This is a genomic window from Novosphingobium resinovorum, assembly GCF_036352595.1.
Lineage (GTDB): Bacteria > Pseudomonadota > Alphaproteobacteria > Sphingomonadales > Sphingomonadaceae > Novosphingobium > Novosphingobium resinovorum_B.
Map to the genome: position 1 here is coordinate 1 of NZ_JAZFAX010000013.1, position 115,054 is coordinate 115,054.

At 67.6% G+C, this 115,054-nt stretch carries 98 protein-coding genes (1 of these 98 cut by a window edge); 48 read left to right on the forward strand and 50 right to left on the reverse strand.

What is annotated here, in order from left to right; genetic code table 11:
- From V2S85_RS13700 to V2S85_RS13720, 5 genes are all read left to right on the forward strand, one after another.
- The coding region (locus V2S85_RS13700; protein WP_330703511.1) for an integrase catalytic subunit at positions 1-93 on the forward strand (93 nt) is incomplete at its 5' end.
- A gap of 184 nt (positions 94-277) precedes the next feature.
- Positions 278-1,003: a GntR family transcriptional regulator gene (locus tag V2S85_RS13705; RefSeq protein WP_330703399.1), complete on the forward strand. Its 726-nt coding sequence runs from the start codon at positions 278-280 to the stop codon at positions 1,001-1,003.
- Positions 1,004-1,262: 259 nt separating this feature from the next.
- Positions 1,263-1,595, forward strand: coding sequence for an EthD family reductase (locus V2S85_RS13710; RefSeq protein WP_330703400.1), 333 nt, complete (start codon positions 1,263-1,265; stop codon positions 1,593-1,595).
- 1 nt (position 1,596) lies between these two features.
- A complete protein-coding gene (locus V2S85_RS13715) occupies positions 1,597-2,805 on the forward strand; it encodes a hypothetical protein (RefSeq protein ID WP_330703401.1) in 1,209 nt (402 codons plus the stop codon).
- 6 nt (positions 2,806-2,811) lie between these two features.
- Positions 2,812-3,795 carry a phosphotransferase family protein gene (locus tag V2S85_RS13720; RefSeq protein ID WP_330703402.1) on the forward strand — a complete coding sequence of 328 codons (984 nt, stop codon included), beginning with the start codon at positions 2,812-2,814 and terminating at the stop codon, positions 3,793-3,795.
- 49 nt (positions 3,796-3,844) lie between these two features.
- Here V2S85_RS13720 and V2S85_RS13725 read toward each other — a convergent pair whose 3' ends face one another.
- The 3 genes from V2S85_RS13725 to V2S85_RS13735 form a co-directional block, all read right to left on the reverse strand.
- A complete protein-coding gene (locus V2S85_RS13725) occupies positions 3,845-5,635 on the reverse strand; it encodes an acyl-CoA dehydrogenase C-terminal domain-containing protein (protein ID WP_330703403.1) in 1,791 nt (596 codons plus the stop codon).
- 258 nt (positions 5,636-5,893) lie between these two features.
- Complete coding sequence (locus V2S85_RS13730) at positions 5,894-8,218, reverse strand: 3-hydroxyacyl-CoA dehydrogenase/enoyl-CoA hydratase family protein (RefSeq protein WP_330703404.1); 2,325 nt, start codon at positions 8,216-8,218, stop codon at positions 5,894-5,896.
- On the reverse strand, positions 8,215-9,351 hold the full coding sequence (locus V2S85_RS13735) for a thiolase family protein (protein ID WP_330703405.1): 1,137 nt from the start codon (positions 9,349-9,351) through the stop codon (positions 8,215-8,217). Before V2S85_RS13735 ends, V2S85_RS13730 begins: the two co-directional genes overlap by 4 nt.
- A gap of 222 nt (positions 9,352-9,573) precedes the next feature.
- Between V2S85_RS13735 and V2S85_RS13740 the strand changes: the two genes are divergently transcribed.
- Genes V2S85_RS13740 through V2S85_RS13760 form a run of 5 tightly spaced genes read left to right on the forward strand, consistent with a single transcriptional unit; the run spans position 9,574 to position 14,362 of the window.
- Entirely contained in the window at positions 9,574-10,023 is a 450-nt protein-coding gene (locus V2S85_RS13740; protein WP_330703406.1) for a DUF2147 domain-containing protein, read from the forward strand.
- Between the two features lie 53 nt (positions 10,024-10,076).
- A complete protein-coding gene (locus V2S85_RS13745; protein ID WP_330703407.1) occupies positions 10,077-11,375 on the forward strand; it encodes an OmpP1/FadL family transporter in 1,299 nt (432 codons plus the stop codon).
- Between the two features lie 29 nt (positions 11,376-11,404).
- Positions 11,405-13,087, forward strand: coding sequence for a long-chain fatty acid--CoA ligase (locus V2S85_RS13750; RefSeq protein ID WP_330703408.1), 1,683 nt, complete (start codon positions 11,405-11,407; stop codon positions 13,085-13,087).
- Positions 13,084-13,503, forward strand: a complete 420-nt coding sequence (locus V2S85_RS13755) for a MerR family DNA-binding transcriptional regulator (RefSeq protein WP_330703409.1) — start codon at positions 13,084-13,086, stop codon at positions 13,501-13,503. Before V2S85_RS13750 ends, V2S85_RS13755 begins: the two co-directional genes overlap by 4 nt.
- Positions 13,496-14,362, forward strand: coding sequence for an acyl-CoA thioesterase (locus V2S85_RS13760; protein WP_330703410.1), 867 nt, complete (start codon positions 13,496-13,498; stop codon positions 14,360-14,362). Before V2S85_RS13755 ends, V2S85_RS13760 begins: the two co-directional genes overlap by 8 nt.
- 7 nt (positions 14,363-14,369) lie before the next feature.
- On the opposite strand, the gene V2S85_RS13765 is transcribed toward V2S85_RS13760, so the two are convergent.
- On the reverse strand, positions 14,370-14,966 hold the full coding sequence (locus V2S85_RS13765) for a TetR/AcrR family transcriptional regulator (RefSeq protein ID WP_330703411.1): 597 nt from the start codon (positions 14,964-14,966) through the stop codon (positions 14,370-14,372).
- A 118-nt stretch (positions 14,967-15,084) separates the two neighbouring features.
- Here V2S85_RS13765 and V2S85_RS13770 point away from each other — a divergent pair, with 118 nt between their 5' ends.
- A complete protein-coding gene (locus tag V2S85_RS13770) occupies positions 15,085-16,839 on the forward strand; it encodes an acyl-CoA dehydrogenase family protein (protein ID WP_330703412.1) in 1,755 nt (584 codons plus the stop codon).
- 162 nt (positions 16,840-17,001) lie between these two features.
- Positions 17,002-18,063: an acyltransferase gene (locus tag V2S85_RS13775; RefSeq protein ID WP_330703413.1), complete on the forward strand. Its 1,062-nt coding sequence runs from the start codon at positions 17,002-17,004 to the stop codon at positions 18,061-18,063.
- 4 nt (positions 18,064-18,067) lie between these two features.
- On the opposite strand, the gene V2S85_RS13780 is transcribed toward V2S85_RS13775, so the two are convergent.
- The gene (locus tag V2S85_RS13780) at positions 18,068-18,856 is read right to left on the reverse strand and encodes a sulfite exporter TauE/SafE family protein (RefSeq protein WP_330703414.1); all 789 of its coding nucleotides are present in this window, start codon (positions 18,854-18,856) and stop codon (positions 18,068-18,070) included.
- A complete protein-coding gene (locus tag V2S85_RS13785) occupies positions 18,853-20,229 on the reverse strand; it encodes a RimK family alpha-L-glutamate ligase (RefSeq protein WP_330703415.1) in 1,377 nt (458 codons plus the stop codon). The genes V2S85_RS13780 and V2S85_RS13785 overlap by 4 nt, the downstream gene beginning before the upstream one ends.
- A gap of 225 nt (positions 20,230-20,454) precedes the next feature.
- Here V2S85_RS13785 and V2S85_RS13790 point away from each other — a divergent pair, with 225 nt between their 5' ends.
- The 3 genes from V2S85_RS13790 to V2S85_RS13800 all read left to right on the forward strand — a co-directional run bounded on the left by V2S85_RS13790 (position 20,455) and on the right by V2S85_RS13800 (position 25,905).
- On the forward strand, positions 20,455-21,609 hold the full coding sequence (locus V2S85_RS13790) for a GGDEF domain-containing protein (protein WP_330703416.1): 1,155 nt from the start codon (positions 20,455-20,457) through the stop codon (positions 21,607-21,609).
- A 140-nt stretch (positions 21,610-21,749) separates the two neighbouring features.
- Positions 21,750-25,394, forward strand: a complete 3,645-nt coding sequence (locus tag V2S85_RS13795; RefSeq protein WP_330703417.1) for a PAS domain S-box protein — start codon at positions 21,750-21,752, stop codon at positions 25,392-25,394.
- Between the two features lie 127 nt (positions 25,395-25,521).
- Positions 25,522-25,905 carry a response regulator gene (locus tag V2S85_RS13800; RefSeq protein WP_330703418.1) on the forward strand — a complete coding sequence of 128 codons (384 nt, stop codon included), beginning with the start codon at positions 25,522-25,524 and terminating at the stop codon, positions 25,903-25,905.
- Between the two features lie 70 nt (positions 25,906-25,975).
- Here the strand turns inward: V2S85_RS13800 and V2S85_RS13805 are convergent, their stop codons facing one another.
- A complete protein-coding gene (locus tag V2S85_RS13805; RefSeq protein ID WP_330703419.1) occupies positions 25,976-26,608 on the reverse strand; it encodes a TonB family protein in 633 nt (210 codons plus the stop codon).
- Between the two features lie 330 nt (positions 26,609-26,938).
- On the opposite strand from V2S85_RS13805, the gene V2S85_RS13810 reads away from it, so the two are divergent.
- The 7 genes from V2S85_RS13810 to V2S85_RS13840 all read left to right on the forward strand — a co-directional run bounded on the left by V2S85_RS13810 (position 26,939) and on the right by V2S85_RS13840 (position 34,590).
- Complete coding sequence (locus V2S85_RS13810; protein ID WP_330703420.1) at positions 26,939-27,679, forward strand: PepSY-associated TM helix domain-containing protein; 741 nt, start codon at positions 26,939-26,941, stop codon at positions 27,677-27,679.
- 14 nt (positions 27,680-27,693) lie between these two features.
- Positions 27,694-28,206 (forward strand): DUF2271 domain-containing protein, encoded by a 513-nt coding sequence (locus V2S85_RS13815; RefSeq protein WP_330703421.1) that lies wholly within the window; start codon positions 27,694-27,696, stop codon positions 28,204-28,206.
- 40 nt (positions 28,207-28,246) lie between these two features.
- On the forward strand, positions 28,247-29,170 hold the full coding sequence (locus tag V2S85_RS13820) for a DUF4198 domain-containing protein (protein ID WP_330703422.1): 924 nt from the start codon (positions 28,247-28,249) through the stop codon (positions 29,168-29,170).
- Positions 29,171-29,181: 11 nt separating this feature from the next.
- Positions 29,182-30,174, forward strand: coding sequence for an FAD:protein FMN transferase (locus V2S85_RS13825; protein WP_330703423.1), 993 nt, complete (start codon positions 29,182-29,184; stop codon positions 30,172-30,174).
- 149 nt (positions 30,175-30,323) lie between these two features.
- Positions 30,324-32,696, forward strand: coding sequence for a TonB-dependent siderophore receptor (locus tag V2S85_RS13830; protein ID WP_330703424.1), 2,373 nt, complete (start codon positions 30,324-30,326; stop codon positions 32,694-32,696).
- A 98-nt stretch (positions 32,697-32,794) separates the two neighbouring features.
- Entirely contained in the window at positions 32,795-33,475 is a 681-nt protein-coding gene (locus tag V2S85_RS13835; RefSeq protein ID WP_330703425.1) for a Fe2+-dependent dioxygenase, read from the forward strand.
- Positions 33,472-34,590: an alpha-hydroxy acid oxidase gene (locus V2S85_RS13840; protein WP_330703426.1), complete on the forward strand. Its 1,119-nt coding sequence runs from the start codon at positions 33,472-33,474 to the stop codon at positions 34,588-34,590. The genes V2S85_RS13835 and V2S85_RS13840 overlap by 4 nt, the downstream gene beginning before the upstream one ends.
- A 7-nt stretch (positions 34,591-34,597) precedes the next feature.
- Here V2S85_RS13840 and V2S85_RS13845 read toward each other — a convergent pair whose 3' ends face one another.
- From V2S85_RS13845 to V2S85_RS13885, 9 genes are all read right to left on the reverse strand, one after another.
- Complete coding sequence (locus V2S85_RS13845; RefSeq protein WP_419198199.1) at positions 34,598-36,949, reverse strand: hypothetical protein; 2,352 nt, start codon at positions 36,947-36,949, stop codon at positions 34,598-34,600.
- A 190-nt stretch (positions 36,950-37,139) separates the two neighbouring features.
- Entirely contained in the window at positions 37,140-38,294 is a 1,155-nt protein-coding gene (locus V2S85_RS13850) for a glycosyltransferase family 4 protein (RefSeq protein ID WP_330703428.1), read from the reverse strand.
- Positions 38,287-39,534, reverse strand: coding sequence for a glycosyl transferase (locus tag V2S85_RS13855; RefSeq protein ID WP_330703429.1), 1,248 nt, complete (start codon positions 39,532-39,534; stop codon positions 38,287-38,289). The genes V2S85_RS13850 and V2S85_RS13855 overlap by 8 nt, the downstream gene beginning before the upstream one ends.
- Positions 39,535-39,695: 161 nt before the next feature.
- Positions 39,696-40,829 carry a hybrid sensor histidine kinase/response regulator gene (locus V2S85_RS13860; protein WP_330703430.1) on the reverse strand — a complete coding sequence of 378 codons (1,134 nt, stop codon included), beginning with the start codon at positions 40,827-40,829 and terminating at the stop codon, positions 39,696-39,698.
- Entirely contained in the window at positions 40,826-41,389 is a 564-nt protein-coding gene (locus V2S85_RS13865; protein WP_330703431.1) for a chemotaxis protein CheB, read from the reverse strand. Before V2S85_RS13865 ends, V2S85_RS13860 begins: the two co-directional genes overlap by 4 nt.
- Positions 41,386-42,213, reverse strand: a complete 828-nt coding sequence (locus V2S85_RS13870) for a CheR family methyltransferase (RefSeq protein ID WP_330703432.1) — start codon at positions 42,211-42,213, stop codon at positions 41,386-41,388. The genes V2S85_RS13865 and V2S85_RS13870 overlap by 4 nt, the downstream gene beginning before the upstream one ends.
- A 91-nt stretch (positions 42,214-42,304) precedes the next feature.
- The gene (locus V2S85_RS13875) at positions 42,305-45,730 is read right to left on the reverse strand and encodes a response regulator (protein ID WP_330703433.1); all 3,426 of its coding nucleotides are present in this window, start codon (positions 45,728-45,730) and stop codon (positions 42,305-42,307) included.
- A gap of 106 nt (positions 45,731-45,836) precedes the next feature.
- The gene (locus V2S85_RS13880) at positions 45,837-47,156 is read right to left on the reverse strand and encodes a sigma-54 dependent transcriptional regulator (protein WP_330703434.1); all 1,320 of its coding nucleotides are present in this window, start codon (positions 47,154-47,156) and stop codon (positions 45,837-45,839) included.
- Entirely contained in the window at positions 47,153-48,865 is a 1,713-nt protein-coding gene (locus tag V2S85_RS13885; protein WP_330703435.1) for a sensor histidine kinase, read from the reverse strand. The genes V2S85_RS13880 and V2S85_RS13885 overlap by 4 nt, the downstream gene beginning before the upstream one ends.
- Before the next feature lie 237 nt (positions 48,866-49,102).
- Here V2S85_RS13885 and V2S85_RS13890 point away from each other — a divergent pair, with 237 nt between their 5' ends.
- Positions 49,103-50,434, forward strand: coding sequence for a dicarboxylate/amino acid:cation symporter (locus V2S85_RS13890; protein ID WP_330703436.1), 1,332 nt, complete (start codon positions 49,103-49,105; stop codon positions 50,432-50,434).
- Between the two features lie 39 nt (positions 50,435-50,473).
- Positions 50,474-51,922 (forward strand): alginate export family protein, encoded by a 1,449-nt coding sequence (locus tag V2S85_RS13895; protein ID WP_330703437.1) that lies wholly within the window; start codon positions 50,474-50,476, stop codon positions 51,920-51,922.
- Positions 51,923-52,056: 134 nt separating this feature from the next.
- Here the strand turns inward: V2S85_RS13895 and V2S85_RS13900 are convergent, their stop codons facing one another.
- Positions 52,057-52,740 (reverse strand): transcriptional regulator, encoded by a 684-nt coding sequence (locus tag V2S85_RS13900; protein WP_330703438.1) that lies wholly within the window; start codon positions 52,738-52,740, stop codon positions 52,057-52,059.
- Positions 52,741-52,892: 152 nt separating this feature from the next.
- Here V2S85_RS13900 and V2S85_RS13905 point away from each other — a divergent pair, with 152 nt between their 5' ends.
- From V2S85_RS13905 to V2S85_RS13925, 5 genes are read left to right on the forward strand one after another with little or no spacing between them, the layout of a single operon-like run.
- Positions 52,893-54,359 (forward strand): aldehyde dehydrogenase family protein, encoded by a 1,467-nt coding sequence (locus V2S85_RS13905; RefSeq protein WP_330703439.1) that lies wholly within the window; start codon positions 52,893-52,895, stop codon positions 54,357-54,359.
- Positions 54,356-55,138 (forward strand): carboxymuconolactone decarboxylase family protein, encoded by a 783-nt coding sequence (locus V2S85_RS13910; protein ID WP_330703440.1) that lies wholly within the window; start codon positions 54,356-54,358, stop codon positions 55,136-55,138. Before V2S85_RS13905 ends, V2S85_RS13910 begins: the two co-directional genes overlap by 4 nt.
- On the forward strand, positions 55,131-55,931 hold the full coding sequence (locus V2S85_RS13915; RefSeq protein ID WP_330703441.1) for an NAD(P)-dependent oxidoreductase: 801 nt from the start codon (positions 55,131-55,133) through the stop codon (positions 55,929-55,931). Before V2S85_RS13910 ends, V2S85_RS13915 begins: the two co-directional genes overlap by 8 nt.
- Positions 55,928-56,683, forward strand: coding sequence for an SDR family oxidoreductase (locus V2S85_RS13920; protein ID WP_330703442.1), 756 nt, complete (start codon positions 55,928-55,930; stop codon positions 56,681-56,683). Before V2S85_RS13915 ends, V2S85_RS13920 begins: the two co-directional genes overlap by 4 nt.
- Before the next feature lie 11 nt (positions 56,684-56,694).
- Entirely contained in the window at positions 56,695-57,480 is a 786-nt protein-coding gene (locus V2S85_RS13925; RefSeq protein ID WP_330703443.1) for an SDR family oxidoreductase, read from the forward strand.
- A gap of 90 nt (positions 57,481-57,570) precedes the next feature.
- Here V2S85_RS13925 and V2S85_RS13930 read toward each other — a convergent pair whose 3' ends face one another.
- The 3 genes from V2S85_RS13930 to V2S85_RS13940 all read right to left on the reverse strand — a co-directional run bounded on the left by V2S85_RS13930 (position 57,571) and on the right by V2S85_RS13940 (position 61,932).
- Complete coding sequence (locus V2S85_RS13930) at positions 57,571-57,738, reverse strand: YbdD/YjiX family protein (RefSeq protein ID WP_330703444.1); 168 nt, start codon at positions 57,736-57,738, stop codon at positions 57,571-57,573.
- 2 nt (positions 57,739-57,740) lie between these two features.
- Positions 57,741-59,786 carry a carbon starvation CstA family protein gene (locus V2S85_RS13935; RefSeq protein ID WP_330703445.1) on the reverse strand — a complete coding sequence of 682 codons (2,046 nt, stop codon included), beginning with the start codon at positions 59,784-59,786 and terminating at the stop codon, positions 57,741-57,743.
- Between the two features lie 178 nt (positions 59,787-59,964).
- Complete coding sequence (locus V2S85_RS13940) at positions 59,965-61,932, reverse strand: OPT family oligopeptide transporter (protein ID WP_330703446.1); 1,968 nt, start codon at positions 61,930-61,932, stop codon at positions 59,965-59,967.
- A 298-nt stretch (positions 61,933-62,230) separates the two neighbouring features.
- Here V2S85_RS13940 and V2S85_RS13945 point away from each other — a divergent pair, with 298 nt between their 5' ends.
- A complete protein-coding gene (locus tag V2S85_RS13945; protein ID WP_330703447.1) occupies positions 62,231-63,028 on the forward strand; it encodes a nucleotidyltransferase family protein in 798 nt (265 codons plus the stop codon).
- Here V2S85_RS13945 and V2S85_RS13950 read toward each other — a convergent pair.
- The 9 genes from V2S85_RS13950 to V2S85_RS13990 form a co-directional block, all read right to left on the reverse strand.
- Positions 63,018-65,567, reverse strand: coding sequence for a TonB-dependent receptor (locus tag V2S85_RS13950; protein WP_330703448.1), 2,550 nt, complete (start codon positions 65,565-65,567; stop codon positions 63,018-63,020). The genes V2S85_RS13945 and V2S85_RS13950 overlap by 11 nt on opposite strands.
- Before the next feature lie 367 nt (positions 65,568-65,934).
- The gene (locus tag V2S85_RS13955) at positions 65,935-66,873 is read right to left on the reverse strand and encodes an ABC transporter substrate-binding protein (RefSeq protein WP_330703449.1); all 939 of its coding nucleotides are present in this window, start codon (positions 66,871-66,873) and stop codon (positions 65,935-65,937) included.
- 3 nt (positions 66,874-66,876) lie between these two features.
- Positions 66,877-67,737, reverse strand: a complete 861-nt coding sequence (locus V2S85_RS13960; protein WP_330703450.1) for a TauD/TfdA dioxygenase family protein — start codon at positions 67,735-67,737, stop codon at positions 66,877-66,879.
- Between the two features lie 24 nt (positions 67,738-67,761).
- Positions 67,762-69,096: an LLM class flavin-dependent oxidoreductase gene (locus V2S85_RS13965; RefSeq protein ID WP_330703451.1), complete on the reverse strand. Its 1,335-nt coding sequence runs from the start codon at positions 69,094-69,096 to the stop codon at positions 67,762-67,764.
- Positions 69,097-69,382: 286 nt separating this feature from the next.
- Entirely contained in the window at positions 69,383-70,471 is a 1,089-nt protein-coding gene (locus V2S85_RS13970; protein ID WP_330703452.1) for an LLM class flavin-dependent oxidoreductase, read from the reverse strand.
- Between the two features lie 22 nt (positions 70,472-70,493).
- Positions 70,494-71,720: a rhodanese-like domain-containing protein gene (locus tag V2S85_RS13975; RefSeq protein ID WP_330703453.1), complete on the reverse strand. Its 1,227-nt coding sequence runs from the start codon at positions 71,718-71,720 to the stop codon at positions 70,494-70,496.
- A complete protein-coding gene (locus V2S85_RS13980; protein WP_330703454.1) occupies positions 71,717-72,340 on the reverse strand; it encodes a cysteine dioxygenase in 624 nt (207 codons plus the stop codon). Before V2S85_RS13980 ends, V2S85_RS13975 begins: the two co-directional genes overlap by 4 nt.
- Complete coding sequence (locus V2S85_RS13985; RefSeq protein ID WP_330703455.1) at positions 72,337-73,125, reverse strand: ABC transporter ATP-binding protein; 789 nt, start codon at positions 73,123-73,125, stop codon at positions 72,337-72,339. The genes V2S85_RS13980 and V2S85_RS13985 overlap by 4 nt, the downstream gene beginning before the upstream one ends.
- A 26-nt stretch (positions 73,126-73,151) precedes the next feature.
- Positions 73,152-73,934 carry an ABC transporter permease gene (locus tag V2S85_RS13990; protein WP_330703456.1) on the reverse strand — a complete coding sequence of 261 codons (783 nt, stop codon included), beginning with the start codon at positions 73,932-73,934 and terminating at the stop codon, positions 73,152-73,154.
- A gap of 278 nt (positions 73,935-74,212) precedes the next feature.
- On the opposite strand from V2S85_RS13990, the gene V2S85_RS13995 reads away from it, so the two are divergent.
- Both V2S85_RS13995 and V2S85_RS14000 read left to right on the forward strand, forming a co-directional pair.
- The gene (locus V2S85_RS13995) at positions 74,213-75,052 is read left to right on the forward strand and encodes a LysR substrate-binding domain-containing protein (protein WP_330703457.1); all 840 of its coding nucleotides are present in this window, start codon (positions 74,213-74,215) and stop codon (positions 75,050-75,052) included.
- Positions 75,053-75,155: 103 nt separating this feature from the next.
- The gene (locus V2S85_RS14000) at positions 75,156-75,821 is read left to right on the forward strand and encodes a peroxiredoxin-like family protein (RefSeq protein ID WP_330703458.1); all 666 of its coding nucleotides are present in this window, start codon (positions 75,156-75,158) and stop codon (positions 75,819-75,821) included.
- A gap of 6 nt (positions 75,822-75,827) precedes the next feature.
- Here the strand turns inward: V2S85_RS14000 and V2S85_RS14005 are convergent, their stop codons facing one another.
- Positions 75,828-77,192, reverse strand: a complete 1,365-nt coding sequence (locus tag V2S85_RS14005; protein WP_330703459.1) for an FAD/NAD(P)-binding protein — start codon at positions 77,190-77,192, stop codon at positions 75,828-75,830.
- A 192-nt stretch (positions 77,193-77,384) separates the two neighbouring features.
- Between V2S85_RS14005 and V2S85_RS14010 the strand changes: the two genes are divergently transcribed.
- Positions 77,385-79,868, forward strand: coding sequence for a putative bifunctional diguanylate cyclase/phosphodiesterase (locus tag V2S85_RS14010; protein ID WP_330703512.1), 2,484 nt, complete (start codon positions 77,385-77,387; stop codon positions 79,866-79,868).
- Positions 79,869-79,895: 27 nt separating this feature from the next.
- Here V2S85_RS14010 and V2S85_RS14015 read toward each other — a convergent pair whose 3' ends face one another.
- From V2S85_RS14015 to V2S85_RS14025, 3 genes are read right to left on the reverse strand one after another with little or no spacing between them, the layout of a single operon-like run.
- A complete protein-coding gene (locus V2S85_RS14015) occupies positions 79,896-81,374 on the reverse strand; it encodes a class I adenylate-forming enzyme family protein (RefSeq protein WP_330703460.1) in 1,479 nt (492 codons plus the stop codon).
- Positions 81,343-81,738: a MaoC family dehydratase gene (locus V2S85_RS14020; RefSeq protein ID WP_330703461.1), complete on the reverse strand. Its 396-nt coding sequence runs from the start codon at positions 81,736-81,738 to the stop codon at positions 81,343-81,345. Before V2S85_RS14020 ends, V2S85_RS14015 begins: the two co-directional genes overlap by 32 nt.
- On the reverse strand, positions 81,735-82,142 hold the full coding sequence (locus tag V2S85_RS14025) for a hypothetical protein (RefSeq protein ID WP_330703462.1): 408 nt from the start codon (positions 82,140-82,142) through the stop codon (positions 81,735-81,737). The genes V2S85_RS14020 and V2S85_RS14025 overlap by 4 nt, the downstream gene beginning before the upstream one ends.
- Positions 82,143-82,251: 109 nt before the next feature.
- Here V2S85_RS14025 and V2S85_RS14030 point away from each other — a divergent pair, with 109 nt between their 5' ends.
- A complete protein-coding gene (locus V2S85_RS14030) occupies positions 82,252-82,959 on the forward strand; it encodes a TetR/AcrR family transcriptional regulator (RefSeq protein WP_330703463.1) in 708 nt (235 codons plus the stop codon).
- Between the two features lie 107 nt (positions 82,960-83,066).
- Positions 83,067-83,792 (forward strand): TetR/AcrR family transcriptional regulator, encoded by a 726-nt coding sequence (locus tag V2S85_RS14035; RefSeq protein ID WP_330703464.1) that lies wholly within the window; start codon positions 83,067-83,069, stop codon positions 83,790-83,792.
- Here V2S85_RS14035 and V2S85_RS14040 read toward each other — a convergent pair.
- On the reverse strand, positions 83,780-84,514 hold the full coding sequence (locus V2S85_RS14040; RefSeq protein ID WP_330703465.1) for a ThuA domain-containing protein: 735 nt from the start codon (positions 84,512-84,514) through the stop codon (positions 83,780-83,782). The genes V2S85_RS14035 and V2S85_RS14040 overlap by 13 nt on opposite strands.
- Before the next feature lie 77 nt (positions 84,515-84,591).
- On the opposite strand from V2S85_RS14040, the gene V2S85_RS14045 reads away from it, so the two are divergent.
- From V2S85_RS14045 to V2S85_RS14055, 3 genes are read left to right on the forward strand one after another with little or no spacing between them, the layout of a single operon-like run.
- On the forward strand, positions 84,592-85,800 hold the full coding sequence (locus V2S85_RS14045; protein WP_330703466.1) for a CoA transferase: 1,209 nt from the start codon (positions 84,592-84,594) through the stop codon (positions 85,798-85,800).
- Positions 85,797-86,168 carry a Zn-ribbon domain-containing OB-fold protein gene (locus V2S85_RS14050; protein ID WP_330703467.1) on the forward strand — a complete coding sequence of 124 codons (372 nt, stop codon included), beginning with the start codon at positions 85,797-85,799 and terminating at the stop codon, positions 86,166-86,168. Before V2S85_RS14045 ends, V2S85_RS14050 begins: the two co-directional genes overlap by 4 nt.
- A 3-nt stretch (positions 86,169-86,171) precedes the next feature.
- Positions 86,172-87,323, forward strand: a complete 1,152-nt coding sequence (locus V2S85_RS14055) for a thiolase (RefSeq protein WP_330703468.1) — start codon at positions 86,172-86,174, stop codon at positions 87,321-87,323.
- A 134-nt stretch (positions 87,324-87,457) separates the two neighbouring features.
- Here V2S85_RS14055 and V2S85_RS14060 read toward each other — a convergent pair whose 3' ends face one another.
- From V2S85_RS14060 to V2S85_RS14075, 4 genes are all read right to left on the reverse strand, one after another.
- A complete protein-coding gene (locus V2S85_RS14060; RefSeq protein ID WP_330703469.1) occupies positions 87,458-88,825 on the reverse strand; it encodes an MFS transporter in 1,368 nt (455 codons plus the stop codon).
- A complete protein-coding gene (locus V2S85_RS14065; RefSeq protein ID WP_330703470.1) occupies positions 88,822-90,501 on the reverse strand; it encodes an AMP-binding protein in 1,680 nt (559 codons plus the stop codon). Before V2S85_RS14065 ends, V2S85_RS14060 begins: the two co-directional genes overlap by 4 nt.
- Positions 90,473-91,309: a ThuA domain-containing protein gene (locus V2S85_RS14070; RefSeq protein WP_330703471.1), complete on the reverse strand. Its 837-nt coding sequence runs from the start codon at positions 91,307-91,309 to the stop codon at positions 90,473-90,475. Before V2S85_RS14070 ends, V2S85_RS14065 begins: the two co-directional genes overlap by 29 nt.
- Positions 91,310-91,473: 164 nt before the next feature.
- A complete protein-coding gene (locus V2S85_RS14075; protein WP_330703472.1) occupies positions 91,474-91,977 on the reverse strand; it encodes a VOC family protein in 504 nt (167 codons plus the stop codon).
- Between the two features lie 53 nt (positions 91,978-92,030).
- On the opposite strand from V2S85_RS14075, the gene V2S85_RS14080 reads away from it, so the two are divergent.
- The 6 genes from V2S85_RS14080 to V2S85_RS14105 all read left to right on the forward strand — a co-directional run bounded on the left by V2S85_RS14080 (position 92,031) and on the right by V2S85_RS14105 (position 97,124).
- Positions 92,031-92,801 carry an enoyl-CoA hydratase/isomerase family protein gene (locus V2S85_RS14080; protein ID WP_330703473.1) on the forward strand — a complete coding sequence of 257 codons (771 nt, stop codon included), beginning with the start codon at positions 92,031-92,033 and terminating at the stop codon, positions 92,799-92,801.
- A gap of 168 nt (positions 92,802-92,969) precedes the next feature.
- Positions 92,970-94,196: an aromatic ring-hydroxylating dioxygenase subunit alpha gene (locus V2S85_RS14085; RefSeq protein WP_330703474.1), complete on the forward strand. Its 1,227-nt coding sequence runs from the start codon at positions 92,970-92,972 to the stop codon at positions 94,194-94,196.
- Between the two features lie 31 nt (positions 94,197-94,227).
- Positions 94,228-95,034 (forward strand): SDR family oxidoreductase, encoded by an 807-nt coding sequence (locus V2S85_RS14090; RefSeq protein WP_330703475.1) that lies wholly within the window; start codon positions 94,228-94,230, stop codon positions 95,032-95,034.
- Complete coding sequence (locus V2S85_RS14095) at positions 95,031-95,501, forward strand: VOC family protein (RefSeq protein WP_330703476.1); 471 nt, start codon at positions 95,031-95,033, stop codon at positions 95,499-95,501. The genes V2S85_RS14090 and V2S85_RS14095 overlap by 4 nt, the downstream gene beginning before the upstream one ends.
- A gap of 214 nt (positions 95,502-95,715) precedes the next feature.
- Positions 95,716-96,627, forward strand: coding sequence for an acyl-CoA thioesterase (locus tag V2S85_RS14100; RefSeq protein WP_330703477.1), 912 nt, complete (start codon positions 95,716-95,718; stop codon positions 96,625-96,627).
- Positions 96,624-97,124, forward strand: a complete 501-nt coding sequence (locus tag V2S85_RS14105) for a MaoC/PaaZ C-terminal domain-containing protein (protein ID WP_330703478.1) — start codon at positions 96,624-96,626, stop codon at positions 97,122-97,124. Before V2S85_RS14100 ends, V2S85_RS14105 begins: the two co-directional genes overlap by 4 nt.
- A gap of 131 nt (positions 97,125-97,255) precedes the next feature.
- Here V2S85_RS14105 and V2S85_RS14110 read toward each other — a convergent pair whose 3' ends face one another.
- The 7 genes from V2S85_RS14110 to V2S85_RS14140 all read right to left on the reverse strand — a co-directional run bounded on the left by V2S85_RS14110 (position 97,256) and on the right by V2S85_RS14140 (position 105,807).
- Positions 97,256-98,419 (reverse strand): acyl-CoA dehydrogenase family protein, encoded by a 1,164-nt coding sequence (locus V2S85_RS14110; RefSeq protein ID WP_330703479.1) that lies wholly within the window; start codon positions 98,417-98,419, stop codon positions 97,256-97,258.
- Between the two features lie 13 nt (positions 98,420-98,432).
- Positions 98,433-99,884 (reverse strand): dihydrolipoamide acetyltransferase family protein, encoded by a 1,452-nt coding sequence (locus tag V2S85_RS14115; RefSeq protein WP_330703480.1) that lies wholly within the window; start codon positions 99,882-99,884, stop codon positions 98,433-98,435.
- An 11-nt stretch (positions 99,885-99,895) separates the two neighbouring features.
- Positions 99,896-100,906 (reverse strand): alpha-ketoacid dehydrogenase subunit beta, encoded by a 1,011-nt coding sequence (locus V2S85_RS14120; protein ID WP_271182926.1) that lies wholly within the window; start codon positions 100,904-100,906, stop codon positions 99,896-99,898.
- 10 nt (positions 100,907-100,916) lie between these two features.
- On the reverse strand, positions 100,917-101,891 hold the full coding sequence (locus tag V2S85_RS14125) for a thiamine pyrophosphate-dependent dehydrogenase E1 component subunit alpha (RefSeq protein ID WP_271182927.1): 975 nt from the start codon (positions 101,889-101,891) through the stop codon (positions 100,917-100,919).
- A gap of 25 nt (positions 101,892-101,916) precedes the next feature.
- Positions 101,917-103,281 (reverse strand): aromatic ring-hydroxylating dioxygenase subunit alpha, encoded by a 1,365-nt coding sequence (locus V2S85_RS14130; RefSeq protein ID WP_330703481.1) that lies wholly within the window; start codon positions 103,279-103,281, stop codon positions 101,917-101,919.
- Positions 103,281-104,042, reverse strand: a complete 762-nt coding sequence (locus V2S85_RS14135; protein WP_008830392.1) for an SDR family NAD(P)-dependent oxidoreductase — start codon at positions 104,040-104,042, stop codon at positions 103,281-103,283. The genes V2S85_RS14130 and V2S85_RS14135 overlap by 1 nt, the downstream gene beginning before the upstream one ends.
- Before the next feature lie 130 nt (positions 104,043-104,172).
- Entirely contained in the window at positions 104,173-105,807 is a 1,635-nt protein-coding gene (locus tag V2S85_RS14140; protein ID WP_330703482.1) for a class I adenylate-forming enzyme family protein, read from the reverse strand.
- Between the two features lie 272 nt (positions 105,808-106,079).
- Between V2S85_RS14140 and V2S85_RS14145 the strand changes: the two genes are divergently transcribed.
- The 3 genes from V2S85_RS14145 to V2S85_RS14155 all read left to right on the forward strand — a co-directional run bounded on the left by V2S85_RS14145 (position 106,080) and on the right by V2S85_RS14155 (position 108,679).
- Complete coding sequence (locus V2S85_RS14145; RefSeq protein ID WP_330703483.1) at positions 106,080-106,766, forward strand: TetR/AcrR family transcriptional regulator; 687 nt, start codon at positions 106,080-106,082, stop codon at positions 106,764-106,766.
- Between the two features lie 106 nt (positions 106,767-106,872).
- Positions 106,873-107,793, forward strand: a complete 921-nt coding sequence (locus V2S85_RS14150; protein ID WP_330703484.1) for an SDR family oxidoreductase — start codon at positions 106,873-106,875, stop codon at positions 107,791-107,793.
- Positions 107,794-107,920: 127 nt separating this feature from the next.
- Positions 107,921-108,679: an SDR family oxidoreductase gene (locus V2S85_RS14155; protein ID WP_330703485.1), complete on the forward strand. Its 759-nt coding sequence runs from the start codon at positions 107,921-107,923 to the stop codon at positions 108,677-108,679.
- A 4-nt stretch (positions 108,680-108,683) separates the two neighbouring features.
- Here V2S85_RS14155 and V2S85_RS14160 read toward each other — a convergent pair whose 3' ends face one another.
- The 3 genes from V2S85_RS14160 to V2S85_RS14170 form a co-directional block, all read right to left on the reverse strand.
- Entirely contained in the window at positions 108,684-109,181 is a 498-nt protein-coding gene (locus V2S85_RS14160; RefSeq protein ID WP_330703486.1) for a methylated-DNA--[protein]-cysteine S-methyltransferase, read from the reverse strand.
- 71 nt (positions 109,182-109,252) lie between these two features.
- On the reverse strand, positions 109,253-110,599 hold the full coding sequence (locus V2S85_RS14165; RefSeq protein ID WP_330703487.1) for an aromatic ring-hydroxylating dioxygenase subunit alpha: 1,347 nt from the start codon (positions 110,597-110,599) through the stop codon (positions 109,253-109,255).
- A complete protein-coding gene (locus tag V2S85_RS14170; protein WP_330703513.1) occupies positions 110,596-111,951 on the reverse strand; it encodes an aromatic ring-hydroxylating dioxygenase subunit alpha in 1,356 nt (451 codons plus the stop codon). Before V2S85_RS14170 ends, V2S85_RS14165 begins: the two co-directional genes overlap by 4 nt.
- A gap of 168 nt (positions 111,952-112,119) precedes the next feature.
- On the opposite strand from V2S85_RS14170, the gene V2S85_RS14175 reads away from it, so the two are divergent.
- The gene (locus V2S85_RS14175) at positions 112,120-112,653 is read left to right on the forward strand and encodes a VOC family protein (RefSeq protein WP_330703488.1); all 534 of its coding nucleotides are present in this window, start codon (positions 112,120-112,122) and stop codon (positions 112,651-112,653) included.
- Here the strand turns inward: V2S85_RS14175 and V2S85_RS14180 are convergent.
- Together V2S85_RS14180 and V2S85_RS14185 are read right to left on the reverse strand one after the other, a co-directional pair.
- Positions 112,650-113,696, reverse strand: coding sequence for an endonuclease/exonuclease/phosphatase family protein (locus V2S85_RS14180; RefSeq protein WP_330703489.1), 1,047 nt, complete (start codon positions 113,694-113,696; stop codon positions 112,650-112,652). The genes V2S85_RS14175 and V2S85_RS14180 overlap by 4 nt on opposite strands.
- Positions 113,697-113,730: 34 nt before the next feature.
- On the reverse strand, positions 113,731-115,054 hold the 3' portion of the coding sequence (locus V2S85_RS14185; RefSeq protein ID WP_330703490.1) for a HAMP domain-containing sensor histidine kinase. 53 nt of this gene lie beyond the right edge of the window; 1,324 of the gene's 1,377 nt are visible here — the last part of the coding sequence; its start codon lies beyond the right edge, outside the window; the stop codon is at positions 113,731-113,733.

The window sequence follows — 115,054 nt, forward strand, 5'->3', positions numbered from 1 at the left end:
GCTCCCGAAGCAGCAATGCCGCCATGGCTGCCCTCCGGTTCCGCTTCGCTCCACCTACGGACAACCATGGCACCGGAGACGGTTCTGCACTAACAATCAACACGGACCACTCAGTGGGGGCCGGTCAATAAACATCTTTCAATATCGTTCTACGATTTCGTGATATGAGACCGATCGATCATTTTGTATTGATGATGGACGAAACGCTTGTAGAGCGGTACTGAACGGATGTTCGGGAAAGACCCGGAAATGAGACCGGGCAGAAAGAGATTGGGCAATGGCGACGCGGTTGAAGGACATGGCAGACGAACGGAACCCTGAAGCGGACGTTCTCAGGACCGATGCCGGAAGCGCGGCCGACAAAGTCTCCGAAGCCATCATCCGGGGCATCCGCGCGGGCGTGTTCGTGCCCGGCCAGCATCTCGTCGAACCGGATCTGACGCAGCGGCTGGGGATCAGCCGGGGCTCGCTGCGCGAAGCGCTCAAGCACCTTGCGGCGGACGGAATCGTCACGCTCAACCGCTATCGCGGCGCCTATATCGCCACGCTGGACCGCAAGGCGGTGCTCGATCTGCTGCAGACGCTGGAGCCCCTCGCCTGCCTCGCCGCGCGACTCGCGGCCGAGCATTGCGACACCGACGAGAAGCGCCGCCAGATCGTCGAGGCCGCCAACGCCATCGACGAGGCCAACCGCAACCACAACCGCGCGCTCTATCTGGAGCAGCGGCGCCAGTTCTATTCGGTGCTCGTCGCGATCGGCGGCAACGGAGAGCTTGAGCGTGCGATGCCGCTCACCCGCACCGACCTGTTCCGCGCGCAGATCGAATCGATCCAGTCGGAAAAACAGCGCGTGCGCCATGCCTCGGGCTACAGCAAGATCGCCAAGGCCGTCGCGGAGAACAACGTCGGCGCCGCCGACCGCGCCGTCCAGCGCCACTTCGCCGGCACGCGCAGCACGATCGAGGAACTGCCCGCAGCGGCCTTCGCCAGCTTCGCGTCTTAATCTTAGATCTCGTCACCCGCGAGCGCAGCGAAGCAACCCAGGGCGGCATAAACCGCCCTGGGTTGCTTCGCTGCGCTCGCGGGTGACGAAGTAGGGTGATGCCTTCAACTGGCGCAACCTGAGCAGCGTCGGAACATCTGCGCTGCCGCCGCTCACCCTGAGCTTGTCGAAGGGTCCAAGCACAACACGATTTTCTATAGACTAAATCGTCGGACGATTTAAACAGATCAGCGGGACAGGAACAAAAAGGCGAAGCGCGATGATTCGCATTCTCGCGGTCTATCCGAACGACGCTGGCAGCCGTTTCGACGGCGACTATTACCGGCACCGCCACGCGCCTTTCGCGCACCGTCTGCTGGTGCCGTTCGGGATGGACAGCGTGCGCACGGTGCTGGGCGAAGCCGCGCTCGACGGCACGTCTCCGGCTTACTGGGCCGTCTCGGAAATGCTGTTCGCCACGCGCGCCGCCTTCGACGAGGCCATGGCGCAATGCGGCGCGGCGCTGTTCGCCGACCTTCCCAACTACACCACCGTCACCCCCGTCCTGCAGGTCGGCACGCTGGCGGAAGAAGACATCAAAGAGGGAGCCTGAAATGAATTCGACACTGCTGAACACGCCGGTGCGCTACGTGCGCAATGCGATGGAAGACATCGGCATGATCACGGCGCTCGACGAGCATCTCAACCACCAGATCGTCGATACGTTCGCCTCCGTCAGCACCTCCGAACTGAGCTGGACCGAGAAGATCTGGACCGCGATCGTGCGCAAGGACGGCACCATGGGGGTCGATTTCGGGCTCGGCCGCTACCATAACCGCGGCGTTCTCGACGGCTGGGCCGCGATCTCGCGCGGGAGCGAGCAGTGGACCGTGCGCGCCAACCGCGAACTGCGCGATGACCCGCTCGTCACCGAGGCCGGGCCGCTGAGCTACGAGGTCATCGAACCGCTGCGCCAGGTCCGCTTCGCCTGCGCCGCCAACGACCAGCAGCCGATCGCCTACGACATCACCTTCACCTCGGAAATGCCGCCGTTCTTCGAGGACCGCCACAAGCAGCGCGAGAAGGACGGTTTCCGCATCGGCTCCGACGTGATCCGCTATCACCAGATCGGCACCCCCTCGGGCTGGATCGAGGTCGAGGGCGAGCGCATCGAGATCAACCCCGAGGAATGGACCCAGTACCGCGATCACTCCTGGGGCACCCGCCTCGACGTCGGCGCGCACAATGCCGACGTGCGCCCCACTTCCGACTTCGGCGACGTCAAGTTCGGCCAGGGCGAGTTCGTGCTGATCTGGAGCCCGTTCATGCTCGTCTCGCCCAGCGGCGAGAAAGTCGCCTATCACATGTACTTCCAGTCGAAGCAGGGGCGGATCTTCTACTCCTCGGGCTACCGCAACAACCCGGACGGCACGCAGGAGAAGATCGCCCGCGTGCGCCCCGAACTGCGCTTCGACGACCGCACCCGGCGCCTGCTCGGCGGTCGCCTTCACTTCGACATGCTGCAGGGCGGATCGCACACCATCGAGGTGGACGTGGTGGGCACTTCGGGCGTCCACCTCGGCCCGGGCCTCTACCTCGGCTTCGACGGGCGCAAGCACGGTTCGTGGCATGGCCCGCTGACGGTCGAGGGCGAGAAGTTCGACGACACGCTGGATCGCAAGACGCTGGAGCGCATCCGCCAGCTGCGCGACTGCCCGATCAAGGTGACCGAGGGCGACTGGACCGGCTACGGCATCATGGAAACCATCATCCACGGCGCGCATCCCGAACTCGGGCTGACCGCCGAAAACTCGCTGGTCTGAGCCGCCATGGCGCGCGATACCGACAAGCTGGCAGCCGGGCTTCGCGCCTGGCTGCCGCGCGGAAACCGGGTGACGGGCGTGAAGACCCTCTCCGCCGGCCACTCCAACGAGACTTATCTGGTCGAGGGGATCGACGAGATCCTGCGCATGCCCCCGTCCGAGGAGGGCCTGCTGCCGCCTTACGACATGGTGCGCCAGCACGCGGTGCTGAGCGCCGTGTCCAAGGCTGCACCGGGGGTGCCCCTACCCCCGGTGCTGGAGCTATGCGACGATCCGCAAGTGCTGGGCGACCCGTTCTTCCTGATGGGCCGCATCGAGGGCGAGGCGTTCGAATATGCCGTGCCCGACTGGCTCACCGCCGATCCGGCGGACGGCGCCGAAAGCGTCTGCCGCCAGTGGTTCGACGCGATCCTGGCGCTGCACCGGATGCCGGTATCGGCGATGCCGCCGGGTGGCCGCACCGTGCTGGAGGAAGCGCAGCACTGGCTGGACGTGGCGCGCGGCGCCGACTCGACGCCCGGTCTGGTCGCGGTGCTGGAGGATCTGGTGGCCCGCCCGCCGCGCACCTCCGGCCCGCCCACGCCGGTCCACGGCGACCCCAAGCACGGCAACTGCATGTGGCACCGGGGGCGCATCACCGGCCTGCTCGACTGGGAGATGGCGCAAGTCTCAGAACCGCTGGTGGACCTTGGCTACGTGCTGATGTTCCACGATCAGGGCGAGGCTTCGCTGGCGAATGCCGGGTTCGAACTGCCCGGCTGGTGGTCCGCCGGACGCATGGTCGAGGAATGGGAGAAAGGCACCGGCCGCACCGCCGTCGATGTCGATCGCTATGCGGTGCTGGGTCAGGCGAAAGTGGCAGCGATCATCTCGGTCGGCGCATTCCTGTTCGAGACGGGCCGCATCGCCGACCCGCGCTTCAAGGCCTTCGCGGCGCTGATCCCCTCGTACGTGGCGCTGCTGGAGAAACGGGCGATGGTCGCGGGGTGACCTTGCGGCAGGAGCGAGACGGCATGGACCGCCTCGCTCCTGTCACCGATCAGAACGCCGCGTCTTCCAGCGCCATCATCGACGCCTTGCCCGCCTTGATCGCAAGGAACGCCGCCGTCGCCTGCGGCAGGATGCGGTCGAAGTAGAACTGCGCGGTCGCCAGCTTGGCCTTGTAGAAACCCGCGTCCTCCGCACCTTCGCCCAGCCTGTCCCGCGCGATCAGTGCCGACTTGGCGAAGCAGTAGGCCATCGCCACCAGCCCCATCAGCCGCAGGTAGTCGGTCGCCGCAGCGCCCGCTTCCTCGGGATCCTTCATGCCCTTCTGGGCGATGGTCCCGGTCGAAAGCTGCAGCGCGCCGAACGCCTTCTCCAGCGCGGCGATCATCGGTGCGAACTGCGCATCCGCCTTGTTGGCCTCGACGAAGGCCGACACCGGATGGAAGAAGCTGCGCAGATAGCGGCCCATGTGCGCGGGCATCTTGCGCCCGACCAGATCGAGCGCCTGGATGCCGTTGGTGCCCTCGTAGATCATCGCGATGCGCGCATCGCGGGCGTACTGCTCCACGCCGCTCTCGGCGATGTAGCCGTGGCCGCCATAGACCTGCACCGCCAAATTGGCGCTTTCGTGGCCGAGGTCGGTGAACAGCGCCTTCACCACCGGGGTCATCAGCGCGATGAAGTCCTCGGCGTTCTGCTTCACGGCGGGGTCGGTGGCGTGCTTCTCGGCATCGAGCGCGCGGCTGACCCAGCCGCCCAGCGCGCGGCAGCCTTCGTTGTAGGCGCGCATCGTCATCAGCATGCGGCGCACGTCGGGGTGGACGATGATCGGGTCGGCCGGGCCGTTCGGGTTCTTGACGCCCGACAGCGAGCGGCCCTGCAAGCGGTCCTTCGCGTAGTAGACCGCCGACTGGTAGGCCGCCTCGCCCACGCCGAGCCCCTGCACGCCCACCGAGACACGCTCGGTGTTCATCATCTTGAACATGGCCTCCATGCCCTTGCCCGGCTTGCCGACGATCCAGCCGGTGGAATCGTCGAAGTTGAGCTGGCAGGTGGCCGAGGCCTTGAGCCCCATCTTGTGCTCGATCGCCGCGACCGAAACGCCGTTCGACGGACCGGGGGTGCCGTCGTCCTTGGGCAGATACTTCGGCACCAGGAACAGGCTGATCCCCTTCACACCCTCAGGCGCATCCGGCAGGCGCGCCAGCACCAGATGGATGATGTTGGGCGTCAGGTCATGCTCGCCCGCCGAGATGAAGATCTTGGCGCCGGTCAGCTTGTAGGAGCCATCCTCCTGCGGCACGGCTTTCGTGCGCAGCATGCCCAGATCGGTGCCGCAGTGGGGCTCGGTCAGGCACATCGTGCCCGACCACTCGCCCGAGACCATCCTGGGCAGATAGAACTGCTTCAGATCGTCGCTCGCATAAGCCTCGATCGCGGTGGTGCCGCCGTGAGTCAGGCCCGGGTAGAGACTGAACGAGAGGTTGGCCGAGCAGATCATCTCCTCGGTCATCTTGTTCACCGCTTCGGGAAGGCCCTGCCCGCCCCACTCGGGGTCGGACGCGAGCGCGCACCAGCCGCCGTCGCGGAACATCTCGTAGGCTTCCTTGAAACCCTTGGGAGTGCGCACGACGCCGTTTTCCAGCACGCAGCCCTCGATGTCGCCGGAGCGGTTGAGCGGCAGCAGGACTTCCTGCGCCACCTTGGCCGCCTCTTCGAGCACGGCGTCGACGAGGTCGGGGCTGAATTCCTCCAGCGCCTCCAGATTGCCGAAGCCGTCGTCCTGATGGAGTTCGTGGATCACGAACCGCATGTCGCGCAGGGGCGCCTCATAGACTTGCATGTGTCACTCTCCTCGCGGGGTCGGGGTGGTCTGCCACCTTTTCCGACCTTGCGTTTAAATCCGTCGTTCAATTCACCGTCACCCTGAACTTGTTTCAGGGTCCATTTCGCCGCCTGCCCCGAAGGTCGCTTCACCAACCGAGCGGCGCGGTTTGCGATCTCACGCCGCAGGTCAAGCGGCCCGATGGACCCTGAAACAAGTTCAGGGTGACGGTGGGGGAATGGGCGATGTTGGGTGGCTCGCTCATTCCCCTTGCCGTCAATTGCGCAGCGGCTTGCCGGTTTCGAGCATGTGCTCCACCCGGGCGATCGAACGCGGGCTGCGCACCAGCCGCATGAACGCCTCGCGCTCCAGCTTGAGCAGTTCCTGTTCGCTGACCACATCGACCAGATCGGCCTCGCCGCCGGTCAGCACCGTCGCCAGCGCGTCGGACACCACCATGTCGTAGTCGGTCGCCTTGCCCTGCTTGCGGAAGCCCTCGGCCGCCATCGACAACGCGGTGCGGCCACTCTCGCCGGGCAGGCGAAAGTGCGGGGCCTCGCGCGGCTTGTAGCCATCGACCAGCGACAGTGCCTTCTGCTTGGCATCGTAGAGCAGGCGATCGCGGTTCATGGTGATCGCATCGTCCGCGCGCAGGAACAGCATCTCCTTCGCCTGCGCGGCCGACTTCGATACCGAGGCGGTGGACACCGTCTCGAACACCTTGGCCACCGCAGGCATCGGCCCCTTGGGCATCATCGGATTGCTCTGCCAGCGGTCGAGCAGTTCGCCATTGCCGCCCCAGCCCGGGACAAGGCCGACACCGCATTCGACGAGGCCCATGTACAGCTCGGCATGGGCCTGGATCGCGTCGCAGTGGAGCAGGATTTCGCACCCACCGCCCAGCGCCATGCCCGCCGGCGCGCCGACCACCGGGAACGGCGCGTACTTGAGGCCCTTGTACGCCATCTGCCCACCGGCGACGAGCTTCTCGATCTCGCTCCACGCGGCGATGTTCACCGCGAAGATCGCGAGGCCGAGGTTGGCCCCCGCCGAGAAGTTGTCGGCGTCGGTGTAGACGACCAGAGCCTTGTACTTCGATGCCACCAGCGGGATCGCCTCGACGATCAACTTCATGACCTCGCCGTCGAGCGCGTTCATCTTGCCGGTGAATTCGAGCGCGGTGACACCGTCGCCGATATCCCACAGCGCGGCGGAGGCATTCTTCAGCAGCGGTTTGCCTGCCAGCTTCACGTCGGCGAGGCTGAGGACGCCTTGGGGGCGCTTAATGTCCCCGTAGGTGCCGTTGAGTGCCAGTGCCTGTCGCACCCCGTTTTCGATGCGATAGAACGGCCTGTCGCCCGCGACCTTCAGGATTTCCGGGACGGGTTTTCCTTCGGATTCAAGGCGCTGCGCCAGCCAGGCGGCGCCCAGCTTGTCGATCATCTCGAACGGCCCGGCCTTCCAGTTGTAGCCGAGCTTCATCGCATCGTCGATCGCCACCACATCGTCCGCCGCCGACGGAATCAGCGAAGCCGCATAAGCCAGCGTCCCGCCCAGAACCGCCCAGGCGTACTCGCCGATCGGCCCCTTGATCTCGACGAGCGCGCGCAGGTCGCCGCGCGATGCCTTGCCCGAGGGACCGGCGGCGCGGATGGTCTCGCGGTATTCGCCGGTCGCAAGGTCGATGGTCTCCTTACGGCGGCCCATCTCCTTGTTAAGGCGGTAGAATCCGCCCTTGCCCTTGCGGCCGGTATAGCCGTCGGCGATCATCTTTTCGATCAGCGGATGGCTGCGCGCGATGGCGTGGTAGGGGTCGTCCTTGGGCAGCGTCGAGGTCAGGCTGGCCTGCAGATGCGGCATCAGATCGATGCCGACGAGATCGACGAGGCCGAAGATCCCGGTCTTCGGCACGCCCATGGGCTTACCCGCGACGGCATCGGCCAGTTCGACGCTCAAACCTTGGTCGAAGGCCGCGTTGAGGCCCAGCTGAATCCAGTAAGTGCCTATGCGATTGGCAATAAATCCCGGCGTGTCCTTGGCCTTCACCACCGTCTTGCCCATCGCCACGTCGGCGAACTGCTCGACCTTGGCGGCGACACCGGCGTCGGTATCCGGCCCGGTCACGATCTCCAGCAGCCGCATGTAGCGCGGCGGGTTGAAGAAGTGGGTGATGAGGAAGTCGCGCTTGAATGCGTCAGACCGGCCATCGACCAGCTGCGCCAGCGGGATCGTCGAGGTGTTGGACGACACCGCCGTGCCCTCGCGCTTCACGGCCTCAAGCCTCGCATAAAGGCCCTGCTTGATGTCGAGACGCTCGATAACCGCCTCGATCACCCAGTCGCATTCGGCAACCTTTTCAAGGTGATCCTCGATGTTGCCGGTCTCGACCAGCTTGGCTGCACTCTTGCTCATGAAGGGCGCAGGCTCGGTCTTGAGCATCTTCGCCACCGCGCCTTCGGCCACGGCATTGCGGTTGCCGCCTTCCTTGGGCACGATGTCGAGCAGCAGCACCGGCACGCCCGCATTCGCGACCTGCGCGGCGATCCCGGCACCCATGGTGCCGGCACCGATGACGCAGACTTTCGTGATGGACTGGCTCATTCCACCGCCTCCAGAACGGTGGCGATGCCCTGACCGCCGCCGATGCACTGGCTGGCGAGCGCATACTTGCCGCCCTCGCGCTTGAGCAGCGAAGCCGCCTTGCCGACGATGCGCGCTCCGGTCGCGCCGAGCGGGTGGCCGATGGCGATCGCGCCGCCGTCGATGTTCACCTTGGCGGCGTCGAGGCCGAGGTCCTTGATGCAGGCAAGTGCCTGGGATGCAAAGGCTTCGTTGAGTTCCACGACGTCGAGGTCACCGGCGGAAATCCCGGCGCGCTCCAGCGCCTTCTGGCTCGACAGGATCGGGCCGAGGCCCATCGTCTCGGGCGCGCAGCCGGAGATCGCGACCGACTTGATGCGGGCGAGGATCGGCAAGCCGTGAGCGCGCGCGTATTCCTCGGTGGTGACCAGAACCGCGCTGGCGCCGTCGGTCAGCGGCGAGGACGTGCCCGCCGTCACCGAACCGGCCGCATCGAACGCGGGCTTGAGACCGGCAAGAGCCTCGGCCGTGGTTTCGGGGCGAATGGTGCCGTCCTCGCTGACCGGACCGGCCTTGGTCTCGATCGTCACGATCTCGTCTGCCAGCTTGCCCGCATCGCGCGCGGCGGCGGCCTTGTGCTGGCTTTCGACCGCCATCGCTTCCTGCTCGGCGCGGCCGATCTGGTACTTGGTGGCGACGTTCTCGGCGGTCTCGCCCATGCTGACGTAGGCATTGCCCTTCTTCATCAGCGCCGGGTTGGGGAGCGGATTGTAGCCGCCCATCGGAATGCGGCTCATCGATTCGACGCCGCCGCAGACGAACACTTCGCCCGCGCCGATGGCGATCTGGCCCATCGCATAGTGGATCGCGCTCATCGAGGAACCGCAGAACCGGTTCACCGTCATCCCCGCGACCGAGATCGGCAGGTCCGCCAGCAACGCGATCAGGCGCGCGACGTTAAAGCCTTGTTCTCCCTCGGGAAACGAGCAGCCGATCACCACGTCCTCGATGTCGGCCGGCTCCACGCCGGTCTTGGAAATCAGCCCGCGGATGACCTGCGCGGCAAGGTCGTCGGGACGGACGTGGGCGAGCGCGCCCTTGTTGGCCAGGTGAAACGGCGAACGGGCGTAGCCCGCGATCACGACGCTTTGCATGCATTCCTCTCCATGGGCGGACCCGGCCGGCTTGAGTGCCGAATCCCTATCGATCCTCGTTCTCCCGAACGTCTTCCCTTAAGGTGCGAATCTTTCCCTATACGTCAAGTAAATTTTGGGATATGCCGAGTCTCGTTCCGGTTCGGGATCGACGGTCGCTTGCGAAGGGTGACTCGGTTCCGGGACAAAAGAGAACGCGGGTGAGAGATGGAGAGGTCGCAGATGCACTTCGTAAAACACGCCATGCTGGCTTTGGTTTCCGCCGCCGGCATTGCCAGTCCCATTGCAGTGGGACCGGCCTGGGCCGCCGACGCCAATTCGGTGATCGGCACCTGGCGCACACCTTCGAAGCACGGTGTCGTCGAGATCGAGCGCTGCGGCGGCTCGATCTGCGGAAAACTGACGTCCTCCGACAACATCCAGAAGAATCCGGACCTGAAGGACGTCAACAACAAGGACACGTCCAAGCGCGATCGCAGGCTCAAGGGCGTGCAAATGCTGGGCGGGTTCAAGCAGGACAGCAGCACCTGGTCCGGCGGGACCATCTACAACCCGGAGGACGGTGGCACCTACAAGGCCACCATCACCCCCACCGGTGCCGACAGCCTCAAGCTGAAGGGCTGCATCGTCTGGCCCTTGTGCAAGACGCAGACGTGGACGCGGATCAAGTAAGCCGCTCGACGGTTATATTCGCGCCAAAAGCAAACGTTTAGGGAGAGTACCCAATGCATACCAAGACCAGCCGCATCGTTCTTGCCGGTGCGACCAGCGCCGCCGCCCTGTTCTGGGCGGGATCGGCCAGCGCCCAGGCTTTCTACCTTCAGGAACAATCCGTACGCGGCCAGGGCCGCGCGTTCTCCGGTGAAGCGGCCGACACCGGTGTCGATTCGCTGTGGTGGAACCCGGCCTCTATCGCGGGAATGCAGGGCGGCGAGGCATCCGTGCGTGCCAGCGCGATCCTGCCGCGCGGCAAAGTCGTCGACAACAACACGCTGATCGTACGCCCCGGACAGCCCGCAGCCTCGGTCGGCGGCGAAGCGGTCGCGAAGAACCCGATCGACAACGGCTATCTGCCTTCGGGCGCCATCGCCTATGGCTTCGGGCGCGTCGCGGTCGGCCTGTCGCTGACGGCTCCGTACTCGTTCACGACCGACTACGACGAGAACAGCTGGGCCCGTTACAGCGCCGACAAGACCAAGCTGCGTACGTATGATATCCAGCCCTCGATCGCGGTCGAAGTGGCCAAGGGCCTCTACATCGGCGGCGCGGCGAACATCGAGTACGTCGATGCGACGCTGGGCAACTACCTGCCCAACCTTTCGCCGCTGCTGGCGGACGGGCACCAGACGCTCAAGGGCAACGGCTGGGACGTGGGCTGGTCGGCCGGCATGCAGTTCCATGACGGACCGGTCTCGCTCGGCCTCGCCTACAAGTCGGCGATCAAGCACAAGCTCGACGGCTCGGTGACGTTCGAGGGGCTGCAGGGTCCGCTCGCGGTACAGAACGGCTCGATCGACGCGACGGCCAAGTTCAGCACGCCGTGGCAGATCATCGGCAGCGCCCGCGCCAAGGTGAGCAAGAGCCTGACACTCAACGCCCAGGTCGTGCGCATGGGCTGGAGCGAGTTCGATTCGATCGACCTCGGCGCGCCGCTCAACACCTCGATCCCCGAGAACTATCGCAACAGCTGGACCTGGGCGATGGGCGTGGATTACGACATCAACCCGCAGTGGACCTGGCGTGCGGGCGTGCAGCGCGGCATGACCCCCACGCGCAACGGCCAGCGTGACGCGCGCGTGCCGGACAGCAACCGCTGGAACTTCTCGACCGGCACCAGCTATGCGCTGGGCTCGAACTTCACCATCGACGCGGCGGCGTCGTACATCACCTTCAAGGATGCCACCATCGACCGGACCACTGCCGCTTACGCCGGCACCGCCGTGCAGACGCCGATCCTGGTGGACGGTTCGCTGCAGGACGCTTCCGCCCTGGTCTTCTCCCTCGGCGCCCGGGTAGGCTTCTGATGGGGGCCGCGGCGCAGATCGGAGGAACGATGTCTCCCGAAACTTCTTCTCAGCCGGTGGCGGAAGAGATGCCGCCGATCGCGCCGCGGTTGCTGACCGACCTGCTCGATCATGCGGTGGCCGCCCATGGCGGCTGGCCGGCGATCGACTTCATGGGTCGCAAATGGACATATGCCGAGGTCGGCGCGCTTTCGAGGCGCGCCGCCCGCGGCCTGCAGGATCTGGGCGTGACCAAGGGTACGCGCGTAGGCCTGTGCCTGCCCAACACGCCTTATTACGTCATCGCCTATTTCGCGGTGCTGAGCATCGGCGGCGTGGTGGTGAACTTCAACCCGCTCTACACCGAGCGCGAGATGGCGCACCAGGTCACCGATTCGGGGTGCGAGGTGATGATCGCCACCGATCTCGCGCTGTGCCTGCCCAAGCTGGAGCCGCTGGTCGGCAAGAGCTGCCTCAAGCGCGTCGTCGTCTGCCCGTTCGCCGACGCCTTGCCCGCGATCAAGCGGCGCGCCTTCCTGCTGTTCAAGCGCGGCGACATCGCGCACGAACCGCATGACCTGCGCTATGCGCGCTGGGCCAACCTGATCGCGCGCGACGCCGAACCGGATCCGGTCGAGCGCTCGCCGAACGACCTGGCGGTGCTGCAGTACACCGGGGGCACCACCGGCACCCCCAAGGGGGCGATGCTCAGCCATGCGAACCTCGCCGCCAACTCGGCGCAGATGATCGCGCATGTCGGCCACATGCCCGAGCAGCAGGAACGCACCCTCGGCGTGCTGCCGCTGTTCCACGTCTTCGCGCTGACCACGGTGCTGAACTACTCGGTCGATACCGCCGCCGAGATGATCCTGTTGCCGCGCTTCGAGATGAAGTCGTTCCTCGCCACCGCGAAGCGGACGAAGCCGACGCAGTTCTTCGGGGTGCCCACGCTCTACACCGCGCTCAACCACCAGCAACTCCACGGCGAGTTCGACCAGACCCGCGTCTGCATATCGGGCGGCGCTCCGCTACCGCTGGAAATCCGCCGCGAGTTCGAGCAGCGCACCGGCGTCAACGTCGTCGAGGGCTACGGCCTGTCCGAGGCCAGCCCGATCATCGCCTGCAATCCGCTGGAAGGCCTGGTCAAGGACAACTCCTGCGGCCCCGCCTTCCCCGGCACCGCGCTGGAGATCCGCGACCCGGCAGACCCCTACCGCATCTGCGCCCCCGGCGAGAAAGGCGAGGTCTGCGCGCGCGGCCCCCAGATCATGAAGGGATACTGGAACCGCCCCGAGGATACCGAGAAGACCTTCATCTACGGCGCGCTGCGGACCGGGGATATTGGCTATCTCGACGAGGACGGCTATCTGTTCCTGGTGGACAGGATCAAGGACGTGATCCTGTGCGGGGGTTACAACGTCTATCCGCGCGTGATCGAAGAGGCTCTCTACGAGCATCCGATGGTCGCCGAAGCGGTCGTGATCGGCGTTCCGGACGCCTATCGCGGACAGGCGCCCAAGGCGTTCGTGGTGCTGCATGCGGGGGATATCTTGGATCAGGATACATTGCTGGCCTTCCTGCGCGAGCGGCTGAACAAGATCGAGATTCCCGCCTCGATCGAGTTCCGCGACTCGCTGCCCAAGACGATGGTAGGCAAGCTTTCCAAGAAGGATCTCGTCGCCGAGGAAACCGCCAGGCGTGAAGGCGGCGCCTCTGCCGGTGCCGGCGCTTGAGCGCCGCTCCCGCCCCCGACCTTCCCCAGCTCCTGGGCATTCAGGAGGCCGCGACGCTGCTCGGCGTGACGATGCGGACCTTGCGCTTCTACGAGGACAAGGGCCTGATCGCGCCGCAGCGCGCGGGCACCACGCGCATCTACTCGAAGCGCGAGGTCGGCCGGATGCAGCTGATCCTGCGCGGCAAGCGGCTCGGCTTCTCGATCCGCGAGATCAAGGAATTCCTCGACCTCTACGACGTCGATCCCGAGCACCAGGAGCAGGTCCGCGCGCTGAAGGCCAAGGTCGGCGAGCGGATCGCCGACTTGCGCAAGCAGAAGCGCGCCATCGACCAGACGCTGGAGGAACTGCTGTCGATCGAGCGTCAGGCGCTGGCCTGGCTCGAAGGCTCTCCGTTGAGGCCAGTCGATGACTGATCCTGCAACGGCCGTAGCAGAACTGCGTACGCTGCTCGAAGTCGAGGAGATCGACACCGACCTCTTTCGCGGCGGCGCCTCGGAGGAGCGGCCCGGCCGGGTATTCGGGGGCCTCGTGGTGGCGCAGGCGCTGGCGGCGGCCGCGCGCGATCTTGCCGGGACCGGGCGGGAGGCCCATTCGCTCCATGCCTATTTCCTGCGCGCCGGCGACACCACGCGGCCGATCATCTACCGCGTCCTGCGCGATTTCGACGGCGGCAGCTTCGCCAATCGCCGCGTCGTGGCGATGCAGGGCGGAAAGCCGATCCTCAATCTCGCCGCCTCGTTCCACCGGTGCGAGGACGGCTTCGCCCATGCCGCGCCGATGGCCCCGGCCCCCGCGCCCGAGGATTGCCCCGACCTGGTCACCGCACTGAAGGCCGCCGGCCAGAGCTTCCCACGGGCCATGCTCGACCGGCTGGCCGCGTTCGACATTCGCCCGGTTCCGCCTGCGTCCGAGGCCTCGGACATTCCCCGCCAGGCCTTGTGGTTCCGCCTTGCCGCTCCGATGGACGGGGACGATGCGCTAAGGCGGGTCGTGCTCGCCTATGCAAGCGACTTCGCGCTGGTATCGACGGCGGTGCTGCCCCATTCCAGAGGCGTGTTCACGCCCGGACTGCAGATCGCCAGCCTCGATCACGCCGTCTGGTTCCACGCGACACCGGCAGTCGATAGCTGGCTGCTCTACACCATGGACAGCCCCTGGGCCGGCCACGCACGCGGCTTCGCGCGCGGTTCGATCTACGACCGGGACGGCCGGCTGGTCGCCAGCGCCGCCCAGGAAGGGCTCTGCCGCGTGGTCGAGAACGGGAAAAGCTGAACGCCGCCTAGTCGCGCGGTCGATCCTCTATCCCATGGATCCTGAGTATCTGCGTGGCCACTTCCTCGATGCCGAGACGCCCGGGGCGATACCAGTCCCCCGCCGCATTCAGCGAGGCGAGCAGGACGATACGGTAGATGGCGCGGTCCACGCCCGCCGGCAGGGGCGCCGCTTCCACCAGGTCCACGAACAGCGCCTCGAAGGCATCGCGCCGGACGACGAGTTGAACCCGTACGGCGTCGGGCACCGCGCGCAGGTCGTTCATCAGCGGCAGCGTCAGCGATGCGGGATCGAGCTGGATCGCCAGCAGCACCCGGCATGCCGTCGCAAGGCGCGCCATGGGATCCTCGACCAGGGCCACCGCCGCGCGGATGCGGTCTTCGGCCGCCTGCAGGGCGCGGTCGTGGATCCGCACGAACAAAGCGTCCTTGCTCCTGATGTAATGGTAGAGCGAGCCGCCCAGCAGGCCCACCCGCTCGCCGATGTCGCGGATACTGGTCGCCGCATAGCCACGCTCGGCGAACAGCCCCGCCGCTGCCGCCAGCACCGCCTCCTCGCGAGAGGGTGCCAGGGCGTCCGCCGGGGGAGGATGAGCTTCGTTCATGCACTCGCGATGGCCGCTCGTACCTGGATCGGCAAGGCATTTCGATGCATTCCGCAGCCTTTCGCTTGATTGTAACGATCGTTTGATACAATGCGTAATGACAGATGCGGAGACGATGATGCCCACGACTTACCAGCCCCCGGTTCCGACCATGCGCTTCCTGCTCGAGCATGTTCTCGATTTCGATGTCCAGATGGCAGCGCTGCCGGGGCTTGAGGAGGTCAACGCCGAAGTGGCGGCGGAAGTGCTGGCGATGGCCGGGCGGCTGTGCGCGGAACGGCTGGCACCGCTCAACCTCCCCGGCGACGCCGCGGGTGCCCGGCTGGTCGATGGCGAAGTGGTCACCGCCCCGGGCTTCGCGGCGGCCTATGCCGAATTCGTCGAGGCCGGCTGGCCCGGTCTGGCGGGCGACCCGCAATACGGCGGACAGGGCCTGCCGCGCACTGTGCAGATCATGCTCGACGAGATGGTTTCGGCCGCCAACCTCTCGTTCGGATTGTTCCCAGGCCTCACGCGCGGGGCGGCGGAAGCGCTCGCCGCACATGGATCCGAGGAACTCAAGGACACGTACCTCGGCAAGCTGGTCACCGGCGAATGGTGCGGCGCCATGGCGCTGACCGAAGCTTCGGCCGGAACCGACCTCGGCCTGCTGCGCACCCGGGCCGAGCCGCGCGGGGATGGCAGCCATAGCATCACCGGCACCAAGATCTTCATCTCCTCGGGCGACCAGGACTTCGGCAACAACATCGTCCATCTCGTGCTCGCGCGCCTGCCCGATGCGCCTGCGGGCGTGAAGGGCATCAGCCTGTTCCTCGTGCCCAAGTTCCTGCCGGGCGCCACCGGGACTTTCGACGAGCGCAATGCGATGTCGGTCGGCGCGCTCGAGCACAAGATGGGCATCCATGCGCAACCCACCTGCGTCATGAACTATGACGGCGCCACCGGATGGCTGGTCGGCGAGGCGGGGCGCGGCCTCAACGCCATGTTCACGATGATGAACGCCGAGCGCCTGTTCGTCGGCATCCAGGGCCTCGGCCTTGCCGATGCGGCGACGCAGAACGCCGTCGCCTATGCCCGCGAACGCCTGCAAGGGCGGACCGAAGGCCGGCCCGGCCCGGTGCCGATCATCGCCCATGCCGACGTGCGCAAGATGCTGCTGTCGTGCCGGGCCTTCGTCGAACCCGCGCGCGCCCTCGCCGCCTGGACCGCGATCCGCATGGACGTGGCCGACCGGCACCCGGACGCCCCCACGCGCGCCGCCGCCCATGCCGACGTCGCCCTGCTCACGCCGGTCATCAAGGCGGCCTTCACCGACTTCGGCTTCGAGACCACCGTGCTGGCGCAGCAGGTCTTCGGCGGCCACGGCTACATCCACGAGGCCGGGATGGAGCAATTCGTGCGCGACGCGCGCATCACCCAGATCTACGAGGGCACCAACGGCGTGCAGGCGACGGACCTCGTCGCACGCAAGGTCACGCTGGACGGCGGTGCGCCGCTGCGGGCCTATCTCGCCGGCATCGCCGCCGATCTCGACGCCGCAGGCGAAACCGGGGCCCTCGTCGCGGCGATGCGTCCCGCGCTGGCGCTGCTCGAGGAAGCGAGCGCTGCTATCGCTGCCGCAAGCGGGGACGGCGACGTGCTGGGGGCCGCCGCCACAGAGTATCTCTCGCTGTTCGCCGTGGTCTCGCTGGGCTGGATGTGGGTCCGCATCCTCGCTGCCGCGCCCGCGCTCGAAGACGAGCGCATGCGCCGGACTTACGACGCGCTCGCCGCCTTCTACGCCAGCCATGTCCTGCCACGCGCGAACCTCCACGCGACACGGATCGCGGCCGGCGCCGCCACGATCATGGCGCTGGAGGACGATCTGTTCTGACCGCGCGTCACTCTACCGCGCGGATGGAGCGCCACGGCGAATAGTCTTGGCATCACCCGCGCCGGGCAACCACTGACCCTCATGCGACTTATGCATACAAAAGCACAGTGGGAGCGACGATGAGAATGGTCAGGGTGCCTTTTGCCTGAAGTGCGCGGGGAAATGGAAAGCCGGCGTTCCGACGCGATCCGTATCGCGCGGGTGCTGTGCATCAGCGGGATCGTCTACGTCCATGCATGGACGGGGCTCTCGGGATACGACCTGCAACTGGCGAGCGGGACACCGCAGGAAACCTTGCGGTGGATCCTCATGGAGGTGTTCGGGCGCAGCGCCGTGCCGCTGCTCGGGCTGATTTCGGGCTGGCTGGTCGCGGGCTCCTCACGCACGCGCCACTGGGGCCCGCACGTCACGCGCAAGGCCCGCACGATCCTCTTGCCGATGGTGTTGTGGAACGCGCTGGCGATCGTCCTCGTCAGTGGCGCCGCCTGGCAGTTCGGGCTCGCCGCGCCGATGCCGCAATCGTGGAACTGGCTGGTCGAGGAACTGTTCATCGTCACGCATCCGCCCGACATCAACGTGCAGATGCCGTTCCTGCGCGACCTGTTCCTGTGCATGGTCGCCGCGCCGCTGCTGGTGCGCCTGCCCTCGCCGGTGCTGGCGATGATCGCGCTCGCCGCCGCCACCTGTCATGTGCTCGGCCTTGGCCCGCCGGTGATCCTGCGCGCCTCCATTCCGATGTTCTTCTCGATCGGCATCATCGCCCGCCGCGCCGGACTTGCCGAGCGGATCGGCAACTGGCCCGCGCTCGCCGCGCTGCTTCCATTCGGGGTGCTGATGCCGCTGCACCTTTACGTTTCGATCGGCGATGCCCGCCCGTTCGACGCGGCCTCGACCGCCGCGATGGACCTCACGGCGCGGGTGGCCGCCTCGCTGGCCGCATGGTGGGTGGCGTGGACGCTCGCCGCCACCCGGGCCGTGCCGGTGCTGCGCCGGATAGAGCCGTACATGTTCTTTTACTTCTGCGCGCACCTCATCCTGATCTGGCTGTTCGGGCCGATTCTGGGCAAGGTGACCGGCCCGCTCGGATCGCCGCTCTATCCGGTCTACCTGATCGTCCAGCCGTTCCTGATACTGGGCGCCGTGGTGCTCATCGCGCAGTTGCTGTTGAAGGTCGCTCCCCGTGCCGCCGGAGTGCTCAGCGGCGGGCGGCTCAAACGGGCCTGAAGGATCACATCCGCGCGAACAACGGGATCGGGGCGAAGGCCAGTGCCACCAACCCCCACAGGCTCAGCCCGATCATCACCCCGCCAATCCACTGGGTCAGGTTCTTGCCCGAGGCCCGGCGCGTCACCAGCGCGCCGATCGGAGAAGCGATCACCCCGCCGATCAGCAGGCCGGACGCAGCAAGCGCAAAGGCGGGAAAGCCGATGCTGCCGATGAAGGCGGAGAGCACGGTGACGGTCACGAAGAACTCCGCCGCGTTGACGGTTCCCACCGCCATGCGCGGCGTCATCCCCTGCGCGATCAGGCTGCCGGTCGTCACCGGCCCCCAGGCGCCGCCGAAGGAATCGAGGAAGCCGGCGAGAAACCCCATGATCCCCACCGCCCGCATCCGCCGATAGGCCTGCGGTCGCCGCGCCCCGCGCCAGATGAGGTAAATGCCGATAGCCGCGAAATAGACCAGCAGCACCGGCCGCAGGATGCCAAGGCTCAGGTGCGAGAGCGCCCATACGCCGCACAGGCCACCCGCGATCCCCGGCACCACGAGGCGTGCGAACAACATCCAGTCGACGTTGCGCTGCAAGGCATGGGCTGCCCCGGAAACGCCGCTGGTGAAGCCCTCGACGGTGTGCGTCACCGAGGATGCGGCGGCGGGCGGCAGCCCCAGCAGCACCAGCATGGAATTGCCGATCACCCCGAAACCCATGCCGAGTGCACTGTCGACAAGCTGGGCGAAGAAGCCCGCGAGGATGAAGGGAGCCAGCGCCTCCCAGGGAATGGCGGACAAGTCGCTCACCTGCCGCTCCCCCGCCGCCGGGCGCTGCTGCCGCCGCGAAACCGCCCGGCCGGCGAAGTTAGCAGGAACAGCGCCGGGAACGCGAGCGACAGCACCGAAAGCACCCCGCTGAGCAGCGGCTCCGCGCCTGCCAGCCATGGCAACACCGCGGCCCAGATCGCGACGGCCAGGACGATCATCAATGTCCGCTCCTGCACCCGGTCGTTGAGGCCGCCGAGATCGACCTTGGCGCGCCTTTCGAACAGGCTGCGCAGGCCGATCCCGGTCGGGCTGCGGCGATCGACCAGCATCTGCGGGAAAGTGCCCTGCACCAGGCAGCCGATGCCCGCCGCGACCATCCGCACGCCCACTGCACTGGCAAAGGGCCGGAATTCGGCATTTCGATCGCTGATGGCGCGCAGGCCGGTGCGGCCGCCGAAGACCATGTCGGCAAGCGCGGTGCTCTCCGCCGGCGCCGGCTTGCGTTCCAGCGCGGCCACCTGCGTCGAGATCACCCATTCGAGGATCGCGCCCGGCACGTCGAGCCCGGTCGCACGTTCCAGACCCTGGAAGCCGGGTGCCGAATTGGCCTCGCAGATACGGTAGCCGTCCTCGTCGAACAGGATGTCGATGCCGGTGATGTCCAGTTCCAGCACGTCGGCCGCCTGGACCGCCAGTTCCGCCATCTCCGGCGGCGGATTGTAGGCGACGCCGACCCCGCCGAGCGAGACGTTGGATTTGAAACCGCCGGTCAGCGAGCGCCGCTCCATCGCCGCGATCACGCGCCCCCCCACCACCAGCACGCGCACGTCGCGGCCATGGCTGGCGCGTACGTAGTGCTGGAGGATGAAGTCCGCCTTGGCCTCCGCGCTTTCGAGCAGGCCGGCGAGATCCTCGAACTGGCTGCGGTCCTCGCACTTGAGCACGCCGGCCCCGCGCGTGCCCTTGAGCGTCTTGACGATGACCGGAAAGCCCAGTTCGCGCTCCACCAGATCGACGTCGATCGGAAACGTGCCGAGCATGGTGCGCGGGATCGGCAACCCGGCGCGATTGAGGGTCTGCAGCGTGTGCAGCTTGTCGGAAACCGTCTCGATCGTCGCCGGGCCGTTGACCAGCCGCACGCCGCGGCGCTCGAAATGCCGCAGAAGCGCGAGCGTGAAATAGTCGGTTTCGGCACCGGTGCGGCAGATCACGAAGTCCGGCTTCTCGATCGGACGGCCGTGGTACTTCATCACCCAGTCGCCGACGGTCCCGACCACGAGTTCGAAACGATGCGGCTGCAGCACATGCAGTTCGATCCCGAGTTCGCCGGCGGCTTCCTGAAAGCGGAAGACCTCGGGCACCTCGGGAATCGCCGGATCGAGTTCATGCTGAAAGAGAATCCAGCCGCGCAATGCGATCCCCCGGATTGGCCTGAAACTGGCGCTGACAAAAATGCGACTGGCCTTCGCGCATGCGTTCGGCCGGGTGTGTGTTCGGGAGAATGGCCCTGGACCACGATAGTTGCAAGCCCATGGCACTCCGGGTCGTATGGGCCGTCACCCTCACCGCGCGTTGCAAATGCACGTTTTGTTTAGGATAATCCCCTAAAGGAGCCTGGCAAAGGGGGTCGGTTCTTCATGTCGGTTGATGCACATACGATGCTGCTGCTGTCGAACGGGATCGCGTTCGTGGCGGCTGCGTTCCTGCTCATCGAATGGCGCTCCCTGCGCGAAGGGTTCCTGCTCAGCTTCGCGCTCGGGTTCCTGTCCATCGTCCTTGGCTGCTCGCTGGCGCCATTGCGACAGGATGGCTCGTTCCTGGTGGGGATCTGGCTGTCGAACGCGATGGTGCCGCTGGCGCACATGCTGTTCCTGCATGGCGCCGCCGCCTTCACGCACCGCAAGCTGCCGCTGGCCTGGCTTCTGGCCCCCGTGTTCTGCGCCATCCTGACCGCCATCCCGGTTCCCGGCGACCGGGACCAGGTCATGTCCCTCGTCAATGCGGCGGGTGTGGCCCTGCTTTCGCTACGGGCCGCCGCGATGCTGGTGGAGACGCGCCGGACGACCCGTTCGGAAACCAGCATGCTGGCATCGACGTTCCTGGTCCACGGCGCGTTCTACGGCGTCAAGGCGATGAGCGCCTTCGTTCCGGGCGCCTTCGTCGATCTTTCCAGCTATAGCGGAGCAATGATCGCGCTTTCGCTGTTCGAGGGCATCCTGGTCGAAGTCGCCCTCGCGATGTCGATCGCCGGCGCGCTGCGCCGCCGCCGCGAGGACCGCGTGACGAAGCTCGCGGAAAGCGACCCGCTCACCGGACTGCTCAACCGGCGCGGCTTCGAGGCCCATGCAGGCGCCGCGCGAGCCGGCAACGGCGCGCTGCTGGTCATCGACGTCGACAACTTCAAGACGATCAACGACTGTTTCGGGCACCAGGAGGGCGATCGGCTGCTCGGCGACCTTGCCGAGTTCCTGATGACGCGGGTTCCCCCCACCGCGATCGTCGCCCGTCTCGGCGGTGACGAATTCGCGGTCCTGCTGCCCGGGATCGACGAAGCCGCCGGGCTGGGCATCGCCGAGGATCTCTGCACCGGTTTCGCCGCTCGCCAGAGCGGCAGCAACTGCGGCACGCTCAGCATCGGCTGCGCCGCATTCCACGGCGGTTCCCAGGATCTGGACCTGGCCCATCTCCAGGCGGATCGAGGCCTTTACGAAGCCAAGAGCGAAGGCCGCAACCGGGCATCGCGCGCGCCGCGCCACGGTTCGGGAATCTTCCCGATCGCTGCCGTCGGATAGCTGTGGAACGGGCCTCGACGCCGCATATCTGGCATTGACCGGGAACCCTCCCGCGCGCGATGAGTTTGCGGGAAGGCTAATGGCGTCGGCTGATGTTCGGGGTAGCGCCGGCCGGCAGCGCGAAGGGACTTATCAGGGGCATGGCGCGCAGCGTAGGTAGTGGCGACGGGTTCATGGGACTCGCAGGCGACCTTGCGCGCCGCATCGCCACGCATGACTGGGCCGCGACGCCGATCGGTCCTTCCGAGCACTGGCCCTCCAGCCTCAGGCACGCGGTAGCGATGATGCTGGCCTCCCCCGTGCCGCTGGTTCTGCTGTGGGGCAAGCAAGGCGTCATGATCTACAACGACGCCTACGCCGATTTCGCCGGCGGTCGCGACAGCCGCCTGCTCGGCTCCAATGTGCTCGACGGCTGGGAGGAAGTGGCGGAATTCAACGCCCAGGTCATGGAGACCGGGCTCGCAGGCAAGACGCTGAGCTACCGCGATCACATGCTGACGCTGCATCGCCACGGCGCGCCCGAGCAGGTCTGGCTGAACCTCGACTACTCCCCCGTCCCCGGCGATGATGGCAGGCCAGGCGGTGTCATGGCCGTCGTCTTCGACATCACCGAGGCGCACCACGCCCGCCAGGCGCTGGAAGAAAGCGAGACCAGGCTGCGCTTCCTCGACGACCTCGGCCGCGCCGTCGCCGATTGCCGCGGGGCGGAGGAAATCCTCGCCATCACCACGCGCCTGACCGCGGAGCACCTCGGGCTGTCCAACTGCGCCTACGCGGACATGGACAATGTCGGCGACGGCTTCACGATCCGCGGGGACTGGCACGCGCCCGGCGCAACCTCGATCGTCGGGCACTACAGCCTCGCGGCCTTCGGGACGCTCGCCGTGCAGGAGCTTTGCGCCGGCCGCCCGCTCATCATCAACGACAACGCGGTCGAACTCCCCCTTGAGGAATCCCGCACGTTCCAGGCCATGGGCATCGCCGCCACCATCTGCATGCCGCTCGTCAAGGAAGGACGGCTGACGGCGCTGATGGCGATCCACGACGCAAAGCCCCGCACCTGGAACGCCTACGAACTGGGCGTGATCCGCGAAGTCACCGAACGCTCGTGGGCGCATGTCCAGCGCGTCGGCGCCGAGGAACTGCTGCGCGAGCGCGAGGACTACAACCGCCAGATTCTCGACGGCGCGATCGACTACGGCATCGTCGCCATCGACATCGAGGGACGCGTCACCCTGTGGAACGCCGGCGCCGCCGCGATGCTTGGGTGGACCGAGCAGGAGATGCTCGGCCGCCCGATCGACGTCTTCTTCACGCCCGAGGACTGCGAAACGGGCCGACCCGCAGCGAAACGGCGCGAGGCGCTGGACACCGGCCGCGCGCACGACGCTCGCTGGCACCTCCGCAAGACCGGCGAACGCTTCTGGGGCCTGAGCGAGATGACCCCGCTTCGCGACGAGGCCGGGCACGCGATCGGCTTCGTCAAGCTCATGCGCGACCGCACGTTCGAGCACGACGCCCAGGAAGCCCTGCGCCTGAGCGCGGAGCAGCTCAGCCGGGCGCAGGTGGCCGGCGGCGTCGGGCTGTTCTCGGTGGACATCGTCGCGGATACGATCAGCGGCACCGACGAGTTCTGCCGCATCTTCGGCGTACCGCAGGGCGGGGCGATGTCTCCGCGGATCTTCGAGCAGATCATCGTTCCGGCCGACCGGCACTTGTCCTCGAATAACGCGCGGCGCCATTCGGGCTTGGCCGCGATGGACGTCGAATACCGCATCAACCGCGCCGACACCGGCGAGGAGCGGGTGATCGCGCGCAAGTCCGACTTCGAGTTCGACGCCGCCGGCAACGCGGTGCGCATGATCGGCGCGGTGCAGGACGTCACCGACCGCAAACGCACGCAGATGGCACTCGAGAAGAGCGAGGCGCAGTTCAGCGCCCTTGCCCAGAACATGCCCACCCACGTCTGGACCGCACGCGCCGACGGCCAGTTGGACTGGTTCAACGACCGTGCCTACCAGTATTCCGGCGAGCCACGCGGCGCACTGGAAGGTGACGGCTGGACCCGGCTGATCCATCCCGAGGACCGTGAAACGGCGGTCCTGCGCTGGACCAGGGCGCTGCGCACCGGCGAGATCTTCGACACCGAACTGCGCCTGCGCGACGCCGACGGTGCCTATCGCTGGCACCTCGCGCGCGCCTTGCCGCTGACCGGCACGCAAGGCGCGATCACCGCATGGATCGGCACCAATACCGAGATCGAGGCGCAGAAGCAGGCCGAAGCGGCCTATGCGCAGGATCGCGACCGCCTGTGGTCCATTAGCCGCGACCTGATGCTGGTCTGCGACTTCCACGGCATGATTACAGCGGTCAACCCCTCCACCGAACGCCTGCTGGGCTGGCACGAGGGGGAAATGCTGGGTCGCCGCGTCGCCTCCTTCGTCCATCCCGAGGATCTCGAAGCCACCGCCGCCGAGATCGCCAAGCTTTCCACCGGACGGCGTACGATCGCCTTCGAGAACCGCTATCGCACCAAGGACGGCGACTATCGCCTGCTCGCCTGGACCGCCGTGCCCGACGAACGGCGCATCCATGCGATCGGCCGCGACATCACCGAGCAGCGCGCCGTCGAAGACGCCCTGCGCCAAAGCCAGAAGATGGAAGCGGTGGGGCAGCTCACCGGCGGGATCGCGCACGACTTCAACAACCTGCTGCAGGGCATCACCGGCAGCCTCGACGTAATGCACAATCGGCTGGCGCAGGGCCGCACGCAGGAACTGGAGCGCTGGCTCGCCGGCGCGCGAACCTCGGCGGAGCGTGCCGCGGCGCTGACTCACCGCCTGCTCGCGTTCTCGCGCCGCCAGCCGCTCGACCCCCGCCCGGTCCGCACCAATCCGCTGATCGCCTCGATGGAGGACATGCTGCGGCGCACGCTCGGCGAGCATATCGAGTTGTCCTTCGTGCTCGCAGGCGGACTCTGGCTGACGCGGTGCGATCCCAACCAGCTCGAAAGCGCGATCCTCAACCTCGTCATCAATGCCCGCGATGCCATGCCCGGCGGCGGCCGACTGACGATCGAGACCTGCAACGCGCATCTTGACGGCGATCATGCGGTGCGGGAACGCGAGGTGAAGCCGGGCCAGTACGTCTGCATCGCCATAACCGATACCGGCGTGGGCATGAACCGCGACACCGCCGCCCGTGCCTTCGACCCTTTCTTCACCACCAAGCCGATCGGCCAGGGCACGGGGCTCGGCCTCTCGATGATCTACGGCTTCGCCCGCCAGTCCGAGGGCTACGCGCGGATCCATTCCGAGGAAGGCGTCGGCACCACCATCAAGCTCTACCTGCCCCGATATGAAGGCGCAGACGGGGCTGCCGATCCTGCCGAAGAGAGGGACACCCCCCCTTCCGCGCAGGAAGGCGAAGTGGTGTTGGTAGTCGAGGACGAGCCGGTCGTGCGCGGGTTGATCCTCGAAGTGCTGGACGAGCTGGGCTACACCGCCATCGAGGCGTCCGATGGCCCGGCGGGTCTCGCCATCCTGCAGTCCGACCGTCGCATCGACCTGCTGGTCACCGATATCGGCCTGCCCGGCCTCAATGGCAGGCAGGTGGCGGATGCGGGACGCCTCTGCAGGCCGGGGCTCAAGGTGCTGTTCATGACCGGCTATGCCGAAAACGCGGCCTTGTCGTCCGGCTTCCTGGAACCGGGCATGGCGATGATTACCAAGCCTTTCGCGATGGATATCCTAGCCGAACGGATTCGCGAGACCATCGAGGCCTGACCCGCCGGCGCACTGCAGGGATGAGGCCCGCGACGATGGAAACGGCGCTTGCCGAAATGCCACACTTTTGCCAATACCTTGCCTGCGCAATGCGTTGTCGCGAACGCATCATTCCAGGAAAGTTCGCATGCCTGAGGAAATGCCCAGGTTCGATGGAATGCGGGTACTGGTGGCGGAGGATGAGTTCCTCGTCTCGATGCTCCTCGAAGAAATGCTCGGCGATCTCGGCTGCGAGGTCGTCGGCCCTTTCGCGACGCTGGCCTCCGCGCTCGATGGCGCGGTCTCGGACGATTACGACGTCGCGGTGATCGACCTCAACCTCGCCGGTGAAAAGGCCGATCCGGTCATCGCCAAGCTGGCCGAGCGTGCGGTGCCCCTTGCGATCGCCAGCGGCGGGTTCGAACCCGGGCTGGTGCACAAGCCCACGGTACGGCTCGACAAGCCCTACAGTTCGGCCCAGCTCGAGCAGGCGATGACGCGCCTGCATGAAGCCCTGCAGGCACGCAACTGAAGCGCGGCGCCATTGGCGCGAACCGAGCCTTCACTATTGCCGCAACGCCGACCCGGCCCTGTCGCTTGTCCTAGGCGCTGGTGAGCACGAACGGGATCGTCACGTAACCGCGCACTGCCATGGCCACGCCATTGCTCATCGTCGGCGACCAGCGCCAGTGCTTCACCGCTCGCAAGGCGGCGCCGTCAAGGCGGGAGCTGCCGCTGCTTGCCGCCACCTTGATATCCTTGACGATACCGTCGGAGCCGACCAGCAGCAACAGCTTGACCACGCCCTGTTCGTGCGCACGGCGCGAATCCATCGGATAGGAAGGCGGCTTGGCGAACAGCACCTTGCTGGAAAGGTCTCCCCCTTCCATCGTCGATGCCGGCGCCTGTGCGGGCGCAGGCGCGGCGTTCGCCTTGACCCCTTCGCTGGTCACGGCGGGCGGTGACGGCGGGGGCGGCGCATCGACCATGACCTGCTGCGGCCCCGGCGCCGGCAGTTCGATCATCGGCTTGGGCACGACGGTCTGCGTCACCGCAGCCTGAGGCGTCTCCAGCTTGGTCGGCTCGGGCGGCGGAGGCGGCGGCGGCGTGACGTCGAGTTCATGGAGGTCGACGACCGCAAGGTGCGCGCGCTCCTTGTGCGCGGCAACCATGTTCAGCGTCGCCATGCAGGCGGCGATCCCGAGAATCATCCCCGCCGAGGCGATGAACGCCACCGGATTTCCGCGCGCCGGGCTGTAGAGCGCTCGTTCGCCCCCGAGATTCTCGATCGAATCGCGAGCGATGGAGCCCGCGGTTTGCGCCCGAGGCATCAATGCCGGGAGCGGAACGGGTGCGATCTCATCCCGCATGGGCGCCGCAACTGTCGCCAATTGTAATCTCCTGCCAACCAATATTGCGAGTGATTTGCATATACACTAAGCAGCTCGTCGTCCAGAGGGCTCTGGGTATCGCAGCGACGTCGGCGGCACGTCGCCGCCCAAAAGCCCTCCCGGCGAAACTGGCGCCCGCCGAAACGAAGATTGCCGAATTGAAGGATGCGACACTTGGAAGTTGCCGACGCCCTCGAACGACACGCCGATGATCCGCGGGACGGCGGAACCTCGGATGTCGGCGCGCGGCCAACGCCCGTGGCCCCTCCGCGTCCCGCAAGGCCGAAGCCCAAGGCGAAGAAGAACAAGAAGGCCCGCGCCTTCTGGCTCAAGCAGTTACACACCTGGCACTGGGTGAGCGCGGCGATCTCGCTGGTCGGCATGCTGCTTTTCGCGGCGACGGGCATAACCTTGAACCATGCCGCCTCGATCGGCGCGGAACCAGCAGTGACCCGCAGCCAGGGCAAGCTTCCACCCGCGCTCCTGGCGGACCTGCCGGCTGCCGGCGACAGTACCGCACCGCTTCCTGCCGGAGTCGCCAAGGCCGTGGCCGGTGTCGTCCCGCTCGACCCGACCGGCCGCGCGGCGGACTGGTCCGCCGAGGACGAAGTCTATGTCGCCATGCCCGGACCGGGCCGCGATGCGTGGGTCAGCATCGATCGCACGACCGGCGATGTCGAAGCCGAAATCACCGACCGGGGATGGGTCTCGTACCTCAACGACCTGCACAAGGGCCGCAACACCGGCGGCGCGTGGTCGTGGTTCATCGACCTGTTCGCCATCGCCTGCCTGGTGTTCACGATCACCGGGCTGTTTCTTCTCCAATTGCACGCCAAGCATCGGCCGATGACCTGGCCGCTGGTCGGCCTGAGCCTGCTGATCCCGGTGCTGCTGGCCCTCCTTTTCATCCACTGACGAGAAAGCCCGTGATGACCCGCCAAAAGAACCCGGTAAGAATCCTGCCTGCGCTGCCCCTACTGGCGACCGGCGCCGCTGCCAGCCTCGGCGCCGCACCGGCACTCGCCGCTTCGGTCACCGTGACCGTACCGCAGGTCAAGGTGGCCGAGTACCACCGCCCTTACGTCGCCGGCTGGGTCGAGCCCGCTGCAGGCGGGAACGCGCGCACGCTGTTCGTGTGGTACGACCTGAAGAAGCGCGGCAACGAGCCGGGCACCAAGTGGCTTGCGGACTTGCGCACCTGGTGGCGCAAGGGCGGCCGCTCGCTCACCCTGCCCGCCGACGGCGTCAGCGGCGCCACCCGCGCACCGGGCAGCTACACCGTGGCGATTCCGGCCAACCTGCCCAAGGGCGACTACGTCCTCAAGGTCGAGGCCGCACGCGAGACCGGCGGCCGCGAACTCGTCTCGGTTCCGTTCACGGTCGGCGGCAAGGGCGGCTCGGCCTCGGGCAAGACCGAACTGGGCACCGTCACCATCCGCTGATCCGATTTCCTTCGCTTCTACACACAACAGGGGAACACCAATGCGCTTCCGCTCCATCCTGATCGCCGCCGCGGTTTCTTCCGCGCTCGCCACACCGGCACTCGCCCACCGCATGTGGCTGCTGCCGGCCACCAGCACGCTGGCCAGCACCAACGAGTACGTGACCATCGATGCCGCCGTGTCGAACGACCTGTTCTACCCCGATCACATGCCGCTCGACCCCGCGCAGGTGTCGGTCTGGGCACCCGACGGCACCGAAGGCAAGGTCGAGAATCCCTCCAAGGGACGGCATCGCGGCACCTTCGACGTCGCCGTCAACAAGGCCGGCACCTGGAAGATCGGCATCGAGCGCTCGTCGATCGGCGGCACCTTCAAGGTCGGCGCGGAAGAATGGCGCGTGGGTGGACGCGGTCGCCCGCAAGGCGCTCCCGGCGCGCCCGGTGGTCCGGGTGGCCCGGGCGCGGGTGCTCCCGCTGGTGGTCCTGGCGGCCCCGGTGGCCCGGGTGGTCCGGGTGGCCAGCCGATGCGCATGGTCGCCACCGTCGCCGACATCCCGGCCGGCGCGACCGACATCAAGCTGACCGAATCGATCACTCGCAACTTCGTCTACGTCACTGCGGGCGAGCCTTCCAAGGTCGCGCTCACCGGCAAGGGCCTTGAATTCGACCCGATCAGCCATCCCGACGAACTCGTTTCGGACGAGGAAGGCAACTTCCGCTTCCTGGTCGACGGCAAGCCGGCCGCCGGCGTCAAGGTGACCGTGGTGCCCGGCGGCAAGAAGTACCGCGAGGCCGAGGACGCGCAGGAACTCACCACCGGGCCGGATGGCGTGCTCAAGGTCAAGTGGCCGGTCGCCGGCTGGTACTGGCTGAGCGCCAGCGCCAAAGACACCAAGCCGAGCGACCCGAAGGCCACCGCGCGCCGCATGTCGTTCACCACCACGCTCGAGGTCGTCGCACCCTGACGACCGGTTCCATGCGCCTCGCCGTTCCGCTGGAAATCGACGCGGCCTCGTTCGCCACCTGGCGGCAGGGGCTGCCGGTGGTCGAACTGGACGGCGAGACCATGGGCACCACCTGGCGCGTCAAGGTCACCGCATCGCCCGGCTTCGGCCGGGCGGCGGTGACCCGCGCCATCGAAGCCCGGCTGGAAACGATCCTCGCGCAGATGAGCCACTGGCGCGAGGATTCGCTTCTCGGCCGCTTCAACCGCGCCGCGCCGGGCACCTGGCTGACACTGCCGCCGGATTTCGCGCTGGTGATCGACACGGCGCTGGACCTCGCCGAGCGATCTGGCGGCGCCTTCGATCCGGCCATCGGCGCCTTGGTAAACCTCTGGGGGCACGGCCCGGTGTCCGTAGACCGGCCGGCGGAGCAGGAGGAAATCGCGCAGGCGCGTGCCCTTTCCGGCTTTCACCGCCTCGCCCATGACCGTGCTGCGGGACGGCTGCGCCAGCCCGGCGGGTTGCATCTCGACTTGTCGGGCATCGCCAAGGGCCACGCCGTCGATGCCCTTGTCGGGCTGCTGGCGGACATGGGCTGCCACCATGTGCTCGTTGAGATCGGCGGCGAACTGGTCGGGCGCGGTCTGCGTCCCGACGGCGATCCCTGGTGGGTCGATCTGGAAACGCCGTCCCGCGACGTGGCACCGCTGCGTGTGGCCCTGCATCAACTGGCCGTAGCGACATCGGGCGACTACGTGCGCGGCCACCACACCATCGACCCGCGCAGCGGCGAGCCGGTCCGCCACGCCATGGCGGTCAGCGTCATCCATCCTTCCGCGATGCTCGCCGATGCGTGGGCGACCGCACTGAGCGTCCACGAACCGGCCGCGATGCGCCGTCTTGCCACCCGCGAACAACTCGCCGTGCGCGCTCTGACACGAGACGGGGATGAGGTGGCCGAATGGATCAGCCCGACGCTCGCATCCCTCATCGAACCGATCGCGCAGGCAGAACCGGCCGTCTGACGCGCAATCTGCAAAAGAAGGTTTCCCGCACCGGAATATTTCAGACCGATTTCAAATCTGAAATTTAACCGAAACATTTTTGAAATCCGTGCTTGATAATGCGATTGACTATCAATATCAGCCCCTCGTCAAGCTTCAGAGGGGAAGACATGTCAATCAAGCCATCCAAGGCGGCTGCCCGCCGCACGTTCCTTGCACTATCCTGCATCGCTCCGGCTTTTTCGCCGCTCGCCGCCACCGATGCCCTGGCCCAGCAGGCCGACAGCGAGCGCAGCCTTGGCGGCGTCACCGTCAGTGACAGCGCCATCACCGAACAGCCCGGCCGCAAGCTGGAATCGCCCAAGCGTACCCGCCCCGTCCGTGACACGCCGCAGACGATCACCGTCCTCAGCAACGAAGTGATCGAGCAGCAGAACCTGCTGACCCTGCGCGACGTGCTCGCTACCGTTCCGGGCGTGACCTTCGGCGCCGGCGAGGGCGGCACCGGCCCCGGCGACAACATCACCTTCCGCGGCTACAGCGCCGCCAACGACATCACCATCGACGGCGTGCGCGACAGCGCGCAGGTCACCCGCACCGATCCGTTCAACCTCGAGCAGGTCGAAGTCACCAACGGCGCCAACTCGGTGATCTCGGGCGCCGGTTCGGTCGGCGGCAACATCAACATCGTCACCAAGCGCCCCAAGGCCGACGACGCCTATGTCGCGACCGCCGGCGTCGGCACCGACGACTATTACCGCGCCACCGTGGACCTCAACAAGCGCGTCAACGACCTCGTCGCCTTCCGCCTGAACGCGATGTGGCACCGCAACGACCTGCCCGGCCGCGACGTCGAGGACTACAAGCGCTGGGGCGTGGCTCCGTCGGTGACGATCGGCATCGATAGCCCGACGCAGCTGACCCTTCAGTACTTCCACCAGGAAGATAACAACATCCCGCAGTACGGCGTGCCTTACTACAGTGGCACCGTCCCCGGCGTGCATCGCAGCGACTATTTCGGCTATCGCAACGTCGACAAGCAGCGCATCAACATCGACCAGCTGACCGCGATCTTCGAGCACGACTTCAGCGACACCGTCTCGATCCGCAACCTCGCCCGCTGGCAGGATTCGCGCCAGCTCACCATCGTCGACCCGCCGCAGGGCACTTACTGCCTGGCATCCACGGGCCTGACGCCGACGGGCGCCAGTTGCGGCACCGTCCCCGCGGGCTATTACCAGCCTTCGGGCCCGCGCGGCACCACGCGCGACATCCGCAACCAGCTGATGTTCGACCAGATCGACCTCAAGGCGACCTTCAACACCGGCGCAATCGAGCACACCATCGACGTCGGCGGTGCGGCGACCTGGGAAAAGTACGACCTGAACAACGGCAACTCGCTGCGCAATGCCGACGGCACCGCCGGCTTCGCCACGTTGCCGCTCATCAACATCGACAACCCGAACGACGTCATCGCCGGTCCCGGCGCCTTCACTTACGGCAGCAACGTCTACACCGGCGCGGTGAACTTCATCCGCACCGGCCATACGACGGGCGAGCAGACCAACGTGGCGGGCTACCTGTTCGACACGATGAAGCTGGGCAAGCTCGAACTGAACGCCGGTGCCCGCGTCGAACGCAACACCGGTACCTCGCGCACCGACACGATCTGCAGCACGGCGGCGGGTTGCGTCGTCAATGGCCAGACGATCCCGTTCGGACGGGCATCGGTCATCGGCACGCGATCGCGCAATGCCGCAACGCTGTTCTCATACCGCGTCGGTCTGGTCTACAAGCCGGTCGAGGCCGTCAGCCTCTATGGTGCCTATGGCAACTCGCAGACGCCTTCGAAGAACTCGGTCAACGGCGCCTGCACGATGTCAGCCCCCGGCGTCGTCGGAGCGACCTGCAACATCGATCCCGAAGAGGCCCGCAACTATGAGATCGGCGCCAAGGCCGAACTGTTCGACGGCGGCCTGCTGCTGACCGCATCGGCTTTCCGCAACGAGCGCAACAAGTACGCGGTCGCTTCGGCCAACCCGAGCGTCGAGCCCGAACAGCAGCTTGACGGGAAATCGCGCGTGGATGGCATCGCGCTGGGTGCTTCGGGCAAGATCACGCCTGCCTGGACGATCACGGCGAACTACACCTACCTCAAGAGCAAGCTGATCCGCTCGCTCGACAAGGACTCGACCGCGATCGATTATGCCGCCGGATCGCAGCTGACGCAGACGCCCAAGCACTCGGGCAGCCTGTTCACCACCTATCGCCTGCCCTTCGGCCTGACCGTCGGCTATGGCGCCACCTACCAGGGCAAGTTCGCGTTCAACACGCCCTCGGCCACCGCGCCGATCGTGCTCTATTCGGACGACTACCTCATCCATCAGGGCTTCCTGTCGTATGACTTCACGCCGAACCTCTCGGCGCAGCTGAACGTCAAGAACATCGGCAACAAGCTCTACTACCAGCGCATCCGCAACAACGGCTGGGCCACCCCGGGCGATGCACGCTCGGCGGTCCTGACCGTCACCGCGAAGATGTAAATCAAATCCCGGCGGACGCGCACCCACTGCGTCCGCCGGGTCTTTTCGTTTGATGCGGATCATTGTCAGCGCGCCCGTCCTGCGCGAATAGAGACCCCATGGTCATAGAAATTCCCGAGCTGTTCGACGCCGCCGAAGTCCGCGAGATCCGCGATGCACTGGAAAGTGCCGACTGGGCGGATGGCCGCGCCACCGCCGGTCATCGCGCCGCCAGGGTCAAGGAAAACGAACAGCTGCCACTCGATCACCCGCTCGCGAGGCAACTCGCCGACCGCGTGCTCGACCGGCTGGGCAAGACCCCGCTGTTCATCGCCGCCGCCCTGCCTGCACGCGTGCTGCAGCCCCGTTTCTCGCGCTATGATGGCCGGGGCCATTACGGCAACCACGTCGACAACGCGATCTTCCCGATTCCCGGCACCGGCGAGCACTTGCGCTCCGACGTCTCCAGCACGCTGTTCCTGAGCGATCCGGACGAATATGAAGGCGGCGAACTCGTCGTTGAGGACATGTTCGGCACGCACAGCGTCAAGCTGCCCGCCGGCCACCTCGTCGTCTATCCCGGCTCCAGCCTGCACCGGGTCATGCCGGTGACGCGCGGGGTGCGATTCGTCTCGTTCTTCTGGACCCAGAGCTTCGTCGCCTCGCCCGAGCGGCGGCGGCTGATGTTCGAACTGGACGGCGCGATCCAGTCGATCGCCACCGACCATCCCGATCACGCCTCGGTCGATACGCTGACGCAGGTGTACCACAACCTCCTGCGCCAGTGGTCGGCGACGTGACCCCGCCGCTGCCGCCGCTGGCGACGATCCCGCCGGATCTGCGCACCCTTGCGGATTACGAGCGGATGGCGCCGACGCACCTCGCGCCCGATGTCTGGCATCACATCGAGGAAGGTGCGGGGCGCGGGATCACCCTGTCGGAAAACCGCCTCGCCTTCGACCGCATCGGCCTGCTGCCTCGCGCCATGGCCGATCTTGACGGAGGCACCGGCGTAACCCTGCTTGGCCGCGCCCATGCCGCCCCGATCCTCCTCGCCCCGCTGGCCTACCAGCGCCTCGCCCATCCCGATGGCGAACTGGCCAGCGTGCGGGCCGCGACGGCGTTTGATACGGGGATGGTGGCCAGCACGCTTTCCAGCGTACCGCTGGAGGATATCGCCGCCGCCGCGCTGGCCCTTGCCGGTGAGATGGGGAAGCCGCGCGCACCCCTGTGGTTCCAGCTCTACCTCCAGCCTGCGCGTGAACACAGCCTGCAACTCGTCCGCCGCGCCGAGGCCGCGGGCTACGAGGCGATCGTGCTGACAATCGATGCCGCGCTGAAGCCGGCCGGCATCACGCTGCCGCCGGGCGTCGAAGCGGTGAACCTCACGGGGATGCCGCGCCCGCGCCAGACCGCCACGCCGGGCGGCAGGATCCTGCTCGGCACCCCGCTCGCCGCTGCCGCGCCGAGCTGGGACGACCTTGCCTGGCTGCGACGGGAGACCAGCCTGCCGATCCTCGTCAAGGGCCTCGTGCTCGGCGAGGATGCCGCGCGCGCGGTCCGTGAAGGGGCGGACGGGCTGATCGTCTCCAACCATGGCGGCCGGGTGCTGGACGGCCTGCCTTCGGCGGTCGAACTGATCCAGGGCGTCGCCGAGGCCACGGGCGGGCACGTGCCGCTGCTGCTCGATGGCGGGGTCCGGCTCGGGACCGACGTGGCAAAGGCACTGGCCCTCGGCGCCAGCGCGGTGCTGGTCGGGCGGCCGCAGATGCATGCGCTGGCGGTCGCCGGAATGGCGGGCGTGGCGCACATGATCCATATCCTGCGCACCGAACTGGAGGCGGCGATGGCGCAGCTGGGCTGCCCGCGCCCGGACCTGCTCACCCCGGACCGACTGGTCGCCCTGCAGCGCTGACCGCCGGTCACTTGTCGAGCGAAAGCCGTACCGTGCTCTCCGGCGCATCGCGCAAGTGGATGCGCAAGGTCGCGTCGGCCGGACGGCCCGGAACCTGCAGGGTCCGGCCGGTATAGCCCGGTGGCACCGCAGCCGGCCGGGTGAAGCCGTCATCGCTTGCCGCAGTATCTACCAGGAACAGGTTGCGCCCGGTCAGCGTGCACGTTTCGTCTGTGCATGTGGCACCCTCGATGCGCGGCAAGCGCACCACCGTGGCCAGCGGCGACCAGTCTCCGGCGACACCGTCCTTGCGCGCGACCCGGAAACGTACCGGCCCGAAAGTGCCGGGCGGCAGGTCCGAAGCCTTCAGCGTCGCGACGAACACTTCCGGACTTTCCAGGTTGAGCCCCTTGCCCACCGCCAGTCGCGCGATGGGATCGCCCTGGGCCGAGCCGATCTCCACCGTGTCGCCAGTGCCGAACGTCATGCCGGCGGCGGCTTTCAGCGAAAAGGCCAGTTCGCCATTGTCCGGCAGCAGGCCGCCGGTGCCAAGGTCGAGGACTTTCGCCCCGTCCGACGGCGGCCCCGGATAGACGTCGCGGCCCAGCACTTCCACTCGGGGCCGGGCCGCCGTCACCCGGACCGGCAGCGTCTGCGTGCGACCGTCCTCCAGCTTGACCGAGGCACTCGCCGAAGCGCCTTGCGCGGGCGCACGCGCGGTTCCCTGCGCCACCAGCCTGAGCCGGTCCGTCCCGCCTTCGCGAACGAGGCCATCCGGGCGAAACTCGGCATCGCCGATCGTGACCGAGCGCACCTGGTCCAGTCGCTGCCCGCTCAGTACACCCTCAGTGTCGTTTGCGTGCATATCGAGCCCGTCGAGACGGCTTGCCTGCACCCGTGCACGCAGCGTCACCGCCTGCCCGGCTGCGACACCGCTCTGGCGAAGCTCGATCCGCATTTCGCCCGCAGGAACCTCGGCGAGCGGTACGGTGACGCCAAGTCGCCCGTCCTCCAGCACCTTCCATTTCAGCGACCGCGCCGCGCCGCCGGGCTGGCGCAGCACCGCATCCTCGACGCAGGCCGGAGCCGCACCTTCGAGCACGACTTCATTGTCCCGGCCGACGATGAGGCTGCCGGGATCGCCCGCCAGCTTCCAGGCATCCGCACCGGGCTTCTGGAGCACGAAATCCGGCCCCTCGAAAGGCTCGAAACCCCACAGGCCATGAAGATGCGCCCGGACTTCGCCGGCGAAGGCGGCCGGCAGCGTATCCGCCGCGAATTCGTAGCCGCCCTTGTCGGCGCGTGCCCTGGCGGGAATTTCGACCACCTCGCCGGATGCCGCCGTCAGCCGGACCTTCATGTCGTGCGCGAAGTCGGTGGAGAACACCAGCGGCCCGCCTTCGACCGGCAGCACCGCGCCTGACCTGATACAGATCGCGCCCTTGGCGGTGCTGCGCAGCTGCGGCGGAATGTCGGCTTCGACCGCCGGCATCGCGCTCACGATCACCGACTTGGGCTTCTTGAAGGACGGCGCCGCGTTGAGCAGCAGCGACATGCGATCGCCCTCGCGCACGCCCAGCGTCGGCAGGTAGTTGAACTGCGGGTTGTTGAAGGCACCGAAGATCCGCGCCACGTCGCGCGCCACGCCGATATAGGCGCTGTAATAGCCCGCCCCGCCCTCACGCGTCGCGCTGAGCTGGAGCGCAAGGTCGGTCGGCGTTCCCGTCAGCGTATCGGCCAGCGAACTGCTGTGGACGTCGCTCAGCACCAGCGCCTCGCGGTTCTGGACGAGGCAGGAAGCCTGCAGTTCGATGACTTTCGAAAGGCAGTCCTCCTGCAGCTTGATCGACAGGCTGCGGGCGAGCACCGGGGCGACCGTGCGCAGGTATTCCGGCCCGTTGTGGTCCTGCGCCCGGATCGCCGCCATGAAGGCATCGAGCCGCGAGTGGTCCAGCGAGGCCTGGTTGAGATCCTGGGCGACCCGGCCGAACTCGCCCGGCTTGCCCCGCACCGCATCGGACAGCACCCCTTCCGCGCCGCCGGTCTCGGGCACCAGCAGCAGCACCAGCTGCCGCGCGTCCTTCGGCACCGTCAGGCTAAGCGAATTGTCCTTATCCTTGTCCTTCCACAGCCGGGCGACGTCGAGCCAGTCCTTCGGCGGCGGATTGGTGGCGCCGCGCAGGAATGCGGACATGAGCACGAAGTGGGCGCTCTGGGTCTCGGGCAGGCCGCCGCGCACGGCCACCTTGTCCCCCGGAGCCAGGCTGGGCACGCGCGCGATCGGCAGGGTCTGCCCCTTGCGCGTCACTTCGACATGCAGGTCCGGCCCGGCAATTTCGAAGGGGGCGGAATCCGCCGCCACAGCCGACGCCGCGACCATCGCGCCGCAGATCGCGGCCAGGGAAAGTCCCGCCCTGCACCCGGCGCGGATGCTGTGATGAGTGGCCAATCTCTTCCGCAAGAAGCTGAAATCCTGTCGTTGTTGCAGACCAGATGCCCGTGTCCGAGCCTAGCCGCATCAAGCGGGAAGGTTCAAGCCTCGGGTTCGATGCCGACGGGCAATCCTGATCCTAATTCAACGAGGCGGCAACTTGTTCCGGCGGGTCGCTGTGCGACGCGGCGCCATTGCCGGCCAGTCCATCGACGGCGATCTGGCAGTGCCGGTCCCAGTTGAAGTTCTCCCGCGCGAAAGCCCGCGCGTTCGCACCGAGCCGGGTCCGATATGTCGGGCTGCGGGCCAGCAGGGCAACAGCTTCGCGCACGGCGGCGGGATCGCGCCCATCGACGACAAGACCATCGACGCCATCACGCACGAGTTCGGCCGGGCCGCCGTCGCATCCGACGATGCACGGGATGCCATGCGCCATCGCATCGGCCACGCTGAGGCCGAAGCCCTCCATCTCGGCGCCGTCCTCCAGCGCGAGCTGCGGGTGGAGGAAGATGTCCGCGGTACGGTGGAACTCGGCCAACTGCGCATCGGAAACGTAGCCGGTCAGCCAGGTCCGGCCGCGTCCTTCGTCCGACGGGCCGATCGCGGCGCGGATCGCGGGCTCGTCCACGCCCCGGCCGACGACCGCGAAATCGAGCGCCAGCCCGCCCTTGCGGCAGGCATCGACGGCGCGCACGGCCGCAGGCACGTTCTTGCGCGGAACGAGGCGGCAGACGGTGACGGCAAGCGGGAGCGGATTGGCGGGTGCATCACGCGCTTCGGGCATGACGACGCCGTTCCAGGCGGTCGTGCAGGTCCGGGCAAGGCGTGGGAGCCGCGCCAGCAGCAGGCGCTGCGTCGCATCGCTGACGGCGACGACGCGGGCCGCGCGCGCCAGTACGGCGCGCATCAACCGGAATGCGATGCCGCTCGGGCGGCCCACTTCGCGGCCGTGGATCGTCACCACCAGCGGGCGCGGAAACGGCAGGGCCGGGATCGCCGCGCGCCAGGTGCAGGCGTGGATGATATCGGGGCGGTCACCGCGAAACCATGCCCGCAGCATCGCCAGGGCCAGCCGCCAGTAGACCGCGATCATCGGTCCGGGACCGACATCGACCAGGACGATGCCGCCAGCGGAACTCTCGGTCCGGGGGCCGGCGGAGGACTTGGCGAAGACGGTCACCTGCCGCCCGCTGCGCGCATAGGCCTGTGCGACTTGCGTGACGTAAGTCTGCACGCCGCCCTCGTCTGGCGCATGGACGCGGGCGACGACCCAGATGCGTTTCGCTTCATTCATGAATGAGTTTGCCCCCTCGGGCGAAAGGCCCGGAAGTCCGGTTCGCCGGCATGAGACGGGTCACGTCCCGCTGCCCGGCACGGTAAGTCAGGAAGTCCGCCACTGCACGTCCGGCGCGCTCGGAAGAACCACGCGCCTCGCAGTCGAAGGTATCGGCGACGCCCTGCCGCTGCGCGCCGAGATAGGCCGCATGCGTCTCCATCGCCAAGGCCACCTTGTCGGTGATGCCTTCGCAGTTGTCATGGACCGGGCCGTACTGCCAGTGGCGATAGTTCGGATTGTCCTGCCAGGACGCTCCGTGAGCGTCCAGGAACAGGCAGGGGCGCGGCTTCACCACGAATTCGTAGATCTGGCTGCTGACGTCGCCGAGATAGAGCGAGGCCATGCGCGTATAGCTCATGTCCACGCTCGCGGCGCTGCCGAGATCGACGTGGATGTGCGGCAGCGCCGCGAATTCGGCCAGTTCGCGCTCCGCCCGCTCGCGGCGGCGCCGGTCGTCGTACATGCGGATGTGCGGCGCGACGATCAGGTTGAACCGGTCGTCCCGGGCGAACTGGCGGATCACGTCCAGACCCATTTCGCCCCACGACGATAGCTTGCGCGAGAAATGCGGGTTGTAGAGCACCACCGGCCGCTCCTGCGCGAACAGCGGCAGCGGCGGGCGATCGCAGGTCAGGTCGAACTTGCCGTAGCCGACGACGGCATAGTGCCCTTCGCGGATCAGTGCGCGCTCCAGCATGCGGCGGCGTTGCTTCTCGCCGGCCAGCAGCACGAAGTCGAAATGACGGATGCGGCGGTCATAGCCCACGGCGCGGTCCCCGGCGCCATGGCAGGTGTGGATGAAGCAGGTCCGCCGCAGCCCCGCGTGACGCAGCAACAGCGAAGTGCGCTCGGGCACCACGATCGCGTCGTATGCGCTCAGTTGCCGCCGCGCGGCCAGCAGGCCCGCGAGCTTGGGCGGCGTGGCGCCGCCGACCAGACGGGTCAGCGCCGACAGACCCTTCCCCTCGATCAGCACGAAACGCATGTTCATCGCGCCATGCCGGGCGGCGATATCGCGTGCGAGGGCCAGATGTTCGTGCGTCAATGCGACGATATCGACGGCGAAGCGCCGATCGCGCGCCATCTCCACCGCAAGCGGCATCGCGTGATAGACGTGATGCAACTGGGCATTGAAGAAAAAGCAGAGTTTCTGCGGTGCCGGGGGGGCGGCATGCCGTTCGATCGCTCCGTGGAGCATGGGGGGTTCTCCATTCCAGGCTTCGGCGAACCATCTCTGCCCCCGATGGATTGCCGACGCATTTCAGGAAATCTCAGCCGCCGCGCGCGATTGCAACAATCACGCGGCAGGGCGCCCCGCAAACCGGCCTGCGGGAGCCTTGCCCAAGCTAGAGGCCTGTTTCAACCGGCCGCCAGCGGCAGCGATACGATGAAGGTGCTGCCCTGCCCGGTACCGCCGCTCTCGACGCGGATGGTGCCGCGATGCAGTTCGACGAGTTGCCGCACCAGCGCCAGCCCGATCCCCAGCCCACCCTGCGCGAAGCCGCGATGGTCATCGACCTGGGTGAACATGTCGAAGATATGCGGCTGCATTTCCATGGGAATCCCCACGCCATCGTCCGAGACGCGGATCTCGGCCATGTCCCCCACGACCCGCGCCGACAGGCCGATCGCACCGCCCGGCGGGGTATATTTCGCGGCATTGTTGAGCAGGTTGGCGACGACTTGCGCCAGCCGCGTGAAATCGGCGTCGAGTTCGATCGCCGCGCCGGGCTGCTCGACCGTCAGGCGGTGCCCTGCCGCCTCGATATTGTGGCGACTGCCCTCCACGGCCGATTCGAGCACCGTGGCGATACCGATCCGCTCCAGCCTCAACGAAACCTTGCCTTCGCTCACGCGGGAGACGTCGAGCAGATCCTCGACCATGCGCGACAGATGGAACAGCATGCGCCCCATCCGCTCGCGGATCTCTTCCGCCTGCCCGGCCGCGCGGGGTCGGCCGAGCAAGTCCAGCCCGCTCATCAGCGCGGCCACCGGGTTGCGCAGTTCGTGGGCGAGGACAGCAAGGAAGCGATCCTTGCGCGCATCCGCCAGCCGCAGCGCCTGCGCCGCCGCCGCCAGTTCGTCGCGCTGGGCGGCGATCTGGCGGCGCTGGCGGTGGAGGTCGAAGAACACCTGCGCCTTGCTGCGCAGGATATCCGGCTCGATCGGCTTGTGGATGAAATCCACCGCGCCCGCCTCGTAGCCACGAAAGCGGCGGCGGCTGTCCGATCCGCCAGCGGTCACGAAGATGATCGGAACGTGGCGCGTCCGCTCGCTGCCGCGCATCAGCTCGGCCAGCTCGAACCCGTCCATCTCGGGCATCTGCACGTCGAGCAGCGCCAGCGCGACGTCGTGCGCCAGCAGCATCTCCAGCGCCGCCTCGCCGCTGCCGGCCTTGAGCACGATCACGCCCTCGTCCGCCAGCAGGGCTTCCAGCGCCAGGAGATTGGCGGGCAGGTCGTCGACCAGCAGGACGTGCACCGGATCGGTCATGCCGCCAGCCCGGCTTCGAGAATGCGTTCGATGATGCCCTCCAGCGGCAGTGCCTGCGCCTGCCGGCACAGCGCCAGCGCCGCCTCGGGCATTGCCCGGGCATAAGCTGTCGCCGGATCCTGGACCAGCGCCATGCCGCCCGCCGCCCCCAGGGCCCGCAGGCCGCGCGCGCCGTCCTCGTTGGCGCCCGTCAGCACCACGCCCATGACGTCCGGACCATAGGCGTCGGCAACGCTTTCGAACAGGACGTCGATCGACGGGCGCGAAAAGAACACCGGCTCCTCCATGGACAGCGAGATCGTCCCGCCGGCCTCGGCCAGCATGTGATAGTCGGGCGGGGCGAAATAGACGGTGCCCGGCACGATCGGCTCCTTGTCCTCCGCCTCGCGCACGGGGACACGGCACTTGCCCGCGAACAGCGCCGCCAGTTCGCTGCGGCGGCCGGGCGGGATGTGGACCACCACCAGCACCGGCAGCGTGAAGCCCGAAGGCAGCGCCGGAAGGATGCGCAGCAGCGCATGGATCGCCCCGGCCGAGGCCCCGATCGCCACCGCCTTCATCCCTTGCGCCTCTGGTAGATCTTCTCCTCGCGCGCGAAATCGGTGAAATCGGCGGCGTGCGAGGAAAACCGCAGGCTCTCCTTGGCGCCGAGGCCGAGAAAGCCGTTGCGGATCAGCGAATCGCGGAACAGGCCGATGGCACGGTCCTGCAGGTCGCGATCGAAGTATATCATCACGTTACGGCACGAGATCAGGTGCATCTCCGAGAAAACCGCGTCGGTGACGAGGCTGTGGTCGGAGAAGACCACCCGCTCGCGCAGCGAGGCATCGAACACCGCGCCGCCGTAGCCGGTGGTGTAGTATTCGGACAGCGAGGACTTGCCGCCCGACAGGCGGTGGTTCTCGGTGAAGGCCTTGAGCCGGTCGAGCGGATAGATCCCGCGCGCGGCGGCCTCCAGCGCCTCCTGGTTGATGTCGGTGGCGTAGAACAGCGTGCGCTCCTCCAGCCCTTCCTCGCGGAACAGGATGGCGAGCGAGTGGAGTTCCTCTCCGGCGCTGCACCCCGCGATCCAGACCTTGAGCGAGGGATAAGTCCGCAGATGCGGCACGACTTTCTCCCGCAGGGCGCGAAAATAGTCGGGATCGCGGAAGAAATCGCTGACCTGCACGGTCATGAAGCGCAGCACCCGCGCGGCGGCGGCGGGATCGTGGAGCAGCCTGTCCTGCAGGGCGGAGAACGTCGCCAGCCCCATCCGGTCCCGCGCCTGGCGCAACCGCCGCCGGATCGAGGCCTGCGCGTAGTTGCGGAAGTCGTAGTGATAGCGCCGGTACAGTGCCTCCAGCAGGAGGCGGATCTCGATATCCTCGATCTTCTCGCCGTCCATCGTCACCCCCCGGACACCGGCCCCGACATTGCGGCACTCAACGGCACACAAAGGTACCCTAAGCCGTCCACAAGGCCCGCAAGGCCGCGCTTCACCGCGGCATCCATACGCGCACCAGGCTCAGCAGCTTGTCGACGTCGAGCGGCTTGGCCATGTAGTCGTTCGCGCCCGCCTCGATGCAGCGCTCCTGGTCGTCGGGCATGGCCTTGGCGGTCAGCGCGATCACCGGCAGCTTGGCCCAGCGTCCGTCGCTGCGGATGGCGCGGGTGGCGGTGAGGCCGTCCATCACCGGCATCATCACGTCCATCAGCACGAGGTCGATCCGACGTGCCTCGTCGTCCGCCGCCGCTTCCAGCGCGTCGAGCGCCTCCTGCCCGTTGCGCGCGATCTCCACCACCGCGCCCTGCGGCTCGAGGATGTTGGTCAGCGAGAAGACGTTGCGCACGTCGTCCTCGACCACCAGGATGCGGCGGCCTTCGAGGATGGCGTCACGATTGCGCGCGGCGCGGATCATCGTCTGCTGCTCGGCCGGAAGTTCGGTGACGACCTGGTGCAGGAACAGCGAGACTTCGTCGAGCAGGCGCTCGGGCGAGCGGGCGCCCTTGATGATGATCGAATCGGAATAGCGGCGCAGGCGCTGTTCGTCGGCCGGAGTCAGGTCGTGGCCGGTGTAGACGATCACCGGCGGGAAGGCATAGGCGCCTTCCTTGCTCAGCGTCTCCAGCAGGCTGAAGCCGCTGGCGTCGGGCAGGTTGAGATCGAGCACCATGCAGTCGAAGGTCGCCTCGCGCAGGGCCTCCAGGCATTCGGCGGCGCTGGCGACCGCCACCGTCTCGACGTCTCCGGTGGCGAGCAGGCGGGTGACGGCGTCGCGCTGGACCGCGTCGTCCTCGACGATCAGCACGCGGCGCGCATCCGACGAGAGCTTGTCGGCCAGCGCTTCGAGCACGCCGGCCAGATCCTCGCGCTTGACCGGCTTGATGAGGTAGCCGATCGCGCCCAGCGCCAGCGCGGTCTGGGTATGGTCGCTGCCCGAGACGACATGGACCGGGATATGCCGCGTCTCGACATCACGCTTGAGCCGGTCGAGCAGGGCAAGGCCCGACTGGTCCGGCAGGCCGACGTCGAGCACCACCGCATGCGGCTTGAAACTGCGCGCAAGGCCCAGCGCCTCCTCGGCGGTGCCGGTGACGAGGCACTGGAAGCCCATCTCGCGCGACATGTCGCGCACGATCCGCGCGAAAGTCGCGTCGTCCTCCACCACCAGCAGCACGCGCTGGCCGGCGGTCAGCGTCTCGCGGTCGTCCTCCACCTGCCGCAGCAGCGGGGCGGTGCGCGCGGGTGCCGGTTGCAGGGCCGCGGGAAATGCGGCGACGGACGGCGTGGGCGCGACCGGCAGCGGGATCGCCGGCGCATCGCCCAGCGTCTCGGCGTAAGTCACCGGGATCGTCAGCGTGAAGCGGCTGCCCTTGCCGGGAACGCTGGTGAGCGCGATGGCGCCGCCCAGCAGCCGCGCCAGCTCGCGCGAGATCGACAGGCCCAGCCCGGTACCGCCGAACTTGCGGCTGATCGTGCCGTCCGCCTGGCGGAACGCCTCGAAGATCGCGCGCTGCTGCTCCTCGGGAATGCCGATGCCGGTATCGGCGACGGAGAACGCCACGCGGTCAGGCCCATCGGGCGCGATCTCCAGCCGCACGCTGCCGCGCTCGGTGAACTTGAAGGCGTTCGACAGCAGGTTCTTGAGGATCTGTTCGAGGCGCTGGCGATCGGTCTCGATCTCGGCCGGCACGCCTGCCGCGACGCTGATCTCGAAATCCAGCGCGCAGCTGGCGGCGACCGGCTGGAACAGCGGCCGCAGATCGCCCGCGAAGCGCTCGACCAGCACCGATTCCGCGCGGATCTGCAAGTGCCCCGCCTCGATCTTCGACAAGTCGAGGATATCGTTGATGAGCGCCAGCAGGTCGTTGCCCGAGGATTCGATGGTGCGGGCGAACTGCACCTGCTCGTCGGTCAGGTTGGCACCGCGATTGTCGCCCAGCAGCTTGGAGAGGATCAGCAGCGAATTGAGCGGCGTGCGCAGCTCGTGGCTCATGTTGGCGAGGAAGTCGCTCTTGTAGCGGCTCGCCTGCTCCAGTTCGCTCGCCTTGGCCTCGACCGCCGCATTCGAGCGGGCAAGGTCGTCGCGCTGGCTTTCCAGCAGCTGCGCCTGTTCTTCCAGCTGCGAGTTGGTCTGTTCCAGCTCGACCTGCTGCTGTTCGAGGTTCGCCTGCGATTCCCGCAGCGCGCGGCCCTGTTCCTCGAGTTCCTCGTTGGAGACGCGCAGTTCCTCGCTCTGCACCTGCAGTTCCTCGGCATGGTGCTGGAGCTGCGAGCGATAGCGGGCCGACCGCAGCGCTACGCCGACGGCGGAGGATATCTCGCCGAGGAAGGCCAGCACCCGCTCGTCCACCGGCTGGAGGAAGCCCAGTTCGATCACGCCCTCCACCGCGCCGTCGGCGGCGCCGGGGGCGATCACGAGATGACGGGGGCGGTCGCTGCCGAAGGCCGAGCCGATCGTCAGATAGCCTTCGGGAATGTCGGTGAGCACCACCGGCCTGCCATCGGCCGCGACTTGCCCGAGCAGGCCCTGCTTGCGGGTGAAACGCTCGACGATGGTGGTATCCTCGGGCACGCCATAAGCCGCGATACGCCGGTAATGGCCGTTCTCGGCGGCGAAGATCGCACCCGCCTGCGCCCCGGCGAAGCGGGCCAGGAAGCCCAGGATGCTCTCGCCCAGCGGCTCGACGGTCTGGTCGCCCAGCACCGCGGCGCCGAGTTCGACCTGTCCCGCCTGCAGCCACTGCACGCGCTCGGCGGCCATCGCGGCGCGGCGGATCAGCAGGCCGATCACCAGCGTCAGCACGATGCCGAGCACGCAGGACATCACCCCGCTGACCCAGGCCGAGCGATAGGCCAGTTCCATTTCGGCCAGCCGTTCGAGACGCAGCCGCTCCTCGGTCTGCTTCATGATGTTCAGCTGCTGGCGGATCTCGTCCATCTCCACCTTGCCGCGATCGCTGTCGACGAGCGCCAGCGCCGCCTGCATGCCATCGCGCCGGCGCACCTCGATCGTCTCGCGCAGTTCGGCGAGCTTGGCCTGGACGTGATGCCGCAAGGTGCCGAGCCGCGCCTGCTGGGCGGGGTTGTCGCGCGTCAGGCCGACGATCGCATCGAAGCGCGCATCGACGTCGGACAGCGCCGCGGTGTAGGGCTCAAGGTAGCGCTCCTTGCCGGTCAGCAAGTAGCCGCGCTGGCCCGTCTCGGCGTCCTGCACCGAAGAGGTCAGCGCATCCATCGTCACGATCACTTCGTGCGAATGGAAGATCTTGCCCGCATCGTCGCGCAGCATCGTCACATTCCGGTAGGCGACGGTGCCGCTCACCAGGAAGAACAGGACGGCGATGGCCAGACCGAACCCGGTCCGCGGATCGAGCCCGGACCCGTTGCCACGGCCGACGCCAACTGAACTGCTTTTCATCGAATACGCCAACCTGTGTCCCGCGCCCGCGCGCCATAGACGCATCGCTTGCGGTGGAATTGACGGGAGATCAAGGTGTTCCTGCCGCCTTGCGAAAAGCTGCGGGTCAGCGCCCGCCCTTGCGCAGGTCCGGAAGGTCGATGCCGTGCTTGTGGACCTTGTAGTAGAACGTCTTGCGCGGAATGCCCAGGCGCCGGATGGCGGCGCCGATCTCGCCCCCGGCGGCGACCACGGCGGCGACGATGGTATCGCGTTCGAAGGCATCGACCCGCTCGGGCAGGGTATCGCCTTCTGCGTCCGGCAACGCCGGTTGCGCCGGCTCGATAAGCCCGAGGACGAAGCGCTCGGCGAAGTGCGCAAGCTCGCGCACGTTGCCCGGCCAGTCGTGGCTGGAGAGGTGATCGCGCACCGCCGCGCTCATCACCGGCAGCGGCAGGCGCAGGCGCGAGGCCGCAGCGCCGGCAAGGTGGGCGAACAGCGCCGGCACGTCCTCGCGCCGCTCCCGCAAGGGCGGCATGCGCAGCCGCAGCGCGGCCAGGCGATAGAACAGCCCCGGCGCGACCTTGTCCGCCAGATCGCCCTCGCCGGCGGCGCCCCCGACACCGCCTGTGGCGATGACCCGCAAGTCCAGCGGCAGCGGCTCGCGCGCGCCGGGACTGCGCAGCACGCGGTCCTCGACCAGCGGGGTCAGCCGCGCCTGCAGCCGCCGCGAGGCCTGGTCGATGTCGTCGAGGAACAGCGTCCCGCGCGTCGCCGAGGCGATGCTGGCGTCGCCGCCAGCGGCGAAGAGTTCGTCCTCCAGCGCCTCGGGCAGCGCCGCGCAGGCGACCGGCATGAAGCGATGGCGCGCGCGCTTGCCGGCGCGGTGGATCAGCCGGGCGAGCAGTTCCTTGCCGGTGCCGGTCTCGCCTTCGATGAACAAGTCGAGATCGGCATTGGCGAGGGTCGGGACCATCTCGCGCAGGCGACGGATCGCGGGCGACTGGCCGACCAGCCCGGAGGCTTCGTCCTCCTGCGCCGCCGCGCGCAGCCGCCGGTTGTCGAGCACCAGCGCCCGCGCGGTCGCGGCGCGATCGGCGGCCATGACCAGCGCCTGCGGGTCGAACGGCTTGGTCAGGAAATCCCATGCCCCGGCCTTGAGTGCATCGACCGCCATCGCCACGTCGCCGTGCCCGGTGACGAGGATCACCGGCAGCTCGGCGTCGCGCTCGTGCAGCGCGCGGAACAGCTCGATCCCGGACATGTGCGGCATGCGCACGTCGCTGACCACGATCCCCGGCCACTGCGCGTCGATCGCAGCGAGCGCGGGGGCGGCGGCGGCGAAGGCTTCCACCGCGAAGCCCGCCAGCGTCAGCACTTGCGCGGTCGAGGCGCGCAAGTCCGCATCGTCCTCGACCAGCGCCACGCGGCGCGCCTCGCCGCTCATGCGCTGCGCCTCAGGGTCACGACGAAGCAGGCGCCGCCCTCGGACGGGGCAAGGTTCAAGCTGCCGCCGAAGTCCTCGACGATGTCCTTGGAGATGACGAGGCCGAGCCCCAGCCCCGCCGCCCGGCTGGTGGCGAACGGCGTGAACAGGCGGTCCGCGACTTCGGGCGCGATGCCGGGGCCGTTGTCCGCCACGATCACGCGCACGGCGTCCGGTTCCGTCTCGACGGTCATCGTGATCCGGCCATCGGCCCGTCCCTCCAGCGCCTCGATCGCGTTCTGGAGAATGTTGACCAGGACTTGCTCCAGCCGGACGTGGCCGCCGAAGACGTGCAGCCCCGGTGCGATTTCCGGCGGCGCGAAGCCGACCCGCGACAGGCGCTCCTTGAGCAGCAGGCAGGCGCCCTCGACGACTTCGGCCAGCGGCACCGGGCCGCCCGCCCGGCTGCCCTTGCGGGCGAAGCCGCGCAGTTCCGCCGTGACCGCGCCGATCCGCTCGGCCAGGCGATCGATCGCGCGGAGGTTGTCGCGCACCATGTCGGCTGCGCCCATGTCGAGCAACTGGCGCGAGGTCGCCGCATAGTTGCGGATCGCCGCCACCGGCTGCGCGGTCTCGTGCGCCACGCTGGCGGTCACCTGCCCCAGCGTCGCCAGCCGGTTGGCCTGCCTCAGCCCCTCGCGCAGTTGCGCGGCGTGGTCCTCGGCCGCGGCGCGTTCCTCGATCTCGCGGCGCAAGTCGGCGGTGCGTTCGGCGACGGCGGCTTCCAGCCGCGCGGTCCGCTCGCGCCGCCGCCGCCCGCGCTGGGCAAGGAACGCCACGAGCGCGCAGGCCGCCAGCGCCAGCAGCGCCGCGATCGACTGCGCGGTGCGCACCGCGGCATCGACCGATCCGCGCAAGGGCAGCGCCAGGTTGACCCGCCAGCCCGCCGCATCCGGCGCGGTGGTGACGACGAGGTACTCGCCCTTCTGCCCCGGGATCGTGACGCGAGCGCCGCCCTGCCGGACATAGGGCGAAGGCAGGAACGCACCGACCCCGACCATCGCGCGCGCCTTGCGGTCCACCTCGGGCGCCATCGGCCGGGTCGCGGCATAGCGCCAGCCGGGGCGGCTCGTGACCAGGATCACCCCGTTGCGGTCGGTGACGAAAGTGATGCCCCGCGCCGCGCGCCACTGCGCTTCCAGACTGTCGAACTCCATCTTCATGACCACCACGCTGTTGCCGTAGGCGCGCCGCGCGAAGAACAGGCCGGGGCGATGGCTCACCGTGCCGAGCGCGAACTGCTCGCCGGCGCCGCTGCGGGCGGCGGCGCGGAAATAGGGCCGGAAGCCGTAGTCCTTGCCCAGGAAACTGCGCGGATCGCGCCAGTTGCTCGCCGCCAGCGTCAGGCCATCGGCGCGGATCACGTAGATGATCGGAGAGCCCAGCGTGCCCGACAGGCGCTCCAGCTTGGCGTTCATCACCGCCCCGGCGCCCGGCCGCTGCGACACCAGCGCCACGAGATCGCTGTCGTCGGCCAGCGCCAGCGGCAGCAGGCGAAACCGCGCGACCTCGTTGGCCAGCAGCGCCTGCCGCAGCCGGGCATCGGCGATCGCCTGCGCGGTGAAGCTGCGGGTCGTCCCCGCCCGCACGACGGCCCCGGCACCGAGCGCCGCCAGCACGGCAAGGCCCAGAGCCGCGAGAATCCAGACGAGATATCTGCGATGGATCACGCCTGCTTCCTAGAAGACTGCCGCGCGATGTGCAAATTTCTGCACTTTCCAATGCAACGAGCGGCAGAAATCGGGACAGATCGTCCCGTTCCGATTCGTCAAGCCACTGATTTTCCTTCGATCTTCCATTTATGCAATTTCCCTTTGCGCGCAGCGGCACAGCAGGCACCTTCATCTCCGGAACGAGCGTGGCCCCCGGGGCCTCGTCTGCGTCCAGAGGATGACAAGGCCAGACACATGCATTTCGAAGCGTCCCCGATTCAGCCCGCCGCGCCCAGGCGCTGGTACACGCATCTCTACGTCCAGGTGCTCGCCGCGATCACCGCCGGCGTGCTGGTCGGCCATTTCGCGCCGGCCACCGGAGAGGCGCTCAAGCCGATCGGCGACATGTTCATCAAGCTGGTGAAGATGGTGATCGCGCCGGTCATCTTCCTCACCATCGTGACCGGCATCGCCGGGATGCGCGATCTCGGCTCGGTCGGGCGGGTGGCCGCGAAGGCCTTCGCCTACTTCCTGTTCTTCTCGACGCTGGCGCTGATCGTCGGCCTGATCGTGGCGAACGTCGTGCGCCCCGGCGCCGGCTTCAACATCGATCCCGCCACGCTCGACGCCGGCAAGGTCGCGCAGTACGCCGAGAAGGCGCACGAGACTTCGCTGCTCGGCTTCCTCAACGCGATGATCCCGGACACGCTGGTCTCCGCACTGGCGCAGGAGAACATCCTGCAGGTGCTGGTCGTGGCGATCCTGTTCGGCGTCTCGCTGGCCTCGATCGGCGAGCGCGGCGAGAAAGTGCTCGCGCTGTTCGACGATATCTCGATCGTCGTCTTCAAGCTCGTCTCGATCGTGATGAAGCTGGCCCCGATCGGCGCGTTCGGCGCGATGGCCTTCACCATCGGCAAGTACGGCGTCGGCAGCCTGGCGAACCTCGCGCAGCTGGTGGCGACGTTCTACCTCACCTCGATCCTGTTCGTGGTCGTCGTGCTCGGCGCGGTGGCGAAGCTGTGCGGCTTCTCGATCCTCAAGCTGATCGCCTACCTCAAGGCCGAACTGCTGCTGGTGCTGGGCACCTCCTCCTCGGAAAGCGCCCTGCCCGCCCTGATCGAGAAGATGGAGCGCGCCGGCTGCCCCAAGGCCGTGGTCGGCCTCGTCGTCCCCACCGGCTACTCGTTCAACCTCGACGGCACCAACATCTACATGACGCTGGCGGCGCTGTTCATCGCGCAGGCCTGCAACGTCGATCTGACGCTGGGCCAGCAACTGCTGCTGCTGGGCGTCGCCATGCTCTCGTCCAAGGGCGCGGCGGGCGTCACCGGCGCGGGCTTCATCACGCTGGCCGCCACGCTCTCGATCGTGCCGGACGTGCCGGTCGCCGGCATGGCGCTGATCCTGGGCGTAGACCGCTTCATGTCGGAATGCCGCAGCCTGACCAACTTCGTCGGCAATGCGGTGGCGACCGTGGTGGTGTCGCGCTGGGAGGGCAAGCTCGACTACGCCCGCCTCGACGCCGCGCTCTCCGGGCATGCCCTGCCTGAGCCAGCTTCCGAGCCGGCACTCGCCCCGGCCGAATAAGCAAGCACACAAAAACAAGAATTACGGAGAGGTCGCCCCATGGGCACTATTGTTTCGCGGCTGCGCGCCGCCACCCTTTCGCTCGCCCTGCTCACGCCTGCCGGAATGGCGCGCGCGCAGGATGCCGCCTACCCCCAGGCCCACAATGGCGACGGCGCGGTCACCAATGGCTACGCCCTCTCCCGCTGGGCCGAGGACTGGACCGAGAAGGCCGATCCCGCCAAGCGCGACGACCCGCTCGACCGGCTCAAGTACATCCCGCTGGATGACGACGGCGATATCTACCTGACCCTGTCCGGCGAACTGCGCCTTCGCGTCAACCAGACCACCAACCCCAACTTGCGCGAGACCGAGGCCCAGCGGCAGGATATCAACCGGGTGGTCGGCGGCGCGGACCTCCACATCGGCACCCACTTGCGCTTCTACGGCGAGATCGCCCACGGCGGCATCTCGGGCCGCAACCTCGGCGTGCCCGCCGCAACACTGCGCAACGACGTGGTGATCCAGCAGTCCTTCGTCGAGGCCCGCACCGACATCGGCGAATTCGACGTCGGCGTGCGCTACGGCCGCCAGGAATTCACCGACGGCCCCAACCTGCTCGCCTCGCAGCGTGACAACAACACGATCCGCTACACCATGAACGGCTGGCGCTTCTATGCGCGCGGATCGAAGCTGCGCTTCGGCGCCTTCGACTTCCGCCCGACCGCCTATGGCGACCTCGGCACCGGCGACGACGTCGACGATCCGGCGCGCCGCTTCTCCGGCGCCACCGTCGGGGTGATGCTGCCCAGGACGTTCCTCGGCAATTCGAACCTCGCCTTCGACACCTTCCTGTGGCGGCGCCACAACGACGTCGGCGCCTGGGGCGGGCGGATCGGCCCGGCGACGCGCTGGTATCTGGGCGGGTGGCTGCGCGGCGACGTAGGCCGGGTGAACCTCGACTGGTCGGTGAACCGCCAGTGGGGATACTACATGACGCAGGACATCTCCGCCTGGCAGGCCTTCATCGCGCAGACCTACAAGCTGGGCAAGAGCAAGACGGCGCCGCGCGTCGGCGTCCACTTCGACTATGCCAGCGGCGGCGGCGGATATGGGAACGGCAAGCTGCGCAACGCCTATTCGCCCTTCGGCAACAACATCTACTACAGCTACCAGCTCTACCTGACGCCCTCGAACTTGCGCGCGGTGACGCCGAACGTCAGCTTCTCGCCGGTCAAGGACGTGCGCGTGCTGGCCGAGTACGCGTTCGCCTGGCGCGACAATGTCCACGATGCGGTGTACCGCGCCAACGGCCAGCCTTTCGCGGGCACCCAGAACGGCACCGCGCGCAAGATCGCGGAACTGGCGCGGCTGCAGGCGGTGTGGACGATCACGCCGAGGCTGTCGTTCACCGGCCGCTACGAACACCTGAAGGCCGGCGCGGCACTGACCGACGCGGGATACAAGAGTTCGGACTTCCTCGCGGGCTGGCTAAGTTTCCGGTTCTGACAGGCACCTCTCTCCCCTTCAGGGGAGAGATACGAAGGCTTGCGGGCTTGTCCCGCTAGCCGCAGTTGAGAGGGGCCCGGACAGCGCATTTCCCTCTCCCAACCCTCTCCCCTGAAGGGGAGAAGGCTTCGCTGTCACCGCGCCTCCAGATAGGCCCGCACCACCGCGCGGTTCTGCCGGTTGGCCTCGAACCGCGTGAGGTCCGCATCGTTGGCGAGGATCGCGGCGATGATCCTCGCCCGCCCCTCGCGCCAGGCGGCACCGTCGTCGTCGAAGACCTTGAGGTCGGGCGCGGTATGCGCGGTGGAATAATGCAGCGTCACCCGCGTCAGCATCTCGAACAGCGGGCGGCGGACCATGCGAAACAGCAGTTCCTGGAACTCCATCTCGAAGCGCCCGCTGTCCGCCATCGTCGTGCAGCCGGGAAGCGTCTCCGCCAGCGTCGCCAGCCGGGCCCGCAAGCCCGCGTCGGTGCAGCGCGCGGCGGCAGTCGCCAGTTCGTTGAACAGCAGCGAGGTCATGTCCAGCGCCTCCTCGTAGGACGCCGGGTTCATCCGCATGTAAGCATGCAGCCCCCGCTCCAGCGCCGCCGCATCGGGCCGCGCGCCGTAATAGCCGCCTCCTGGCCCGCGCCGAACTTCGAGCAGCCCTTCATGCTCCAGCACCCGCGCGACCTGCTGCAGAGTGACGATGCCCACCTCGAGCGAGCGCGCCAGTTCGTGCAGCGAACCGATCCGCTCGCCCTCGGGCACGGCGTAGATCTTCTCCCGCAGGATCGCGGTGGTACGGACGATCAGGCTGGCTTTCTTCCCCGACATGGCCTTCTCAATAATAGGCATATAATATGGAATTCACGCTGCTTATCGTGGATTAATTGCACAATTCAAGTCAATTGACCGCTTATTTATACGCCGATAGCCTCCATTCCATCAAACGGTGCGTAGTCGCCGATGGAGAGGAGAGCAAAGCCATGGGCTTCCGCCTGCCCGACGTATCCCTGCCCGGATTCGCGCACCTGATCGGCGACAGCGCCGAGGCCGCCGGCAGTGGCGAGACGTTCGCTCACGTCTATCCCGCCAGCGGCGAAGTCACCCGCGAGATCCGCCTGGCGAGCGGCGACGACGTCGACCGTGCCGTCGCCGCCGCCCGCGCCGCGCAGCCCGCATGGCGCGCGATGCCGGGCGACAAGCGCCGCGACCTGATGCTGCGCCTCGCTTCAGTGATCGAGGAGCGCGCGGCGGAAATGTCCCCGCTATTGAGCGCGGAAAACGGCTCGATCCTCCTCGCAGGCCCGCACATGAGCGCGGATGCGGCGCAGAAGTTCCGCTACTTCGGCGGCTGGGCGGACAAGCTGGAAGGCCGCACGGTGCCTACCTGGGGCGGCCCCGCGCATGACTACGTAGCCTATGAACCCTACGGCACCATCGGCGTGATCGTACCCTGGAACGGCCCGCTGTTCGCGGCGACGATGGTGATGGCTCCGGCGCTGGCCGCCGGGAACTGCATTGTGCTGAAGGCGCCCGAAACCGCGCCGTGGTCGATCATGAAACTGGTCGAGCTGATCCGGCAGGCGGGCTTTCCTCCGGGCGTCGTCAACCTCGTCACCGGCGGCGCGGACGTGGGCGCGGCGATGGTCGAGCATCCCGGCATCGACAAGATCGAGTTCATCGGCAGCGGCGCGACAGCGAAGACAATCCTCGCCAGCGCCGCGCGATCGCTCAAGCCGGTCGGGCTGGAACTGGGCGGCAAGTCGGCGGTGCTGGTCTTCGCCGACACGAACCTGCAAGCCGCCGCCAAGCGCGGACTTTCCGGCGCCGTCAGCGCCAACGGACAGGGCTGCGTCAACGGCACCCGCCTGCTGGTCGAGCGCGCGATCTACGAACCCTACGTCGAGATGCTCAAGGCCATGGCGGCCCATGTGAAAGTCGGCGATCCCTTCGCCATGGACACGATCATGGGCCCGGTGATCTCCGAGACCGCGCTCGATCGTATCCATGGCATGGTCACGCGCGGCACCGCCGAGGGCGCGCGCGTGGTCTGCGGCGGCGCGCGCATGGGCGGCGATCACGCAGGCGGCGCGTTCTATCCGGTCACCGTGCTGGCCGACGTGGCACACGGCAGCGAGATCGCCCGCACAGAAGTGTTCGGCCCGGTCCTCGTCGTCACGCCGTTCGACAGCGAGGAGGAGGCGATCGCGCTGGCCAACGACACCGACTACGGCCTTGGCGCGTACATCCACACCACCGACCTCGCCCGCGCGCACCGTGTCGCCGGGCAGATGATGGCCGGGCAGGTGCAGGTCAACGGCTCGGGCGAGGCGATGACGCCCTGCGTGCCGTTCGGCGGCATGAAGCATTCCGGCCACGGCCGCCTCGGCGGGATCGAGGGCCTGCGCGAATTCCAGCAGGTGCGCAACGTGTGGATCAACCTCCAGTGACCCGGCTCGATCCCGCCGCGCGCAGCGCCGCCGGCCTCGCCACGCAGGCCGAAGTCACCGGACGCGAAGCCCCCGCCCTAACCACGCTGCTGGAGGAATCCTGGCGCGACTTCGTCTTCGCCGAGGTCTGGAGCCGGCCCGGCCTGCCGCGCCGCGCCCGCTTCCTCGTCGCCATGACCTCGGCCGCGACTTGCGGGCTGGCCGACGGGCAGGTCGAGGACTTCGTGCGCGGCGCGCTCACCACCGGCGTGCTGACCCTCGCCGAACTGCGCGAGGCGGCGCTGCACCTCGCGGTCTATTCGGGCTGGGGCAACGGCGGCAGGCTGGACCGCGCCGTCACCCGCGTTGCCGAGGCGCTGGGCCTGCCGCCTGCCGACGTGCCGCCGATCCGCGCCGAACCCTGGGACGCGCAGGAACGTAACGACCAGGGCCACGCCGAATTCGCGAAAGTCATGACCTTCCCGCCCGGCCCGCCGAACTCGCCCTATCTGGTCGGCATCAACAACTTCGTCTTCGGCGAGATGTGGCGGCGGCGCGGCCTCGACGAACCCTCGCGCCGCTGGATCACGCTCGTCGGCGTCTGCGAATCCGGCGCCGACATCCCGATCCGCAGCCACATCCACGCCGCAATGGCGAGCGGGAACTGCCAGCCGGAGGAAATGCTGGAATTCGTCCTCCAGTACGGCACCCACGCGGGCTGGCCCAAGGCCTCGCGCATCAACGCCGTGGTGATCGAAATGATCGCCAAAGTGGAGAAAGGACTCCCCTGGAATGGCTGAAGTGGGTTTCATCGGCCTCGGCTCGCAAGGCGCGCCGATCGCCATGCGGATGATGGCGGGCAATGCCCTGACCGTCTGGGCCCGGCGGCCCGAGGCGCTCGCCCCGTTCGCCGCAAAGGGCGCGAAGGCAGCGGCATCGGTGGCGGACCTCGGCGCGGCCTGCGATCATGTCGGCATCTGCGTGGTCAACGACGCGGACGTGGTGCAAGTCTGCGACCAACTGCTGCCCGCCATGCGCCCCGGCAGCGTGCTGGCGATCCACTCGACGATCCTGCCGCAGACTTGCGAAGCGCTCGCCGCGCAGGCCGCGAAGCGCGGGGTACTGCTGCTCGATGCCCCCGTCAGCGGCGGCAGCCCGGCGGCCGAGGCGGGCACCCTCACCGTGATGTGCGGCGGCAGTGAAGAGGCTTTCGCCAGGGCGCTCCCCGTGCTGCGGACGTTCGGCGCGAAGATCGTGCTGCTCGGCCCGGCCGGCGCGGGACAGCGGGCCAAGATCGTCAACAACGCCCTGCTCGCCGCCAACATGGGCCTCGCCCATAGCGCGCTCGCCATCGCCGAGGGGCTGGGCGTGGACCGCGCGGCGCTCGCCGACCTCATCCAGGCGTCGAGCGGGCGCAGCTTCGGCTTCGAGGTCTACGCCCGCCTGCCCGCCCCGCCCGCCTTCGCGCACGGCGGGAGCCTGCTGTTCAAGGACGTAAGCCTGCTCGGCGCCATCGCGCATCCGGGCAACCCGCTCGCGCTGGCGGCGATGCCGTTCCTCGACGCCGCGGGCGTCACCGGAGAGACACCATGATCTTCGAGAACCTCAACCTCACCGGTAAAGTCGCGCTGGTGACCGGCGCCGCTTCCGGCCTCGGTCGCGCGGCCGCGCTGAAGCTGGGCGCGGAAGGCGCGAAGCTGTGGCTGGTCGATGTCGATGCCGTGGGCCTCGCCGAAACGGCCGCATCGTGCGGGGCCGAGGCGCGCAGCGAAGTCGCCGATCTTTCCGACCCCGCCGCCTGCCACGCCGCCGTCGCAAATGCGGTCGCCGCCTTCGGGCGGCTCGACGCGCTGTGCAATGTCGCCGGGCTGATATACCTCGCCAACACGCCCGAGATGCCGCGCGAGCGGTACGAGCGGACCATCGACGTCAACCTCAACGCGCCGTTCTTCCTTGCGCAGGCGGCGATCCCGCACTTGCTGGAAACGAAGGGCGCGATCGTCAACGTCGCCTCCTGCGCCTCCTATATCGGCGAGGCTTATGCTGCGGCTTATTGCGCGAGCAAGTGGGGCCTCGTCGGCATGACCAAGGCGCTGGCGATGGAGTTCCAGAAGCAGCCGATCCGCATCAACGCCGTCGCCCCCGGCGGCATGATGACGGGCATCGCGGCGAACTACGTGCCGCCGGAGGGCTGCGACTTCGAACTGCTCAAGCGCTTCTCGGGAATGCGCGGGCTCGTCGAGTTAGAGGACGTGGCGGACATGATCGTCCTCCTCGCCTCGGACGCCGGGCGCGGTTTCCACGGCGCGTGCCTCTCCATCGACGCGGGCATCACCGCAGGCTGAAGGACCATACGATGACATTTTCCCTCGATCAGTTCCGCCTCGACGGCAAAGTGGCGGTGGTCACCGGCGCGGGCGGACGCGGCAATTCCATCGGGCGCGCCTATGCGCTCGGGCTGGCCGAAGCGGGTGCGGCGGTGGTCGTGGCCGACCTTAACGGCGAAGGTGCCGAAGCCGTCGCGCAGGAGATCGTCGCGGCGGGCGGCCGGGCGATCGGCGTGCGCGTGGACGTGGCGGACGAAGCCTCGACACTGGCGATGGGCGCGGCGGCGAGCGCGGCGTTCGGCGGGATCGACATCCTCGTCAACAATGCCGCGCTGATGGTCGATATCAGCTACGACAATTGCGAGACGGTCAGTCTGGAGGCGTGGAACCGCGCCTTCGCGGTGAACCTCAACGGCGCGTTGCTCTGCGCGCGGGCGGTGATCCCCTCGATGCGGGCGCGCGGCGGCGGGCGGATCGTCAACCAGACCAGCGGCGGGGCATTCCCGGCGATCGGGCTCTACGGCATTTCCAAGCTGGCGCTGGTGGGGCTGACGACGACGCTGGCCAAGCAACTCGGCAAGGACGGCATCACCTGCAACGCCATCGCGCCGGGCAACGTCAAGTCGGACGCGGGCAAGCTGCTGGTGCCGGACGATTCCCCGTTCATCCAGTTCCTCGACATGACCTGCGCGCTGCGTTCGCGCGGGGAGCCGGACGAACTGGTCGGCACCGCGCTGCTGCTGTGCTCGGACGCCGGGCGGTGGATCACGGGGCAGACGATCCACGTCGACGGCGGCTGGGTGATGCGGCCGTGAACACCCCCGTCATTGCGAGCGAAGCGAAGCAACCCAGGGCGGTTTATGCTGCCCTGGGTTGCTTCGCTTCGCTCGCAATGACGAAGCTGGCTAGCAGCACTTGCCCCCGCCCGCGCCGCCAAAGCGCGCCTGCTCGCGGTTGCGGAAGAACTCCACGCGGGTCATCGGCGTAGCATCCGGGTGGGCGCGGGCCATGTGGGCGAGGTAGACCTCGTAAGGCGGCTGGCCCACCATGAGGCGCAGCATGTTTCGCAGCATGCTCATTCCGCCGGGACCATCTGCGCGGGGCTCTCGTTCACGGTCGGCCGATCCTCGCGTAGTGCGGCCATGCACGTCCGCACGGTGAAGAACAGCAGCGACACCACCACCGCGAGGAACACCGCGCAGAGCCCGGCATCGACGCGGTCGTTGAAGACGATGGCCTGCATCTGCTCCATCGACTTGGCCGGAGCGAGCACCGTGCCCGCCTCGATCCCCGCGCCGAACTTCGCGGCATGGGCGAGGAAGCCCACGGTCGGATCACTCGACAGCAGCTTGAGCGAACCGGCACTGAGCGTGCAGATCAGCAGCCAAACGGTCGGGATCACCGTCACCCACGCATAACGCTGCTGCTTCATGCGGAACAGCACGGTCGTTGCCAGCATCAGCGCCACGGCGGCGAGCATCTGGTTGGAGATGCCGAACACCGGCCACAGCGTGTTCACCCCGCCCAGCGGATCGGTAACGCCCTGATAGAGGAAGAAACCCCAGCTCAGCACGCACAGCGCCGTCGCCACCACGCCCGGCAGCCACGAGGTTCCCGCCCGGAACGAGGGCACCGCAAGGCCGATCAGATCCTGCAGCATGAACCGTCCTGCGCGCGTGCCCGCATCGACGGCGGTGAGGATGAACAGCGCCTCGAACAGGATCGCGAAGTGATACCAGAACGCCTTCATCGCCGTGCCGCCCGCGACATGGCTGAAGATCTCCGCCATCGCCACCGCCAGCGTCGGCGCGCCGCCGGTGCGTGATACGATGGTGTGCTCGCCCACGTCGCGCGCGGTCTGGACCAGCAGGTCGGCGCTCACCGGGAAGCCCATCGCGGTCACCGCATGGGCGGCGCTGGCGGGGTCGGTGCCCAGCACGGCGGCGGGGCTGTTCATCGCGAAGTAGATGCCCGGATCGAGGATCGAGGCGCCGACGAGGGCCATGATCGCCACGAACGCCTCCATCAGCATCGCGCCGTAGCCGATGAAGGGCGCGTCGCTCTCGCTGCCGATCAGCTTGGGCGTGGTGCCGCTGGCGATCAGCGCGTGGAAGCCGGAGACGGCGCCGCAGGCGATGGTGATGAACAGGAACGGGAACAGCGCGCCCGACCACGCCGGACCGCCGCCACCGACGAACTGGGTCAGCGCGGGCATGCGCAGCGGCGGCGCCATGACGACGATGCCCACGGCCAGCGCCGTGATCGCGCCGATCTTGAGGAAGGTCGAAAGATAATCACGCGGCGCCAGCAGCAGCCACACCGGCAGCAGCGAGGCCAGCGCGCCGTAGCCGATCAAAATCCAGCACAAGGTCTGCGGGGTGAAGGTGAACAGCGGCCCCCAGACCTCGGAGGCGGCCACGTTCTGCCCGAACACGATCGCCGCGATCAGGCCGATGAAGCCCAGCACCGACACCTCGCCGATGCGGCCCGGCCTGATCCAGCGGGTGTAGACGCCCATCGCCAGCGCCAGCGGGATCGTCGCGGCGACGGTGAACATGCCCCAGGGGCTTTCCGCCAGAGCGCGCACCACGATCAGCGCCAGCACCGCCAGGATGATGACCATGATGAGGAAGGCGCCCGCCAGCGCGATGGTCCCCGCGACCGCGCCCATCTCCATGCGCACGAGTTCGCCCAGCGACTTGCCGTCGCGTCGCATCGAGATGAACAGGACCATGAAGTCCTGCACCGCGCCTGCCAGCACGACGCCGAAGATGATCCACAAGGTGCCCGGCAGATAGCCCATCTGCGCCGCGAGCACCGGCCCCACCAGCGGCCCCGCGCCCGCGATCGCCGCGAAGTGGTGGCCGAACAGCACGCGCCGGTCGGTGGCGACGTAGTCCAGCCCGTCGGCGCGGGTGAGCGCAGGCGTGGCGCGGTTCGGGTCGAGCCGCATCACATGACGCGCGATGTAGAGCGCATAGTAGCGATAGGCGACGAGGAAGCAGCTCACCGCCGCGACCACGATCCACAGCGCGTTGACCGCCTCTCCGCGCGACACCGCCAGCACTGCAAGGCAGACCGCGCCGACGACCGCGAGGATGATCCAGGGGATGTGCTTCAAGTCTGCCTCTCCGTTCGACCGCTGGCGGTTTGCACCGATGGGGCTTCGACAAGCTCAGCCTGAGCGGGATCAAGAACAGGTCTTCAATTCCCGTTCAGGCTGAGCTTGTCGAAGCCCCCTGCGCCATGGCGCATAGCTAAAGACACCCGGCGGTCCCGGGTCAAGCCCGGGACGACGATCAGCCCACCAGCTTGCGGGTGCGCCGATAAAGCAGCGCCAGCAGCGCGAAGAACAGCACCGTGCCGCCGATCAGCGCGGGCGTCTCGAAGCCCTCGCCCACCAGCGCCAGCGGGGCGTCGCTGCCCGACGCCGCGACGATGCCGGCGAAAGCCACGCCCCACAGGCTCTCGCCCACGATCAGGCCGGTGGCGGTCAGCACGCCCATGCGCTCGGCGAATTCGGGATCGCGGCGGCCCTTCGCCCAGCGGTCGTAGAACCAGCCGACGACGGAGCCGATCACGGTCGGCAGGATCACGCTCATCGGCAGGTAGATGCCGATGCCCACCGCAAGCGGCGGCAGGCGCAGGCGCCCGGCCTTGCCCAGCACTTCGTCGAGCGCGATGAACACCACGCCTGCAACCGAGCCCCAGCCGATCATCGTCCAGTTCAGGTCGCCGCCCAGCACGCCCTTGGCCAGTGCCGAGATCAGCGCCGCCTGCGGGGCGGGCAGCGCGTTGGGGCCGGCGCCCGGAGCGCCGGCGAAACCGAAGGCGGTGTTGAGCAGGTCCAGCACCGGCGGGATCACCAGCGATCCGAAGATCACGCCGATCACCAGCGCGACCTGCTGCTTCCACGGCGTCGCGCCGACGAGCTGGCCGGTCTTGAGATCCTGCAGGTTGTCGTTCGAGATCGTGGCGACGCCGAAGACCACACCGGTGACGATGAGGGCATAGGCCACCAGCGCCTCGGTCGTGCCCGCGCCCTGGTCGCGCCCGAACAGACCCACCAGCATCAGCGATGCGGCCACCACGGACAGGATGCCGATACCCGAGACCGGCGAGTTCGACGCACCGATGAGGCCCGCCATATAGCCGCAGACCGCCGCGATCAGCAGGCCGAAGACGACCACGAAGACCACCGCGCCCGCCACCAGCACCAGTTCGCTGCCCGCCAGCGGGCCGCCGGCGATGACGCTCCACAGCAGCACCGCGATCGGCACCAGCATCGCCACCGCGCCCAGCGCCACGGCCGTGATCGGCAGGTCCTGCTCTTCAAGCGCCAGCACTTCGCCGGCACCGCGTGCGCGGCTGGCGGCCATGGCGGAGCGGATGCCGCCGATCACCGGCCCGGCGATCCGCAGCAGCGTCCACACCGCCGCCACGCCGATCACGCCCGCGCCGAAGAAGCGCACGTTCTGCGAGAACACCGCGCCCGCCCAGGCACCCACATCGCCGGGCATGGGGGTCTGCGCGGTCAGGATCGGCAGCAGCACCCACCAGCCGACGACGAGGCCCAGGAACATCGCCATGCCCACCGAGATGCCGACGAGATGCCCGACGCCGAGCAGCGCGAACGAGAGGCCGCCGGAAATCCCGGTCGCCCCTTGCCCGGCGCGAAACCACACCGAGGCCTCGCCCACGGCAATGCGCGTCTGCGTCAGGATCGCGAAGCCCATCGAGGCCAGCGAATTCCACACCAGCACCGACAGGCCCTTGGCGCTTTCCTCCGCCCCTTCGCGAGAGCCGGAGCCGACGCGCAGCACTTCGGCGGCGGCGTGGCCTTCGGGGTAGGGCAGCGGCGTATCGACCACCAGCGCGCGGCGCAGGGGGACCGAGAACAGCACGCCCAAGATGCCGCCGGTGCCGGTGATCGCGGCGGTCGTCCAGTATGGGAAGCCCTGCCACCAGCCGATCATGACGAGGCCGGGCAGCACGAAGATGATCGCCGCCAGCGTCCCCGCCGCGCTCGCCACCGTCTGGACGATGTTGTTCTCCCAGATCGTCGAGTCCTTGAACCCGCGCAGGATCGCCATCGAGATCACCGCCGCCGGGATCGAGGTCGCGAAAGTCAGGCCGACCTTGAGGCCGAGGTAGACGTTGGCCGCCGTGAACAGCAGCGTGATGACGCCGCCCAGCAGGATGCCGCGCAGCGTGAGTTCGCGGGCGGAAGCGCTGCCTGATCGCGTGGGTGCCGTATGCTCGGTCATCAATCCTGCCTGTCGATATGCAATGCGCCACCTCTTGGCACGCTTGCCGCGAAATCGCCAGCACCGCCAAACCGGCAAACGGAGCGCGAAGACCTCACCTTGATCGTCATTGCGAGCGCAGCGAAGCAACCCAGGGCACTCCTACACTGCGCTGGGTTGCTTCGCTGCGCTCGCAATGACGAGGTGTGGGGGCGATATCGCTGCTGTTTCATACCCCCGTCACAGGCACGCCCGATAAGGCCCGGTCATGGACAGAGTTACGCGCGTTGCTTCCCCCCCTTTGAATGGACCGGTCCGGGTGATCGTGCTTGCCGGCGGCAAGGGCGGCACGGACCCGCTGGCGCAGCGCCTGGGGCATGTCCACAAGTGCCTGATCCCGCTCGGCGGCCGCCCGCTGATCGCGCATGTGCTGCAGACCGCGGCGCTTCATCCCGCCGTCGAGAGCCTCGCCGTCTCGGTCGAGCGCGAGGCGTTCGAGGGGCTGTTCGACGTGCTCTCGCAGCTTCCCGGGCGCGGGATCGTCAAGCTGGTGGAGGCACGCGAGAACCTCGTCGACAGCGTCGTCGCGGCGGCGCAGGACTGGGACGGACCGCTGCTGGTCACCACCGCCGACCATGCGCTGCTCTCGGTCGCCTCGATCGACGCGATGATCGCCGCGCTGCCGGGCGCCGACGCGGCGCTGGCGCTGGCCCCGCGCGACGCGGTGCTGGCCGCGCATCCGGCGCATGCGCACCCGTTCCACGAGTTTTCCGACGGCGCCTATGCCAGCTGCAATCTTTATGCGGTGGCGCGCCCCGAGGCACTGCGCGCGGCCGAGGCGTTCCGGGGCGGCGGCCGCTTCGCCGGCAACGCCTGGGGCATGCTGCGCGCGTTCGGTCCGATCAACCTGGCGCTGATGAGCCTGCGCGCGGTGACCCTGCCCGATGCCATGGCGCGCGTTGCGAAGCGTCTCGGCCTGGCGCTGACGCCGGTGGTGCTGGACGACGGCATCCAGGCGCTCGACGTCGATGACGAGGAGACTTACGCGCTGGCGGAGGGGCTGCTCACCCCTTCCGCCAGCCTGTCGCACATCGCTGCGGGAACGGTCAGAACTTGAAGCCGATCCGCGCGTAGTACGAACCGCCATTGAGGCCGAACGGCGCGAAGTTGCCATAAGCGCCCGAACCATCCCAGGCGATCAGCCCGTTCTTGTCGGGGCGCACGTCGAACAGGTTGTTCGCGCCCACCGCGAAGTCCAGCGCCTCGGTCAGCTGATAACCCACTTCGGCGTCCGCCACCCACTTGGCACCGAAAGTCCGGTCGGAGGCCGCGACGTTGCTCGATTCCGTGTACTGGCCATAGCGCGTGCCGCGCAGCAGCGCGTGCAGCCTACCCGAGGTCCAGTTGCCCGTCAGCACGACCTTGCTGCGCGGCAGCGCCGCCACCAGATCGCGCCGCGCCTGCCGGCCGAACAGGGTGACGTTGAGGCTGCTCAGCTCCGCCGGGTTGTCGATGACGTGCAGGATCTTCGTCTTGTTGTAGCTGTAGGCCGCGCTGAGGCGGAAGGTGCCGAGCGCCGAGGTGTCGAGCGTATATTCCGCCACCGCGTCGATGCCGCGCGTGCGCGTATCGATGGCGTTGGTGAAGAACTGCGCGCTGTCGACGTCGTCGATGCCGTTGGCCTGCAGGATCGCCGCGATCGCGGTGCCGCCGTTGGAGGACGTACCGAGGAACTCGGTCTTGACGATGCGGTCGTCGATGCGGATCTGGTAGGCGTCGACGGTGATGCGCAGCGGTCCGTTCTCGTACGTGATGCCGGCCGTGAAGTTCAGCGACTTCTCGGGCTTGAGCGGCTTGGCCCCCAGCGCCAGCGCCGCCGCGCTGTCCACCGGCAGGAACTTCGAGGTCGTCGAGACGCGCTCGTCGCCGATCACGGTGACGGTGTTCTGGGTGGTGGAGAAGCCGGTCTGCGCCAGCGACGGCGCGCGGAAGCCGGTGTTGACGCCGCCGCGCAGCGCGAGGCCTGGCGCCAGTTCGATGCGGGTGCTCGCCTTGGCGCTGAAGGTGTCGCCGGCGCTGTCGGTGTAATGCTCGTAGCGGCCAGCGAGGCCCACGAACCAACCCTTCGTTACGTCGGCCGAAAGGTCGAGGTAGGCGGCCACGTTGCTGCGGGTGATGTCGGTCTCGTCGGCGGGCGAAGTACCGGTGAACGAGACCAGCCCCGGCGAGGGCGATTTGCCCGCATAGAGATCGCCGAAGGCGCTGCCGTCATCGGGGATCACATAGCCGCCGTCGCGGTAGCTGTCGGGCTCGCCGGCGATGTTGCGGAAGCGCTCCCAGCGGTGCTCGACGCCGAACGCGACGTTGAGCGGCTTGGCGAAGCCCACCTCGAACTCGCGGCTGACGTCGAGGTTGTTGACCCACAAGTCCTGGATCTGGCGGCCCATGCGGAAACTGGTCGGGCTGTCCGGCCCGAGCGAGGGGTTGAGCGTGTTCTCCGCGCCCAGCTTGACATTGTCCTGTCCGTAGCTGCTCGAAATGTCGAGCGCCCAGTCGCCCAGCCTCGTCCGCAGGCCCAGTGCCGCCTGCCAGTCGCGCTCCCAGATGCGGCGATAGGCCTGGAAGCCCGCCGGGTAGAGCTCGGGCAGAACCGAGGAGCCCTGCGCGTTCGCCTGCCCGCCATAGCCGGTGGACGACGCGACATAGGCGCCGCGCGCGTCCTTGATGTTGCGGTAGCTGAAGGTCGAGAACGAATAGAGCGTGGTGTCCTCGCCCACCGGCAGTTCGGCGTTGTAGCTGGTGTTGACGATCTTGTCGCGGTTGGACCGGCCGTAGCCGCCGGCGATGACGTGGTCGGCATCGGCCTCGCGCGGGTCCGGCTGGCCGCCCACCAGCGGGTAGACGTAGGGGATCGCTTCCGCCGCCGACTTGGCGCGATCATGGTACTTGGCCTCGACCGCAAGGCGCACGAAGCCGCCGTCGCCGATCGCGGTGCCGTAGGAACCCGCGAACTGCGCCAGTTCGCCGCCGCCTTCGTAGTTCTGGCCGCCGGTGATCGAGAAGTCGCCGCCTTGCGGCGCATCGTCGAGAATGATGTTGATGACGCCCGAGATCGCGTCCGAACCGTACTGCGCCGCCGCGCCATCACGCAGAACCTCGATGCGGCCGACCGCGCTGGTCGGGATGAGGTCGATGTCCACCGGGGTCGAGCCGCCGGAAATGCGCGAGAGGTTGTTGATGAGCGAAGTGGTGTGGCGGCGCTTGCCGTTGACCAGCACCAGTACGTAATCGCCCGATAAGCCGCGGATCGAGATCGGCCGCACGCTCGCCGAGGTGCCGCCACCGCCCAGCGCCGGCATCGTCAGCGAGGGAATGATGTTGCCGAGGATTTCCTTGAGGCCGGTGCGGCCGGTGGATTTCAGCTCCGCCGGGCTGATGACGTCCACCGGCACCGGGCTGTCGGCGACCGAGCGCTGGGTATGCCCGCGCGCGCCGGTGACGATGATGGCGCCGCCCTCCGCGGCATCGGCGGCGGCGTCGGCTGCGGCATCGGCCGCTGCCAGCGGCACTGCCGCCGGCGCCTCGTCTGCATGAGCCGCGCCGAAGGGAATGAAGGAAACGCTGGCTGCGAGCGCGGCGGACTTGAGAATCTTCACGGTAAGGCTGGCCCCTGAACTTGTGATCTGTCCAGGCCCTCATTGCATGTCTACCAAATTAGTAGAAATTGTGTTCCCTTATCCGTTCTCAAGTTTTTCTTGAGTGAAGCCGCGGAAACGACCGCTGCAAAACCGCGATCGTCCCGGCGCAGTCCCGGGATGACTGCAAGGGGTGGGAATCGGTCATCCGTCATCCCGGCGCATGCCGGGACCGTGGGCTGTCTTTAGAAGCGACCTCACGCCGGGCGCCCTGGCGATAGCTATTGCCTCAAGACTTGCCCACGGTCCCGGCATGCGCTGGGATGACGACCATGGGGTACGCTCGCAAGGGCCGCAAGCGACCGCTGCGGAATTTGTCCGAGCGGCCTTACGCCTTCAGCACGAAGGCATCCGCCAGCGGCCGGTCGCCCTTCACTTCACCGAACTGGCGGAAGGTATCGAGCACCACCTGCTGGCGGCCGATGAGCGTCTGGTCGATCGGCACCGCGATGCGCGCGTTGGTCTTCACGAACTCCAGCGCGATCGGCTGCGGCAGGCCGGTTTCCTGCGCCAGGACTTTGGCGAAGTCATCGGGATGCGCGCTCGCCCATTCGAGGCCCTTAGCTTCGCGCTTGAGGAAGTCGGCGAGCAGCGGCTGCTTGTCCTTGATCGCGCCTTCCCAGGCGACGTCGAAGCCGTAGCCCTGCGTCAGCGTGCGCCCGTCGATGGCGATGCGGTCGCCCTCGGCCTGCGCGCTGGCGACGTAGGGCTGCCAGGTCGACCAGGCATCGACCGCGCCTGTCTGCAGCGCCGCGCGGGCGTCACTTGGCGAGAGGAACGTGACCTTGACGTCATCCAGCCCCAGCTTGGCCGAGAGCAACGCGCGCAGCAGCAGGTAATGGCCGACGCTGCCGCGCGTGGTGGCGACGCGCTTGCCCCTGAGCCCGGCGGCATCGCGGATCGGCGAGGCGCCGGGGACGACCACCGCGATCGCGCCGGGCATCCGCTGCTGCGTGGTCTGCGCACCGATCGCCTTGATCGGGCTGCCCGCCTGATAGGCGAACTGGAACGGCGCGTCCCCGGCGAGGCCGACGTCCACCGCCCCGCTCCCGATCGCCTCCAGCAGGTTCTGCGCGGCCGGGAATTCCGACCACTCGATCTTGTAGGGCGCCCCGTCGAGCGCGCCCGAGGCCAGCATCAGCGCCTTGGTGCCGCCCTTCTGGCTGCCCACGCGCAGCAGGCCGGTGTCTGCGCCTCCGCCCCGGCCGCAAGCGGCCAGGGCGAACGTCGTACCAAGTCCTGCGAGCAGGTTACGTCTGTCGAGCATCAATCAGAGGTCCGTCCACAAGGGTTCATCTGCAATCAGGATACGGTGCAGTTCGCGCGGAAAATCGCCGTAATTGCGCACCGCGAAGTGCACGCTGGCACGGTTGTCCCAGAACGCAACCGTCCCCGGCCGCCACGAGAATCGCGCCTGCACGTCGGGCCGCTTGTACTGGCGCAGCACTTCCTCCAGCAGCTCGCGGCTCTCGGACAGATCGACGCCCAGGATCTGCGGCTGCTGCGAGAAGTTGACCCACAGGATCTTCTGCCCCGTCTCGCGGTGCTTGCGCACGATCTTGTGCGCGACGATCGGGTATTCGTGGCCTGAGAGTTCCAGCGCGGGCACGAAGTTGTGCGTCACATGCTTGCCTTCGAGGCGCTGCTTCAGCTCCTCGGGCAGCGTTTCGTAGGCAAGCGCGGCGTCCACCCAGATCGTGTCACCGCCCACTTCGGGCAGGTTCACGTCGCGCAGCACCGCGCCCCAGGTCGGGACCAGCCGCCAGCTGGTGTCGGAGTGATAGGCCTCGCCCGGCTTGACCTTGTAGCCGAGCTTCTTCTCGTACTCGCGGTCATGCTTCGCGGCGATCGCGTGGACTTCCTTGTTCGCAGCGTCGTGCCGGGTGGTCGGGTGCGTGTAGAGCGGGCCGAAGTTCGCCGCGAAGGCCGCCTGCTGCGCGTCATCGATGGACTGGTCGCGGAAGAACACGACCTTCCACTTGAGCACCGCAGCGCGGATCGCCGCGCGCAATTCGTCGGTCAGCGGTTTGGACAAGTCGACGCCCTCGATCTCGGCGCCAATCGTCGGCTGCACGGGACGGATGACGAGGCCCGCGTTGGCGGTATCGAACGTGGAAGCGGAAGTAGCCATTGTCTTGTCTCCTCTCTTCTCGTTTCAGGCGGCCGAGCGGGTCAGGCGCGCGGCGGTATTGCGGTTGACGGGCACGTCGAGGCCCAGGTTCTCGCGGAAGGTCTTGCCGGCATAGTCCCGCTTGTAGATCCCGCGCTGCTGCAGGATCGGCACGACCTGATCGACGAACACCTCCAGCTGCCCGGGCAGCGATTCGAACAAGTTGAAGCCGTCCGAACCCCGCTTCTCCAGCCACAGCTGGAAACGGTCCGCGAGCTGCTCGGGCGTACCCACGAAGCCGCCCTTGGGCGTTGCCACCCGAAGCGCGATCTGGCCGAGCGTCAGGCCCTGCGCGGCGGCGGCAAGCACCTTCTCAGAGGCGCTCTGGTTGCTCTTGAAACCCTCCTCGGCGACATGCGCCGGGAAGGCGCCATCGGGATCGTACTGACTGAAGTTGTGGTCGTTGAACGAGCGGCCAAGCGCCCGCAGCGCGTTCTCCAGACTGACGAGGCCCGCCAGTTCGCCGTGCAGGCGCTCGGCCTCCTCCTCGGTCGAGCCGACCACCGGCCGCGCGCCGGGCAGGATGAACAGCTTCTCCGGATCGCGCCCGAAACCGCGCGCCCGCGCCTTCAGGTCCGCGTAGAACGCCTGACCCTCGGCAAGGTCCTCCTGATGAGTGAAGATCGCCTCGGCATGGCGCGCGGCGAACGTGCGGCCGTCCTCCGACGAGCCCGCCTGGAAGATCACCGGCTGCCCCTGCGGCGAGCGCGAGATGTTGAGCGGCCCCTTCACCGACAGGAACTCGCCCTTGTGGCCCAGTTCGTGCAGCTTGTCGGCGTCGAGGAACTGGCCGCTGGCCTTGTCGCGCACCAGTGCGTCGTCTTCCCAGCTGTCCCACAGGCCCTTGACGACATCGAGGTATTCGTCGGCGAGACGGTAGCGCTCGGCATGGCCGAGGTGTTCGGCCTTGCCGTAGTTGTCAGCGCTGCCCGCGAGCCATGAGGTGACAACGTTCCACCCCGCTCGCCCGCCGCTCAGATGATCGAGCGAGGCGAACTGGCGCGCCAGATTGAACGGCTCGTTGTAGCTGACGGTGGAGGTGGCGACGAGGCCGATCCTGTCGGTCACCGCCGCGACGGCGGAGAGGATCGTCAGCGGCTCGAAGCGGTTGAGGTAGTGCGGCGAGGAGCGCGCGTTGATCGAGACGCTGTCCGCCACGAACAGGTAGTCGAACTTGCCGCGCTCCGCCGCCTGCGCCTGCCGCACGTAGAACGGCAGGCTGGTGCTGGCGTCCACTTGCGCGTCGGGGTGGCGCCAGTCGTCCCAGCCGGGGCCGACGCCGTGCAGGATGAAGCCGAGCTTGAGCTGTCTGTCTGCCATGTCAATTCCTCCTATGTCGTGAGGTCAGGCTATGCGGCGGATGCGGGACGGACCAACGCGATTGGCTGATGTGAAAGTGAGTTGTGCCAATGGGTTCGGGGGGATGCCCTGAGGACCCGAACACAACGCCCCTCAATGTTCGTCATTGCGAGCGGAGCGAAGCAATCCAGGGCGACGCAACCCTGCCCTGGATTGCTTCGCTTCGCTCGCAATGACGATCCAAGGTCGGTTCACCGGCCTTGAGGATATAGCGTCACCGAAAGATGTGTTCGGCCAGCCATCCCGATCACCCCGCCAGCGCGACCTTGCGCTGATCCCGCTCTGCCACCTTCTCGCGCACCAGCGGGATCAGTTCGCGGCCATAGTCGATCGCATCGGCCAGCGGCTCGAAGCCGCGGATCAGGAAGTGGTCGATGCCGATGTCGTAGTATTCCAGCAGTGCGTCGGCGACCTGCTCCGGCGTGCCGACGAGGCCGGTGGAATTGCCCGCAGCGCCGGTCAACGCCGCAACACCGGTCCACAGGCGCGAATCCCGGCGGCCGGAAGCCGCCGTTTCCAGCAGCCGCAGCGACCCCGCGTTGGGCGGACGGTGGCCCGAAGTCGGCAGGCCCGCCGCCTCGCGGTTGGCGCGCACCTGTTCGACGATGGCATCGGCCTTCTTCCAGGCGGCTTCCTCGGTATCGGCGATCACCGGGCGCAGCGAGAGCGAGAAGCCTGGATTGCGGTTATGCTGCGCGGCGGCGTGGCGCACGGTGCGCACCGCCTCGCCGACCTGCTCCAGCGTCTCGCCCCACAGGGCATAGACGTCGGCATGACGGCCCGCGACTTCGATCGCCTCGGGCGAGGAGCCGCCGAAGAACACCGGCAGGTTATCCGGCTTGATCGCCGCGAAGGCACCGCGCGCCTGGTAGAAGCGGCCCGCATGGTCGAACGGCTGCGCCGAATTCCATTCGCGCTGCAGGATATCGAGGTATTCGTCCGTGCGGGCGTAGCGCTCGGCTTTGGTGGTGCCGACGTCGCCGTCGCGCGCCATTTCCTCATCGGCGCCGCCGGTAATGATGTGCACCGCGACGCGCCCGCCCGAAAGCTGGTCCAGCGTCGCCAACTGGCGCGCGGCCAGCGTCGGCTGTGTGAAGCCGGGACGGTGCGCGACGAGGAAGCCGAGCTTGCTGGTGATCGCCGCCGCATGGGCCGCGACGATCTGGCTTTCGGGCGAGGCCGAACCGAACGGGATCAGCACGCGGTCGAAACCGCCCTTCTCCTGCTCGCGCGCGGCGGCGTCCACGTATTCGCGATCGAGAACGCGGGTGCGCACCGCGCCGTGGATCTCCGACGTGTCGTTGAAGCCGATGTAGCCGATGAACTTGACGGTCATTGCGGTGAACTCCGGTATGATTTCAGATGACGAAGAAGCCGTGGGTGCCGTCGCGCTGAAGCTGCGCGACAAGGCCGTATTCCCAGTCGAGGTAGGCTTGCATGGCAGCCTTGGGGTTGTCGGTGCCCTCGTAGGGGCGCTTGTAGCGGCCCTCGGGACCGCGCGGCGCGGGAGCACCATCGGGGCCCGTTTCGAGTTCACCGGCGAAGTCCGCTTCCAGCACCAGCACTTCCCAGCCCAGCTGAGCGAGCCACGACGCGGTCATGTCCGCGCGCGGGCCGAGGTCATCGGCAAGGACGATGCGCGCGCCGCGCACGGGGGCGAAGTGGTCGGTCTCCTGCACCAGCTGGCCGCCGGGTGCATTGCGGAAGCCCGGAAGGTGCCCGGCGGCGTAGACGTCCGGCTGGCGCACGTCGAAGCGGTAGAGGGTGCGGTGCGTCTCGGCCTCGATCGCGGCAAGCTGCGCGGCGTCGATCCGGCGCACCCCGGCGCGGTAGGCGACTTCGCGGGCACGGGCGCGGGCTTCATCCACGTCGCCGCCGACTTCGACACTCTCCTGCCGCCCGTGCTCCAGCTGCTGCCCTGCGAGGGTCCAGCCGATGGTGCCGTTGCGCAGCGCGAAGACGCGGTTGGGCAGCCCCGCATTGATGAGCGACTGCGCGCCGATCAGGCTGCGGGTGCGGCCCGCGCAGTTGACGATGATCGTGGTGTCCGGATCGGGCGCGGCGACGGGTGCGCGCAGCACCAGTTCGGCGCCCGGCACGCTGCGGCCGCCGGGGATGCTCATCGTCGCGTATTCGTCGAAGCGGCGCGCGTCGAGGATGGCGATGTCGGCCTTCTCGTCGATCAGCGCCTGCACGTCCTCAGCCGGAAGCGAGGGCGTGCCGCGCCGGTGCTCGACCAGTTCGCCGAAAGCCTTGGAGTAGGAATTGACGTCCTCGAACAGCTCGTAGCCCGCCTCGCGCCAGCCCTGCAGGCCGCCGTCGAGCAGATCGACGTTCGTGAAGCCGAGACCGCGCAGTTCCTCGGCCGCCGCGGCGGCAAGGCCCTCGCCATCATCGTAGACGACGACCGGCGCGTCCTTGCGCGGAATGCGCCATGCCGCCTCGGCGGCGATGCGCGCGGCCGGAATCTGGGCGGCGAACAGCGGGTGGCCAGCGGCGAAGGGGTGCTCGTCGCGCACGTCGATCAGCGCGATTTCGCTGCGGGCCAGAAGCGCGCTGCGGACCTGATAGGGGGTGACGGTCATGCTTTCCTCGAAAGATCCCAGAGATTGGGAAGCGTGGTGTTGGCGTAGCCGGAGATGAACGGTCGCTCCTCGCCGCTGGCGCGGTAGGTGGCGCGTTCGACCGCGCCGATGTTGGCGCCGTAGACGTGGATCGAGATCGAGGTGCGATCGGCATGGCCGTTCTCGACACGGTGGATATCCCCCTCGCGCGGGTCGATCGCCTCGACTTCGCCGGGATGGAGCGTGCGGGTCGCGCCGTGCTGCACCAGGGCGCCGTCGAAGTCGCGGTGAAGGAAGCTCTGTACCCTCTCGGTGCCGTTGAGTACCCCTACGAGGCCCCAGACGCGGTGGTCGTGGATCGGCGTCGCCTGCCCCGGTCCCCAGACAAACGACACCACGCTGAAGCGCTCGGCGCTGTCGCAGTGAAGGAGATACTGTTGATATCGCTCGGGGTGAGGCTGGGCGTATTCCTCCGGCAGCCAGTCGTCCCGCTCGACCAGCCCGGCCAGCAGCGCGCCGCCGCGGTCGAGAATGGCACCGAGATCATCGGTCTCCTCCAGCAGCGCCGCGAAGTCCCCGACGAAGCTGCGCAGCGGCGCAAGGCCCTGTCCAGACACGGAAATCTGGGAAAACGCGTTCACGGACGCGCCCCCGCATGCAACGCGACGATCTCCGCCTGCTCCTCGACAACGCCGCCCAGCGCATTCAGAAGGCGCTGCCGCAGCGGCGCGGCGATGACCGCGCGCTCGGCCCCGCGCGGCGCGGTGATCCGCTCCTGCGCGACGATCCGGCCGCCATCCAGAAGCACCACCCGATCCGCCAGCGCGATCGCCTCGTCGACGTCGTGCGTCACCATCAGCACGGCGGGGCGATGGCGGCGCCACAGCGACAGCACCAGCTCGTGCATCCGCAGCCGCGTCAGCGCATCGAGCGCGGCAAAAGGCTCGTCGAGCAGCAGCAGTTGCGGTTCGCGCACCAGCGCGCGGGCCAGCGCCACGCGCTGCGCCTCGCCGCCAGACAGCGTCAGCGGCCAGGCCTCGAGCCGGTGGCCAAGGCCGACTTCCTGCAGCGCGTCCTCGGCCAACTGCCGGGAATCATTGGCTTTCAGGCCGAGCGCGACGTTGCGCCAGACCTTTTTCCACGGCAGCAGGCGAGCGTCCTGGAACACCACCGCGCGCGATTTCGGGATGGTCACGTCCTGTCCCTCGACCGGATCGAGGCCTGCCAGCGTACGCAGCAGCGTCGTCTTGCCCGAGCCGGAGCGGCCCAGCAGCACCACGAATTCTCCAGCGGCGATCTCGAGGTCGAGGCCGGAGATGATCGTGGTATCGCCGAAGCTGCGGGTGAAGTCGTTCAGCCGGACTACCGGCTCGGCCGGGGCAACGAAGCTGGCGGGGGCGGTAAAATGAGTCAGTCGAGCGTCCATCGCGGAGTCCTTCTCGATCGGGTAAGTCATTGGGAAACCATGGCAGGGCGCCATACGAGGGCGCGGTTCTCGATCGCCCGCACCAGCCCGTCGGCGATCAGGCCAAGCGCCGCGTAGATCATCAGGCACACCAGGATGATGTCGGTACGCATGAAGTCGCGCGCATTGTTGATGAGGTAGCCGAGGCCCGCCGTCGCGTTGATCTGCTCCGCCACGACGAGCACCAGCACCGAGACCGAAAGCGAATAGCGCAGCCCCACCAGCAGCGAGGGCAGCGCCCCCGGCAGGATCACATGCACGACCTGCCCGATCCGGCTGAGGCCGAAGCTGCGCGCGCTTTCCAGCAAGCGCACGTCGATGCCGCGGATGCCGCTGTAGAGATTGAGATAGACCGGGAAGATCGAAGCGAAGGCGATCAGCGCGATCTTCGGCGTCTCGCCGATGCCGAACCAGACGATGAACAGCGGCGTCAGCGCCAGTGTCGGGATCGTCCGCTTGATCTGCATGAGCGGATCGACCGCCGCCTCGCCCGAGCGGGAAAGCCCCGCCACCAGCGCCAGCACGACGCCGGTGGTGATGCCGATCGCAAGGCCGGCGAGGACGCGCAGCGCCGAGACAATGAGATTGTCGGTCAGTTCGCCCGACACCGTCATCGACCACAGCGTCGCGATAACCTGCGAGGGCGCGGCCAGCGTGCGCTCGGGAATGAAGCCGGCGCGCGAGCCGGCTTCCAGCACCGCCAGGAGCAGCAGCGGCGATAGCCAGCGCGCAGCCCCCAGGGAACGACTCAGTTGCTTCAGACGCGACATTCCTTGCCTCACTTTGCTCGCGGCAAAGGTCGCATCATCATGTCTACTGATTCAATCGAAAATATGATCCCGATCTATTTGCGAGGCTCATAATGCCATCGCGCAGCGCTCATTAGGCGCGCAAATCCTATAAAATCTCTGCAAAAACAGATTTTTAACGGGTCATTCAGGCGCCGGGAGAGAAATCCTATGCCCGCTTAAATCTCTACTATTTTGATTGACAATAAGCAAGGCGTCATGACTTTGGAGAAACTCAATCCTCCCGTGAAAGCCCGCCCATGCCCGTGAACCTGCCGACGAACCTTTTACGCAGCTTCGTCGCGATCGTCGACACCGGCTCGATGCTCCATGCTTCGGAGCGCGTCTTCGTGAGCCAGTCGGCGCTCAGCCTTCAGATCAAGCGGCTCGAGGAACTGCTCCAGCAATCGCTGTTCCACCGCGAAGGGCGACGACTGACCCTTACGGCGCATGGCGACCTGATGCTGGATTACGCACGCAAGGTACTGGCATTGCACGACGAAGCCGTGGCTGCGGTGACTTCGGGCCATTTCGCGGGACCGGCGCGGATCGGCATGGTGCAGGACTTCGCCGAACTGCTTCTGACCGGCCTCCTGGCGCAGTTCGCCGACCTCCATCCCGAGGCCGAACTCTATTCGCGCGTCGCGGGCACGGCCGAACTTCTGGACCTGCTCGAACGGCGCCAGCTCGACATCGTGCTCGGTTTCGCCGCGCCCAGCGACAGCCATGCAGTGACCACCGCGCCGATGTCGTGGTTCGGCAAGGAGGAACTCGCAAGCCTGGCCACCGTGCCGCTCGCGGTGCTGGAAACTCCCTGCCGCTTCCGCGAGGCGGCGATCCGGGCGCTGGAGGATGCCGGGCGGCCGTTCCGCATCACCGTGGAGACCCCCAACCTGACGACGCTGCGCGCGGCCGTCGATGCCGGACTCGGCCTGACCTGCCGCACGGGCATGTTCCTGCGCGACGCCCCGCTGGTCGATACCGGCCTGCCGGAATTGCCGCACGTCTCATGCATCCTGCATACCGCGCCGGGGCTCGATGGACCGACAAACCAACTCGCCGTGCTGGCCCGCGAAGTGGTGGCGGCGCTGCCGAACTGATGGCCCTTATTCGATAATCTCAAGCACCCGGGCGGTGTTCTCGTTGGTCGCAACTCTTGGCTTTCCATAGCCTCGAGCCATGGCCAACCGAGAGGCACCGCTTATGACCGATACCCTTAACGCCCGCTTCGCTGCGCTCCAGGCGGAGCGCGAACGGACCTGGAATCCGGAGCAACTGGAGCGCAATGCCGCCCAGCGCCGGATCCTCGTGGAACGCCACGACCCCGCGCGCCTGCCCCGCGCCGGCGAGAAAGTGCCGCCCTTTACCCTGGTCGACCAGGACGGCCGGCCGCTGACCCGCGAAGACGTGCTGGCCGAAGGGCCCGCAGTGCTGGTGTTCTTCCGCTTCGGCGGCTGTCCCGCTTGCAACATCGCCCTGCCCTGGTACAACGCCACGCTGCTCCCAAGCCTGCGGGAACGCGGCGTAAGGCTGGTGGCGGTCAGCGCGCAAGTGCCGGTGGACCCCGAACTGATCGCGCGCCACGACCTTGGCTTCACCGTGGCCGGTGATCCTGACTACGCACTCTCCCGGAGCCTGGGCATCACCTTCTTCCCCGAAGACCAGCCAGCGGTGGCGCCGGGCCAGTCGTGGATCGGCAGGACGCTGGGCACCGACAGCTACGAAATCGACCAGCCCGCCGTGCTGGTGCTGGCACAGGACGGCACCGTCGCCTTCTTCGAGGCGAGCCCCGACTGGCTCAGCAGGACCGAGAGCGACGCGGTGCTGGCGGCCATCGACGCGCTGGAAGCGGCCGCGCCGGTCGCCTGAAGCGCACTACAACCCCTCGCCGCCGACCCAGTGTTCGTCGGCGAGGAACCGGGCGAGGCCCCATACCTGCCGCCGGATGTCAGGCACCGCGACGATCTCCCAGGCCTCTCCCTTGGTAACGGGGCCTGCAGCCAGCAGCCGGTCCTGCACCAAGCCGTCGGCGGAGCGGACCCGGCCGAGATGGTCTACGTCGATGCCGAGCCCATGGATATCGCCGCGAATCCGGCCCTGTTCCAGCAGGTGCGCCAGCAGCGGCGCATCCACCCGTGCCAGATCGCCGTCGGGCCCGGCGCAATTGTAGACGCGGTCGAACTCGAGCGTGACCCGGCCGTCTTCTCCACGCGGCCGGTAGGTGATCGCCGCAAGTCCATCGGCGGTCGCCGCGCCGCACAGTTTGCCCGCGACGTAGCGCAGGCGTCCCTGCGCTTCCATTTCCTCCAGCCGCCGCGCCACCGAGGGCGCGAGACGATGCCGGTGGATGTCCCAATAAGGCCGCAGGTGGCGCAGGAAACTCGCCTGCGTCGCGGGCGAATGGCGCCGCCAGATGTTCTGCGTGTGCGGTCGCAGGGCATCGACCGCCGCGCGCCACCCGATCTCGGCGGCGCGCCGGCGCACCTCGCGCACCAGCCGCGCCCCGCGCACGTCGGGATCGGGAACCGGGGTGACGACCGGGCCGCTTTCGGCATGGCTCAGCGGCTTGAGCCCGCGCCGCGAGAGGACCGTCACTTCCCCGCCGAACCCGGCGCTTTCGAGCGAGAGGACGACGTCGGCGGCAGTCAGGCCGCTGCCGACCACCAATACCCGCTCCAGCCCCGACAAGTCGCCGGAGGCGGCCGGATGCCAGGGGTCGGGACGATAGAGCCGCTCGGGCAGCGCATCGAGCACGGCATGCGGTGCCGGCGGGAAGTTGCCGAGCGCCAGTACCACCGCCCGGCTTTCGATCGTGTCGCCATCCGCCAGCCTGACCGTCGCGGCGCTTTCCGCGAAGTCGATCGAACAGGCCTCGCCATCGACGATGCGCGCGTCCGGCCCCGCCTTCGCGAGCGCGGCGACCAGTTGCTCGCGCAAATACATGCCGTAGGTCAGGCGCGGCACGAAGCGGTTCGCCTCGTCGGCAGCGGAGAAATCCATCCAGCGCAGGAAGTGCCCGGCATCGTCGGGAAACGCGCTCATGTTGGCGGCGCGCACGTTGAGCAGATGCTCCGGCTTGCGGGTGCCGAAGGCCACGCCTTTCGCCAACTGGCCCGCACTGCGTTCGATCAGCACGACCCTGACGCCGTAACGCATCAGGTTGATGGCCAGGAGCGTCCCGCTGAACCCTCCTCCGACGATGGCGATCGGAAGGTTCGTGGCGGCGGTGCGGCTGGTCATGAATGCGTCGATCCCGGTAAGCGATGCGGCCCTGCTAACAGGAAAGGCATCGGCGGACTCATTTGTTATCCTAATAAGTTTTGCGACGAGGATCGTGTTCCTCGTTAACCATTCCTAGTGACATTCGGTTTATCCGTAGGGCCCTGTTTAGGGTTTGGCATGTCGTTTCGGTCGCTTCTCGTCTTGCTTTGGATGATCGTGGCTGCCCAGTCGTGGGTGACGCCGGCGCAGGCACAGGTCGTGCGCCTGCGCTCCGATGTCTGCTATGCGACTGCCCCCGCTGCGTTCGAGCCGAGCGCGGCCACCGTCTCCCGGCTGCGCTACGACTGCACGAGCGCCCCCCGGTACGAGAGCTATCGCCGGGGCTGGGTCTGGCTGAAGCTGCGTGACCCGCGCAAGCTGGGGGCGCTCCCGGCAGGCTGGCAGATCATGACCGACCAGGCCCGGTTCGGCCGCATGGCGACAGTGGTGACCGACACCGAGGGCGCGGCCTGGACCCGCCAGATAGCCCCAGGCGCGATCGGCGACCGCTGGGCTCTGGGCGGGATGCTGCGCTTCACCGTCGAGCACCCGGGCGCGCATGTGCGCGACGTCTACGTCGGCTTCAAGCGGCTCGACCATCTCTCGCTGATGCGCAAGCTCAACGCCACCAGCCCCCAGAGCGCGCTGTGGCTGCAGGGCCTGTGGCTGGGACTGATGGGCATCTTCGCCGGGGCGATCCTGTCGGCCTTCGCCTACAACCTGCTGATCTATACCGGCCAGCGGCTGGTGTTCCAGCGGTGGTACCTCGTCTGGTCGATGCTGGCGCTGGCCTATGGGCTGACCTGGACCAACGTGGCGGCCTTCGCCCTGCCCGAATATGCCGGTCCGATCGCGGTCAAGGCCGACTACGTCCTCGTCGCCGGCCTGATCGCGGCGGGCAACATGTTCTTCCTGGCGGTCATCGAGGAAGGCCTGCTGCCGCGCTGGCTGAACCGCTGCGGGAGCGCGCTGGCCTGCCTCAACATGGCGGCCGGCCTGTGCGCCGCCTTCCTGCCGATAGCGCCGCCGCTGACGATCGACCGCTGGCTGAACGTTGTCTTCGTCATGAGCGCGATCTGCGTGGGCACCGGCATCGCACTGGCGCTGCGCGCGCGCAGCCGGGTCGTGTGGTTCTACCTCGCCGGATGGACCCCGGTGCTCTGCGTCTTCGCGCTGCGGGTCGCGCGCAACTTCGGGGTGCTGGTGCAGGACGACGTGATCGACATGGCGACGTTCGGCGCGCTGGCGTTCGAATCGGTCGCGCTCTCGCTCGCCATCGCCGACCGCTTCCGCCTGCTCGGCCAGGAACGCGACGCCGCCGAACAGGCGCGCAAGGTGATCGAAGTCGAAAGCGAAACCTTCCGCCGCGCCGCCCAGACCGACTATCTCACCGGGCTGGGCAATCGCGCCGCGTTCCATACCACCTTGCGCACGATGTGCGACGCCGGGCCGACCGCCCCTTTCCTGCTGCTGCTCATCGACGTCGACCATCTCAAGGACATCAACGACCGGCTCGGCCATGACGGCGGCGACCTGCTGCTCGGCAAGGTCGGCCGGGGGCTTGCGGCAGCGGGCGGCCCGCAGGCGCACGTCGCGCGCATCGGCGGCGACGAGTTCGCCATCCTGCTGCCCTGGGACGCCGCCGACGAGCTGCGGATGCGCCGCGCCCTCGACGACCTGCAGGGATCGACGCTGACGCATGCCGGGCGCTCCTGGGCGCTGTCGCTCAGCATCGGCCTCGCCCGCTACCCGCACGATGCGGCCTGTTCCGACGTGCTGGTCAAGAACGCAGACCTCGCACTCTACGCCGCCAAGCAACAGGGACGCCGCCGGCTCCACGACTTTGCCCCGCCCCTGCGCGAGAAGCTCGACAACCGCGAACTGTTCGGACAGGAAGCGCGGCAGGGCATCGAGCGCCGCGAATTCTCGCTCCACTATCAGCCGATCGTCGATATCGAGACCGGCCAGGTGGGATCCTACGAAGCGCTGCTGCGCTGGCAGCATCCGCAGCGCGGAATGATGACGCCGGCGGCCTTCGGCGACATGCTGAACGAGCGCAAGCTCGGCCTCGCGATCCAGCAGCAGGTGCTGGAGATGGGGCTGGAAACCCTGCGCGACCATCCCGATCGCGTGCCACGGCTGGCGCTCAACCTGATCGCCGCGCAGCTCGACGGCCCCCATTCGGCGGCGCGAATGCTGGCGCGGATGCGCGATTTCGGCGTCGCCCCCGAACGTTTGTGCATCGAGGTGACCGAGGACTTCGTGCTCGGCCGCACCATCGACGAGACCGCCAAGGCGCTAGGCCTGCTGCACGAGGCGGGGGTCACCGTGGCGCTCGATGATTTCGGGACCGGCTACGCCTCGCTGATCCACCTCAAGCACCTGCCGTTCGACATGCTCAAGATCGATCGATCATTCACGCTCAGCCTGTTCGACGACGATGGCCAGAGCGAGGCGATCATCCGCGCGATCGTCGGGCTCGGCCAGGCGCTAGGCAAGCAGGTGGTGGCCGAGGGCGTCGAGACCGAAGCGCAGCGCCGCAAGCTCGCGGACATGGGCTGCCGCCTCGGCCAGGGCTACCTGTTCGCCCGCCCGGCCCCGATCGAGGCCGTCGCCGGTACGCAGGCGCGCGACACGGCGCACTGCGCCGCGTGAGCCCTTCCCCGGCCACATCGGGCGGGTTCAGGCGATCATCGCTTCCACCGCCTCGCGGATGATCTTGCCGCTGGCGCTGCGCGGAAAGGCGTCCATCGCGATGAAGCGGACGCTCCTGGGGCGCTTGTAGCCCGCCAGCGCGTTGCGGCACAGGCGCATCACCATGTCCTCGTCGAGCGAGGGATCGTTGCGGGCGATCACCGCGACCGGCACTTCGCCCCACTGCGGGTCGGGGCGGCGCACCACGATCGCGTCGTTGACCCGGGCGTCGGCGAACAGCACCCGCTCGATCTCGGCCGGATAGATGTTCTCGCCGCCCGATTTGATGAGGTACTTGGAACGGCCGACGAATTCGAAGCCGGACTCGGTGCGCCGGAACAGGTCGCCCATGTGGAACCACCCGCCCGCGAAGCTTTCGGCATTGGCGGCCACAGCGTTCCAGTAGCCGCTGAACAGCGTGGGACCGCGCACGCAGGCCTCGCCGGTCTCCCCGTCAGCCACTTCGCGGCCCTCGGCGTCGAGCAGGCGCAGGTCGGTCAGCAGGCTGAGCCGCTTGGGAAAGTGCGTCGGCGTCGTCCCGACGGGGATGAGATCGGCCGAAAGCGGCGGCATCCCCGTCTCGGTCGCCCCGAAGGAGTTGAGGTACGGTGCCCCCAGCGCCTGCGTGATCGCCGCGATCGTCGCCGAGGGAACGAGGTCTGCCATGCAGCCAACCGCCTTGACGCCGCGTACCTGCGCCTGCCGGGCCTCCAGCCGTTCGAGCAGCGGCTCGATCGTGGCGGGCACCAGCATCAGCCAGCCGACCGGGAATTCCTCCAGCGCATCGATGATGGCATCGGCATCGAAACCGTCGATGATAACGCCGGTTCCGCCGCACATCAGCGTCGCCAGCAAGTGCTCGGTGCCGCCCATGTGGAACATCGGCGCCCACGATATGTAGGCGTCCGCCATCTCCACCCCCATGTCGAGGCGCATCGCGCACATACGTGCCACTTCCGCGCGGTGGCTGATGACCGCCGCCTTGGGCAGGCCGGTCGTGCCGCTGGTGTAGATGATGAGCAGCCCGTCCTCGGGATCGGCCGCGCTGGCGGTCTCCCCCGGCGCGCCGAGGCTGTCGATAGCGGCGAGCGGCCGACCGTTCGCGACCGCCTCGGCCATCGCCCGGTGGCGGGGCGAGGCGACCAGCAGCGCGGGGTCCACCAGCTCGACGCAGTGGCGCGTCTCCACCTCGGACAGCCGCCAGTTGAGGCAGGCGGCGATCAGCCCCAGCTTGGCGCAGGCGAGTTGCACCGCCGTATATTCGAAGCGGTTCTCCGACAGGATCGCCACCCGCTGCCCACGCTCCAGCCCGCGCGCCGCGAAGTCCGCGGCGACCGCATCGACACAGGCCATGATCTCGGCATAGGTCAGCCGCAGGTCGCCTTGAACGATCGCCGGCGCCTGCGGGGCAGACCGCGCGCGCATCGCTATCAGGTCATGGACGCTGGTGGCAAAAGCCCTTTCCATCATCGCGTTCTCTCCCGTCTGTCATGTCTATTCTGGCTTTCAGGACCGCCCGGTCCGGCACGACGACCAGTTCGGCGTCGCAGAGCCCATCCGTCCAGGTTCCCCGTGCCACCACCGTGTCGCCCGCCAGCACGTTGCCCAGCAGGGCGGCTTCCACCGAGCGCACCTGCCGGCCGGGCGCGGCCTCCATCGCCATGTTGAGCAGGTAGGCAAGGTTGGTCGGCCCCGGATTGACCGTGCGCGGCCCGAAGCCCAGCGCCTCGGCCGCCGCCGGATCGAGGTGGATGGCATTGTCGTCGCCCAGCGCCGCGCACCACAGTGCCATCGCCTCTGCGGGCACGCCGTCGAGCGTCCACTCGCTCATGCCACCACCGGCATGATCGTAGTCAGTTGCACGCGCGCATGCGTCTGGCCGCCGGTGCCGATCGTCATCCCCAGTGTCAGGTGGTCGGCGGCGCCGAACCGGCGGCTGGCCTTGCGTTCGAGCGCGACGATCTCGGCCGCGACGTCGTAACCCGTATCGACCGTCAGCGGCGCGGCATAATCGATCCAGCAGCGGCCGAGAACCGCACCCTTGTCGAACGCGAGGCCAAGACCCCGGCACAAGTCGCCGACCCGCACCCCCAGCCCGCCGAGCGCGGCGACGAATGCGAAGATCGGATGCGCCTGCTCCCCGTCGCGCGCGGGCGCGGCGCAGGAGCGTCGGATCGCATCATCGAGCGCGGCGGACAGGTGGAAGCGTCCCTGCGGTATCGCGAACTGGCTCATGCCTCTCCTTGATAAGTGCGCATCGACATGTTGCATGTCTTGCGTTTGCGCGTAAAGCTGGCGCCCCGTCATGGGCGTGTCAACTGCAAATGAGGATAGTTCAATTACCATGGCGACCCCGGCGAAGACCCCCGATGGCGAACCGCTCGCGTGGCGCCGCCGCAAGGACTACCGCCCGCAGGAGATCCTCGCCGCCGCGCGCCAGCTGATCGAGGAGGAAGGCGCCAAGGCCACCTCGATGGCCAAGATCGCCAAGCTGGCGGGCGTTTCCGAGGCCACGGTCTACAAATACTACGACAACAAGCAGGAGCTGGTGAACCAGGTCCTGGCCGACTGGGCGACGCCCTTCGTCGAGCGGCTGACCGGCGAACTGCGCCACATCGGTGACTTGCGCTCGCAGCTCACGCTGATCGCGGTGCGCTTCATGCGTTCGATGGAGGAGACGCCCAAGCTGCACCGCGTGTTCTACCAGGAACTGCGCTGGTCCGACTATCGCGGCACCGCGCTGCACAAGCTCAACCACGTCTTCGCGCATAGCGTGGTGGAGGCGGTGCAGAAGGCGAAGGAGGACGGCCGGGTGCGCGCCGATGTCGATCCGGTGATGATCCGCGACATGATGTTCGGCGGGCTGGAGCACGTCGCCATGCGCTCCAGTTTCATCGGCCGCCCGCTCGACATCGACGCGGAGGCGACGCGCTATGTCGACGTGCTGCTCTCCGGCGTGCTGTCGGAGCCGGGCGAGCCGCGGGGGCCTACGGAAGTCGACCGGCTGGCGGCGCTGGTCGCACGCATGGAAGCGGCGCTGGACCGCGACTGAAGCCGGGGCAGCCGGCAAGACCTGCCTTTCCAACGCCATTCCTCCTCTTCTGCAACGCGCGGCGATTCGCCTGCGCGGTCGCTCCAGCATAATGATAAAAGGCATTCATGAATGTCTTTTTTTATGCGCCGGATTGCGCTACCACCGATGTTCGCGAGGCCGGACGCACCGGCCCGCACCGCGCCGGACGCACAGTGGGAGAGCGCAAGCTGGCAAGACGCACGAGCCTCGACGAGCCGACGATGCAGGCCCTGAAAAGCGCGCAGACCCGCGCGCGCCTGATCGATGCGACCATCCGCGTGCTGGTGCGCAGCGGCTATTCGCGCACCACCACGCCGCAAGTGGCGATCGAGGCGGGCCTGTCGCGCGGGGCGATGCTCCACCATTTCGACAACGGCGTCTCGCTGGTGAAGGCGACGATCATGCACCTGCACGAGCGCCGCCTGCGCGCGTTTCGCCGGGCGGCGGAGCGCAGCGCTCTCGATCACCGCGCGATGGTGCGCACGTACTGGCGGCAGATCCAGAAGCCCGCCTTCATCGCCTTTCACGAACTGGCCGTGGCGGCACGCACCAATACCGACCTCGCCGCCGTGCTGATGCCGCTGCAGGTGGAATTTCGCGAGCGGTTCAACCAGCTGGCGGTGCAGCTCTACCCCGAATGGCAGGCGAGCCCGGAGAAGTTCGCGCTGGCCATGGCGATCTCGCAGGCGACGATGGAGGGCATGGCGGTCAGTCTGCTGACCGGCGCGATGGACGCCGCGCTGGTGGAGCCGGTGCTCGAATCGCTCGAACGCCAGCTCCATGCGCTCAGGCCGCAGGATCAGGCGGCATGAGCCAGGCCCCATCGGATGCCCCGGCGCAGCAACTCGTGGAACACCGGATAATTCCACGCGCAGCGCTGCGGGTGCGGCCAGAACGGGCTGACCGGCAGCAGGTCGTAATGGCCCCGGCAATGGCCGAGCGTGAGGTAGAGGACGCTGCCTTCGCCCACCTTGCGCTCGTAGAGCACCGGCACTTGCCCCTCGTCCCAGTCGGCGTCGCGGAACTCGTCGCAGCGGCCGGTGAAGCTGGTGTGGAGCAGCACGTCGATCTCGGCGGTGCGGTGGGTGAGGTAAAGCTCGTCCTCCACGCGGAAATCGCGCAGGCCCTGCGTCATTTCGTGATCGCCCCGAGTGACGAAGACCTTGAACGGCGCGATCGGCGGATGGCCGGCGAAGCGGGTGCCAAGCAGGCCGGTGAAGGCGGGCACTTCGTCCGGGGTATCGACCACGCCGTCGGCGCCGAACCGCAGCACCGCGTTGGTCCCGTGCAGCGCCAGCCAGCGCCCGCCGCACGCCAGGAACGCCTCCAGCGCGGCGACTTCCTCGTCCCGCGTGGGCACCAGATCGCAGGTGTAGGTGACCAGCAGGTCGGCCGCCTCGAGGCTCGCCAGATCGGCGTAGTCGGAGGCCACGGAGGTGCGGATGCGCGGGGTTTCCGCCAGCAGTTTCAGCAGTTCGAGGCGGGCGTAGTCGATGTCGTGGAACTTGCCCGCGGCGATCAGGTGGACCTTCATTTTCAGCAAACTCCCCTCGTGTGCGTACGCACGAGGGTACGTTCGGGAACAGGCTTGGCAATGACCGGAGAATACGCATGAGCGGCAAGGGCAAAGGCCCCCTCGCAGGCGTCAGGGTACTCGATCTCACCAGCGTGCTGATGGGGCCTTACGCGACGCAGATCTTCGCCGACCTCGGCGCCGACGTCGTCAAGGTGGAGAGCCCGCAGGGCGACACCACGCGCTTCATCCCGCCGGGGCCGGACGCCTCGCGCGGGGCGATGTTCCTCAACGTCAACCGGGGGAAGCGCTCGATCGTGCTCGACCTCAAGCAGGGTGAAGCGCGTACGGCGTTGCTGAAACTGGCGGAAAGCGCGGACGTGTTCATCCACTCGATGCGCTCCAGCGCGATCGGGCGGCTCGGGCTGGACTACGCGGCGCTGAAGGCCGCGAACCCGACGATCATCTACGCCAACCTCTACGGCTTCGCCCGAAATGGGCCTTACCACGACTATCCCGCCTACGACGACATCGTCCAGGCGGCCTCGGGCATCGTCGATCTGCAGGCGCGGCTGTCGGGCGGGCAGCCGACGTATGCCGCGACCGTGATCGCCGACAAGGTGGCCGGCCTGACGGGCGCCTACTCGGTGATCGCGGCGCTCTATGCGCGCGAAAAAAGCGGGATCGGGCAGGAGATCGAGGTGCCGATGTTCGAAACGCTGGTGTCCTTCGCGATGGTCGAGCACTTGTGCGGATCGATTTTCGTGCCGCCCGAAGGCCCGCCCGAATACCCGCGCGCGACGTCGGAAGCGCGGCGACCCTATCGCACGGCGGACGGTCACATCGGGGTGATGATCTACAACGACAAGCACTGGCGCGCCTTCTTCGACGCGCTGGGCAATCCCGAATGGTCGCAAGACGCAATGTTCGCCTCGATGCGATCGCGCACCCAGAACATCGGCGCCGTCCTCGCCAAAGTGGCCGAGGTGATCGAGACGCGCACCACCGGGGAATGGGTGGAACTGTTCCGGCAGGTCCACATCCCCGCCACCGCGATCCGCAGCCTGACCGAACTGCTCGATGACCCGCACCTCGTCGAGACCGGGTTCTGGCAGGAGCGCGAGACTTCGCAAGGCACCCTGCGCTTCCCCGGCATCCCGACGACGTTCTCCGAAACCCCCGGCGCGATCGGCGATCCCGGCCCGGCACTGGGCGGCGAGAGCCTCGACGTGCTGCGCGAGGCGGGCTTCTCGGCCGAGGAGATCGCCGGGTTGCAGGCGCGCGGCGCGGTAAGGAGCGCGGCATGAGCCCCGAGGCCCCTTTCCCCGAAGCCCATTGGCGCGGCGCGCTGGCGGAAGGCCGCCTGCTGCTCCAGCGCGCGCCGGACGGCAGCGCGGTGTTCCCCCCGCGCCTGGCCGCACCGGGCACCGGCGCGCCGCTCGAATGGTTCGAGGCTTCGGGGCGCGGCCGGGTCTATACGCTCTCGTGGATCAGCCGGAAGCCGCCTGCGGAGCCCTACCACGTCGCACTGATAGACCTCGACGAAGGCGCGCGGCTGATGAGCCGGGTGGAAGGCGTGACGCCCGAGACGCTGGCGATCGGCATGCGGGTGGAGGCGTTCGTGGACCACGACGGCGAGGCGCCGCTGCTGCTGTTCCGGCCGGTGGAGGACTGAGCCATGACCGACACCTTCCCCCGCGCCCGCACCGCCATCGCCGGGCTCGCCACCTTCGGCGTGGGCGAAACGCCCGGCTACAGCTCGATGGAACTGACCGTGCAAGCCGCCCTGCTCGCCGTCGCCGATGCCGGGCTGACGCTACCGGAGATCGACGCACTGTTCATCTGCCAGCCCGACGACTTCTTCGCCGGCCTGTCCTTCGCCGAATACCTCGGCCTCCAGCCGCGCTATACCGACAACAACCGCACCGGCGGCTCGGCGTTCATGAGCCACATGGCCAGCGCCGCGCTGATGCTGGAGGCGGGCTACATCGACTGCGCGCTGATCGCCTATGGCTCGAACCAGCGCAGCGCCGGCGGCAAGCTGGCGACGAAGATCACCAGCAACCAGTGGGACGCGCCTTATGCGCCGATCTTCCCGCTCACCGGCTATGCGCTGGCGGCGGCCCGTCACATGCACCAGTACGGCACCACCCGCGAAGACCTCGCCACCGTGGCACTGTCCGCGCGGGCATGGGCACGCACCAACCCCGAGGCTTTCGCGCGCGGGCCGCTGACGCTGGAGGACTGCCTGTCCGCGCGGATGGTCAGCACGCCGATCTCGGTGCGTGACTGCTGCCTCGTGACGGACGGCGCGGCGGCGATCGTGATGACGCGGACCGACCGTGCGCGCGATCTGGCGCGGCCGCCGGTGCCGCTGCTGGGCGCGGCCGCCGCGACATGGTGGAACTCGGTCGCCCAGTCGAAGGACGTGACGGTCACCGCCGCGAAGGAATCCGGCGCAAGGGCGATGGCGATGGCGGGCGTGACCCCGCGCGACGTCCGCACGGCGCAGCTCTACGACGCCTTCACCATCAACACGATCCTGTTCCTCGAAGACCTCGGCTTCTGCCCCAAGGGCGAAGGCGGTCGCTTCGTGAGCAGCGGCGCCATCGCACCGGGAGGCAGCCTGCCGGTGAACACCAACGGCGGCGGCCTCTCGTGCTGCCATCCCGGCATGTACGGCCTATTCGCGGTGATCGAGGCCGCGCGCCAGATCCGGGGCGAGGCGGCGAACCAGATCGACGGGGCGGATGTCGCGCTGGCCCACGGCAACGGCGGGACATTGTCCAGCCAGGCGACGGTGGTGCTGGGAAGCATGGCGACCTTGTAGGGCTCGTCATCCCGGCGCATGCCGGGACCGCGGGCCGTCTTTAGGCGCCTCTCTCGCGTCAGGAAGCCCCGACGATAGCTATCGCCTCAAGATTTGCCCGCGGTCCCGGCATGCGCCGGGATGACGTCTCAGTCTCAAGTCCCCACCGCCAGTATCCGCCGATACCCCTTCAGCGCGCGCCCCACGAAGAAGGCCGAAAGCGCCGCTGCGCCCGCACAGGTCACCGACAGCGACAGCCCGACGCTGCGCTCGTCGGCAAAGACGTGGTCGGTCAGCAGCGCCACGATCGTCGGCGCCGCGCCAAGGCCCATGACGCTGGCCACGAAGACGTAAACCGACGAGGATATCCCCCGCATCCGGTTGGGCGTCGCCATCTGCAGGCCAGAGGAGGCCAGCGCCTGCGGCAGGGAATAGGCGAAGCTGGCCAGCGTCGCCACAACCATCGCGGAGCCGTAGCTGGGCACGAAGGCCAGCGACAGCGAGATCGGCACCAGCGCCAGTGCCGCGAAGAACGGCACCCGCATCAGTGCATCGATGCGCCCGGCGCGGCGCAGCCGCTCGGCGATGACTGGCCCGGCCAGCACCCCGATCGAGCCGGTGACCAGCACCGCGACGCCGTACTCCACGCCGACCTCGGCCGCGCTCGCTCCGAAGCGGCGCATCAGCATCGCCGGCATCCACGCCGGAAAGGCGTAGAGCACGATCACCAGCGAGGCCATGCCCGCATAGAAATTGCCATAGAAGTCACGGTGCTCGGCGAGAGTGCGCCAGACTTCGGCGAAGGGCATGCGCTCCGGCCGGGTCTCCATCGCCGCCAGCTTGCGTGCGGGCTCACGGATGCGCAGCATCAGCAGCATGATCGCGAAGCCCGGCAAGCCGGCGATGAGAAACACCACCTGCCACGGCCGCAGCGCACCGAGATATGGCACCGCGCCCAGTTCCCAGCCTTGCGCCGCCTCCAGCAGCAGGCCGCCGAATATCAGGGCGAGTCCCCCGCCGATATATGGCCCCATCAGGAAGATGCTGAAGGCGCGCGGGATCATTCGGGTCGGGAAGCTGTCGGCGATGATCGACCATGCCGCCGGCGTCAGGCTCGCTTCCGCCCCGCCCACCGCCGCACGGGCGAAGAACAGCTGCCAGTACCCCCGCGCGAGGCCGCAGAGGCTCGTGCCCAGGCTCCACAGTCCGATGCCGCCGATCAGCAGCGCCTTGCGACTGCCGGTGTCGGCCATGCGCCCGAATACCGGGCTGAACAGGATGTAGGCGGTGGTGAAGGCCAGCCCCTGCAACAGGCTGAGCCGCGTGTCGGACAACCCGAAGTCGGCCTTGAGCGGCCCGATCAGCAGGTTGAGCACTTGCCGGTCCACGAAACTGACGGTGTAGGCCAGCGTCAGCACGAAGATGAGATACCACGCCGCACGCGTGGGTGCGGGTTCGGGCGGGAGGACGGGCGCGGCCGGTTCCTCCGCCGCGTCGGCGCGCAGCACCGCCGCGGCGCTCATGCGCCTTTCGCCAGTGCGGCGACGTCGATCCTGCCGTCGGGCAGGAAGCTCTCGCGCAGTTCGAACTTCTGCACCTTGGTGGCGCTCATCGGCCACTCGCTGACGAAGCGGACGTAGCGCGGAATCTTGTAGCTGGCGATGCGGCCGATGCAGTGGCGCACCAGTTCCTCGGCGGAAACCTCTCCGCCGGGGTTCACTTCTATATAAGCGGCGGCGACTTCCATCAGCCGGTCGTCAGGGACGCCGATGACTTGCGCCATCTTCACCGCCGGGTGTGTCATCAGGAAGCTTTCCAGTTCCACCGCCGCGACGTTCTCGCCGCCGATCTTGAGCATGTCCTTGACCCGCCCGTCGTAAATCACCCGGCCGCCCGGACCGATGCGGCCCCGATCGCCGGTACGCAGCCAGCCCTCCGGGGTTACGGCGGCGGCGGTCGCCGGGTCATCGTCGTAATAGCCCGCGAAGATCGCATAACCGCGCAGCACGATCTCACCCGCGACGCCGTCCGCCACCACCGCGCCGGCGGCATCGACGACGCGCACCTCCATGCCGTCGAAGACGCGGCCGTTGGTCTCGAACAGCAAGTCCTGCGGGTCGTCGAGGTCGCTGTAGCACGGTACCCCGGTAGCTTCCGTCAGGCCGTAACTGTTGAGCGGCACCGCTCCTGGGAAGGCCAGCGCATAGCGGCGCAGCAGGTCGGGCGGGCCGACGACATGGTTGATGCGCAGCCGCGACTGGTCGTAGCGCGCGAAGTCCGGATGCGTCACCAGCGCACCGACGATGGTGGGGAACCCCGCGTAGTGGACAGTCGGCCGCTCGGCGATCAGCAGCGCCATCGCGCTGTCGGCGTCGAAGTGGCCCATGCCCATGAAGCAGGCCCCGGTCGCCCGGCAGCCCGCCAGTGGAAGGATCGTGGACATGTGGAACAGCGGCAGCGGATCCCATACCTTGTCCTCAGGCGTGAAGCGGAACCGCTCGGCCATCGCCGCGCCGGTCTGGCACAGCGAAAGGTGGGTGAGCATGCAGGCCTTGGGCCGCGACGTGGTGCCCGAGGAAAAGATCATCAGCCCCACGTCCTGCGGCCGTACTCCGGCCGCGCGGGCCAGGACCTGGTCCCGCGTCACGCCCGCCGCCGCTGCATCGAGCGCCGCCGTGCCGGGCCACGCGCCGGGCCGCTCGTCGCCGAGTTCCAACACCTGCGCGAGGTCCGGCGCGGCGGGATCGCGGGGGCCGGTGGCAAGCCCGGGAAACGCGCTCGCCAGCATCGGCCGATAGTCGCAATGCCGCCACGCATGCCCGCCCACGAAAAGGAAGCGCAGCCGCGCCTTGGGGATCACGTAAGCGAGATCGTCCGGCCGATAACGTGCGTTCAACAGCACCGAGCGTGCACCAACGAGGTTTATGGCGTAGTAGAGGACCACGTAATCCCAGCAATTGGGCATCAGCACGCCGACGTGATCCCCCGGCGCGATGCCGAGGCCGATCAGCCCACGCGCACGCTCGATCACTTCCTCGAACAGTTGCGCATATGTCGCGCGGCGACCGTCGTAGATCAGCGCCTCCGATCCGGCGTGGATGCGCGCGGCGGCCGCCAGGGTGCCGCCCACCGTCTGCGGATCGAGCGCGGCCTCGGCCGGGGCGGTCTGGTCATGGTCCATCAGCATTGCGTCCTTCATCCCGATCTCCTCTCGTCCTGCTCCGGGCCCAGGCGCGTGCTTGCGGCGAAGCCACCCAGCGCAGCGCGTTGCCCAGCAGCAGGCGGTAGTTTTCATTCTCGTAAGTCTGCGGCCCGTCGCCGGGCTGGAGGTAGACCAGCGGGCTGCCCCCCACGGCCTTCGCCCAGCCGATCACCGGATCGTCGGCGGGGGGCTGCCAGTCGCCCTGCGGCACGCGGCGCACCGCGTGCATGGCCGAGAGCACACGGCCGGGATCGAGCGGACCTTCGCGCCGCAGCAGCGGCACCGCCTGCGGATCGGGCTGCCGCACGCAGACGTAGAGTTCGTCGTCGAGATCGAAGCGCTCGGGCAGCCCCGCCAGCACCGGATGGTCCGAGGCGGCGCGCACCGTGTACCGCGCGTCCGGCACGTAGCCGGAGCCGCCGCTGCCGGCCGCCGGCTTGTAGAGGAACCGCCCGCCCAGCGCATCGCCGTACTCCGGCCAGCCGGGCCAGCCGGCGAGCGCGTGGTGCAGCGCGACCACCCCCTTGCCTTCGCGCAGCAGGGCGGCGAAGCCCTCGCGCAGCGCCGCGCCCGGTTCCAGGAAGCCGGGCCGCTCGGCGACGGGCGCGCGAAAATCCATGCCCGGCATGTCATAAAGCAGCACCGCGTCGAACCGCGCCATCGCCCGCGGCTCCATCAGCATGGCGGCGGCGGGCTGGTCGACCATCGTCGGCTCCACCCCGATCGCGCGCAGCATGCCCTCGAAGGCGTCGCGACGAAACGCATGACCCTTGGTGGCCACGAAGACTTCCAGTTTGTGCGGCAAGCCGCTCTCCCGCTTCTCGGCAGCGCAATGCGCCGCAATTCAGCTAGTCTTAATTATCGAGATCACATTTCACCCGGCGTCGGATGGATCGCTTATCCGGCCGGTTACGAATCTCCTGTACCATGACGCTATATAAATAAGTTATCCTCATCAAGTGCACCGCGTCAGGCCGATGCAGCGATCCATTCCTCGATCATCGGCCGGATCGGTTCGCCCACGAGTTCCAGCACCGGCCCCTGCCCTTTCACCATGTAGGCCATCTGCCCATGCCGATGCCCGGGCGAGGCGCCCGCCGCGATCAACCGCCAGCCCTCGGCCTGCAGCGCCTCCACCTCGGCTCCGACGTCGGCCACCCAGGCGCCGACGTGCGCGGGCGACACCGCGCGCAGCGCCTCGTAGGCGCCGCCCGGAACCATCTCGATCAGTTCGTAGTGAAGCGGCCCCTGCCGCGAATAAGTCACTGTAAGATGCGCCTCGGACCAGCCGGAATCCGGCAACCAGACACGCAGGGGATCGAACTTCCGGATCGGCGCCCAATCCACTGAAAGTTCTTCACCCAGTATATCCATCGATCGACGGATATCATCGACGATCAGACCATGATGATGCAGATTTTCAAAGACTTTCAATTCATCCACTTTCCGTATTATCGCTTGGCAACAACGCATCGCGAATCGCCGAATTCATGAACGGCGACGCCTCTTTTCGGGAGAGAACCGTCATGACCGGCCTGATCGTCGAACACCGTGGCCCCGTATGCCTGCTGACCATCGACCGCGAAGAGGCGCGCAACGCTCTCGACGCGGCGACATCCCACGCGCTTGACGCCGCGATCACGGCGGCCGAGGCCGACCCGGCAGTGGGCGCCATGATCGTCACCGGCACCGGCACCCGCGCTTTCTGCGCCGGCATGGACCTCAAGGAAGCCGAGCGCATCGGCGCCGGGCACGGCCTTATCCCCGGACGCGGCTTCGGCGGCATCACCGAACGCCGCCGCACCAAGCCGCTGATCGCCGCGATCAACGGCACGGCCGTCGCGGGCGGGTTCGAGATCATGATGGCCTGCGACATGGTCTTCGCCGCCGAACACGCGCTGATGGGCGTGAGCGAGGTCAAGCGCGGCCTCTTCGCCTTCGCCGGCGGCATCCAGCGGCTGGCGGCGCAAGTCCCGCGCGCCACCGCGCTCGCCATGATAATGACCGGCGAACTGCTGCCCGCGCGCCGGCTTTATGACCTTGGTGTCGTCACCGAAGTGGTGCCCGGCGAACGCCTGCTGGACCGCGCGCTGGAAGTGACGCAGGCGATGCTGGCGAACAGCTGGCAGGCGATCAACAACGGGCGCGAACTCTACGAACTGTCCACCGGCATGGACACCGCGCAGGCGCTTGCCGTCGGCAACGCCTGGGGCAAGGCCACCCTTGCCAGCGCCGATAGCCGCGAAGGCATCGCCGCCTACGCCCAGAAGCGCGGCGCCCGGTTCGGCCAGGCCTGATCGACCCTCCCCGCAAGGCTGCATAATTACAATCACTGTTGACTGTTTTATCGTGCCGGAGGTAGGATCGCAAGCATCACATCGACAGAATCAAACATTCATGTCTGTTTTTTGATTAGGTCTGGCCGGGCCCGGACATCGGGACGATAGGCAAGGGAGAGAAGGCCGATGCTCGATCTGGTCACAGATCAAACCCCCGGGAACGATTTCGCGCGCATGGATTACGAGCGCGATCGCAAGGGCCCGCCCGAAGGGTTCCCCAAGCTGCCCGACATCCCCGGCGCGCGCTATACCGATCCCGAATTCCTGCGCCTCGAACGCGAGATGATGTGGGACAAGGCGTGGCTCTATGCGGGCCACACCGATCAGGTGCCAAATCCGGGCTCCTGGTTCCTGACCCGCAATTCGGGCGTCCCGATCATCGTCGCGCGCAACCTGAAAGGCGAGGTCAAGGCGTTCTACAACACCTGCCAGCATCGCGGTGCCCCCCTCGTCACCGAGGAAGCGGGCGAAGGGCGCGGCTTCGTCTGCGGCTATCACGGCTGGAGCTACACCCTCGACGGCAAGCTGACGGCGGTGCGCGACAAGCGCGACTTCGTCGATTTCGACATGTCGTGCCGCTCGCTGGTGCAGGTGCGTTGTGAACTGCTGGGCTCGCTGATCTTCATCAACCGCGATCCCGAGGCGCAGCCGCTGATGGAGCACATCGGCCCGATGGCGGAGCAGCTCGAACAGTTCGAGCTTGAGAAGCTGCGCCTCGTGGACAGCCGCAGCTACGAGGTGGACTGCAACGTCAAGGTCCTGCTCGACGCCTTCCTCGAAGTCTACCACATCAAGTCGATTCACATGAACACGGTGGACCGCTTCCTCGATCACCGCGCTATGATCATCACGCTCTGGCCGAACGGCCACAGCCGCATGGCGACGCCGAACCGGCGGCCGGACTGGGTCGATCCCGGCACCGTCGGGATGCCGGAGATCCCCTCGATCACCGAATTCCCGGCGAAGAACAATGTCAGCTACCAGATCTATCCCAACTTCATCATGCCCCCTGCCCCCACCGGCATTCCGATCCTCCAGTTCTGGCCGATCGGCACCAAACGCACGCGCGTGGTTTCAAGCTGGCTGGCGCCCGGTCACGATCCCGAGAACCCGCATCCGCTCTGGCCCATGCGCCTGAGCAACTGGGAGCGGATTCTCTACGAAGACCTGCAATATGCCCCGCAAATCCAGGAATCGCTGGAAAGCCCGGGATTCAAGGGGATGCCGCTGAACTATCAGGAGCGCCGCATCTACCACTGGCACGAGGAACTCGACCGCCGCATCGGGCTCAACCAGGTTCCCGGGCACGCCCGGGTCGAACAGGTGCTCGGCGACTGGGTCCAGAGGGACTGACCAAAAAAGAACCTGTCGGGAGAGAGAATACATGGCCGGACTGGCTGGAAAGGTCGCCGTCGTCGTCGGCGCGGCGAACCGGGACAACATGGCGCAAGTGATCGCGCGTCGCCTCGCCGCCGATGGCGCGACGGTCATCGTTGCAGGCCGCAGGGCTGAGGAACTGGAGCGCCTCGCGTCCGAGATCGGCGGGCTGGCCGTCTCCGGCTGCGACATGACTGACGAGGACGCCCTCGCTCGCCTTGGCGACACCGCGAAGGCGGCCTACGGCGGCATCGACATCGCCGTGAACGCCACCGGCTGGGGCCTGCTGAAACCCTTCCTCGACACTACCAAAGCCGAGATCGAACGGATGACCGCTCTGCAGTTCACCGGCGCGATCCTGTTCTACCAAGCGATGCTGCGGGTGATGCGTGACGGCGGCTCGCTGATCCAGATCAGTTCGGCCACCGCCTCGATCATGCTGGAGGACCACGCCGCCTACATGGGCACCAAGGCCGGTGCCGACCACGTCATCCGCTGCGTCGCCAACGAATTCGGCCATCGCGGCATCCGCGCCAACTCGGTCGCGCCCGGCTTCACGGCCACGCCGATGACCGAGAAAGCCGCCAGGAACAATGCGATAATCGATACTTTTGCCAAGGAGTATCCACTCGGCCGGGTCGGCACCAGCGAGGATATCGCCGAGGCCGTCTCGTGGCTCGCCAGTGACGCCTGCTTCATGAGCGGGCAAGTGCTGCAGGTGAATGGCGGCCTCACCTTGCGCCGCAATCCAACGAACGCCGAGATTGTTTCGGCGGTCAAGGCGGCCAAATCCGCAGTGGGTCAGGCGGCATGATCCGGGGCGTCCATCATCTCGCCATCTCGACGCCGGACCTCGAACGGTTCGTCGATCACTACCAGCGCTGGTTCGGCTTCGAGCGGGCGGGCAAGAAGGGCGGCTGGCAACCCGGCAACACGCGCATCGACACGATGGTCGGCCTCACGGACAGCAGCGCCCGCTACGAGATGATCCGGCTGGGCAACCTGCATATCGAGGTTTTCGAATATGCGAGCAACGACCCGCAAGTGGTCCACCCACGCATGTGCGACCGGGGAATCACGCACTTGTGCCTCTACTGCGACGACGTGCTCGCCGAGTACGAACGGCTCTCGGGCCTCGGCATGGAGTTCAACTGTCCGCCCGGCGGCTCTGCGGCGACGCGGGCGACGTATGGCCGGGACTGCGACGGCAACGTCGTGGAACTGCTGCAGATCGTCGATCCGGACTGCGGGTTCGCCTTCGATAAGCTGGCCGTGGCATGATCGCTTCGCATCCCGGACTTGCTCGGGGGCCGTGGGCGGTCTTTAGGTCAGTGCTGGCGGCGGGGGCTTCGACAAGCTCAGCCTGAGCGGAATTGAGAGCTTTACCTTAACCGCGCTCACCCTGAGCTTGTCGAAGGGTCAGGCTGAGCTTGTCGAAGCCCCCCGCGTCACACGGCCCACGGTCCCGGAGCAAAGTCCGGGATGATGAAACTGGATGGACTGCTTGCCTGACACCAACCCCGATATCGACGATCCCGAACTCGAACGCCGCCTCGCCTATGCCTTCGAGGAAACCGGCCCCGACAGCTTCCGCGTCGCCCCGGTCCCCAGTGGGCTGCTGCGGCTCTACGGCGGCATGGCGCTGTCGCAATGCCTCGCCGCCGCGCGGCTGACGGTGCCGCACGACAAGGCGGCGCACAGCCTGCACGCCTACTTTCTCCAGCCCGGGCTCATCGACCGGCCGGTGGACTTCGCCGTCACCCGCGAAAGCGACGGACGCAGCTTTTCCAACCGCACCGTGCGCATGACGCAGGACGGCGCGCCGATCATCAACCTGATGGCCTCGTTCAAGGCGCCCGAAGCCTCGGGCCGCCACGGCTTCCCGATGCCCGACGTGCCCCCGCCCGAGGGCCTCACCAGCCTGGCCGAACTGGTGGCGGCCTACGGCGACCGCCTCCCCGAACGCCACCGCCCGTTCTGGCGCCGCCGCCAGCAGGTGGACTGGCGCCCGATCGGCCTGTTCCCCTTCGACGAGCGCGATGTGCGCCCGGCGGCGCGCGACTTCTGGTTCCGCTTCAACGGCACCGTGGACGGCCCGCCGGATGTGCAGCAGCGCCTGCTCGCCTATGCGACGGACCTGCACATCTTCCACACGGCGCTGGGGCCGCTGGGCATCGGCTGGGCCAACGACTTCCTGCAAAGCAGCAGCCTCGACCACGCGATCTGGTTTCATGATGACTTCCGCGTGGACGAATGGATGCTCTACGCGATGGACAGTCCCGCCGCGACCGATGCGCTGGCGCTCGGCCGGGGCAACATCTTCCGCCGCGACGGCACCCTCGTCGCCACCGTCAGTCAGCAGGGCCTCGCGCGGATGCTGGACCAGAAACGCGAAGGAAAGCTGTGACTTCCGAGCCGTTCGTCCCCGCCAGACCCCATCGCACGTTCGAAGACCTCGAACTGGGCGAGTTCCGCCGCTCCTCGCCGCGCACGGTGACGCAGGATGAAATCCTGGAATTCGCGCGCAAGTACGATCCGCAATGGTTCCACACCGACCCGGAAAGCGCCGCGCAGTCGGTCTTCGGCGAAGTGGTGGCGAGCGGCATCCACGTCCTCGCGCTGTGGCGGCAGATGGACCACGAGATAAACTGGGACATCGACTGGGTCTGCGGCGTGGGCTGGGACGAACTGCGCTTGAAACGCGCGATCCGGGCCGGCGACACGATCCACGTCACCAGCGAGATCGTCAGCCTTGAACCCTCCAAGACCCGCACCGATCGCGGCACGGCGATGACGCGCTACGCCGTCGTGCTGGAGGACGGGACCGAGGCGGTGACGTTCACCAGCATCAACCTGGTCTACACGCGCGGCGCGCGGGAGCGGATGGCCGGCACCGCGCGCTAGAAGCGCGGGTGCCGGGCCACCCCCTCATGGCTCTGTAACCGAGGGGGCTTCGACAAGCTCAGCCTGAGCGGTGTGGAGAGCAGTTTTTCAGGTCCCGCTCAGGCTGAGCTTGTCGAAGCCCCCTCCGCCACCTACCGCCGCTGATCGAACCGCCGCCCGAGCATGGCCCCGGCTATATTGACCTTCTGGATATCGATCGCCCCGCCCGCGATGCCCCAACCCCACGAGTCCCGCAGGCGGCGCTCCATCGGGAACTCCTTGGAGTAGCCGTAAGCGCCCATGAGCTGCATCGCATCGCCCGTCACCTCGCGCGCGATGGTGTTCGCGAAGCACTTGCCGGTGGAGCTGTGCAGCACCGAAGGCAGCCCGTCCTCGGCCAGCGAGGCGGCGCGCCAGATCAGCAGGCGGGCGGCCTCAATCTTCATCTGCATCTCGGCCAGCTTGATCTGCACCGCCTGGAATTCGGCGATGGGCTTGCCGAACTGCTTGCGCTCCTGAACGTAGACGCTGACGTCCTCCAGCGCGCCCGATGCCTGCGCCAGCGACATCGTGGCATTGCCGCAGCGTTCGAGGTCGAAGGCTTCCATCAGCTTCTTGAAGCCGCCGCCCGCCTGCACGATGATATTGTCGAGCGGCACTTCGCAGTCGTCGAAATTGATGTCCGACGACGGCACGCCGCGAAAGCCCATCAGCTCCTCGTTCGGGCCGAACGAGATGCCGGGCGCGTCCTTTTCCACCAGCACCGCGCCGATGCCCTTTGCGCCCGGATCGTCCGAAAGGCGGCAGTAGACGACATAAGCGTCCGAGTGGCCACCGCCCGAGCACCAGCGCTTGGTGCCATTGATGATCAGCTTGTCGCCCTTGACCACGCCCTTGGTCTTGAGGTCGGTCAGCGCGCTGCCCGCATCCGGTTCGGACATGGAGACCGCCACCACCATGTCACCCGAGCAGACGGCCGGAACCACGCGCTTCTTCAGCGTGTCGGACCCGAAATGCTCGATCGCGCGGACCGGGCCGACCGAGCTTTCGAAGATCGGAAAGCCGACCGCCGAGGAAATCTTGCCGAATTCCTCCAGCACGATCAGCGCCTCAATGTTGCCGAGACCCAGGCCGCCAAGTTCGCTCGACACGTTGATGCCCAGGAAGCCCATCTCGGCATAGCGCTTGACCAGCGCGCGGCTCGGCGGCTTGTTGTCGCGCTCCAGCTCGGCAGCGATGGCGGGCAGCTCGGCGCGGGCGAAGGTGCGGGCGGCTTCCTGCAGTTGGAGCTGGTCTTCGGTCAGCTTGAAGTTCATCGTTTCTTTTCCGTCAGAGCAAATGGGGCTGTTCGATGAGGTTCGCGAGCGCGGCCATGAAGCGGCCACCGTCAGCCCCGTCGATCGCACGGTGGTCGCACGACAGGGAGAGGTGGAGCACCGGCACGATGCGGATCGCGCCGTCGTCGTCGATGGGCTCGGGCCGGGCGGTTCCGACCGCCAGAATCGCGCCCTGCGGCGGGTTGATGATGGCGTCGAACTGTTCGACCCCGAACCCGCCGAGGTTGGAGAGCGAGAAGCTGCCGCCGGTGAATTCCTCCGGCTTCAGCTTGCCGCTGCGGGCGCGCTGGGCGAGGCCCTTCATCACACTCCCGATCTCGGCCACGGAGAGATCGTCGGCCCCGAAGACGATCGGGGTGACGAGGCCCTTCTCGGTCGCCACCGCCACCGCAACATCGGCCGAGCCGAAGCGGTGGATGTCGTTGCCGTGGACCTGCACGTTGACGGCGGGCACTTCCATCAGCGCCAGAGCGCAGGCCTTGACGATGAAGTCGTTGACGCTGGGCTTGTCCGACCCCAGCGAAGTGCGCAGCGCCAGAAGACGGTCCGCACGGACGCGGCGACGTACGTAGAAGTGCGGGATCTGCTGCTTGGCCTCAGTGAGCCTGCGCGCGATGGTCCGGCGCATCGAGGACATCGGCATGACATCGACATTGCCCGATGCCGGACGCGGTGCGGACGCTGCCGCGACGGGGGCCGGGGCCGCGCTGGCGGGCGCCGGAGGGCGCGCGGGTGTCGGGGCGGCCTGCTGGACGATCGCCAGCACGTCGTCACGCCGCACTTTGCCGCGCGCGCCGGAGCCCTTGATCGTGGCGAGGTCCAGCCCGTGCAGGCTGGCGAGACGCCGCGCGACGGGGGTGGAGAGGACCGGGCTTTCCGGCGTCGCCGCAAAAACGCCAACCAACTGCGGCTGCGCCTCCGGCCGCGCGGCCTGATGCACGTCCTGCGCGAAGATGCGGCCGCCCCTGCCCGTGCCGGTGACGGTCGCCGGATCGACGCCAAGGCGCTGCGCCTCCGCCAGCGCGGCGGGGCTGATGGCAAGGCCCTCGGGCACCGGCGGCGCGGCGGGCGTAGCGGGCCTTTCCGGTTCCACGGCAGGTGCGGGTGCGGGTGCAGCATCGTCACCATCAGGCCCGAAGCCACTTTCGGACGGCCTGAACGCCGCGATCACCGCGTCGATCTCCGCCGCGCTGGCTTCGTCGCCGTCGCTCAGCACCGCCAGCAGCGCGCCGACCGGGTAGGTCTGCCCGGCTTCGGCGAGGATGCGCACGAAGCGGCCGTCCTTTTCCGCTTCGATCTCGTTGGTGATCTTGTCGGTCTCGACAAGCGTGAGCACAGCGCCGCGCTCGAACGGGGCGTTTTCGGCCACCATCCAGTCGGCGATCGTGCCTTCCGCCATTTCGATGCCCCACTTGGGCATCGTGAAGGGAGTGAGTTTGGCCATGTGCCCTCCCCTCAGCGGAAGGCGAGGACGCGGCGGACCGCTTCCTCGATCTTCTGCGGCGAAGGCACCCAGGCGCGCTCCAGATTGCGGGCGAAGGGGATCGGGCTGTGCGGCGCGGTCACCATCGCGGGCGGGGCCTTCAGGCTGGTGAAGGCGCGCTCGGTCACCATCGCGGCGATGTCGGCGGCGAGGCTGCAGCGCGGCGGGCTTTCGTCCACCACGACCAGACGGCCGGTCTGCTCCACCGATTCCAGGATGGCGTCCTCGTCAAGCGGACTGGTGGTGCGCAAGTCGAGCAGGTCGATGCCGATACCGTCCTTCGCCACCGCATCCGCCGCTTTTTCGGAAAAGTTCACCATGCGCCCGCAGGCGACCACGGTGACGTCGCCGCCCTCGCGCACCACGCGCGCTTCGCCGAAGCGCTGGCGGTGATCGCCCTCGGGCACTTCGCCCTTCACGCCGTAGAGCGTCTTGTGTTCGAAGAACATCACCGGGTCGTCGCCGCGCAGCGCTTCGGTCAGCAGGCCCTTGGCGTCGGCCGGGGTGGTGGGCAGCACCACCTTGAGGCCGGGCATCGCCGTCAGCATCGCATAGACCGACTGGCTGTGCTGCGCCGCCGTCTGCATCCCCGCGCCGTAGACCAGCCGCACCACGGCGGGGCACTTGGTCTTGCCGCCGAACATGTAGCGGAACTTGGCCATCTGGTTCCAGATCTGGTCGAGGCTGACGCCCACGAAGTCCGCGAACATCAGTTCGGCCACCGGCCGCTTGCCCGAGAGCGCCGCGCCCGCCGCCGCGCCGATGATGGCGCTTTCGCTGATGGGGGTGTCGATCACGCGCTCCGGCCCGAACTTCTTCCAGAGCCCCGGGCTGGTGCCCCAGATGCCGCCGATCGCCTCGGGGCCGCCGGCGGTGCCGTTGCCGCCCACCACGTCCTCGCCCAGCAGGATGATGTCGGAATCGCGTTCCATTTCCGCGTGCAGCGTCGAGACGATCGCCTCGCGGATGTTCATGATGGCCATCTGCGGTTCCTCAGTAATATTCGACGTAGACGTCGTCGGCGACGGTGGCGGGATCGGGCTGCTCGTCGGCACGCGCCTCGGCCACGGCCTCCTCGATCAGGGCGAGGACTTCGGCGTCCACCGCATCGAGATCGGCGTCGGTCAGCAGCGCGGCGCCGGTGACGCGGGCGCGGAAGGCCTTGAGGCAGTCCCGCTCGGCACGGATGCGATCGAGTTCGCCCTTGCCGCGATAGCGCTGCGGATCGCCTTCGAAGTGGCCGTAGTAGCGCTCGGTATCCAGCTCGATCGCGGCGGGGCCATTGCCGGCGCGGACATATTCGAGCAGCTCGGTGAAGGCCGCATAAGTCTCGAAGAAGTCGCAGCCATTGGCCCGCCAGGCCTTCATCCCGAAGCCCTCGGCACGGCTGGCGATGTCCTTGCTGGTGCCCACGGCGTAGGCATCGCCGGTATGCTCGGAATAGTGGTTGTTCTCGAAGACGAAGATCGCCGGAACCTTGGTCACGACGGCCAGGTTCATTGCCTCGAAAGTGGTGCCCTGGTTGCAGGCGCCGTCGCCGGAGAAGGTGACGCCCACCCTGCCCTTGCCGTCGATGCGCGCGGCGATCGCGGCGCCCACCGCCTGCGGTGCACCGCCGCCGACGATGCCGTTCGCGCCTAGCATCCCCACTTCGAGGTCGGCGATGTGCATCGAGCCCGCACGGCCCTTGCAGAGACCTCCGGCGCGGCCGTAGATCTCCTTCATCATGCCCTTCACGTCGCAGCCCTTGGCGATGCAGTGGCCATGGCCGCGATGGGTGGAGACGATCTTGTCGTCCACGGTCAGCTGGTCGCAGATGCCCACGGCAACCGCTTCCTGCCCGGCATAGAGGTGCGTGAAGCCGCCGATCTCTCCGGTCTTGATCTCTTCGTGCAGGCGTTCCTCGAATTCGCGGATGGTCTTCATCCGGCGATAGGCGCCCAGCAGTTCGTCGCGGTTCAGTTGCATCGCCCGCTTCTCCCGTGAATTGATATTACAGGTCGGCGGGCTGCTTGCCGTCGCCGTAGATGTAGTCGTCCAGCACCTTGTGGAAGTGGCGGATGCGCAGTTCCTGATCGCCGATGTGCAGGCCCGGGAAGAAGTCCGACTGCATGCCCGTCTGCACCGTCGGCAAGTTGAAGGCATCCTGATCGAGCACCTGACCGATGGTCTTGTCGCCATGTTTGAAGCGCTGGTGGCGGACCCGCTCGGGCCACTCCTCGCCCTCGGGGACGAGGCCGAACATCCAGATGTCGTAGTACATCTTGTTCGGATCCGTAGCGTGCGGGCGCTGGCGGAACAGCATGACGTCGTCCGCGTGGACGTTCACCGACACGTTCGGGAAGATCGTGTAGTGATAGTCGTCGGTCAGTTGCTCGTCATTGAGTTCGGAATAGTCCTTGCCCTGCGCTGCGCCATGCTCGCGCTTGAACAGTTGCACGTCGCGGCGGATGTCGGAGACGCGGCCTTCGTACTCGGCCGGGTCCATTCCCGCATGCACCATGATCTCGTGGATCGCGGGCGGAATCTGGCTCGGCATCGCCACGCGCGGGGATATCGCGGCGAAGGGGATCAGGTAGCGGTTGTGCTTCCCGTAGCAGTCGATCTGCACGTTGACATCATCGAGATACCACTTGAGCTGCGGGTGGATGCCCTGGACGTGATACGTCTCACTGAAGGCATCGACCGAGGTTTTCCAGTTGCAGTCCCACTCGACGGTGATGTCGCGCATCCACGCCATCCGCTCGGGATGATAGGGTTCGAGGTGGCGCTTCAGCGGATCGATGAAGTCGTCGAACGGCTCGACGTTCGGATCGAGCGAGAACCACACGAAGCTGTTCCACTCGATGCAGGGCAGCGGCGTCAGCTTCATGCCGTCCGGGCCGCCTTGCACGAAGGTGCACAAGTCCGGGATATGCTCGAGCTTGCCGTCGAGGCCGTAAGTCCAGTGATGATACATGCACTGGAACTTCTCGGCATTGCCGCGCCCCTCGGGACGCAGGCGGTTGCCGCGATGGAGGCACAGGTTCGGGAAGGCCCGGATCGAGCCATCCGCCTGCCGGACGATCAGCACGGATTCCTTGCCGATATCGGTGCAGATGTAGTCGCCCGGTTCCTTAAGATCGTCGGAGCGGCCGCCCAGCAGCCACACCTTCGTCCAGACCCGCTCCCACTCCAGCTTCATGAATTCGGGCGAGTAATAGCGCGCGGCCGGGATTATGTCGGTGCCCAACTCCGGATCGGGCGCACGCTCCGTCGGGGTGCCGTTGCCCACGGACTCGGGATCGACGCGAAACACGTCGACGACGCGCTTGACGTCCATCGACGCCCGGTCCCAGCCCATGACATGCGGCTTCATCAGAAGTGCGTCCTGTTGGTGAAGCCCCCGTCGACGACGAGGTGCGATCCGTTGCACCAGCTGGCCGCGTCGCTGGCGAGGAAGGCGATGGCCTTGGCCACTTCCTCCGGTCGGCCGAGGCGGCCCGAAGGCTGCTGGCGAAGCTGGGAAGCGTAGAACTTCTCCATCGTGCCCTTGATCATGTCCCAGTTGCCGCCCTCGAACTCGATCGGACCGGGGGAGACGACGTTGACGCGGATGCCGTTCTTGCCGTGCCACAGCGCCAGCTGCTTGCCCCAGGTGACGAGGCTGGCCTTCATCGCGTTGTAGGCCTGCGGACCACCCATCGCCTCGCCCACCGAGGTCGAGCCGAGCAGGACGATCGCGCCGCGCTGCTGCTCGGTCATCTTTTCGATCACGCCCTCGACCGCGCGGACGACGCCCATCACATCGGTCTCGAAGGCGTTGTACCAGTACTTCTCGCTGCCCATGCCCCCGCCGGCCGAGGTGAACGGCACGAGGATATCGACGCCGTCGAGCGCCTCGATCGCCCAGTCGATCCAGGCCTTGTATTCCTCGGGCTGCTTGGCGTTGACGGCCTTGCCGACGACTTTGGTGCCGTACTTCGAAAGGTTGGCGACGGCGTCCTTGACGCTGTCCTCGCTGCGCGCGGTGAGCGCGATGTCGCAGCCCTCGCGCGCCAGGACTTCGGCCACCGAGTAGCCGATGCCGCGCGCCGCGCCGACGAGGATCGCCTTCTTGCCCGCCAGTCCCAGATCCATTCGCTTCTTCCTTGTTCCGTATGGCCGCGGAGTCGGAGTGCGGCCTTGAAGTCTTGAGAGGACTGTAAGCCCCTCGCCCCGGACGATGCAATAAAAAAGACAATCACGACTGCCTTTTTTATTTTCGGTTTCAAACCGCCTGCAACTCCGCGATCAGCCTTTCGCGCAGGCGGAACTTCTGGATCTTGGAGGTCGACATCGGCCACTCCGCGACGAAGCGCACATGACGCGGAATCTTGAAGCTGGCGATGCGGCCCTTGCAGTGGTCGATCAGTTGCTGCTCGCTGGCGCTCTCGCCCTCGGCGAGTTCGACGAAGGCGGCAGGGACTTCGGAGTAGCGGTCGTCCGGCAGGCTGACGACCTGCGCCAGCTTCACCGCCGGATGAGTCTGCAGCATGGCCTCGATCTCCGCCGCCGCGACGTTCTCGCCGCCGACCTTGAGCATGTCCTTGGTACGGCCATGGAACATGACGTTGCCGTCCGCGTCGATCGAGCCGATGTCGCCGGAGAAGAACCAGCCGCCCCGGATGGCCTCGGCGGTCTTTTCGGGGGCGTTGTAGTAGCCCTTGAGGATGTTCGGGCCGCCCAGCACGATCTCGCCCTGCTCTCCCGGCCCGCAATCCTCGCCGGTTTCGGGATCGACGATGCGGACCTTCCACTCGTCGAGCGGCACCCCGCAGCGGCCGGTGCGCACGTCATAGCTGTCGGAAAGACGGCTGGTGGAGACGGTGCCCGCGCCTTCCGTCAGCCCGTACGTACCGACCTGGATGGTGCGGGGCATGGCCTCGGCCACCGCCAGTTTGATCCATTCGGGCTGGACCGCGAAGTTGGAGTTCATCACCCGCAGCTTCGACAGGTCGGTATCCTTGAAGGTCGGGTCGGTGATGAGGTCCTGCATGATCGTGACGAAGCTGGGATAGGCGATCGTCGCGCCCTCCTTGCCCAGCATCGCCAGCCCTACCCCGGCATCGAAGCGCGGGATCGTCATGTAGACGCCGCCAAGGTCGAGGATCATCGTCATCGGCAGGATGCCGGCGATGTGGAAGATCGGCAGCGGCGACCAGACCTTGTCCTCGCCGGTGCATTCGTAGCGCACACCGAGATTGCGGCTGTTCGCCACTTGCGCGCGGTGGCTGATCATCGCGCCCTTGGGATTGGCCGTGGTGCCCGAAGTATAGAGGATCATCGCCGTATCCTGCGGCGAAACGGCATCGATCCGCGCATCCACTTCGGCCTCGGGCGTCTCCAGCCCCGCCCCCAGCGCCGCGCGGGCGGAAACAAGGTAAGGCGCGCACCGGTCGTCGAGGCACACGATGCTGCGCAGGCGGGGGGCCTCGGGCAAGGCAAGCGCCCAGGGATCCTCCGCCTGCGTCAGCGAGGGCAGCGCCGCTTCGAGACGTGCGCTGAAATCGAGACCGTCGGCGACTTTGCCGATGGTGATGATCGTCACGAGATCGGCGTCGGCGGCGACGAAGCCCAGTTCGCTCGCCTGATACCGCGCGTTGACCGGCACCGCGACGGCGCCCGCCATGGTTATGCCGTAGAACGCGGTGATGAAGTCCACGCAAGTCGGCAGCAGCAGACCCACGTTGTCGCCGGGCTTCACGCCCATCGCCACGAACGCCCGCGCCCAGCTGCGCGCCGCCTCGTTCAGTTCGGTGTACGTCAGCCGCCGGTCCGGCAGCACGATCGCATCCCGGTCCCCGAACTTGCCTGCCGAGGATCGCACCATCTCGCCCATAGTCAGGATCGGCCTATCGCCCATTCCCGCTCTCCCATGTCCTGTGCTCTTATCAGATCGCGCGGCAAAGCACCCGATCATGCGAACTGTGTTTGACGCCAGCTTATCAAGCGGCGGGAAAAATACAATCAGTCATGTCTGTTTTGTTTACAGGCGCAGCAAGGTGATGCCAGCGGGGCGATATCCGCAGGAATGGCCGCGATCCGGGTCCTTCGGGTGCTTGCCTAACGGGCGGTCCAGAGCGTAAGCGGATTGAATCCACAATCACTGCCGACAGCATTTTCCAGGCGAATCACATGGCTCTTTCGCGCACGCGCACCACCCGCACTGCAAAGCCCGCCGCTCCCAAGGCGCCTCCCGCAAAGAATGGCGGCACGACCCTGCAGGCGACCAAGGCGGCACAGACGCGCGCGCGGCTGATCGATGCGACGGTGCGCTGCCTCGTCAAGCACGGCTACGCCAACACCACGACGCCGCGCGTGGCCGAGGAGGCGGGCCTGTCTCGCGGAGCGATGATGCACCACTTCGAGAACGGCGCCGCGCTCATCAAGGCGACGATCATCGAACTGCACGAAAAGCGCCTGCGCGCTTTCCGCCGCGCCGCCGAGAAGCCGGAGGAGCACGACGTCGACACGCTGGTGGAAGTCTACTGGGCGCAGGTCCAGAAACCCGCGTTCATCGCCTTCCACGAACTTGCCGTGGCGGCACGCACCGACAAGGACCTCGGCGCGATCCTCTTCCCGCTGCAGGAGGAATTCCGCGAACGCTTCAACGCGCAGGCCGATGCCCTCTTCCCCGAATGGCGCGATGCCCCCGTCGAGTTCGACATGGCAATGAACCTGTCGCAGACGATCCTCGAAGGCATGGCCATCGCGGTGCAGACCGGCGCCATGGACAAGGCCAAGGTCCCGGCCATGCTCGCGCATCTGGAGAACCAGATCCGTGCCCTGATGCCATGGCACAAGGGCGCCGCCGCCTCGTAAAAACAATCTTGTTTGTCTTTTTGATCGCTCGCCGCTACCGTGGCGGCGGGCAGAGGATCAACGCGGCGCAAGTCGGCCTCTGTCCCGATTCGTGAGGACAAGAGATTTGAACGCGCCCAGCAACTACACCGCGAAAGTGTTCCGCCCCGAAGACGATGGCCCGGACCGTCCGGCGCGCGGCCTCGACGAAGAGGCGCTGCGCCAGCAAGCTACGATCTATCGCGACGACATGCTCGCCGGGCAGACCGTGCTCGTCACCGGCGCGGGCAGCGGGATGGGCAAGGCGGCGGCGTTCCTCGCGGCGAAGCTGGGCGCAAACGTCGCGATCTGCGGGCGCGACCTGGAAAAACTGCAGACCACCGTGGACCTTGTGCGCGAAGAAGTCGGCAGGGAAGTCCTCGCCGTGCCGACCAACATCCGAGATCCCGAAGGCGTCGAGGCGCTGATCGCCACCGTCCACGACCATTTCGGCGGGCTCGATACGCTGGTCAACAACGCGGGCGGGCAGTTCCCGCAGGACGCCATAGACTTCACGCGCAAGGGCTGGCTGGCGGTGATCGACACCAACCTCAACGGGACCTGGTGGATGATGCAGGAAGCCGCCAAGCGTTGGCGCGAGGACGGCAAGCCGGGCAACATCGTCAACATCGTCGCCAACGTCGAGCGCGGCATGCCGCAGGCGGCGCACACCTGCGCGGCGCGCGCGGGGGTGATCTACCTGTCCAAGACGCTTGCCACCGAGTGGTCGCAGTGGAACATCCGCGTCAACTGCATCGGCCCCGGCGTGATCGAGACCGAGGGCTTCCGCATGTACCCGGAAGAAGCGCTCAAGCGCTTCCACAAGGCCAACCCGATGCGGATGCGCGGCAATGCCTGGGACGTGGCCGAGGCGATCGCCTACCTCGCCTCCCCGGCGGCGCGGTTCATCAATGGTGATCTCATCATCATGGACGGCGGGCAGGCCCAGTGGGGCGTGATCTGGCCCGCAGGAATGCCGGAATACTTCAGCGAGGATGGGGCGGCGTGACTGCCGCCCTCCGCCCTCGCCGATCGTCATTGCGAGCGTAGCGAAGCAATCCAGGGCAGCATGAAACCGCCCTGGATTGCTTCGCTACGCTCGCAATGACGAAGCGTTATAATAGTAGGAGAGATGAATGGGCCGGGTTGAAGGCAAAGTCGCGCTGGTCACCGGCGGCGGCTCGGGGCTGGGAGCGGCGGACTGCAAGGCGCTCGCCCGTGAAGGCGCCACCGTGGTCGTCACCGACGTGAAGCTGGAGACCGCGCTCGCCGTAGCCGACCGCATCGGCGGCGGCGCGCTGGCGATGGCGCTCGACGTGGCGGACGAAGGGCAGTGGATCGCCGTCATGCAGGAGATCGAGGCGCGCTTCGGCAGGCTCGACGTGCTGGTGAACAACGCAGGCGTGGTGCTCAGCGCCGACGTCGAGGATACCACGCTCGAACAGTTCCGCTGGGTCAGCGCGATCATGACCGACGGCGTGTTCCTGGGCTGCAAGCATGCGATTCCGCTGATGAACAAGGGGAGCGGCGGCTCCATCGTCAACATGAGTTCGACCGGCGCCCTGCTCGGCTATCCGATCTTCTTCGCCTATTCCGCCGCCAAGGGCGCGGTGCGGGCGATGACCAAGTCGGTCGCGGTGATGTGCCAGGAAAAGGGCTACAAGATCCGCTGCAACTCGGTGCATCCCGGCGCGATCGAGACGCCGATGGTGCAGACCGCCGAAGGCCGCCTCGACAAGCCGAAGGAAATCCCGGACGGCGTCCTGCCTCCCGGCACGCCGGGCCATCCCAAGGACGTGGCGGCGCTGGTGCTGTTCCTCGCCTCGGACGAATCCCGCTTCATCACCGGCGCGGAGCTTGTCATCGACAACGGCGTGACGATCAGGCCGTTCTGACCGGTCAGAGCAGGAGCGGCTGCCCTTCCTCCATCGCCAGCAGCCAGGCTTTCGCCTCGATGCCGCCGGCGAAACCAGTGAGGTTGCCGCTCTTGCCGATTACCCGGTGGCACGGCGCGATGATCGAGATGGGGTTGCGCCCGTTCGCCGCGCCGACCGCGCGGCTTGCACCCGGAGTGCCGAACCCGCGCGCGATCTCGCCGTAGCTGCGCGTTTCGCCGAAGGGGATTTCCAGCAGCGCGGCCCAGACTTTGCGCTGGAACTCCGTGCCCCGGAAATCCAGCGGCAGATCGAACACGCGTCGCCCGTCCGCGAAGTATTCGCGCAGCTGTGTCTGCGTGGCCGCTAGAACCGGATGCTCTTCGTCGATCAGCAGGCCGAGGGGAACCCGGTCCGGCCGATCATTCTCCCACAGCACCGCGACCAGCCCGGCGTCGCCGCCCACCAGCGTGAGTTCGCCCACCGGCGACGGCATCGTGCGGCGATAGAGAGGCTGTTCCATCCGCGCCTCCTTGCCGCCGCCGCGCCGGGTGTCAATCCGTCAGAGGATCATAACCGGAACATTTGTGCCATCTAACCTTCCAGCCAACGGTCCAGTTCGACATGGAAATGCCTTAGCCGCGCTTCCTGCTCACCCCAGAGCGGGCCACGGAATCCCCGCGAACGCGCGCCCGCCTGAACGATCGGCAGCAGGTCGGAGTCCTGATCCAGAACCTCGCCCATGCCTGGCGGTTCACCGAGCCCGGTATGGACCACCTCGGGCCGCGTCGCGCCCGTCACGTCGACGTCCGCGCCCAGCCCCATCCAGCCCGGCGCGCCATAGCCGGGCGCATCGACGTGACGGTAGAGAATGGTGGTCTCATACGTGAACTGCTCCGGATCGCCGGCGTGTGGCTTGAAGCGATGGAGGAACACCGCCTCGGGGTGGCAGCCGATCTGGGTATTGGGAAATATCCCGAAGATCGTCGCATCGGTCAGCTGCGCATCGGAGAAGTGCGAATAGTCCAGCCCGATCCGCGCCGCCCGCTCCCGCTTGGCATGGGCCACCGCGGCGCGGCTTTCCATGGCGGTGCCGGTGAAGCTGTCCGGATCGACGCCCGCGTCAGCCAGCAGCATGGCGATGCCGGGATTGATCCTCTCGTGATCCGGGAAGTGCGAGTTGGGCTGGGCCATCGGCACGAACTGGCGAGAAAGGCCGTGCGGGAAGAGGTCGATGTGCGTGCGGTCGTCGATCACTCCCATCGTCTGCGGATGGATCGCGTGGAGGTGATAGCTCTCGTAGAAAGCGTCGATCCCGCCCTTCCAGTTCGCCGCCCAGTCCGACCGGCGATGCTGGACGACGTGCATCCGGTCCATGCCGTAAGTCTCCAGCATCGGCAGGATCGGTGCAAGGAACTCGGCCAGCGGCCGCGCGCCTTCGTCCATGTTGATGAACACGAGGCCCGCCGCTTCCTCCGCACGAACCGAGGTCAGGTCGGTGCCATGGCAGAGCACTTCGGGGCGGAAGGTCTCGGCGTCGGTCACCTTCTGGTTGTGCCCGTCGATCCCGTAACGCCACGAGTGAAACGGACAGGTGAAGCTGTCCTGGCTGCCCATCTCTCCGGTGACGAGGCGGCTGCCCCGGTGCGGGCACACGTTGTAGTGCGCCGCGACCGAGCCGTCCGCCTGCCGCACGACGATGAAACTTTCGGGGCCGGTATCGAACTTCACCCAGTCGCCGGGCTCGAGAATGTCGCTCGACGGGGCCGCCAGCAGCCAGGTGCGGGCGAAGACCTCGTCCCATTCGCGGGCGAAGAATTCGGGCGAGGTGTAGCGCACGGGATCAGGGCGCGCGGTGCCGTTGTCAATCGCCGGGGCGGCCTGGTCGAAGGGGTGGTCGGAGCCCTTGTGGACGGTCCAGCTGCGCGGATCGTAGTTCATACGCCTGCCTCCATCCGGCGGTCGAGTTCGGCGTGGAAGTGGCGCAGGCGGCCTTCCTGCTCGCTCCACAGCGGTCCCCGGAAACCGCGCGAGCGGGCGCCCGCCTGCACGATGGGCAGGAGATCAGAGTCCTGGTCCAGCACTTCGCCAAGCCCCGGCGGCTCGCCAAGGCCGGTGTGGACGATCTCGGGCCGGGTGGCGCCGGAAAGGTCGGTGTCCTCGCCCAGCCCCATCCATGCCGGAGCGCTGTAACCGGGCGCATCGACGTGGCGGTAGAGGATGCAGGTGTCGTACGTGAACTGGTTCGGATCGCTCGCGTGCGGGATGAAGCGATGGAGGAAGATCGCCTCCGGGTGGCAGCCGATCTGGGCATTGGGAAACAGGCCATAGACCACGGAATCGCTGAGCTGGCTGTCGCTGAACCGCTCATAGCCGAGCCCGAGGTCTGCGGAACGGCGGCGCTTGGCCACCTGCACCGCGCGGCGCGTCTCTGCGGCGGTGCCGTTGTAAGTCTCGGGATCGATACCTGCATCGCGCAGCATCGACTGGATGCCGGGGTTAACCGTCTCCTGATCGCCGTAGCGCGCGGCAGGCTGCGCGAAAGGCACGAACTGCCTCGAGAGACCGCCAGGCCAGAGGTCGATCTGCGTGCGGTCGTCCATCAGGCACTGCGTCTGCGGGTGGACGGCATGGAGGTGGTAGATCTCGGCGAAGGCATCCACCCCGCCCTTCCAGTTCGCGCCCCAGTCCGAGCGGCGGTGCTGCACCACGTACATCCGATCGATGTCGTAGAGTTCCAGATGCGGCAGGATCGGCGCCAGCCATTGCTTCAGCGGCTCGATCTGCGGGTCCATGCAGATGAACACCAGCCCCACCGCCACCTCGCAGCGTACCGAAGTGAGATTGCGGTCGTGGCAAAGCACTTCGGGCCGGAACGTCTCCGGATCGGTGACCGCGACGTTACGGCCCTCGAGGTCGAACTTCCACGAATGGAACGGGCAGGTGAAGCGGTCGAGCGAGCCGAAGTCCGCAGTCACCAGACGGCTGCCCCGATGCGGACAGACGTTGTAGTGCGCATGGATCGCGCCGTCGTCGCCGCGCACGACGATGAAGCTCTCGGGACCGACATCGAAAGTGAAGAAGTCCCCCGACTCCGGAATGTCGGAAGCAGGTCCGGCGAGCAGCCAGCTCTTCGCGAAGACCTTCTCCCACTCCTCGCGCATGAAGGCGCGGTCGTGGTAGCGGCACGGGTCGGGCCGCCCGGTGCCGTTGTCGATCGCGGGCGACACCCGCGCGTTGAACGGATGCGGCGTGCCGACGTGGATGTTCCAGTCGTCGAAATCGAGCTTCATCATGGTCATCCCTCTCCTCTGGGATCCACCGGGCGGCCGTCTCTCATGTCCGACTCACCCTCGGGGTGGACATTCAGTAGAAAACAGTCATGAATGTTTTTCAAGAAGGATCGCGACCACCCGTGCCGACCGGACACGGGAACGCGGCATAGCGGGAGAGTGACCGAGATGAGCCGCATCTATGGCAGGATTTTCCAGATCGCCTACGTCGTCCCCGACCTTGACGAAGCGGTCGAGCACTGGACGAAATCGATGGGAGTCGGACCCTTCTACGACTTCCCGATTCCCCTTCCCTTCGAGGAACTCTCCGTCGCCGACAGCCCGGCACCACTGGACGAACCGATCTTCGGCGGCGTCTCGATCAGCTACAGCGGCGACACGATGATCGAACTGATCCAGCCCGGTACGGCGCCGTCCACCTATCGGGATTTCCTCGAAAGCGGCAAAAGCGGCGTGCATCACTACGGCACCTGGATCGATGACTACGAGGCCACGCTGGCACAGGCGCGGGCGGACGGCGTGCCCGTGCTGCTGGAAGGCCGCCTGCCGCTGTCGCGCTTCGCCTATCTCGATACTGCGCGCGACGGCCTCAGCCCTCTGATCGAAGTCATCGCGCCGCTGCCGCCGATGGTCGAACTGTTCGCCATGATCAAAGGCGCGGCGGCGGACAGGGGCGGCAGCGATCCGCGCCGATCCATCTAGCCCTCCCGCCAGGTCAGGCGATACGTCACCAGAAAGCCGTCGTGGTCGGACAGCACCGGGCCGGCGGGGCCGCCGTCGAACAGCGCCTCGACCCGGATCGGGGTGATCGCGACCTTGTCGCCGCCTTCGAAGAACTGGAGATCCTGGGTATCGACCCAGGGTTCGTCCCCGTCCCACGACATGCGCACGTCGCATCCCGATTGCGGCGCCATGCAGGCACGGTGGACCAGTTCCATCGGCTGGTAGCGGGTGAAGTTCTCCCATCGCCCCGCCGAATGGCGCATGTTGAAATCGCCGCCGAAGACGATCGGATAGCTGTCGTCGTGGTTGCGGTCGATGAAGGCCGATGCCTCCACCGCCTGGCGCGCATGGGCTTCCAGGTTGCGCGGCAGCGGAGCCTTCGACGCCCCGCGGGAGTTCATGTGGGTATCGAACAGGTCGATCGGCGCCGGCACGCCGGGGATCGAGATCCGCGCCAGCATGATGCCCTTGTTGGCCAGGCAGTCGATCCCGGCGCAGGACCGGCGGCCATAGGCCTCGTCCCGCGTGAACAGCACCGGATAGGACGAGGCGATCACCAGACCGCTGCCGGTCAGCTTCATGCCCAGTTCGCCGCGCCCGATCTTCGCGCGGCCGGGCAGCTTGTCGGTGAACAGCGTGGCGTGGCGCGTGGTGCGCCGGGGGCCATGGACGATCGCCGGGTAGCCGGTCGCCAGGATCGCCTTCTTGGCCGCGCCGCTGAACACTTCCTGGAACATGACGACGTCCGGCGCCTTGCAGGTGGCGCGCAAGGCCGCCAGATGCGCGCCGATCCGGTTCAGGTCGTCCGCCCTGCCGGAGCGCGCCGGCCAGCCGAGGCCTTCGACATTGTAGGTCAGCACCGAAAGCGTGGTGCTGCGGGTCACGCCATCCGGCGCCCGTTCGACCGTCGGGGCGAGCGCCTGCGCGGCCGGCATGTGGCGCAGCGGCGGCGCGGTGCCGCAGGCCGCCAGCAGGAAGATCGGCAAAAGGCTCAGTGCCGCCAGCACATGCCTTGGGTTCATCGCGTGAAAGCTCCGGAAAGTCTCTATCCTGCGCCTAATCGGTGGGCGAAGGCAAGGTCAGGATGACCAGCAGGCCGGGACCGTCGGTGCGGTCCTCGAGCCGGATAGAGCCGGCCAGCAGGCTCATAGCCTTGCTGGCAATCGACAGGCCGAGGCCCGAGCCCGAACTGGCCGAGGCGCCATGTTCGAAACGCCGCAGCAGCCTCTCGCGCTCCGCCGCCGGGACGCCGCTGCCCCGATCGCCGATGGTGACCACCAGCCGGTCCGAGGCGCGCATGATGGCGACGTCGAGACGCCCTCCCGCCCGGGCATGGCGAAGCGCGTTGCCGATCACCGCCGACAGAGCGATCTGCAGCAACGAGGGATCGCAGCGCCAACGCACGATGTGATCGGGGATCACCGAAAGCCCCATCGCGTCCTCCGGCAGGTCGACGAAGGCCTCGGCCAGCACTTCGGCAGCCAGCGCATGCACGTCCACCGAGCGCGCGGTGACGGCGGTGGCGTTGAGCCGGGCCAGCGTCAGCATGCCGTCGATCAGGGCATTGGCGCGATCGACCATGGCGACGAGGCGGTCGGCATCCTCGCCCAGACCCTGCGGCGCCAGCCGGCGCAGCACCTGCGCCTGCGCGCGGATCGCGGCGAGCGGCGTGCGCAATTCGTGCGCGACGTCGTCAGTGAAGGCCTGCTCCAGTTCGTAGGCCCCTTCGAGACGGGCAAACAGCTTGTTGAGCGCGACGATCAGCGGCTCGAGGTCGCGGGGCCATTCCTCGGGCAGCAGCGGCTCGAGGTCCGACAGCGAACGCGCGCCCAGCGTCGAGGCCAACCGCTCCACCTGCGACAGGCTCTTGCGCAGCGTCCACCACAGCACGACCATCGCCGCCGCCAGCAGCGCCAGCAGCGGCAGCGCGAGTTCGCCCAGCAGCCGCCCGATCGAGAATTCGAGCATCGCGCCGCTTTCGGCCACGACGATCAGCAGGCGGGTGTCGTGGCCGCGCATGCCGTAGCTGCGCCACTGTTCCCCCATCGCCGTGAAATCGTGCAGGCCAGGGCGGCGGGGTACCCGGTCGACCGGAGCGCCCCAGCCCGACCGCGCGATCAGCCGCCCCTGCCAGAACACCGCGAACATGCACGAATCGTAGGAGGCCTGGAACGCCTGCGTCTCCTGCGTCGAAAGCAGCGGATCGCCATCGGCGGCGACGACGCTGTCGTGCCGCACCAGCACTCCGGTCGCCACGTCATCCTGCGTCATCATGTAGAGCAGCCGGGCGGCATTGACGAGCTGGGCGTCGGAGGCGCGGCCGATCTCGCGCAGCGCGACCATGTAGAGCACGCTGCCGATCGCCAGCCCGGTCAGCGCC

Excerpts from the sequence above, each read along its gene's own strand:
- V2S85_RS13705 (WP_330703399.1), top strand. The coding sequence starts at position 278 with ATGGCGACGCGGTTGAAGGACATGGCAGACGAACGGAACCCTGAAGCG.
- V2S85_RS13710 (WP_330703400.1), top strand. The coding sequence starts at position 1,263 with ATGATTCGCATTCTCGCGGTCTATCCGAACGACGCTGGCAGCCGTTTC.
- V2S85_RS13715 (WP_330703401.1), top strand. The coding sequence starts at position 1,597 with ATGAATTCGACACTGCTGAACACGCCGGTGCGCTACGTGCGCAATGCG.
- V2S85_RS13720 (WP_330703402.1), top strand. The coding sequence starts at position 2,812 with ATGGCGCGCGATACCGACAAGCTGGCAGCCGGGCTTCGCGCCTGGCTG.
- V2S85_RS13725 (WP_330703403.1), bottom strand. The coding sequence starts at position 5,635 with ATGCAAGTCTATGAGGCGCCCCTGCGCGACATGCGGTTCGTGATCCAC.
- V2S85_RS13730 (WP_330703404.1), bottom strand. The coding sequence starts at position 8,218 with ATGAGCCAGTCCATCACGAAAGTCTGCGTCATCGGTGCCGGCACCATG.
- V2S85_RS13735 (WP_330703405.1), bottom strand. The coding sequence starts at position 9,351 with ATGCAAAGCGTCGTGATCGCGGGCTACGCCCGTTCGCCGTTTCACCTG.
- V2S85_RS13740 (WP_330703406.1), top strand. The coding sequence starts at position 9,574 with ATGCACTTCGTAAAACACGCCATGCTGGCTTTGGTTTCCGCCGCCGGC.
- V2S85_RS13745 (WP_330703407.1), top strand. The coding sequence starts at position 10,077 with ATGCATACCAAGACCAGCCGCATCGTTCTTGCCGGTGCGACCAGCGCC.
- V2S85_RS13750 (WP_330703408.1), top strand. The coding sequence starts at position 11,405 with ATGTCTCCCGAAACTTCTTCTCAGCCGGTGGCGGAAGAGATGCCGCCG.
- V2S85_RS13760 (WP_330703410.1), top strand. The coding sequence starts at position 13,496 with ATGACTGATCCTGCAACGGCCGTAGCAGAACTGCGTACGCTGCTCGAA.
- V2S85_RS13765 (WP_330703411.1), bottom strand. The coding sequence starts at position 14,966 with ATGAACGAAGCTCATCCTCCCCCGGCGGACGCCCTGGCACCCTCTCGC.
- V2S85_RS13770 (WP_330703412.1), top strand. The coding sequence starts at position 15,085 with ATGCCCACGACTTACCAGCCCCCGGTTCCGACCATGCGCTTCCTGCTC.
- V2S85_RS13775 (WP_330703413.1), top strand. The coding sequence starts at position 17,002 with ATGGAAAGCCGGCGTTCCGACGCGATCCGTATCGCGCGGGTGCTGTGC.
- V2S85_RS13790 (WP_330703416.1), top strand. The coding sequence starts at position 20,455 with ATGTCGGTTGATGCACATACGATGCTGCTGCTGTCGAACGGGATCGCG.
- V2S85_RS13795 (WP_330703417.1), top strand. The coding sequence starts at position 21,750 with ATGGCGCGCAGCGTAGGTAGTGGCGACGGGTTCATGGGACTCGCAGGC.
- V2S85_RS13800 (WP_330703418.1), top strand. The coding sequence starts at position 25,522 with ATGCCTGAGGAAATGCCCAGGTTCGATGGAATGCGGGTACTGGTGGCG.
- V2S85_RS13815 (WP_330703421.1), top strand. The coding sequence starts at position 27,694 with ATGACCCGCCAAAAGAACCCGGTAAGAATCCTGCCTGCGCTGCCCCTA.
- V2S85_RS13820 (WP_330703422.1), top strand. The coding sequence starts at position 28,247 with ATGCGCTTCCGCTCCATCCTGATCGCCGCCGCGGTTTCTTCCGCGCTC.
- V2S85_RS13825 (WP_330703423.1), top strand. The coding sequence starts at position 29,182 with ATGCGCCTCGCCGTTCCGCTGGAAATCGACGCGGCCTCGTTCGCCACC.
- V2S85_RS13830 (WP_330703424.1), top strand. The coding sequence starts at position 30,324 with ATGTCAATCAAGCCATCCAAGGCGGCTGCCCGCCGCACGTTCCTTGCA.
- V2S85_RS13835 (WP_330703425.1), top strand. The coding sequence starts at position 32,795 with ATGGTCATAGAAATTCCCGAGCTGTTCGACGCCGCCGAAGTCCGCGAG.
- V2S85_RS13845 (WP_419198199.1), bottom strand. The coding sequence starts at position 36,949 with ATGGTCGCGGCGTCGGCTGTGGCGGCGGATTCCGCCCCCTTCGAAATT.
- V2S85_RS13850 (WP_330703428.1), bottom strand. The coding sequence starts at position 38,294 with ATGAATGAAGCGAAACGCATCTGGGTCGTCGCCCGCGTCCATGCGCCA.
- V2S85_RS13855 (WP_330703429.1), bottom strand. The coding sequence starts at position 39,534 with ATGCTCCACGGAGCGATCGAACGGCATGCCGCCCCCCCGGCACCGCAG.
- V2S85_RS13860 (WP_330703430.1), bottom strand. The coding sequence starts at position 40,829 with ATGACCGATCCGGTGCACGTCCTGCTGGTCGACGACCTGCCCGCCAAT.
- V2S85_RS13865 (WP_330703431.1), bottom strand. The coding sequence starts at position 41,389 with ATGAAGGCGGTGGCGATCGGGGCCTCGGCCGGGGCGATCCATGCGCTG.
- V2S85_RS13870 (WP_330703432.1), bottom strand. The coding sequence starts at position 42,213 with ATGGACGGCGAGAAGATCGAGGATATCGAGATCCGCCTCCTGCTGGAG.
- V2S85_RS13875 (WP_330703433.1), bottom strand. The coding sequence starts at position 45,730 with ATGAAAAGCAGTTCAGTTGGCGTCGGCCGTGGCAACGGGTCCGGGCTC.
- V2S85_RS13880 (WP_330703434.1), bottom strand. The coding sequence starts at position 47,156 with ATGAGCGGCGAGGCGCGCCGCGTGGCGCTGGTCGAGGACGATGCGGAC.
- V2S85_RS13890 (WP_330703436.1), top strand. The coding sequence starts at position 49,103 with ATGCATTTCGAAGCGTCCCCGATTCAGCCCGCCGCGCCCAGGCGCTGG.
- V2S85_RS13895 (WP_330703437.1), top strand. The coding sequence starts at position 50,474 with ATGGGCACTATTGTTTCGCGGCTGCGCGCCGCCACCCTTTCGCTCGCC.
- V2S85_RS13900 (WP_330703438.1), bottom strand. The coding sequence starts at position 52,740 with ATGTCGGGGAAGAAAGCCAGCCTGATCGTCCGTACCACCGCGATCCTG.
- V2S85_RS13905 (WP_330703439.1), top strand. The coding sequence starts at position 52,893 with ATGGGCTTCCGCCTGCCCGACGTATCCCTGCCCGGATTCGCGCACCTG.
- V2S85_RS13915 (WP_330703441.1), top strand. The coding sequence starts at position 55,131 with ATGGCTGAAGTGGGTTTCATCGGCCTCGGCTCGCAAGGCGCGCCGATC.
- V2S85_RS13920 (WP_330703442.1), top strand. The coding sequence starts at position 55,928 with ATGATCTTCGAGAACCTCAACCTCACCGGTAAAGTCGCGCTGGTGACC.
- V2S85_RS13925 (WP_330703443.1), top strand. The coding sequence starts at position 56,695 with ATGACATTTTCCCTCGATCAGTTCCGCCTCGACGGCAAAGTGGCGGTG.
- V2S85_RS13930 (WP_330703444.1), bottom strand. The coding sequence starts at position 57,738 with ATGCTGCGAAACATGCTGCGCCTCATGGTGGGCCAGCCGCCTTACGAG.
- V2S85_RS13940 (WP_330703446.1), bottom strand. The coding sequence starts at position 61,932 with ATGACCGAGCATACGGCACCCACGCGATCAGGCAGCGCTTCCGCCCGC.
- V2S85_RS13955 (WP_330703449.1), bottom strand. The coding sequence starts at position 66,873 with ATGCTCGACAGACGTAACCTGCTCGCAGGACTTGGTACGACGTTCGCC.
- V2S85_RS13960 (WP_330703450.1), bottom strand. The coding sequence starts at position 67,737 with ATGGCTACTTCCGCTTCCACGTTCGATACCGCCAACGCGGGCCTCGTC.
- V2S85_RS13965 (WP_330703451.1), bottom strand. The coding sequence starts at position 69,096 with ATGGCAGACAGACAGCTCAAGCTCGGCTTCATCCTGCACGGCGTCGGC.
- V2S85_RS13970 (WP_330703452.1), bottom strand. The coding sequence starts at position 70,471 with ATGACCGTCAAGTTCATCGGCTACATCGGCTTCAACGACACGTCGGAG.
- V2S85_RS13975 (WP_330703453.1), bottom strand. The coding sequence starts at position 71,720 with ATGACCGTCACCCCCTATCAGGTCCGCAGCGCGCTTCTGGCCCGCAGC.
- V2S85_RS13985 (WP_330703455.1), bottom strand. The coding sequence starts at position 73,125 with ATGGACGCTCGACTGACTCATTTTACCGCCCCCGCCAGCTTCGTTGCC.
- V2S85_RS13990 (WP_330703456.1), bottom strand. The coding sequence starts at position 73,934 with ATGTCGCGTCTGAAGCAACTGAGTCGTTCCCTGGGGGCTGCGCGCTGG.
- V2S85_RS13995 (WP_330703457.1), top strand. The coding sequence starts at position 74,213 with ATGCCCGTGAACCTGCCGACGAACCTTTTACGCAGCTTCGTCGCGATC.
- V2S85_RS14000 (WP_330703458.1), top strand. The coding sequence starts at position 75,156 with ATGACCGATACCCTTAACGCCCGCTTCGCTGCGCTCCAGGCGGAGCGC.
- V2S85_RS14005 (WP_330703459.1), bottom strand. The coding sequence starts at position 77,192 with ATGACCAGCCGCACCGCCGCCACGAACCTTCCGATCGCCATCGTCGGA.
- V2S85_RS14010 (WP_330703512.1), top strand. The coding sequence starts at position 77,385 with ATGATCGTGGCTGCCCAGTCGTGGGTGACGCCGGCGCAGGCACAGGTC.
- V2S85_RS14015 (WP_330703460.1), bottom strand. The coding sequence starts at position 81,374 with ATGGAAAGGGCTTTTGCCACCAGCGTCCATGACCTGATAGCGATGCGC.
- V2S85_RS14020 (WP_330703461.1), bottom strand. The coding sequence starts at position 81,738 with ATGAGCGAGTGGACGCTCGACGGCGTGCCCGCAGAGGCGATGGCACTG.
- V2S85_RS14025 (WP_330703462.1), bottom strand. The coding sequence starts at position 82,142 with ATGAGCCAGTTCGCGATACCGCAGGGACGCTTCCACCTGTCCGCCGCG.
- V2S85_RS14030 (WP_330703463.1), top strand. The coding sequence starts at position 82,252 with ATGGCGACCCCGGCGAAGACCCCCGATGGCGAACCGCTCGCGTGGCGC.
- V2S85_RS14035 (WP_330703464.1), top strand. The coding sequence starts at position 83,067 with ATGAATGTCTTTTTTTATGCGCCGGATTGCGCTACCACCGATGTTCGC.
- V2S85_RS14040 (WP_330703465.1), bottom strand. The coding sequence starts at position 84,514 with ATGAAGGTCCACCTGATCGCCGCGGGCAAGTTCCACGACATCGACTAC.
- V2S85_RS14045 (WP_330703466.1), top strand. The coding sequence starts at position 84,592 with ATGAGCGGCAAGGGCAAAGGCCCCCTCGCAGGCGTCAGGGTACTCGAT.
- V2S85_RS14050 (WP_330703467.1), top strand. The coding sequence starts at position 85,797 with ATGAGCCCCGAGGCCCCTTTCCCCGAAGCCCATTGGCGCGGCGCGCTG.
- V2S85_RS14055 (WP_330703468.1), top strand. The coding sequence starts at position 86,172 with ATGACCGACACCTTCCCCCGCGCCCGCACCGCCATCGCCGGGCTCGCC.
- V2S85_RS14060 (WP_330703469.1), bottom strand. The coding sequence starts at position 88,825 with ATGAGCGCCGCGGCGGTGCTGCGCGCCGACGCGGCGGAGGAACCGGCC.
- V2S85_RS14065 (WP_330703470.1), bottom strand. The coding sequence starts at position 90,501 with ATGAAGGACGCAATGCTGATGGACCATGACCAGACCGCCCCGGCCGAG.
- V2S85_RS14075 (WP_330703472.1), bottom strand. The coding sequence starts at position 91,977 with ATGCGTTGTTGCCAAGCGATAATACGGAAAGTGGATGAATTGAAAGTC.
- V2S85_RS14080 (WP_330703473.1), top strand. The coding sequence starts at position 92,031 with ATGACCGGCCTGATCGTCGAACACCGTGGCCCCGTATGCCTGCTGACC.
- V2S85_RS14085 (WP_330703474.1), top strand. The coding sequence starts at position 92,970 with ATGCTCGATCTGGTCACAGATCAAACCCCCGGGAACGATTTCGCGCGC.
- V2S85_RS14090 (WP_330703475.1), top strand. The coding sequence starts at position 94,228 with ATGGCCGGACTGGCTGGAAAGGTCGCCGTCGTCGTCGGCGCGGCGAAC.
- V2S85_RS14095 (WP_330703476.1), top strand. The coding sequence starts at position 95,031 with ATGATCCGGGGCGTCCATCATCTCGCCATCTCGACGCCGGACCTCGAA.
- V2S85_RS14100 (WP_330703477.1), top strand. The coding sequence starts at position 95,716 with ATGGACTGCTTGCCTGACACCAACCCCGATATCGACGATCCCGAACTC.
- V2S85_RS14110 (WP_330703479.1), bottom strand. The coding sequence starts at position 98,419 with ATGAACTTCAAGCTGACCGAAGACCAGCTCCAACTGCAGGAAGCCGCC.
- V2S85_RS14115 (WP_330703480.1), bottom strand. The coding sequence starts at position 99,884 with ATGGCCAAACTCACTCCCTTCACGATGCCCAAGTGGGGCATCGAAATG.
- V2S85_RS14120 (WP_271182926.1), bottom strand. The coding sequence starts at position 100,906 with ATGGCCATCATGAACATCCGCGAGGCGATCGTCTCGACGCTGCACGCG.
- V2S85_RS14125 (WP_271182927.1), bottom strand. The coding sequence starts at position 101,891 with ATGCAACTGAACCGCGACGAACTGCTGGGCGCCTATCGCCGGATGAAG.
- V2S85_RS14130 (WP_330703481.1), bottom strand. The coding sequence starts at position 103,281 with ATGAAGCCGCATGTCATGGGCTGGGACCGGGCGTCGATGGACGTCAAG.
- V2S85_RS14135 (WP_008830392.1), bottom strand. The coding sequence starts at position 104,042 with ATGGATCTGGGACTGGCGGGCAAGAAGGCGATCCTCGTCGGCGCGGCG.
- V2S85_RS14140 (WP_330703482.1), bottom strand. The coding sequence starts at position 105,807 with ATGGGCGATAGGCCGATCCTGACTATGGGCGAGATGGTGCGATCCTCG.
- V2S85_RS14145 (WP_330703483.1), top strand. The coding sequence starts at position 106,080 with ATGGCTCTTTCGCGCACGCGCACCACCCGCACTGCAAAGCCCGCCGCT.
- V2S85_RS14155 (WP_330703485.1), top strand. The coding sequence starts at position 107,921 with ATGGGCCGGGTTGAAGGCAAAGTCGCGCTGGTCACCGGCGGCGGCTCG.
- V2S85_RS14160 (WP_330703486.1), bottom strand. The coding sequence starts at position 109,181 with ATGGAACAGCCTCTCTATCGCCGCACGATGCCGTCGCCGGTGGGCGAA.
- V2S85_RS14165 (WP_330703487.1), bottom strand. The coding sequence starts at position 110,599 with ATGAACTACGATCCGCGCAGCTGGACCGTCCACAAGGGCTCCGACCAC.
- V2S85_RS14170 (WP_330703513.1), bottom strand. The coding sequence starts at position 111,951 with ATGAAGCTCGATTTCGACGACTGGAACATCCACGTCGGCACGCCGCAT.
- V2S85_RS14175 (WP_330703488.1), top strand. The coding sequence starts at position 112,120 with ATGAGCCGCATCTATGGCAGGATTTTCCAGATCGCCTACGTCGTCCCC.
- V2S85_RS14180 (WP_330703489.1), bottom strand. The coding sequence starts at position 113,696 with ATGAACCCAAGGCATGTGCTGGCGGCACTGAGCCTTTTGCCGATCTTC.